Annotated in this window: 109 protein-coding genes, 1 tRNA gene and 5 pseudogenes (2 of these 115 cut by a window edge); 43 read left to right on the plus strand and 72 right to left on the minus strand. The window is 66.2% G+C overall.

Going from position 1 to position 109,646, the window contains the following annotated elements; all coding sequences use genetic code 11:
* The 4 genes from purF to ABNX41_RS04725 all read right to left on the minus strand — a co-directional run.
* On the minus strand, positions 1 to 326 hold the 5' end (the start) of the coding sequence (gene purF, locus ABNX41_RS04710; protein WP_438668567.1) for an amidophosphoribosyltransferase. It extends 1,192 nt beyond the left edge of the window; the window shows 326 of its 1,518 coding nt (coding positions 1–326); its start codon is at positions 324 to 326; its stop codon lies off the left edge, out of view.
* Between the two features lie 305 nt (positions 327 to 631).
* A complete protein-coding gene (locus ABNX41_RS04715) occupies positions 632 to 2,041 on the minus strand; it encodes an AAA domain-containing protein (protein WP_438668568.1) in 1,410 nt (469 codons plus the stop codon).
* Between the two features lie 239 nt (positions 2,042 to 2,280).
* The gene (locus ABNX41_RS04720) at positions 2,281 to 3,207 is read right to left on the minus strand and encodes a patatin-like phospholipase family protein (protein ID WP_438668569.1); all 927 of its coding nucleotides are present in this window, start codon (positions 3,205 to 3,207) and stop codon (positions 2,281 to 2,283) included.
* Between the two features lie 34 nt (positions 3,208 to 3,241).
* Complete coding sequence (locus tag ABNX41_RS04725) at positions 3,242 to 4,660, minus strand: efflux transporter outer membrane subunit (RefSeq protein ID WP_438668570.1); 1,419 nt, start codon at positions 4,658 to 4,660, stop codon at positions 3,242 to 3,244.
* Positions 4,661 to 4,712: 52 nt separating this feature from the next.
* On the opposite strand from ABNX41_RS04725, the pseudogene ABNX41_RS04730 reads away from it, so the two are divergent.
* A pseudogene (locus tag ABNX41_RS04730) lies at positions 4,713 to 5,743 on the plus strand (efflux RND transporter permease subunit); the annotation flags it as partial.
* 41 nt (positions 5,744 to 5,784) lie between these two features.
* Here ABNX41_RS04730 and ABNX41_RS04735 read toward each other — a convergent pair.
* Genes ABNX41_RS04735 through ABNX41_RS04760 form a run of 6 tightly spaced genes read right to left on the minus strand, consistent with a single transcriptional unit; the run spans position 5,785 to position 11,063 of the window.
* On the minus strand, positions 5,785 to 6,522 hold the full coding sequence (locus ABNX41_RS04735; RefSeq protein WP_438668571.1) for an SDR family NAD(P)-dependent oxidoreductase: 738 nt from the start codon (positions 6,520 to 6,522) through the stop codon (positions 5,785 to 5,787).
* The gene (locus tag ABNX41_RS04740; RefSeq protein ID WP_438668572.1) at positions 6,519 to 7,472 is read right to left on the minus strand and encodes a branched-chain amino acid ABC transporter permease; all 954 of its coding nucleotides are present in this window, start codon (positions 7,470 to 7,472) and stop codon (positions 6,519 to 6,521) included. The genes ABNX41_RS04735 and ABNX41_RS04740 overlap by 4 nt, the downstream gene beginning before the upstream one ends.
* Before the next feature lie 8 nt (positions 7,473 to 7,480).
* Positions 7,481 to 8,365: a branched-chain amino acid ABC transporter permease gene (locus ABNX41_RS04745; protein ID WP_438668573.1), complete on the minus strand. Its 885-nt coding sequence runs from the start codon at positions 8,363 to 8,365 to the stop codon at positions 7,481 to 7,483.
* A 2-nt stretch (positions 8,366 to 8,367) separates the two neighbouring features.
* Complete coding sequence (locus ABNX41_RS04750) at positions 8,368 to 9,081, minus strand: ABC transporter ATP-binding protein (protein WP_438668574.1); 714 nt, start codon at positions 9,079 to 9,081, stop codon at positions 8,368 to 8,370.
* The gene (locus ABNX41_RS04755) at positions 9,081 to 9,845 is read right to left on the minus strand and encodes an ABC transporter ATP-binding protein (RefSeq protein WP_438668575.1); all 765 of its coding nucleotides are present in this window, start codon (positions 9,843 to 9,845) and stop codon (positions 9,081 to 9,083) included. Before ABNX41_RS04755 ends, ABNX41_RS04750 begins: the two co-directional genes overlap by 1 nt.
* A gap of 12 nt (positions 9,846 to 9,857) precedes the next feature.
* The gene (locus ABNX41_RS04760; RefSeq protein WP_438668576.1) at positions 9,858 to 11,063 is read right to left on the minus strand and encodes an ABC transporter substrate-binding protein; all 1,206 of its coding nucleotides are present in this window, start codon (positions 11,061 to 11,063) and stop codon (positions 9,858 to 9,860) included.
* Between the two features lie 260 nt (positions 11,064 to 11,323).
* On the opposite strand from ABNX41_RS04760, the gene ABNX41_RS04765 reads away from it, so the two are divergent.
* The 5 genes from ABNX41_RS04765 (at position 11,324) to ABNX41_RS04785 (ending at position 16,961) form a co-directional block, all read left to right on the plus strand.
* Complete coding sequence (locus ABNX41_RS04765; protein WP_438668577.1) at positions 11,324 to 12,259, plus strand: LysR family transcriptional regulator; 936 nt, start codon at positions 11,324 to 11,326, stop codon at positions 12,257 to 12,259.
* Between the two features lie 148 nt (positions 12,260 to 12,407).
* A complete protein-coding gene (locus ABNX41_RS04770) occupies positions 12,408 to 14,498 on the plus strand; it encodes an alpha-ketoacid dehydrogenase subunit alpha/beta (RefSeq protein WP_438668578.1) in 2,091 nt (696 codons plus the stop codon).
* A 3-nt stretch (positions 14,499 to 14,501) separates the two neighbouring features.
* On the plus strand, positions 14,502 to 15,716 hold the full coding sequence (locus ABNX41_RS04775) for a dihydrolipoamide acetyltransferase family protein (RefSeq protein WP_438668682.1): 1,215 nt from the start codon (positions 14,502 to 14,504) through the stop codon (positions 15,714 to 15,716).
* Positions 15,713 to 16,495, plus strand: coding sequence for an SDR family NAD(P)-dependent oxidoreductase (locus tag ABNX41_RS04780; protein WP_438668579.1), 783 nt, complete (start codon positions 15,713 to 15,715; stop codon positions 16,493 to 16,495). The genes ABNX41_RS04775 and ABNX41_RS04780 overlap by 4 nt, the downstream gene beginning before the upstream one ends.
* 22 nt (positions 16,496 to 16,517) lie before the next feature.
* Entirely contained in the window at positions 16,518 to 16,961 is a 444-nt protein-coding gene (locus ABNX41_RS04785; RefSeq protein WP_438668580.1) for a VOC family protein, read from the plus strand.
* Between the two features lie 458 nt (positions 16,962 to 17,419).
* Here the strand turns inward: ABNX41_RS04785 and ABNX41_RS04790 are convergent, their stop codons facing one another.
* Together ABNX41_RS04790 and ABNX41_RS04795 are read right to left on the minus strand one after the other, a co-directional pair.
* Positions 17,420 to 18,433, minus strand: coding sequence for a cyclase family protein (locus tag ABNX41_RS04790; protein ID WP_438668581.1), 1,014 nt, complete (start codon positions 18,431 to 18,433; stop codon positions 17,420 to 17,422).
* A 3-nt stretch (positions 18,434 to 18,436) separates the two neighbouring features.
* Complete coding sequence (locus ABNX41_RS04795) at positions 18,437 to 19,357, minus strand: 3-hydroxyacyl-CoA dehydrogenase family protein (RefSeq protein ID WP_438668582.1); 921 nt, start codon at positions 19,355 to 19,357, stop codon at positions 18,437 to 18,439.
* 96 nt (positions 19,358 to 19,453) lie between these two features.
* Between ABNX41_RS04795 and ABNX41_RS04800 the strand changes: the two genes are divergently transcribed.
* The 4 genes from ABNX41_RS04800 to ABNX41_RS04815 are packed head-to-tail and all read left to right on the plus strand — an operon-like array spanning position 19,454 to position 22,080.
* Entirely contained in the window at positions 19,454 to 20,779 is a 1,326-nt protein-coding gene (locus ABNX41_RS04800; protein WP_438668583.1) for a short-chain fatty acid transporter, read from the plus strand.
* The gene (locus ABNX41_RS04805; protein ID WP_438668584.1) at positions 20,779 to 21,084 is read left to right on the plus strand and encodes a YciI family protein; all 306 of its coding nucleotides are present in this window, start codon (positions 20,779 to 20,781) and stop codon (positions 21,082 to 21,084) included. The genes ABNX41_RS04800 and ABNX41_RS04805 overlap by 1 nt, the downstream gene beginning before the upstream one ends.
* Before the next feature lie 4 nt (positions 21,085 to 21,088).
* Positions 21,089 to 21,379, plus strand: coding sequence for a muconolactone Delta-isomerase (gene catC / locus ABNX41_RS04810; RefSeq protein ID WP_438668585.1), 291 nt, complete (start codon positions 21,089 to 21,091; stop codon positions 21,377 to 21,379).
* Positions 21,376 to 22,080 (plus strand): SDR family NAD(P)-dependent oxidoreductase, encoded by a 705-nt coding sequence (locus ABNX41_RS04815; RefSeq protein ID WP_438668586.1) that lies wholly within the window; start codon positions 21,376 to 21,378, stop codon positions 22,078 to 22,080. Before catC ends, ABNX41_RS04815 begins: the two co-directional genes overlap by 4 nt.
* Before the next feature lie 69 nt (positions 22,081 to 22,149).
* On the opposite strand, the gene pcaD is transcribed toward ABNX41_RS04815, so the two are convergent.
* The 3 genes from pcaD to ABNX41_RS04830 all read right to left on the minus strand — a co-directional run bounded on the left by pcaD (position 22,150) and on the right by ABNX41_RS04830 (position 24,774).
* Entirely contained in the window at positions 22,150 to 22,926 is a 777-nt protein-coding gene (gene pcaD, locus ABNX41_RS04820; protein ID WP_438668587.1) for a 3-oxoadipate enol-lactonase, read from the minus strand.
* A 46-nt stretch (positions 22,927 to 22,972) separates the two neighbouring features.
* Positions 22,973 to 23,854, minus strand: a complete 882-nt coding sequence (locus tag ABNX41_RS04825) for a LysR substrate-binding domain-containing protein (RefSeq protein WP_438668588.1) — start codon at positions 23,852 to 23,854, stop codon at positions 22,973 to 22,975.
* Positions 23,855 to 24,009: 155 nt separating this feature from the next.
* Positions 24,010 to 24,774 carry an IclR family transcriptional regulator domain-containing protein gene (locus tag ABNX41_RS04830; protein WP_438668589.1) on the minus strand — a complete coding sequence of 255 codons (765 nt, stop codon included), beginning with the start codon at positions 24,772 to 24,774 and terminating at the stop codon, positions 24,010 to 24,012.
* Positions 24,775 to 24,898: 124 nt separating this feature from the next.
* On the opposite strand from ABNX41_RS04830, the gene ABNX41_RS04835 reads away from it, so the two are divergent.
* Genes ABNX41_RS04835 through pcaF form a run of 3 tightly spaced genes read left to right on the plus strand, consistent with a single transcriptional unit; the run spans position 24,899 to position 27,506 of the window.
* Positions 24,899 to 25,630 carry a 3-oxoacid CoA-transferase subunit A gene (locus tag ABNX41_RS04835; protein ID WP_438668590.1) on the plus strand — a complete coding sequence of 244 codons (732 nt, stop codon included), beginning with the start codon at positions 24,899 to 24,901 and terminating at the stop codon, positions 25,628 to 25,630.
* A 3-nt stretch (positions 25,631 to 25,633) separates the two neighbouring features.
* The gene (locus ABNX41_RS04840; protein WP_438668591.1) at positions 25,634 to 26,302 is read left to right on the plus strand and encodes a 3-oxoacid CoA-transferase subunit B; all 669 of its coding nucleotides are present in this window, start codon (positions 25,634 to 25,636) and stop codon (positions 26,300 to 26,302) included.
* A 1-nt stretch (position 26,303) separates the two neighbouring features.
* Positions 26,304 to 27,506, plus strand: a complete 1,203-nt coding sequence (gene pcaF, locus ABNX41_RS04845; RefSeq protein ID WP_438668592.1) for a 3-oxoadipyl-CoA thiolase — start codon at positions 26,304 to 26,306, stop codon at positions 27,504 to 27,506.
* A gap of 342 nt (positions 27,507 to 27,848) precedes the next feature.
* Here pcaF and ABNX41_RS04850 read toward each other — a convergent pair whose 3' ends face one another.
* A complete protein-coding gene (locus ABNX41_RS04850) occupies positions 27,849 to 28,193 on the minus strand; it encodes a DMT family transporter (RefSeq protein WP_438668593.1) in 345 nt (114 codons plus the stop codon).
* A gap of 724 nt (positions 28,194 to 28,917) precedes the next feature.
* On the opposite strand from ABNX41_RS04850, the gene ABNX41_RS04855 reads away from it, so the two are divergent.
* Complete coding sequence (locus ABNX41_RS04855; RefSeq protein WP_438668594.1) at positions 28,918 to 29,172, plus strand: hypothetical protein; 255 nt, start codon at positions 28,918 to 28,920, stop codon at positions 29,170 to 29,172.
* 54 nt (positions 29,173 to 29,226) lie between these two features.
* Here ABNX41_RS04855 and ABNX41_RS04860 read toward each other — a convergent pair whose 3' ends face one another.
* From ABNX41_RS04860 to ABNX41_RS04875, 4 genes are read right to left on the minus strand one after another with little or no spacing between them, the layout of a single operon-like run.
* Complete coding sequence (locus tag ABNX41_RS04860; RefSeq protein WP_438668595.1) at positions 29,227 to 30,156, minus strand: XdhC family protein; 930 nt, start codon at positions 30,154 to 30,156, stop codon at positions 29,227 to 29,229.
* Between the two features lie 7 nt (positions 30,157 to 30,163).
* Positions 30,164 to 32,524, minus strand: coding sequence for a xanthine dehydrogenase family protein molybdopterin-binding subunit (locus ABNX41_RS04865; protein WP_438668596.1), 2,361 nt, complete (start codon positions 32,522 to 32,524; stop codon positions 30,164 to 30,166).
* Positions 32,521 to 33,006 (minus strand): (2Fe-2S)-binding protein, encoded by a 486-nt coding sequence (locus ABNX41_RS04870; protein WP_438668597.1) that lies wholly within the window; start codon positions 33,004 to 33,006, stop codon positions 32,521 to 32,523. The genes ABNX41_RS04865 and ABNX41_RS04870 overlap by 4 nt, the downstream gene beginning before the upstream one ends.
* A 3-nt stretch (positions 33,007 to 33,009) precedes the next feature.
* Positions 33,010 to 33,876 (minus strand): FAD binding domain-containing protein, encoded by an 867-nt coding sequence (locus ABNX41_RS04875; RefSeq protein WP_438668598.1) that lies wholly within the window; start codon positions 33,874 to 33,876, stop codon positions 33,010 to 33,012.
* A 269-nt stretch (positions 33,877 to 34,145) separates the two neighbouring features.
* Between ABNX41_RS04875 and ABNX41_RS04880 the strand changes: the two genes are divergently transcribed.
* Complete coding sequence (locus ABNX41_RS04880; RefSeq protein WP_438668599.1) at positions 34,146 to 35,099, plus strand: AraC-like ligand-binding domain-containing protein; 954 nt, start codon at positions 34,146 to 34,148, stop codon at positions 35,097 to 35,099.
* Positions 35,100 to 35,154: 55 nt separating this feature from the next.
* Here ABNX41_RS04880 and ABNX41_RS04885 read toward each other — a convergent pair whose 3' ends face one another.
* From ABNX41_RS04885 to pxpA (ABNX41_RS04930), 10 genes are all read right to left on the minus strand, one after another.
* Positions 35,155 to 35,538, minus strand: coding sequence for a nuclear transport factor 2 family protein (locus tag ABNX41_RS04885; RefSeq protein ID WP_438668600.1), 384 nt, complete (start codon positions 35,536 to 35,538; stop codon positions 35,155 to 35,157).
* A gap of 1 nt (position 35,539) precedes the next feature.
* Complete coding sequence (gene pxpA, locus ABNX41_RS04890) at positions 35,540 to 36,268, minus strand: 5-oxoprolinase subunit PxpA (RefSeq protein ID WP_438668601.1); 729 nt, start codon at positions 36,266 to 36,268, stop codon at positions 35,540 to 35,542.
* Between the two features lie 79 nt (positions 36,269 to 36,347).
* On the minus strand, positions 36,348 to 37,355 hold the full coding sequence (locus ABNX41_RS04895; RefSeq protein ID WP_438668602.1) for an ABC transporter permease: 1,008 nt from the start codon (positions 37,353 to 37,355) through the stop codon (positions 36,348 to 36,350).
* The gene (locus ABNX41_RS04900) at positions 37,352 to 38,881 is read right to left on the minus strand and encodes a sugar ABC transporter ATP-binding protein (protein WP_438668603.1); all 1,530 of its coding nucleotides are present in this window, start codon (positions 38,879 to 38,881) and stop codon (positions 37,352 to 37,354) included. The genes ABNX41_RS04895 and ABNX41_RS04900 overlap by 4 nt, the downstream gene beginning before the upstream one ends.
* A gap of 64 nt (positions 38,882 to 38,945) precedes the next feature.
* A complete protein-coding gene (gene torT / locus ABNX41_RS04905) occupies positions 38,946 to 40,013 on the minus strand; it encodes a TMAO reductase system periplasmic protein TorT (protein ID WP_438668604.1) in 1,068 nt (355 codons plus the stop codon).
* 61 nt (positions 40,014 to 40,074) lie between these two features.
* The gene (locus ABNX41_RS04910) at positions 40,075 to 41,046 is read right to left on the minus strand and encodes a 5-oxoprolinase subunit C family protein (RefSeq protein ID WP_438668605.1); all 972 of its coding nucleotides are present in this window, start codon (positions 41,044 to 41,046) and stop codon (positions 40,075 to 40,077) included.
* Entirely contained in the window at positions 41,036 to 41,911 is an 876-nt protein-coding gene (locus ABNX41_RS04915) for a 5-oxoprolinase subunit B family protein (RefSeq protein ID WP_438668606.1), read from the minus strand. The genes ABNX41_RS04910 and ABNX41_RS04915 overlap by 11 nt, the downstream gene beginning before the upstream one ends.
* A 10-nt stretch (positions 41,912 to 41,921) precedes the next feature.
* Entirely contained in the window at positions 41,922 to 43,286 is a 1,365-nt protein-coding gene (locus tag ABNX41_RS04920) for an acetyl-CoA carboxylase biotin carboxylase subunit (protein ID WP_438668607.1), read from the minus strand.
* 4 nt (positions 43,287 to 43,290) lie between these two features.
* A complete protein-coding gene (locus ABNX41_RS04925) occupies positions 43,291 to 43,524 on the minus strand; it encodes an acetyl-CoA carboxylase (RefSeq protein WP_438668608.1) in 234 nt (77 codons plus the stop codon).
* Positions 43,521 to 44,321 (minus strand): 5-oxoprolinase subunit PxpA, encoded by an 801-nt coding sequence (pxpA, locus tag ABNX41_RS04930; RefSeq protein ID WP_438668609.1) that lies wholly within the window; start codon positions 44,319 to 44,321, stop codon positions 43,521 to 43,523. Before pxpA (ABNX41_RS04930) ends, ABNX41_RS04925 begins: the two co-directional genes overlap by 4 nt.
* 237 nt (positions 44,322 to 44,558) lie before the next feature.
* Here pxpA (ABNX41_RS04930) and ABNX41_RS04935 point away from each other — a divergent pair, with 237 nt between their 5' ends.
* A complete protein-coding gene (locus ABNX41_RS04935) occupies positions 44,559 to 45,440 on the plus strand; it encodes a LysR family transcriptional regulator (RefSeq protein ID WP_438668610.1) in 882 nt (293 codons plus the stop codon).
* A 155-nt stretch (positions 45,441 to 45,595) separates the two neighbouring features.
* Here ABNX41_RS04935 and ABNX41_RS04940 read toward each other — a convergent pair whose 3' ends face one another.
* The 6 genes from ABNX41_RS04940 to ABNX41_RS04965 form a co-directional block, all read right to left on the minus strand.
* The gene (locus ABNX41_RS04940) at positions 45,596 to 46,177 is read right to left on the minus strand and encodes an ATP-binding cassette domain-containing protein (RefSeq protein ID WP_438668611.1); all 582 of its coding nucleotides are present in this window, start codon (positions 46,175 to 46,177) and stop codon (positions 45,596 to 45,598) included.
* Positions 46,174 to 46,908 (minus strand): ABC transporter permease, encoded by a 735-nt coding sequence (locus tag ABNX41_RS04945; RefSeq protein WP_438668612.1) that lies wholly within the window; start codon positions 46,906 to 46,908, stop codon positions 46,174 to 46,176. Before ABNX41_RS04945 ends, ABNX41_RS04940 begins: the two co-directional genes overlap by 4 nt.
* Complete coding sequence (locus ABNX41_RS04950; RefSeq protein ID WP_438668613.1) at positions 46,905 to 47,882, minus strand: substrate-binding domain-containing protein; 978 nt, start codon at positions 47,880 to 47,882, stop codon at positions 46,905 to 46,907. The genes ABNX41_RS04945 and ABNX41_RS04950 overlap by 4 nt, the downstream gene beginning before the upstream one ends.
* Before the next feature lies 1 nt (position 47,883).
* Positions 47,884 to 48,888 (minus strand): class I SAM-dependent methyltransferase, encoded by a 1,005-nt coding sequence (locus ABNX41_RS04955; RefSeq protein ID WP_438668614.1) that lies wholly within the window; start codon positions 48,886 to 48,888, stop codon positions 47,884 to 47,886.
* Positions 48,882 to 50,978: a TonB-dependent receptor gene (locus ABNX41_RS04960; RefSeq protein ID WP_438668615.1), complete on the minus strand. Its 2,097-nt coding sequence runs from the start codon at positions 50,976 to 50,978 to the stop codon at positions 48,882 to 48,884. Before ABNX41_RS04960 ends, ABNX41_RS04955 begins: the two co-directional genes overlap by 7 nt.
* Before the next feature lie 91 nt (positions 50,979 to 51,069).
* A complete protein-coding gene (locus tag ABNX41_RS04965) occupies positions 51,070 to 51,990 on the minus strand; it encodes a helix-turn-helix domain-containing protein (protein WP_438668616.1) in 921 nt (306 codons plus the stop codon).
* Positions 51,991 to 52,482: 492 nt separating this feature from the next.
* Between ABNX41_RS04965 and ABNX41_RS04970 the strand changes: the two genes are divergently transcribed.
* Both ABNX41_RS04970 and ABNX41_RS04975 read left to right on the plus strand, forming a co-directional pair.
* Complete coding sequence (locus ABNX41_RS04970) at positions 52,483 to 53,517, plus strand: LacI family DNA-binding transcriptional regulator (RefSeq protein ID WP_438668617.1); 1,035 nt, start codon at positions 52,483 to 52,485, stop codon at positions 53,515 to 53,517.
* 257 nt (positions 53,518 to 53,774) lie between these two features.
* Positions 53,775 to 53,903 (plus strand): hypothetical protein, encoded by a 129-nt coding sequence (locus tag ABNX41_RS04975; protein WP_438668683.1) that lies wholly within the window; start codon positions 53,775 to 53,777, stop codon positions 53,901 to 53,903.
* 188 nt (positions 53,904 to 54,091) lie between these two features.
* Here ABNX41_RS04975 and ABNX41_RS04980 read toward each other — a convergent pair whose 3' ends face one another.
* The 8 genes and pseudogenes from ABNX41_RS04980 to ABNX41_RS05015 form a co-directional block, all read right to left on the minus strand.
* Positions 54,092 to 56,140, minus strand: coding sequence for a catalase (locus ABNX41_RS04980; RefSeq protein ID WP_438668618.1), 2,049 nt, complete (start codon positions 56,138 to 56,140; stop codon positions 54,092 to 54,094).
* Positions 56,141 to 56,302: 162 nt separating this feature from the next.
* Entirely contained in the window at positions 56,303 to 57,367 is a 1,065-nt protein-coding gene (locus ABNX41_RS04985) for a hypothetical protein (RefSeq protein ID WP_438668619.1), read from the minus strand.
* Between the two features lie 257 nt (positions 57,368 to 57,624).
* The gene (locus tag ABNX41_RS04990; RefSeq protein ID WP_438668684.1) at positions 57,625 to 58,059 is read right to left on the minus strand and encodes a TspO/MBR family protein; all 435 of its coding nucleotides are present in this window, start codon (positions 58,057 to 58,059) and stop codon (positions 57,625 to 57,627) included.
* A 249-nt stretch (positions 58,060 to 58,308) separates the two neighbouring features.
* On the minus strand, positions 58,309 to 58,626 hold the full coding sequence (locus ABNX41_RS04995; RefSeq protein WP_438668620.1) for a hypothetical protein: 318 nt from the start codon (positions 58,624 to 58,626) through the stop codon (positions 58,309 to 58,311).
* A 64-nt stretch (positions 58,627 to 58,690) separates the two neighbouring features.
* Positions 58,691 to 60,172, minus strand: a complete 1,482-nt coding sequence (locus tag ABNX41_RS05000) for a UdgX family uracil-DNA binding protein (protein WP_438668621.1) — start codon at positions 60,170 to 60,172, stop codon at positions 58,691 to 58,693.
* A complete protein-coding gene (locus tag ABNX41_RS05005; protein ID WP_438668622.1) occupies positions 60,169 to 61,398 on the minus strand; it encodes a putative DNA modification/repair radical SAM protein in 1,230 nt (409 codons plus the stop codon). Before ABNX41_RS05005 ends, ABNX41_RS05000 begins: the two co-directional genes overlap by 4 nt.
* 269 nt (positions 61,399 to 61,667) lie before the next feature.
* Positions 61,668 to 62,366, minus strand: coding sequence for a LysR substrate-binding domain-containing protein (locus ABNX41_RS05010; protein WP_438668623.1), 699 nt, complete (start codon positions 62,364 to 62,366; stop codon positions 61,668 to 61,670).
* Between the two features lie 118 nt (positions 62,367 to 62,484).
* Positions 62,485 to 62,676 (minus strand): annotated as a pseudogene (locus ABNX41_RS05015) (helix-turn-helix domain-containing protein); the annotation flags it as partial.
* A gap of 95 nt (positions 62,677 to 62,771) precedes the next feature.
* Between ABNX41_RS05015 and ABNX41_RS05020 the strand changes: the two are divergent.
* From ABNX41_RS05020 to lplAB, 5 genes and pseudogenes are all read left to right on the plus strand, one after another.
* Positions 62,772 to 63,778: pseudogene (locus ABNX41_RS05020) on the plus strand (substrate-binding domain-containing protein).
* 156 nt (positions 63,779 to 63,934) lie between these two features.
* Positions 63,935 to 64,279, plus strand: a complete 345-nt coding sequence (locus tag ABNX41_RS05025) for an iron chelate uptake ABC transporter family permease subunit (RefSeq protein WP_438668624.1) — start codon at positions 63,935 to 63,937, stop codon at positions 64,277 to 64,279.
* Complete coding sequence (locus ABNX41_RS05030) at positions 64,276 to 64,428, plus strand: hypothetical protein (RefSeq protein WP_438668625.1); 153 nt, start codon at positions 64,276 to 64,278, stop codon at positions 64,426 to 64,428. The genes ABNX41_RS05025 and ABNX41_RS05030 overlap by 4 nt, the downstream gene beginning before the upstream one ends.
* Before the next feature lie 78 nt (positions 64,429 to 64,506).
* Positions 64,507 to 64,677 (plus strand): annotated as a pseudogene (locus ABNX41_RS05035) (iron chelate uptake ABC transporter family permease subunit); the annotation flags it as partial.
* Between the two features lie 103 nt (positions 64,678 to 64,780).
* The gene (gene lplAB / locus ABNX41_RS05040) at positions 64,781 to 66,541 is read left to right on the plus strand and encodes a lipoate-protein ligase LplAB (protein WP_438668626.1); all 1,761 of its coding nucleotides are present in this window, start codon (positions 64,781 to 64,783) and stop codon (positions 66,539 to 66,541) included.
* Positions 66,542 to 66,813: 272 nt separating this feature from the next.
* Here lplAB and ABNX41_RS05045 read toward each other — a convergent pair whose 3' ends face one another.
* From ABNX41_RS05045 to ABNX41_RS05060, 4 genes are read right to left on the minus strand one after another with little or no spacing between them, the layout of a single operon-like run.
* Positions 66,814 to 67,638, minus strand: coding sequence for a MetQ/NlpA family ABC transporter substrate-binding protein (locus tag ABNX41_RS05045; RefSeq protein WP_438668627.1), 825 nt, complete (start codon positions 67,636 to 67,638; stop codon positions 66,814 to 66,816).
* A complete protein-coding gene (locus tag ABNX41_RS05050; protein ID WP_438668628.1) occupies positions 67,635 to 68,327 on the minus strand; it encodes a methionine ABC transporter permease in 693 nt (230 codons plus the stop codon). Before ABNX41_RS05050 ends, ABNX41_RS05045 begins: the two co-directional genes overlap by 4 nt.
* The gene (locus tag ABNX41_RS05055) at positions 68,320 to 69,069 is read right to left on the minus strand and encodes an ATP-binding cassette domain-containing protein (protein ID WP_438668629.1); all 750 of its coding nucleotides are present in this window, start codon (positions 69,067 to 69,069) and stop codon (positions 68,320 to 68,322) included. The genes ABNX41_RS05050 and ABNX41_RS05055 overlap by 8 nt, the downstream gene beginning before the upstream one ends.
* A gap of 51 nt (positions 69,070 to 69,120) precedes the next feature.
* Positions 69,121 to 69,639, minus strand: a complete 519-nt coding sequence (locus ABNX41_RS05060; RefSeq protein ID WP_438668630.1) for a hypothetical protein — start codon at positions 69,637 to 69,639, stop codon at positions 69,121 to 69,123.
* 316 nt (positions 69,640 to 69,955) lie between these two features.
* On the opposite strand from ABNX41_RS05060, the gene ABNX41_RS05065 reads away from it, so the two are divergent.
* From ABNX41_RS05065 to ABNX41_RS05095, 7 genes are read left to right on the plus strand one after another with little or no spacing between them, the layout of a single operon-like run.
* Entirely contained in the window at positions 69,956 to 70,735 is a 780-nt protein-coding gene (locus tag ABNX41_RS05065) for a DeoR/GlpR family DNA-binding transcription regulator (protein WP_438668631.1), read from the plus strand.
* A gap of 12 nt (positions 70,736 to 70,747) precedes the next feature.
* Positions 70,748 to 71,797: an ABC transporter ATP-binding protein gene (locus ABNX41_RS05070; protein WP_438668632.1), complete on the plus strand. Its 1,050-nt coding sequence runs from the start codon at positions 70,748 to 70,750 to the stop codon at positions 71,795 to 71,797.
* A gap of 7 nt (positions 71,798 to 71,804) precedes the next feature.
* On the plus strand, positions 71,805 to 73,100 hold the full coding sequence (locus ABNX41_RS05075; RefSeq protein WP_438668633.1) for an ABC transporter substrate-binding protein: 1,296 nt from the start codon (positions 71,805 to 71,807) through the stop codon (positions 73,098 to 73,100).
* A gap of 11 nt (positions 73,101 to 73,111) precedes the next feature.
* The gene (locus tag ABNX41_RS05080) at positions 73,112 to 73,987 is read left to right on the plus strand and encodes a carbohydrate ABC transporter permease (RefSeq protein WP_438668634.1); all 876 of its coding nucleotides are present in this window, start codon (positions 73,112 to 73,114) and stop codon (positions 73,985 to 73,987) included.
* Positions 73,984 to 74,787, plus strand: coding sequence for a carbohydrate ABC transporter permease (locus tag ABNX41_RS05085; RefSeq protein WP_438668635.1), 804 nt, complete (start codon positions 73,984 to 73,986; stop codon positions 74,785 to 74,787). Before ABNX41_RS05080 ends, ABNX41_RS05085 begins: the two co-directional genes overlap by 4 nt.
* A 6-nt stretch (positions 74,788 to 74,793) precedes the next feature.
* Entirely contained in the window at positions 74,794 to 75,570 is a 777-nt protein-coding gene (locus ABNX41_RS05090) for a metallophosphoesterase (protein ID WP_438668636.1), read from the plus strand.
* A 24-nt stretch (positions 75,571 to 75,594) separates the two neighbouring features.
* Entirely contained in the window at positions 75,595 to 76,359 is a 765-nt protein-coding gene (locus tag ABNX41_RS05095) for an inositol monophosphatase family protein (protein WP_438668637.1), read from the plus strand.
* A gap of 23 nt (positions 76,360 to 76,382) precedes the next feature.
* On the opposite strand, the gene tmk is transcribed toward ABNX41_RS05095, so the two are convergent.
* The 3 genes from tmk to ABNX41_RS05110 are packed head-to-tail and all read right to left on the minus strand — an operon-like array spanning position 76,383 to position 79,155.
* Positions 76,383 to 77,003: a dTMP kinase gene (gene tmk / locus ABNX41_RS05100; RefSeq protein WP_438668638.1), complete on the minus strand. Its 621-nt coding sequence runs from the start codon at positions 77,001 to 77,003 to the stop codon at positions 76,383 to 76,385.
* A gap of 54 nt (positions 77,004 to 77,057) precedes the next feature.
* Positions 77,058 to 78,233 (minus strand): D-alanyl-D-alanine carboxypeptidase family protein, encoded by a 1,176-nt coding sequence (locus ABNX41_RS05105; RefSeq protein ID WP_438668639.1) that lies wholly within the window; start codon positions 78,231 to 78,233, stop codon positions 77,058 to 77,060.
* Between the two features lie 10 nt (positions 78,234 to 78,243).
* Complete coding sequence (locus tag ABNX41_RS05110; protein WP_438668640.1) at positions 78,244 to 79,155, minus strand: SPOR domain-containing protein; 912 nt, start codon at positions 79,153 to 79,155, stop codon at positions 78,244 to 78,246.
* A 443-nt stretch (positions 79,156 to 79,598) separates the two neighbouring features.
* On the opposite strand from ABNX41_RS05110, the gene ABNX41_RS05115 reads away from it, so the two are divergent.
* Positions 79,599 to 79,686: transfer RNA gene (locus tag ABNX41_RS05115), tRNA-Ser, on the plus strand.
* A gap of 541 nt (positions 79,687 to 80,227) precedes the next feature.
* On the opposite strand, the pseudogene ABNX41_RS05120 reads toward ABNX41_RS05115, so the two are convergent.
* The 3 genes and pseudogenes from ABNX41_RS05120 to ABNX41_RS05130 form a co-directional block, all read right to left on the minus strand.
* Positions 80,228 to 81,223, minus strand: a pseudogene (locus ABNX41_RS05120) (recombinase family protein); the annotation flags it as partial.
* Positions 81,220 to 81,594: a hypothetical protein gene (locus tag ABNX41_RS05125; protein WP_438668641.1), complete on the minus strand. Its 375-nt coding sequence runs from the start codon at positions 81,592 to 81,594 to the stop codon at positions 81,220 to 81,222. The pseudogene ABNX41_RS05120 and the gene ABNX41_RS05125, both read right to left, overlap by 4 nt.
* A gap of 1,184 nt (positions 81,595 to 82,778) precedes the next feature.
* Positions 82,779 to 83,054 carry a hypothetical protein gene (locus ABNX41_RS05130; protein WP_438668642.1) on the minus strand — a complete coding sequence of 92 codons (276 nt, stop codon included), beginning with the start codon at positions 83,052 to 83,054 and terminating at the stop codon, positions 82,779 to 82,781.
* 568 nt (positions 83,055 to 83,622) lie between these two features.
* Between ABNX41_RS05130 and ABNX41_RS05135 the strand changes: the two genes are divergently transcribed.
* The 5 genes from ABNX41_RS05135 (at position 83,623) to ABNX41_RS05155 (ending at position 86,646) form a co-directional block, all read left to right on the plus strand.
* Positions 83,623 to 83,844: a hypothetical protein gene (locus ABNX41_RS05135; RefSeq protein ID WP_438668643.1), complete on the plus strand. Its 222-nt coding sequence runs from the start codon at positions 83,623 to 83,625 to the stop codon at positions 83,842 to 83,844.
* Between the two features lie 699 nt (positions 83,845 to 84,543).
* On the plus strand, positions 84,544 to 85,458 hold the full coding sequence (locus tag ABNX41_RS05140) for an ArdC family protein (RefSeq protein ID WP_438668644.1): 915 nt from the start codon (positions 84,544 to 84,546) through the stop codon (positions 85,456 to 85,458).
* Between the two features lie 30 nt (positions 85,459 to 85,488).
* Positions 85,489 to 85,758, plus strand: a complete 270-nt coding sequence (locus ABNX41_RS05145) for a hypothetical protein (protein ID WP_438668645.1) — start codon at positions 85,489 to 85,491, stop codon at positions 85,756 to 85,758.
* Positions 85,759 to 85,873: 115 nt separating this feature from the next.
* Positions 85,874 to 86,167: a type II toxin-antitoxin system TacA family antitoxin gene (locus ABNX41_RS05150; RefSeq protein WP_438668646.1), complete on the plus strand. Its 294-nt coding sequence runs from the start codon at positions 85,874 to 85,876 to the stop codon at positions 86,165 to 86,167.
* On the plus strand, positions 86,155 to 86,646 hold the full coding sequence (locus ABNX41_RS05155) for a GNAT family N-acetyltransferase (RefSeq protein WP_438668647.1): 492 nt from the start codon (positions 86,155 to 86,157) through the stop codon (positions 86,644 to 86,646). Before ABNX41_RS05150 ends, ABNX41_RS05155 begins: the two co-directional genes overlap by 13 nt.
* Before the next feature lie 83 nt (positions 86,647 to 86,729).
* On the opposite strand, the gene ABNX41_RS05160 is transcribed toward ABNX41_RS05155, so the two are convergent.
* The 3 genes from ABNX41_RS05160 to ABNX41_RS05170 all read right to left on the minus strand — a co-directional run bounded on the left by ABNX41_RS05160 (position 86,730) and on the right by ABNX41_RS05170 (position 88,046).
* Complete coding sequence (locus ABNX41_RS05160) at positions 86,730 to 87,473, minus strand: hypothetical protein (protein WP_438668648.1); 744 nt, start codon at positions 87,471 to 87,473, stop codon at positions 86,730 to 86,732.
* Between the two features lie 122 nt (positions 87,474 to 87,595).
* Complete coding sequence (locus ABNX41_RS05165; RefSeq protein WP_438668649.1) at positions 87,596 to 87,790, minus strand: hypothetical protein; 195 nt, start codon at positions 87,788 to 87,790, stop codon at positions 87,596 to 87,598.
* 91 nt (positions 87,791 to 87,881) lie between these two features.
* Positions 87,882 to 88,046, minus strand: coding sequence for a hypothetical protein (locus ABNX41_RS05170; RefSeq protein WP_438668650.1), 165 nt, complete (start codon positions 88,044 to 88,046; stop codon positions 87,882 to 87,884).
* A gap of 304 nt (positions 88,047 to 88,350) precedes the next feature.
* Here ABNX41_RS05170 and ABNX41_RS05175 point away from each other — a divergent pair, with 304 nt between their 5' ends.
* The 3 genes from ABNX41_RS05175 (at position 88,351) to ABNX41_RS05185 (ending at position 89,531) form a co-directional block, all read left to right on the plus strand.
* Entirely contained in the window at positions 88,351 to 88,932 is a 582-nt protein-coding gene (locus tag ABNX41_RS05175; RefSeq protein ID WP_438668651.1) for a tyrosine-type recombinase/integrase, read from the plus strand.
* A gap of 64 nt (positions 88,933 to 88,996) precedes the next feature.
* Positions 88,997 to 89,314, plus strand: a complete 318-nt coding sequence (locus tag ABNX41_RS05180) for a BrnT family toxin (RefSeq protein WP_438668652.1) — start codon at positions 88,997 to 88,999, stop codon at positions 89,312 to 89,314.
* Positions 89,271 to 89,531: a CopG family antitoxin gene (locus ABNX41_RS05185; protein ID WP_438668653.1), complete on the plus strand. Its 261-nt coding sequence runs from the start codon at positions 89,271 to 89,273 to the stop codon at positions 89,529 to 89,531. The genes ABNX41_RS05180 and ABNX41_RS05185 overlap by 44 nt, the downstream gene beginning before the upstream one ends.
* Before the next feature lie 51 nt (positions 89,532 to 89,582).
* Here the strand turns inward: ABNX41_RS05185 and ABNX41_RS05190 are convergent, their stop codons facing one another.
* From ABNX41_RS05190 to ABNX41_RS05215, 6 genes are all read right to left on the minus strand, one after another.
* Complete coding sequence (locus tag ABNX41_RS05190; RefSeq protein WP_438668654.1) at positions 89,583 to 91,586, minus strand: type IV secretory system conjugative DNA transfer family protein; 2,004 nt, start codon at positions 91,584 to 91,586, stop codon at positions 89,583 to 89,585.
* Between the two features lie 19 nt (positions 91,587 to 91,605).
* Positions 91,606 to 92,013: a hypothetical protein gene (locus tag ABNX41_RS05195; RefSeq protein WP_438668655.1), complete on the minus strand. Its 408-nt coding sequence runs from the start codon at positions 92,011 to 92,013 to the stop codon at positions 91,606 to 91,608.
* Positions 92,014 to 92,066: 53 nt separating this feature from the next.
* Entirely contained in the window at positions 92,067 to 93,707 is a 1,641-nt protein-coding gene (groL, locus tag ABNX41_RS05200; RefSeq protein WP_438668656.1) for a chaperonin GroEL, read from the minus strand.
* An 86-nt stretch (positions 93,708 to 93,793) separates the two neighbouring features.
* Positions 93,794 to 94,081, minus strand: coding sequence for a co-chaperone GroES (gene groES, locus ABNX41_RS05205; RefSeq protein ID WP_438668657.1), 288 nt, complete (start codon positions 94,079 to 94,081; stop codon positions 93,794 to 93,796).
* A gap of 244 nt (positions 94,082 to 94,325) precedes the next feature.
* Entirely contained in the window at positions 94,326 to 95,345 is a 1,020-nt protein-coding gene (locus tag ABNX41_RS05210; RefSeq protein ID WP_438668658.1) for an LLM class flavin-dependent oxidoreductase, read from the minus strand.
* A 166-nt stretch (positions 95,346 to 95,511) separates the two neighbouring features.
* Positions 95,512 to 96,171, minus strand: coding sequence for a glutathione S-transferase family protein (locus ABNX41_RS05215; protein WP_438668659.1), 660 nt, complete (start codon positions 96,169 to 96,171; stop codon positions 95,512 to 95,514).
* A gap of 304 nt (positions 96,172 to 96,475) precedes the next feature.
* Here ABNX41_RS05215 and ppk2 point away from each other — a divergent pair, with 304 nt between their 5' ends.
* A complete protein-coding gene (gene ppk2 / locus ABNX41_RS05220) occupies positions 96,476 to 97,471 on the plus strand; it encodes a polyphosphate kinase 2 (protein WP_438668660.1) in 996 nt (331 codons plus the stop codon).
* A 667-nt stretch (positions 97,472 to 98,138) separates the two neighbouring features.
* Positions 98,139 to 99,518, plus strand: a complete 1,380-nt coding sequence (locus tag ABNX41_RS05225; RefSeq protein WP_438668661.1) for an MATE family efflux transporter — start codon at positions 98,139 to 98,141, stop codon at positions 99,516 to 99,518.
* Here ABNX41_RS05225 and ABNX41_RS05230 read toward each other — a convergent pair.
* The 3 genes from ABNX41_RS05230 to ABNX41_RS05240 all read right to left on the minus strand — a co-directional run bounded on the left by ABNX41_RS05230 (position 99,477) and on the right by ABNX41_RS05240 (position 104,133).
* Entirely contained in the window at positions 99,477 to 101,579 is a 2,103-nt protein-coding gene (locus ABNX41_RS05230; protein WP_438668662.1) for a capsule polysaccharide biogenesis protein, read from the minus strand. The two genes, ABNX41_RS05225 and ABNX41_RS05230, sit on opposite strands and share 42 nt — an antisense overlap.
* 33 nt (positions 101,580 to 101,612) lie before the next feature.
* Complete coding sequence (locus ABNX41_RS05235; protein ID WP_438668663.1) at positions 101,613 to 102,752, minus strand: polysaccharide biosynthesis/export family protein; 1,140 nt, start codon at positions 102,750 to 102,752, stop codon at positions 101,613 to 101,615.
* A 91-nt stretch (positions 102,753 to 102,843) separates the two neighbouring features.
* Positions 102,844 to 104,133, minus strand: coding sequence for a capsule polysaccharide biogenesis protein (locus tag ABNX41_RS05240; protein WP_438668664.1), 1,290 nt, complete (start codon positions 104,131 to 104,133; stop codon positions 102,844 to 102,846).
* Positions 104,134 to 104,333: 200 nt separating this feature from the next.
* Between ABNX41_RS05240 and ABNX41_RS05245 the strand changes: the two genes are divergently transcribed.
* The gene (locus ABNX41_RS05245) at positions 104,334 to 104,930 is read left to right on the plus strand and encodes a riboflavin synthase (protein WP_438668665.1); all 597 of its coding nucleotides are present in this window, start codon (positions 104,334 to 104,336) and stop codon (positions 104,928 to 104,930) included.
* A 42-nt stretch (positions 104,931 to 104,972) separates the two neighbouring features.
* On the opposite strand, the gene ABNX41_RS05250 is transcribed toward ABNX41_RS05245, so the two are convergent.
* Entirely contained in the window at positions 104,973 to 105,473 is a 501-nt protein-coding gene (locus tag ABNX41_RS05250; protein WP_438668666.1) for a GNAT family N-acetyltransferase, read from the minus strand.
* A 1-nt stretch (position 105,474) separates the two neighbouring features.
* On the minus strand, positions 105,475 to 105,738 hold the full coding sequence (locus ABNX41_RS05255; protein WP_438668667.1) for a YjhX family toxin: 264 nt from the start codon (positions 105,736 to 105,738) through the stop codon (positions 105,475 to 105,477).
* Between the two features lie 314 nt (positions 105,739 to 106,052).
* Here ABNX41_RS05255 and ABNX41_RS05260 point away from each other — a divergent pair, with 314 nt between their 5' ends.
* A complete protein-coding gene (locus tag ABNX41_RS05260; protein WP_438668668.1) occupies positions 106,053 to 106,664 on the plus strand; it encodes a hypothetical protein in 612 nt (203 codons plus the stop codon).
* 219 nt (positions 106,665 to 106,883) lie between these two features.
* On the opposite strand, the gene ABNX41_RS05265 is transcribed toward ABNX41_RS05260, so the two are convergent.
* The 4 genes from ABNX41_RS05265 to ABNX41_RS05280 all read right to left on the minus strand — a co-directional run.
* Positions 106,884 to 107,393 carry a CarD family transcriptional regulator gene (locus ABNX41_RS05265; RefSeq protein ID WP_438668669.1) on the minus strand — a complete coding sequence of 170 codons (510 nt, stop codon included), beginning with the start codon at positions 107,391 to 107,393 and terminating at the stop codon, positions 106,884 to 106,886.
* 380 nt (positions 107,394 to 107,773) lie between these two features.
* The gene (gene fdxA, locus ABNX41_RS05270; protein WP_438668670.1) at positions 107,774 to 108,112 is read right to left on the minus strand and encodes a ferredoxin FdxA; all 339 of its coding nucleotides are present in this window, start codon (positions 108,110 to 108,112) and stop codon (positions 107,774 to 107,776) included.
* A gap of 64 nt (positions 108,113 to 108,176) precedes the next feature.
* Entirely contained in the window at positions 108,177 to 108,524 is a 348-nt protein-coding gene (locus ABNX41_RS05275) for an RNA-binding S4 domain-containing protein (RefSeq protein WP_438668671.1), read from the minus strand.
* A 3-nt stretch (positions 108,525 to 108,527) separates the two neighbouring features.
* Positions 108,528 to 109,646, minus strand: the final stretch of a protein-coding gene (locus tag ABNX41_RS05280) for a helicase-related protein (protein WP_438668672.1). 1,989 nt of this gene lie beyond the right edge of the window; only the last 1,119 of its 3,108 coding nucleotides appear in the window; its start codon lies beyond the right edge, outside the window; it ends in the stop codon at positions 108,528 to 108,530.

A 109,646-nucleotide genomic window follows, 5' to 3' on the forward strand; every position in this document is an offset into this window, starting at 1 on the left:
TCGACATTGGTCAGGTTGCCGTTATGGGCAAGCGTGATGCCATGGGGTGAGTTGACGTAGAAGGGCTGCGCCTCGGACGCGCTGGAACTGCCCGCGGTGGGATAGCGGGTGTGACCGATGCCGATATTGCCTTGCAGGCGCTGCATGTGGCGTGCCTCGAACACATCGCGGACGAGGCCGTTGGCCTTGCGCAGGCGGAAATGGTTCTGGGCGTCGATGGTGACGATGCCGGCGGCGTCCTGGCCACGGTGCTGCAACACCGTCAGGGCGTCGTAGATCGACTGGTTGACGGGGGTGAAGCCGACGAGACCGACGATGCCGCACATGGTTTTTCCTTATCAGCGTTGAGCATTGGGTGGTTCTGGGCTGGCCGGTCCGCAGATTTGCGACCTGATGCTCGCGTTGCTTTCCTGGTGCCGGGTCGGACGGGCCGCGACATCCTTCACGCGGATCGGGATCGGATCAGGCAAGATCACCTCCGGGTCTCAGGCGAAGCGACGCCATTGTCAAGATCGCTGCCACCGTGGCGCATGGAAAGACCTCTCGGCCGAAGGCGAGGCGGCCTCATGGGCGAATGGCCGCTTGCGTGAGCGCGCGATACGCTCGGAAGTGGGGAAAACGCTGGCCTGGGTCAGGGTTCTGCGGCGGGCGCAAAGGGCGTCAGGCTGCAATACGGCTCCTCAGCATTCCGGGACAGAGGCGGGTCCTTCTGCGGTTGAACCGACGGTTTCCTCGATCCGGGCATGGATTCCGGTCCGGGAGCGCGGGCCATGGGTAGGCGATGGTATTGGAGACATCGAACATCGGATTCTGGCAGCGCCGATGAACGAGGAAAGGCGGATTTGAAGCGGGACGCCTGATCCGCAAGGGTCTGCGAGGATGCCGCCGGGGCGGACCATTCGGTTTCGTCGATATCGAAGAACTTGCATACCTCGGCATTCAGCTTCTCGGGCAGCGAAACCACAGGTGGAATCTGAAGCGGGTCTCCCACGACGATGGAGCGCCTGGCCCGCATGATGGCCCCGATTGCCGCCTGCGGCAAAGCCTGGCCCGCTTCGTCGACCAGAAGCCAGCCGATGCTTTCGGGGGGCAGATCTCCGAACATGGTCCTTACCGAGGCGAATGTCGTAGAGACCGCGGGCACCACCATGAAGAGGCTCGACCACAGGTCTGGGAGCAGGTCACGGTGAGCGGGCGACTGGAAAGCGCCCGCGACCATGGCAGACATCAAGAGCCCGAGATTGTGTTGCAGGCGACGGGCCGAAGCGTCGATGAACGCCTTATGCACTGCCAGGGCAGCAGCAAAAAGATCTTCGCGCATGCGGTGAACATCATCCGGAAGCCAGGGTGCCGTCAGATGAATCGCTTCGTGCTCCTGCTCGAAGAACGAGTCGTCAATGGCTCTGCCGCCGAGGCGGGTTCGCCCTGCCGAGACAGCCGCGTCCAATTGCGAGACAGATTGCCGCGTGTCGGAAATCCCCCGGTCGAGCTGTTGCAACCGAGTTTTAGCCTCGTTTGATGCGGCCGCCGCCAAATCAAGTGCTCCGTCCGCAACCTTCGCCAGCCTGGCCGATTCCCGGAGCGCCGCCGAGAGCATCTGTTGAGCCGAACCCCATGATTTCCAGGCCGCCGTCCCGAACAACCGGGCGAAGAAACCGGGACGGCTGGCAAGATGGCTGTCGAGCAAGGTCTTGTCCCGCTCAAGTTGGGATTTTGCCTTTTCCTGCTCCCGAGAGTGAGCCTCCCAGATCTGGCGGGCTTGCGCGACGGTTTGATCGAGACGCGGCCGAAGTTCTTCCAGCTTCTGCAATTCGGCAATCGCATCCTTCAGCGCCCTGATATCCAGGCGCATCCGTTCGATGCCCGCGATTTCAGCGTCAACTGCCTTCCTGAGCTTGATAAACGCTGCCCTCGCTTTGCGCCACGCGGCTGCGGCATCCGCTTCATTGGTGCTCGGGCGCTCGTTGACGACCACGCTGGGCATCACGCGATCAATGATTTCGCCGGTCCGTTCGTCCTTGATCTCGCGCAGGATGTTCATGCCGCGGGCCGCCTTCAGGTACGGCGATATCTGCGGGCAAGGTGAAGCTCCTTCTCGCTGGGGCCTCGCCCGGCGGTCCCGCGAGGCTGGTGGATATGGCGCGGCACAGGCTGGAGACCCGGCACGACCTCATCGGCAATATGGTGAATGCAACGGGGGCGGCGATCATGGATAACCCTGTGACGGTGAGACCGGCACGGCAGCGGACAGGGCCCGCATCGGGCCGAAACCGGCTCAGTTCAGGCAGGAAAACGCCCCTCGGCCAATGCCCGGACCTGCCCGACAACCGCTTCCGTCGCAAGGCGCCCGGCCTCGATCGCCTCGTCGGCGCGGTCAAACTCCATCAGCGAGATCGCGGCGACGGGAGGGGAGATCATGACGTCGGGCGGCTCCTCTGCCAGACGCGCGGCGGTCAGCCTGCCCTGGACGATGTTGAGGCAGGCCGCGAGTGTGCCGAAGTAGCTGGGCGTCTGCGGCGTGCCTGCGATCAGTTGCGGCAATACGCGTTCGGCCAGCGCATGCAACGGTGCGGGAACCTGTTCCAGGATCTCGGCGACGCGCGCCGTGCCGGGATCGTGCTCGGCCCGCCGGAACGCGGCGGTATGCTTGGCCAGCAGACCCTCGCCGACATTGACGGCCACGACGACCTCCGCCCCCATCGCGTGGCAGACCGAGACCGGGATCTGGTTGGCGAGGCCGCCGTCCACCAACCAGCGGCCGTCGAGATGAGAGGGGCTTATGATGCCCGGAACGGCGATGGATGCGCGGATGGCATCGGCCAGCGCGCCGCGTCTCAGGCAGACTTCTTGGCCATCCGTAAGGTCGGTGGCGACTGCCGCGTAGCGCAGCGGCAGATCCTCGATCTTCGCATCCATGCCCAATGCGCAAAGGATGCCGTGGATGCGCTGGCCGTCGATCAGGCCGCCGGTGCCGAGGTTCACGTCAAGCAGCCCCGCGATCCGGCGGCGGTCCACCTGCCGCGCCCATGCCTTGAGATCGCCGAGGCGGCCCGCGGCCCAGGCGCCGCCCACCAGCGCGCCTATCGACGTGCCCGCGACGATTCCGGGCGCAAGGCCCGCTGCCTCCAGCGCCTCGATCACGCCGATATGTGCCCAACCCCGGGCCGCGCCGCCGCCAAGGGCGAGACCGATCCGCCGCCCGGTCATGTCGGCAACCGACGCTGGTCGCAGGACCGCGCGATCAACTTTGCAGCACCGCTGAGCCGCCTGCCGTCGCCGCGCTGAGCGTGACGAGGTTTGCGCCCTGCCGCCGGACAGCGTCGGCAAGCGCCTGCTGCGCCTGAAGCAGGCTGCGCTCGGAATCGAGGACGGCGAAGAACGCGCCGTCCCCGACGCTGAAATTCGTCCGGGCAAGGGTGACCGCCTCGGCCGATGCGTCCACGAGCCGCTGCTGCGCGGCAATGTTGCGCCCGTCGCGGCAGCAGGCGGCAAGGCCGCTCTCCACTTCCTCGACCGCATTCAGGACCGAGTTTTCCGATGCCGGTTTCGCCTGCACCGCACGCGATTCCGCGTAGCGCAGGTTGGCCTTGTTCTCGCCGCCGGTAAAGATCGGCAGGTTGATCGTGGGACCCAGTGTCCATGCGGTGATGTTCCCCCCCCCGCCCGAGATGTTGGTGGCGCCGATATTGCCCGAAAGCGCGACCGAAGGATAGCATCGCGCTTTGGCGACGCCGACGGCATAGGCTGCGGCGGAATAGTTGCGTTCGGCCGCGCGGCCGTCGGGGCGCGCGCGTACCACCTCGGCCGTGGTGCTGACATTAGCGCGGGCACGGGGCCGCGGTTGCCCCGATCCGCGTTGCAGGACGGGCCGCAGATCCGCCATGCGCCTTGCGGTCGACGTGGCCAGCCGGACAAGCGCCTGATCGAGGCCGGTCTCGTATGCCGGAATCTGCGCCTCGCCCTTGGCCACGAGCTGCCCTCCGTGAATCACGTCGAGGCGGCCGACTGCGCCGATCTCGAACTGGCTTGTGGTCAGGTCCAGACTGTTTTTGCGGCTGGTAAGCGACTGCCTGGTCAGCGAGATGCTGGCCTGATGGAAGCGCAGCGCGATATAGGCCTGCGCGTTGCCGCTTTGAATGACGAGCTGCACGACATCGGCGGTCAGATAGGTGGCGTCGAGCCGTGCGGCGGTGGCACGCCGGGCGTTGAGATTGGCTCCGAACAGGTCCAGCGCCCAGGACACGCCCCCGCCGATCGTCGAAGTCTCGGAGATCGCGCCAGTGGCTTCCGGGTCGCCCCTTTGTGCCGAGGCCTGCCCGGTGATCTGCGGCATGTCGCTGGCCGCGATGCCGACGGCCGAGGCTGCCCTGATCGCCTCCACGGCCTGGTGCATGTCGAAATTGCGTTCCATCCCCGCATTGATGAGCGAATTGAGGTTGGCATCCCGGAAAGAAAGCCACCATTCGCGCGCTGCTTCCCGCTTGCCGATCTGGGCGGGCGCATCATCAGCCGACAGATTCTCCTGCTGCGGGGAGTGGGGGCTGGCACCGCCCTTCCCGCGGGACAGGACCCCCAGACGCTCGCACAGGACGAACAGACATGAACATAGAACTGCACCTCCCGCGGCCGGTCGTCGGCATCCTGGCGCTGCTTCCGGCACTCTGGATCTCGGCCGCGGCGGCGCAAGAGATACCCTTGCCCACCGTCACGCGCTGATCGAGGCGATCATCCTCGTGGTGCTGGTGTTCCTGCACAACTTCCGCGCCACGCTGATCCCGACGCTGACGGTTCCGGTGGTGATCCTCGGCACGTTCGGCATCATGGCGGCGCTGGGGTTCAGCATCAACACGCTGACCATGCTGGCGATGGTGCCGGCGATCGGCCTTCTGGTCGACGACGCCATCGTCGTGGTCGAGAACGTCGAGCGGATCATGCACGACGAGAGGCCGGGACCATAGGAGGCGACGCTCAAGTCGATGGACGAGATCACCGGCGCGCTGGTCGGTATCGGCTTCATCGTCTCGGAGGTGTTTGTGCCGATGGTCTTCTTCGGCGGCTCGACCGGCGAGATGTATAGGCAATTCGCGGTGACCACCGTTTCGGCCATGATGCTTTCGGTGGTGATCGCGATTGTCTTCACCCCCGGCGCTTTACGCCATGATGCTCAAGCCCCATTCACCCTGCAATGGGCCGGCATGTCGCTGGAGGAAAAAGAGGCCGGATCAGGGGCGATTTACCTCTATACGCTGGCGCTGGCGGCGGTGTTCCTCAGCCTCGCGGCGCTTCACGAAAGCTGGGCCATCCCGATCGCGGTCATCCTGGCGATGCCGGTCGGCATCCCGGGCGCATTGGTCGGTGCCTGGCTGGGCGGGCAGTCGAACGGCATCTACTTCCAGGTCGGTCTGCAGACCGTGGTCGGTCTGACCGGCAAGAACGGGATCATGATCGTGGAATTCGCCCGCGACCGCATGGCCAAGCGGGGCGAAAGCGCGACCGAGGCGGTGCGGCTCAGGTTTCGGCCGATCCTGATGACTTCTCTGGCCTTCGGCATGGGCGTGCTGCCGCTGGTGCTGTCGAGCGGCGCCGGTTCGGGCGGCGCCGGTTAGGGCGCGCGAGGCCATCGGCTATGCCACGCTTTTCGGCACGATCGTCGGCACGTTTCTGACCATCGGTGTTCTTTGTGCTGATCAGCCGCCTGTTCCAGCCTCGCAGGGCGACCACGGAACAGGCCGTCACCGCCTGAGCCGCCCGCGCCTCGACCCGTGACAGCGCCATTCCGGTGCCTCAGTAATCCGCGCGGCCGCCGGACATGTCGAAGATCGCGCCCGTCGAGAATGAAGCGCGGCGGGACGCCACGAAGGCGACCATCTCGGCGAGTTCCTCGGCGGTTCCAAAGCGGTCCATCGGGATCTTTGCCAGCAATTCCTGGACATAGCTCTCAGGCCAGCCGTCGAAAATCCGCGTGCGTATCGCGCCTGGCGCCACGCAGTTCACGGTGACCCCGGTCGTGGCCAGTTCGCGGCCCAGGGTTTTCGTCAACGAAATCACCGCAGCCTTGCTTGCGGCATAGGCCGCAATCTTTGGCCCCGGCTCCTTGCCCGCGACCGATCCCATGGTGACGATGCGGCCATAGCCGCGCGCCACCATGTCCGGGATGACGGCCTGGCAGCACAGGAGCGTGCCGGTCACATTCACCTCCATGACTTTCGCCCAGGCTTCGGCCGACAGATCCGCAACGGCAAGATTGGGCCCCGGCACCGCGGCATTGCACATGAGGATCGAGATCTCGCCCAGCATCTTGCGGGTGTCGGCATAGGCGGCGGCAACCGCCTTGGCCGAGGTGACGTCGACGGCGCAGGCATGGGTCGGCCCGATATCCGAAAGCTGCTCGGCGGCATCCTGGGCCGCAGCCGGATCGCTGTCCCAGATCGCGACCCGGGCGCCCTGTTCCAGGAACTTCCGGGTAATCGCGAGGCCGAGGCCGCGCGCGGCCCCGGTGACGATGGCGGAGCGGCCCTTCATTTTCCGCCCTCCTGCGGGCGAGAAGACGGGCGGCGTTCCACCCAGGCGGCGATCTCGCCGACCAGGCCCTTGCGGAAGGCGAGGATGCAGGTCAGGAACACGACGCCGATGATCACCGAGAGCCATTCGCCCACCTTGTCGGCGAGAAAGTTCTGCAGGAGGATCACGAAGAAGGCCCCGGCAACGGGCCCGCCCAGCGTGCCAAGGCCGCCCAGGATGCACATCATCACCACTTCGCCGCTGAGCGCCCAATGCAGGTCGTTGAGGGATTCATAGGACAAGGCCAGTGCTTTCAGTCCCCCCGCCAGCCCCGACAGCGCGGCGGAAAGGGTGAAGGCCAGCACCTTGTAGCGCTCGACATCATAGCCCAGCGAGATCGCCCGGGGCTCGTTCTCGCGGATCGCGGTCAGGACCTGGCCGAAGGGCGAGGTGACGATGCGGTGGATCGCCAGCAGCGCCAGCACGAAGCAGACCGCCACCAGCGCGTAAAGCGCCAGATCGTTCTCAAGGCTGACAAGGCCGAAGAGATGCCCGCGCGGGATGCCGTGCAGACCGTCGTCGCGGCCGGTCCATTCCATCTGCATCGCGAGGAAATAGATCAGTTGCGAAATCGCCAGCGTGATCATGGCGAAATAGATGCCCTGGCGGCGAATGGCGATCGAGCCCGCGACAAAGCCGATCAGCGCCGCCACCGCCACCCCGGCCAGCAGCCCCATCTCGGGCGTCCAGTTGAGGAATTTCATCGTCACGCCAAGCGCATAGCCGGCGGACCCGAAAAACATCGCATGGCCGAAGGACAGAAGGCCGGTATAGCCCAGCATCAGGTTGAAGGCCGAGGCGAAGATCGCAAAGCACAAAAGCTTTACGATCAGCATCGGATAGATGAAGGCCGGTGCCACGATCAGCGCGGCAAGGCCCAGAAGGATCATCAGGTTTCGGGACGTCATCATGCCTTGCCTCACTGCTTGCCAAAGAGGCCATGCGGGCGCACCAGCAGGACCAGGATCATCAGCACGAAAATCACCGTCGAAGAGGCCGCGGGGTAATAGACCTTGGCCAGCCCTTCGAGCAGCCCCAGGGAAAGGCCGGTGAGGATGGAGCCAAGGATCGAGCCCATGCCCCCGATCACCACCACTCCGAAAACCGTGATGATGATCGAATGGCCGATCTGCGGGGTCAGTTGCATCAGCGGCGCCGCCAATACCCCGGCGAAGGCCGCCAGCGCCACGCCCCAGCCGAAGACCAGCGTGATCAGGAGCGGCACATTGACGCCAAAGGCCCGGACGAGCTTGGGGTTCTCGGTCCCTGCCCGCAACAGCGCGCCCAGCCTGGTACGCTCGATCACGGCCCAGGTCAGCAGGCACAGCCCAAGCGCCGCCACGATCACCCAGATGCGGTAGATCGGCAGCCTCATGAAGCCCAGATCCACCATGCCCGATAGCGACGGAGGCACGGCATAGCGCAGGCCCGAGACGCCGAACCAGACCCGCACGAAGCCTTCGATGATCATGGTCAGCGCGAAGGTGACCAGCAGGCCATAGATATGATCGAGATTGTAGATCCGGCGCAGGATCGTGCGCTCGATCACGATGCCCAGGCCGGCCGCCAGCAGCGGCACCAGGACGATCGCCCACCAATAGCCCAGCCCCAGCGGCTGCAGCAGGAAATAGGCAAGAAACGCCCCAAGCATATACATGGTGCCGTGGGCGAAATTGACGATGTTCAGCAGGCCGAAGATCAAAGACAGGCCCAGCGACAACAGCGCGTAGAAGCTGCCGTTCACCAGGCCCAGCAGCAACTGGCCGTAAAGGACCGGGGCGGGAACGCCGAATATCTCTGGCATGATCACACCCCCAGCCAGTTGCGGATGTCATCCATCCGGGCCGCAAGCTCGGCCTGTGGAACTTCCCCGACCACGGCGCCGTGCTCGATGATGAAAAAGCGGTCCGCCAACGGCGCGGCAAAGCGGAAATTCTGCTCGACCATGATGATTGTGAAGCCGCGCGACTTCAGTTCGCGGATGACCCGGGCCAGCATCTGCACGATCACCGGGGCGAGCCCCTCGGAAATCTCGTCGAGCAGCAGGATATCGGCGCCGGTGCGCAGGATGCGGGCGATTGCCAGCATCTGTTGCTCGCCGCCCGAAAGGCGGGTGCCGGGGCTGCTGGCGCGTTCCTTCAGATTGGGGAACATCTCGTAGATTTCGCCCAGAGACATTGCCATCTTGCCGCCCGCCCGGATCGGCGGCGGCAGCATCAGGTTCTCCTCGCAGCTCAGGCTGGCGAAGATGCCCCGCTCTTCCGGGCAATAGCCCAACCCGCCCAGGGCCATGCGATGCGCGGGCGTCGCCGAGAGGTCCTGGCCCTTGACGTGCAGGCTGCCGCTGCGGCGGTCCAGCATCCCCATGATCGCCCGCAGGATCGTGGTGCGCCCTGCGCCGTTGCGGCCGATCAGGCTGACGACCTCGCCCCTGCGCACGTCGAAGCTGACGCCGTGCAGCACATGGGATTCCCCATACCAGCCGTTTATGTCCTTGAGGGAAAGCGCGATCTCGCTCATCAATGCGCCCCCTCCAGATCCGTCTCGCTGCCCATATAGGCCTCAAGCACACGAGGATCGGCCGAGACCTCGCCATAGGTTCCCTCGGCCAGGATCGCGCCGCGCTGCAGCACCGATATCCGGTCCGAGATCCCCGCCACCACATTCATGTTGTGCTCGACCATCAGGATGGTGCGCCCGGCCGAGACCCGCTTGATCAGCCTCGTGACGCGCTCGACATCCTCATGGCCCATGCCCTGTGTCGGCTCGTCCAGCAGCATCACCCGCGGTTCCATCGCAAGCGTCGTCGCGATCTCGACCGAGCGTTTGCGCCCATAGGGCAGATCCGCCGCCTTCAGCCGCGCGAAGTCCTGCATGTCGACCTCTTCAAGAAGCTCCATCGCCCGCGCATCCAGCCGCGTCAGCACCCGCCCCGGCAGCCAGAAGGCAAAGGTCGGCGCCAGCCGCCGTTGCAGGGCGACACGGACATTTTCCAGCACCGTCAGATGCGGGAAGGTGGCCGAGATCTGAAAGCTGCGCACCAGACCCTTGCGGGCCAGCGACGCGGGTTTCATGCCGGTGATGTCCTGGCCTTCGAACAGGATCCTGCCCGAACTGGGCGAAAGGAACTTGGTCAGCAGGTTGAAGACGGTGGTCTTGCCCGCGCCATTGGGCCCGATGAGGGCGTGGATATCGCCCTCACGAACCTTCAGCGAGACCTTGTCGACCGCCCGGAACCCGCTGAACTCACGCGTGAGTTCAACCGTTTCTAGGATATGGGTCATGGGACGTGCCGCTTAGCCCTTGTCGACCAGAGGACAGGCACTTTTTTCCAGCGGAATAAAGGCCTTGTCGGCGGGGATGGTCTCCAGGACATTCAGATAGTCCCAGTCGTATCCCGATTCTTCCGGCGTCTTGACCTGCACCAGATACATGTCATGGACCATCATGTTGTCCTCGCGCACCCGGCCGTTCTCGGCGAAGACGTCGTTGACCGGCATCTCGCGCATCTTGGCCAGCACCGCCGCCGCCTCGTCGCTGCCCGCCGCCTCGACCGCGCGCAGATAATGCAGCGTGCCCGAATAATCTCCGGCATTCACCATGTTCGGCATTCGGCCGACCCGCTCGTAAAAGCGCCTGGACCATTCGCGGCTTTCCTCGGTGCGGTCCCAGTAGAAGGCGTCGGCGAACAAAAGCCCCGAGGCCTGGTCAAGGCCCAGCCCGTGGATTTCATTGATGAGCAGCGTGAAGGCCACCATCTTCTGGTCGTCGCCGATGCCGAATTCCTTCAGCGCCCGAATGGTGTTGGTGGTGTCGGAGGAAGAGTTGGACAGGCCGATCACCTGTGCCCCCGAGGAAATCGCCTGCAACGCATAGGACGAGAAATCGCTGGCCATGAAGGCCGGGTGCTTGACGCTGCCCTCAAGCGTGCCGCCTGCGGTGTCGATTGCTGCCGTTACCGCCGCCTCGACCGAAAGGCCATAGGCGAAATCCGAGACGATCAGATACCAGCTTGTATCACCGCCCGCGGCCAGCGCCTGCACCGGCGAATTGGCCAGGGAGTAGGAATTGAAGGCGAAATGGATCGCATTGGAAGAACAGGCATCGCCGGTGATCCGGTCGGAACCCGCGCCGGTCACGATAACCACCTTGTCCTTGGCTTTGGCGATCTCCATCACGCCAAGCGCCGCCGCCGAGTTCGACAGGTTTATGATCATGTCGGTGCCGTTGTCATAGGCCTCGCGGGCCTTGGTCACGGCGATGTCCGGCTTGTTCTGATGGTCGATGAAATCCATCAGGATCGGCTTGCCGTTCAGCTCGCCGCCGAAATCTTCGACCGCCATCTTCACCGCTTCGATCGCGCCCTGGCCGCCATAATCGGCGGTTGCGCCGGCAAGGTCGGTCATCAGCGCGATGCGCACCTGGCCGTCATTGGCGAAGGCGGGCAGGGTCAGCGCGGTGCTGGCCATGAGCGCAAGCGAAAATCCGTGGAATTGTTTCATCTGTTCCTCCCTGTTCAGTGGTTGTGACCGGCCGTCCCCCTGACGGCGGATTGCAGTCCGAAATCCGGCACGACGGGCCGGACGACTTTGATGTCACGAAGAAATGCGTGGTCTCTCCCAATCCCGCGCGCTCTCTCAGGCGGCCGATCCCGGCCTGCTCCCTGATTGGCGACGCTATGCAGGGACAAGGCATGTGTAAAATAGATAATTGACATGCGATCCATAGGATAATGTCATGCTTGGCCGGGAGGGGCGAAATCATGAAGATCAGGCAGTTGGAATATTTCATCCATGTGGTGAACACGCTGAACATCACCCATGCGGCCGAGCGGGCGAACATCTCGCAGCCGGCGCTCAGTCGGCAGATCCAGCTTCTGGAGGAAGAGCTGGCGACTCAGCTTGTCGAGCGGCGACCGCGCGGCGTCGCGCTGACGCCTTCGGGCCAGCGGCTGGCCGATCACGTCCGCACGCTGATGCAGAATGTTGAACTGATCAAGGAAGACATCATCGCCGCCGAGACGCTGCCCGCGGGAACTTTGCGCATCTCATCGGCTTATTCGCTGCGCGGCTTGCTGGTGGCGGATTCGGTGGCCGAGTTCCATCGGCTGCACCCGCAGGTCAGTATCGAGATCCAGGAGGGCACCTCGGTGAACGTGCGCGAGGCGTTGGTGACGCGCCATGTCGATCTTGCGCTTTATTCCGATCATGGCGCCTCGCGCGGGCTGAACCGGCAGGCGCTTTGCTCCGAGGCACTGGTGCGGCTTTCGTCCTGCGAGACGGGGCTGCGCATGGACCGGCCGGTCAGCGCCGCCTCGCTGGCCGAGCTGGATCTGGTCCTCACGCCCTCGAACAACGGGCTGCGGCGGGTGGTGGACGAATTGCTGCCGCAAAGCGGACGCGGCCGGAACCCGCCGGTGATCGTCGAGACGAATTCCATCATCATCGACCTTGTTTCGCGCGGCGGGCTGCATTCGATCCTGCCTTACAGCGCCTGTCACCAGGCCTTCAGGCGGGGCGAAATCTCTCTCGCGCCCATCGCGGGAATCAGTTGGCCCTGGGTGATCGCAACCTCGCGCGACCGGCCGCGCACGGCGGCGATGCGGGTCTTTTCCGACATCGTCACCAGCCATGCGCGCCGGGCGGTGAACGGCGGTCTCTGGGCCACCGCCGAATTGCCGCCGGGCGATCGGATATAGCTTTCGATGATGTTCGGCGCCCAGGAATAGGATTTAGTTATTTCTGGTATGAGCGCATTGATTTTGTCCTTTACCTGCAAACGTGTTTGCCTGCCCGGCATCGGCTGCATCCTCTGCGATGGCGGCCTGCTACCGGGGAGGATCATCAGTGGCACGAAATGCCCGCAACGCCGCCAAAAGCGGTTCGACTTCGCTTGCCGGAATTCCGGCGGTCGTTTCAGGGCCGGGGCGGCTGAACCGCAATGTTCCGCCGCCGGACCGCGATGCGATGCTGACGATGGCCCGCACCATGCTGCTGATCCGCCGGTTCGAGACCCGCACGGAAGAGCTGTTTAAATCGGGGGTGATCAAGGGCACCGCCCATTCCTCGGCCGGGCAGGAGGCGATTGCCGCGGGCGCCTGTTTCGCGCTGCGGCAGGGCGATTTCATCACCACCCATCATCGTGGCCATGGCCATTGCATCGCCAAGGGCGCCGACATCAACGGCATGATGGCCGAGCTTTGCGGCAAGGTGGGCGGCATCTGCGGCGGCATCGGCGGCTCGATGCATGTGGCCGATATCGAACTGAACATTCTGGGCGCGAACGGCATCGTCGGCGCCAGCATGGGGCTTGGCGTCGGCGCGGCGCTGGCGGCGAAGCAGCGCGGCTCGGATGACGCCGGGATCGCCTTTTTCGGCGACGGCGGGTCGAATGAGGGGATCTTTCACGAGTCGCTGAACCTTGCGGCGCTGTGGAAGCTGCCTATCGTTTTCTTCTGCGAAAACAATCTCTACGGCATGTCGACCCCGTTTGAGCACGCCACAGCGGGCGGCACTGTCGCGGGCCGGGCGGCCAGCTATGGCATCCCGGGCGAAAGGATCGACGGCAATGATCCGGTGGCGGTTTATGCTGCGGTTTCCGAGGCGCTGTCGCGGGCGCGGGCGGGCGAGGGGCCTACGCTGATCGAGGCGCTGACCTATCGCCATGGCGACCATTCCGTGCGCGGGAATCTGCTGGGCTATCGCACCGATGAAGAGGTGCGCAAATGGATGGACGACGATCCGCTCAGTCGCATGAAGCGCCGTCTCGCCGCGGACTGGCAGGTCGATGACGATGCCTTTGCCGCGCTGGAGGCCGAGGCGCATGACCGGATCGAGACCGCGATAACCGAAGCCGAATCCCAGGCCGAGCCGGAACTGCAATCGCTGTTCGACAAGGTGCTGGCGCCGCGCCGCAAACCCGCCGCGCCGCCGCCCGTCGGCAGCCGGGCTCTGACCTATACCGAGGCCGTGCGCGAGGCGATCGCGCAATCCCTTGCCGATGACGACAGCGTTTTCCTGATGGGTGAGGATGTCGGCCCGGTGGGGGGCACCTTCGGCGTGACCCGTGGCCTGCACGAGAAATTCGGCTCCGACCGGGTGATGAACACCCCGATTTCCGAGGGCGTGATCTCGGGCGCGGCCGTGGGCGCGGCGCTTTCCGGCCGCCGTCCGATCGCCGAGATCCAGATCTTCGATTTCGTCACCTTCATGATGGATCCCATCGTCAACCAGGCCGCGAAACTTCGATTCATGCTTGGCGGAAAGGTCTCGGTTCCGGTGGTGTTTCGTGGCCCTCAGGGCGGCGGCATCCGGCTGGCGGCCCAGCATTCGCAATCGCTCGAGGCCTGGTTCGCGCATATTCCGGGGCTGACGGTTCTGGCCCCCTCGACCCCTTATGACGCCAAGGGGCTGATGATCGCTGCGATCCGTGACGACAATCCGGTGATCTTTCTTGAGCATAAGCTGCTCTATCTGGGCGGTGCGAGCCCTGTTCCCGAAGCGCCCTACGAGATCGAGATCGGCAAGGCCGATGTCAAGCGCGCGGGCACCGACATCACCGTCATCGCGACCCTGGCCATGGTGGAGCGCGCGCTTTCCGCCGCCGAGACGCTTGCCCGCGAGGGGATCAGTGTCGAGGTGATCGACCCTCGCAGCCTGCGGCCGCTGGACATGGAGTGCTTCGTGGCGTCGGTCAGGAAGACCAGCCGCTGCCTTGTGGTGCACGAGGCCTGGCGCACCGGCGGGCTGGGCGGTGAAATCGCGGCCCAGATCAATGAAGAGGCCTTCGACTGGCTGGATGCCCCGGTCGAGCGTCTGGGCGCGGCGGAACTGCCGATGCCCTATAACGACCGGCTGGAGCGCGAGGTGATGCCGAGCGCCGCCTCGATTGCCGATGCGGTGCGCCGGATCTGCCATCGCGACCGTCGGGAGGGCTGAGTGATGGTCGTCGAGATCCTGATGCCTGCCATCTCGCCTTCGATGGTTTCGGGCAAACTGGTGCGCTGGCATGTCGAACCGGGCGCGAAGATCCGCAAGGGCGATGTGCTGGCGGAACTTGAGACCGACAAGGCCGCGCTGGATATCGAGGCGCCTGCCGATGGGGTGCTGGAGCGGATCCTCGTGGCCGGTGGCACCCCGGATGTGCCGGTCGAAACCGTGATCGGACTGATCGGCGATGGCAAGGCAGCGGCTGCGGCGGCCGAGGTGGCGCCCGCGCCCCTTGTGGCGGTGGGCGCGCAGGATGAGCCGCCAAGGCGGATCTCGCCCCTGGCTCGCAGGCTGGCGAAAGAGCTGGGCGTCGATCCCGAGGGGATCAGGGGCAGCGGCCCGAAGGGCCGGGTGATCGCCGCCGATATTCGCGACGCCGCCGCTGCTGCTCAGAGTGAAGCCGCCGCCGTGCCACCGTCGCCCGCGGCCCCGCCGACGGCCACGCCGCCACTGCCCGTCGAGGCCATCGGTGCGGCGCTGCAGGTCGAGCCGCACAACGCGATGCGCAGCACCATTGCCCGCCGCCTCGTCGAGGCCAAGCAGACCGTGCCACATTTCTACCTGGAGATCCGCTGCGAGGTCGACGCCCTGCTGGACCTGCGCCGCCGGTTGAATGCCGCCCTGCTGGCCTCGGGCGCCCAAACCAAACTGACGGTGAATGATCTGGTGATGAAGGCCTATGCGCTTGCCATCGCCCGCACCCCGGCCACCATGGTCACATGGAGCGACGAGGGGCTGATCCGCCATTCGACGGTCGATATCGGCCTGGCGGTGGCGCTGGAGAACGGGCTGATCACCCCGATCCTGCGCGATGCGGCACGGCTGTCGGCCGGGGCGCTGTCCGATGCCGCCCGCGATGCGATCACCCGGGCACGTGAGGGCAGGCTGGCGCCGACCGAATATTCCGGCGGGCTGGCCGGGATCTCCAACCTCGGCATGTATGGGATCAGCGCCTTTTCGGCCATCATCAACCCGCCGCAAAGCATGAATCTCGCGGTCGGCGGCCCCGAGAGCGCGCTCGCCCTGCGCGCGGGCGAGGTGGTCGAGGTTCACCATATGCGGCTGACGCTTTCGGTCGATCACCGGGCAATCGACGGCGCGGTCGCGGCTGAGTTGATGGCGCGGCTGAAGGTGCTGATCGAAACGCCGATGCTGCTTGCGACATGAGTGACGCCATGCTGGAGGCGCTGTTCGATCTGAAGGGCCGCACCGCGCTGATCACCGGCGCGGCGCGGGGGATCGGGCTGGAGACGGCCCGTCTCCTGGGCGCGGCGGGGGCCGCCGTGGCCCTTGTCGACCGCGATGCGGCGGCGCTGTCCGATGCGGCGGATCTGCTCGCATCCGAGGGCGTTCCCTGTCTGGAATGCGCCGCCGACATCACCGACGGCGCGGCGCTGGACCGGCTTTTCGCCCGGCTGACGGAATGGCGGGGGGCGGCGGATATTCTGATCAACAATGCCGCAGTCGTGCAGCGTCGGCCTGCCAGCGAACTGGCGCCCGATCTCTGGCGCCAGGCGATTGCGGTCAATCTGGATGCCGGGTTCGAGCTGTGCCGCCGCGTTCATCCCGGCATGGCGCGGCAGGGTCATGGGGCGATCGTCAATATCGCCTCGATCATGGCGCTTTCGGGCGGAGGATTCTACCCGATCGCCTCGTATCACGCCTCGAAAGGGGGCGTGGTCAATCTGACGCGGGCGCTGGCGATGGAATGGGGCCCTGCGGGGATCCGGGTCAATGCCGTGGCGCCCGCCTGGATCCGCACCGATTTCAACAGCGCCTTTCTGGACCAGCCGGGCGTTTCGGAACGCTTGCTGTCCACGATGCCGCTTGGTCGTTTCGGAAGCTTGCGCGACGTGGCGGCCGGGGTGCTTTATCTATGCAGTCCGGCTGCGGCGATGGTCACCGGCCATGTGCTTGCGATCGACGGAGGTTTCCTTGCCCACTGAGTTCAGAAAAGAAAGGCCGAGCATGGCCGTGACCGTGAACCATACCGGCATAACGGTTGCCGATCTCGACCATTCCGAGGCGATGTTCCAGCAGCTTTTCGGGTTCGAAACCCTGTCGCGCGCCGCCCGCGATCCCGAAATGATCTCGCGCGTGACGGGGGTGCCCGGCGCGCGCGTCGAGGTCGCCTATATGCGCAATGGCGCGGCCACCGTGGAATTGCTGTGCTATTCGGCGCCGGGTGACCGCGCCGATTTTCGTCCCCGCGCCTGCGATCTGGGCTCGCTGCATATGGGGTTCAATGTCGCGGATCTTGACGAGGCGGTCTCCGAAGCGGCGAAATGGTCGCTTGAGATGATGGGGGAGATTGCCGTGGTCAATACGGGGCCAAACAGAGGCGCCCGGATTGTCTATCTTCGGGATCCCCGAGATGGCGTTGTTCTGGAGCTCATCGAACCGGCGCCATGAGCCTTTGGTGGCGCGCCGGGGCGTCTTGGCGGGCGGCCCCGGCGGGCAGGATTTTCGCGGCGAATCCATGGGGTGGCATGCCCAGGCCTGCCCGTGCCCGGCTTCTCCGCCCCGAGCCTCCGGCGGGAACGCTTCACGTTGCAGCGATCAACACGCCTTGCGCCGGACCCGCTGGACTTGCAATGAATCAGCTCCTCGGGGTGCGGAGAAACCGTGGCGCCGCACCCATCCGGCGCAATGAATGGCTTGACCGGCGGGCGAGGGTTCGGCCGACCGCTCCACCACCCAGGCGCGCGGCGCTCGGGTCTGGCGATACCGAATGCCAGACCTGCGGCCCTCCGCAGCATATGCGACCAGGGGATTCGCCGGTTGCGCGCCCCTCGCATGGACGACCGACCTGCGGGGCGCCCCGACCCATCCCGCCTGCGACCCGGGCGAGGGGGGGGGCTTTTCGCGCCTCAGATCGTCGCCACCGGGGTGACGGGAGAGCCGATCGCACCCGGTAGGCGCAGGGGCGGGGCGGTCAGGAGCATCGCATGGCGCCCCGACGCCGCCAGCGCCTCGGCCAGATCCTTGAGATACCACAGCTCGGCCAGCGGCATCCCCAGCTTGAAGAGGCAATGGTGATGCAGCGGCAGGCGCAGGCAGCAGGCCGCCGGATCGGTATGCGGGTTCTCCACCGCGTAATTGTCGGCGGCGATGGCGGCGATGCGGCTTTCCGAAATCCAGCGATGGAGCGCGGTATCCGTGCCGTCCAGCACCGCGCCGGTGCGGTCGAGGCGCTCGGGGTCCGGCGCGGATTGCATCTCCAGCAGCGCCTCGGCATAGCCGGTGCGCAGGACCAATATGTCGCCCTCGCGGATCTCGACCCCCTGGTCGCGGATCGCCCGTTCCAGATCGGCGTGCCCGACCAGCCGCCGATCCGTGCCGAAGGCTCGCACCAGATCCACCAGGACCCCGCGGCCCTGAAGGGCGCTTGCCGCCATCCCGGCCACATTGATCTTGCGCGCGAAAGAGCCGTGCAGGCTGTCGGCCTCTTCGCCCAGAACATCGACCCCGGCGCGGAAGCCGTTGTAATAGACCGGCTCGGGCATCCCGTCGCCATCGGCATCGAACATCGCCCCGACATGGGCGAGCGAATCCCATTGGGTGGAGAACTGCGTGCTCAGAAGGACCTGATCGTCCGAGAGCACGTCCTGCAGGATCGGATCCACCTTTTCGAGCGGATAGTTGATGTAGGGCGTCTCGCCCAGGAACGTGGGGCGGAGGCGCGGGGGATGGCGGCGGGGGTTGAGCCGGATCGCGCCCGGCACGTCGAGCGGCAGAGAAAGGCAGAACGCCAGACCCTGCTTCACCTCCGCCACGGCGGCCAGGCGGTTGTCCTGGGTGATGAAGTTCAGCGTGCCCAGTTCGTCCTCGCGACCCCAGCGGCCCCAGTTCGAGCCCTCGGGGGCCTGTTTCCAATCGGGCATTCGTCAGTCCTCCAACCTGTCGTCCGCATCGAGGGCCCGGCTGCGGGCCACAATTGCGTCCAGTTCCTGTTCCTTGCGCGCCGCGCGGGCCTTGCGCGCCGCGTCCCAGCGGTAGAAGCCGCGCCCGGCCTTTTTGCCCAACGCCCCTTCGGCGACCCTGGCCTTCAGAAGGGGCGGGGGGGCGGTGTCGGCGGCCAGATCGCGGTAGAGATAGTCCGCGATGCTCAGATGGGTATCGAGCCCGTTCAGATCGCGCTGCTCGAAGGGCCCGGACAGCGCCAGCCGCACCCCGATCGAATAGCGGATCACATCGTCTATGGTCGCGGGATCGGCAACCCCTTCGGCGACCAGATGAAAGCATTCGCGCATCAGCGCGTGCTGGATTCGATTGGCGATGAAGCCGGGCAATTCGCGCCCGAGCACCGCCGGGATCTTCCCCGAGGCCCTGAGCAGCGCGGCCAATTCGTCGAGGCGCGCCCGCGGCATGGCGGGCCCGGCGACCAGTTCCACCACCGGGACCACATCGGCCGGGTTGAAGAAATGCGCGATGGCGAGGCGCTCGGGGTGGCGCATCCCCTCGCCCAGCGCGGCGGTGGTGAGCCCCGATGTGTTCGACGCGATGAGGGAATCGGGGGCGAGGAAGGCCTCCAGCCCGGCGAGCACCGCCCGCTTCAGCGCCAGATCCTCGGGGACCGCCTCGATGGTCAGCCTGGGGCGCCGCCAGCCTGGCCCGAGTGCGGCCAGATCCGGGGCGGCGGTGAACAAGGTCTCCGCGCCCTGGGTGGCGGCGATGAAATGTGATGCGTCTTCAAGAGCTTGTGGTGCAGGGTCGATCAGGGCGACCCGAAACCTGGCCCGCAGGAAATGCCTTGCCAGCCGCCGCCCCATGATCCCGGCACCGGCGATGATGACGGATCCGTCCATGCTCTCTCCCTCCCCTTATAGGTTGACAATATCAATAGCTATTAATGATAAGCAATACGCATAAGGCGGGAGAGGAGTCCCGCCAGAGGAGGAAAGATGAACGCCATAGCCAATTTCTTCACGCGGATCATGAGCCGGTATCTGCCGGATCCTCTGGTCGTCGCAATCGTCCTGACGGCCCTGACGGTCGTATTCGCGATGTTCAGTCAGGGCACGGCCTTCCTCGATGCCGCCGATTACTGGGGCGACGGCTTCTGGAACCTGCTGGCTTTCACCATGCAGATGACGGTGATCCTGCTCGCGGGCTACATCATGGCCCGCACCCCGGCCGTCGACTGGCTGATGGACAAGCTGATCGCCCCCGTCACCACCCCGCGCGGCGCCATCATCGCCGCCACCGTGATCGCCTGCGTGGCAAGCTGGCTGAACTGGGGCTTCGGCCTCGTGATCGGCACGCTGATCGCCCAGAAGCTTGGCCACAAGGTCAAGGGGCTGCATTACCCTCTGGTCATCGCCGCGGGTTATTCGGGCTTCACCCTTTACGGGATCGGCCTCTCGGGCTCGGTGCCGCTGCTCATCAACACCCCTGGGCATTTCCTTGAAGCCACCATCGGCCTTGTGCCGCTGGGCGATACGATCTTCTCGCCGCCGGTGCTGGGCTCGTCGATCCTGATCGCGATCACCATGCCCTTCTTCATCGCCATGCTGCATCCGAAGGATCCAAAAGAGATCGTCGAGGTGGATCCGGGCGCGCAATCGCTGGTGACCAAGGTTGTCGAGGATCGCAGCACCATCGCCGACCGGATGAACAACTCCAAGATCATCGGGATCGGCCTCGGGCTTTTCGGGATGCTCTATATCGGCCGCTATTTCCTTAACGGCGGTGCGCTGACGCTCAACTCGGTCAACTTCCTCTTCCTCTTCCTCGGGATCCTCTTCTTCGTCACCCCCAACCGCTTTCTTGCGGCGGTGAACGACGGGGTGAAGATCCTTGGCGGGATCATCATCCAGTATCCGTTCTATGCCGGTATCCTGGCGATCCTGTCCGGCTCGGGCCTTGTCGTGACCTTCGCCAACTGGTTCGTGTCGTTCTCCTCGGCCGAAACCCTGCCGCTGTGGTCGTTCATCTCGGCCGGCCTCATCAACATCTTCGTGCCCTCGGGCGGCGGCCAGTGGGTGATCCAGGGGCCGGTGATGATGGAAGCGGCCAGCCAACTCGGCGCCTCGATCCCCGCCACGGCCATCGCCGTGCAGATGGGCGATCAGTGGACCAACATGGTCCAGCCCTTCTGGCTGCTGCCGGCGCTTGCGATCTCGGGGCTGAAGCTGCGCGACATCATGGGCTACATGGTCCTGATCCTGTTCTTCCAGGCCGTGGTCTATATCGGGGCGGTGCTTCTCTGGGGTTATGGGGTTCTGTGATGCCCTATATGATCGAAACCTACGACAAGCCCGGCTCCGGCGCGCTGCGACTTGGGACCCGCCCGGCGCATCTCGACTACCTCGAGGCCAACAAGCATCTGCTTCTGGCCTGCGGCGCCAAGCTGGACGACGAAGGGGGGGCCGCCTCGGGCGGCCTCTACCTCGTGGCGCTTGAAACCCGCGCCGAGGCCGAGGCCTTCATCCAGGCCGATCCGTTCTTCGAGGCCGGTCTTTTCGAGCGGGTCTTCGTCACCCGCTGGCGGCAGGCCTATCTGAACCGCCAAAACACTCTGAACGAAAGCTGACGCGATGCTGTTCCAGGTTGAAATGACCGTGCGGATCCCCGCCGAGATGCCGACGGAGGTGGCCGATGAGATCAAGGCCCGCGAAAAGGCCTATGCGCAGGACCTTCAGCGCGCCGGGATCTGGCGGCACCTCTGGCGCCATGCCGGGCTTTACAAGAACACCTCGATCTTCGATTGCCGCGACAATGCGCATCTGCACGAGGTGCTGATGGGGCTGCCGCTTTATCCCTATATGAAGGTGGAGATCACGCCGCTTTGTCGGCATCCCTCCTCGATCCACGAGGACGACAGGTGAGCGGCACCGCACTCGTCACGGGCGGTGCCCGGGGCATCGGCGCAGCCATCGTGGAGCGGCTCCGGCTCGACGGCTTCCGGGTCGTCGCGCTGGACATCCTGGCCCCCGAGGGGCGGCCCGACCGCTTCGAGGAGGTCGACCTTTCCGACGCCCCCGCGCTTGAGGCGCTGGTCGCGCGGTTGTCGGCCGAGGAGGAAATCTCCTGCCTCGTCAACAATGTGGGCATCGTGCGGCCGGCCCCGCTGGAAGAGGTGGAACTGGAGGATTTCGACCGGCTTTTCCATCTGAACCTGCGCCCCTCGCTCATCTGTGCCAAGGCGCTGGTGCCGGGGATGAAGGCGCGGGGTTTCGGGCGGATCGTGATGAACACCAGCCGTGTGACGCTTGGGAAAGAGCTGCGCAGCCTCTACAGCGCCACCAAGGGCGCGGCGCAATCCATGGCCCGCACCTGGGCGCTGGAGCTGGCGCCGTTCGGGATCACGGTGAACTGCGTCGCGCCGGGGCCGATCGGCACCGAGGCGTTCTGGAAGAACAACCCTCCCGATGCGCCGCTGACCCGGGCGATCATCGATCAGGTGCCGGTGCGCCGCATGGGCACGGGCGCGGATGTGGCCAATGCGGTCTCGTTCTTTGCCGCCCCGGCGGCGGGTTTCGTGACCGGGCAGACGCTTTTCGTTTGCGGCGGCGTGACCGTGGGCTGAGGCCCATCCGGCTTTCGAAATGCGAACGCCCCGCCGATGGCGGGGCGTTTGGCGTTCCGGCGAGGCGTTTCAGCCGATATGGGCGCGCAGCAGCGCGGCGAAGGCCTCGGGTTGCTCGACACAGGGCAGGTGCCCGGCCTTCTCGATCACCTCGAAACGGGCGCCGGGGATCAGTTCGGCGGTGGCCTTCACAAGCGCGGGCGGGGTCGAGGCGTCGTCGGCCCCCGCCACCACCAGCGTGGGCGCGGTTATGGCGCCGATCCGGGCCGTGAAATCGGCATCGCGCAAGGCCGCGCAGACCGCCGCGTAACCCTCGGCCGGGGTGCGTTCGAGCATGGCGCGCCACATGCGGAAATCCGGGGTTTCGCTGTAGCCCGGCGCGAACCATCGCGCGAGGATGGCCTCCGAGATCGAGGCGATGCCCTTGGCCAGGACCGTTTCGATGCGCGGGTTCCACAACTCGGGCGAGCCGATCTTGGCGGCGGTGTCCGAAAGGACCAGGTGGCTCATTTGCGCGGGCCGCCTCAGCGCCAGCGCCTGCATGATCTGCCCGCCGACCGAAAGCCCGACCCCGGCGAACCGGCCGATCCCCAGGTGGTCCAGCAGGGTTTCTAGATCGGCCGCCATGCTTTCGATCGAAAGCGCCGCCGAAGCCTCGCTCAGCCCGTGGCCGCGCTTGTCGGAGCGCAGCACGCCCCAGGCCCCGGGCAGGCGCGCCACCACCCGGTCCCAGACCCGCAGGTCGGTGCCCAGCGAATTGGCGAAGACGACAAGTGGCGCACCGGCCTCTGCCGGGCGGTAGCCGTAATGGATCCCCTGATGGGCGGTGAAGGTTTCGGTGGTCAAGGCAAGGCTCCTTACGGGCCGGGGGTTCGGCCGATCAGTCGGTTGGTCATTCGATGCAGGACAGGAACAGGTCGAGCACCGGGCTCTCGCGGTCCGTTCTGTAGATCAGCGCGATCTCGGCGCGGGTGGTCACGTCGCTCAGCGGGCGATAGACGACGCCGGGCAGATTCATGCGGCTGAGCGCCTCGGGGACCACCGCAACCCCCAGCCCCGCCTCGACAAGCGAGGCGATGGAGGAAAGCTGCGGCGCCCGGTAGACGACATTCGGGGTGATCCCCACCTCGGCGCTGGCACTGTGCACTGCGGCCGAGAAGCCGGTATTCGGCGGCAGATGGGTGGCGATAAAATCCTCGCCGCCCAGATCGGCCAGCCGCAGCGCGGGCGCCTTGGCAAGGCGGTGCCCGGCGGGCAGGGCGATCCAGAGGTTTTCGTAATGCAGGACCCGCGCCGTCAGCTCGGGCGAGATGTCGGGGAAGGGCAGGCGCACGAGCCCCACATCCAGATTGCCGGCCGTCACCTCGGGGAACTGCTGGTCAAGGTCCATCATCACCAGCTTCAGGTCGATCCGGCCGGCGCGGGCGCGGAAGTTGCTGAGAACCCGCGTCAGAACCCCGTTGAAGGCCACCGCGCCGATATAGCCGACGCTCAGCTCTCCCAGCATGCCGCGCCCGGCCCGCAGCGCCACATCCTCGGCGCGGCGCGCATGGCGCAGCACCGCCCGCGCCTCGGGCAGGATCAGCTTGCCCGCGGGCGTGAGTTCGACCTTGCGGCGCGTGCGATCGAAGAGCAATGTGCCGACGATCTCCTCCATCTGCTTCAACTGCTGCGTCAACTGGGGCTGCGAAACCGCAAGACGCGCCGAAGCCCGGCCGAAATGCAATTCGTCGGCCAGCGCAACCAGAAGCTCGTAATGCCTGATGGTCAGCAAAAGATCCTCATTACAGATTAATCTTACTGTTTTATTCTAAATATTTATAAGTTGATGCGAGGGGCGTTACAAGTGATCTCTCCGCGCGGCTTGCCGCGAGGGGACCAATCCGCCGCAGGGTCCGGGTGGGCGAGATGGGCGCCCCGGTCTTTTGCCTAGCGCAACAAGGGTTGCAGCGCCTCCTGGACGCCGATCAGCGCCGCGAGATATCGCCCCGTCAGATCCTCGATCGGCACATTCGTCGACACCCCCACGTTCAGCGCGGCCACGGTATGGCCATGACTGTTGGTCACCGGCACGGCGATGGAGCGAAGGCCGTCCTCGACCTCCTGGTCGACCTGGGCGTGACCCTGCGCGCGGATACGGGCCAATTCGGCCAGGATCGCCTCGGGATCCGTCATCGTGCGGCTGGTGAGGGCGGGCAGGGGTCCCGGGCCGAGGCGCGCGCGGGCTTCGGTCTGCGGCAGGGCCGCCAGCATCACCCTGCCCATGCTGGTGCAATAGGCGGGCAGCCGCGAGCCCGGCATCAATGCGATGGAGATCACCTTTCGCTCGGCGGCGCGCGCGACATAGACGATCTCCGCGCCGTCGAGGATGGAGACGGACGAGCTTTCCCCGATCTGGGCAGACAGGCGGTCGAGCAGCGGCTGCACGATTCGCGGCAGCGGCATCGTCGCAAGGCAGGCGGTGCCCAGGCGCAGGACGCGCGGCGTCAGCGTGAAGAACTTGCCGTCCCAGTCGGCATAGCCGTCCCGCGCGAGCGTCAGCAGGCAGCGCCGCGCCGTCGCGCGGTCGAGGCCCGAATGCAGGGCCACCTGCGCGATGGATTGCCGGGCCCGCCCGGCGGTGAAGGTCTCGATCACCGCCAGGCCCTTGGCCAGGCCCCCCATGATGTCGCGGTCGCTTATGGCTGTCGTCATCGCTGTCTCGCCGGTCATTCTGTGCGATATGTAAACAAATAACTCATATCGCACAAGGGCGGTTTACCGAGGCGCGGGATAGGCCTATCTCCTCGGCCATGCTTCCGGGAGGAGGAGAATTCCCATGGACAAGACAGTTTCCGACCTCGCCACCGCGGTGGCCGGGATCAAGGACGGGGCGGTGGTGATGATCGGCGGCTTCGGCGGCGCCGGATCGCCGATCGAACTGATCCACGCCCTGATCGACCGCTTCCACGCCACCGGCCATCCGACCGGGCTGACAGTCGTCAACAACAACGCCGGCAACGGCCATGTCGGGCTGGCGGCGCTGATCGAGGCGGGCATGGTCGCCAAGCTGATCTGTTCCTTCCCGCGCTCGGCCGATCCGGTGGTCTTCACCGAGGCCTATCAGGCGGGAAGGATCGAGCTGGAACTGGTCCCGCAAGGCACCCTGGCCGAGCGTATCCGAGCCGGGGGCGCGGGCATCCCGGCCTTCTACACCCCGACCTCGTTCGGCACCGATCTGGCCGAGGGCAAGCCCGTCGAGGTTTTCGAGGGGCGGTCCTATGTCCGCGAGCGCTGGCTGCGCGCCGATGTGGCCCTGGTCAAGGCCGAGACCGCCGACCGCCACGGCAACCTGACCTATCGGGCGGCGGCGCGGAACTTCAATCCGCTGATGTGCATGGCCGCCGCCGAGACCGTGGTGCAGGCCAGGCGCATCGTCGCGCCGGGCGAGATCGACCCGGAGGTGATCGTGACCCCGGGGATCTTCGTCCAGAAGGTCGTCGAGGTCGCCCATCCGCATCAGGAAGAAGACCTGAACCGCGCCAATGCCGCCTATCCGCTGGAGGCCTGACCGATGCAGAAGTTGACCAACAACCAGATCGCGTGGCGCGCGGCGCAGGACATCGCCGATGGTTCCTATGTGAACCTCGGCATCGGTTTCCCCGAAAAGATCGCGCAATACCAGCCCCCGGGGCGCGAGGCGATCTTCCACACCGAGAACGGCATCCTCGATTTCGGCGAAAGCCCCGCGCCGGGGGACGAGGACTGGGATCTGATCAACGCGGGCAAGCGCGCCGTGACCCTGCGCCCGGGGGCGAGCTTTTTCCACCATGCCGACAGCTTCGCCATGGTGCGCGGCGGCCATCTCGACCTGGCGGTTCTGGGCGCCTATGAGGTGGCCGAGACCGGCGATCTGGCGAACTGGTCCACCGGGCCGAAGGGGGTTCCGGCGGTCGGCGGCGCGATGGATCTGGTCCATGGCGCCAGGCGCGTGGCGGTGATCACCGACCATGTGACCAAGGACGGGCGGCCCAAGCTCTTGCGGCGCTGCACCCTGCCGCTGACCGGGGTGGCCTGCGTCACCCGCGTCTATACCTCGCTGGCCGTGATCGACATCGAAAACGCCCGTTTCGTCCTGCGCGAGAAGCTGCCCGCGCTTTCGCTGGACGAATTGCAATCGCTGACCGGCGCCGAGCTGCTGGTGCCCGGCCCGGTGGCCGACCTTGTTGTTCCGGAGCTGTGACATGAGCCGCGACGTCTTTATCTGCGATTACATCCGCACCCCCATCGGCCGTTTCGGCGGCGCATTGGCCATGGTCCGCCCCGATGATCTGGGCGCGGTGCCGCTGCGGGCGCTGATGGCGCGCAATCCCGGCGTGGATTGGGAAGCGGTCGGCGACGTGGTCTTCGGTTGCGCCAACCAGGCGGGCGAGGACAACCGCAACGTGGCGCGGATGTCGCTCCTTCTGGCCGGGCTGCCGGTCGGCGTCACCGGCACGACGATCAACCGGCTCTGCGGCTCGGGCATGGATGCGGTGCTGACCGCATTCCGCCAGATCGCCAGCGGCGAGGCCGATCTGATGGTGGCGGGCGGCGTCGAGAGCATGTCGCGCGCGCCCTTCGTCCTGCCCAAGGCCGAAAGCGGCTTTTCGCGTCATGCCGAGATCCACGACACCACGATCGGCTGGCGTTTCGTCAACCCGGCGATGGCGGCGGCCTACGGCGTCGATTCCATGCCGCAGACCGGGCAGAACGTGGCCGACGATTTCGGCGTGGACCGCGCCGCGCAGGATGCGATGGCGCTCGCCTCGCAGAACAAGGCCGCCGCCGCGCAGGCCAATGGTCGACTGGCGCAAGAGATCACCCCGGTGACGATCCCCCAGCGCAAGGGCGATCCCCTGGTGGTCGAGCGCGACGAGCATCCCCGCGCCACCACGCCCGAGGCTTTGGCCAAGCTGCGGCCGCTGTTCCCGAACGGCTCGGTCACCGCGGGCAATGCAAGCGGCGTCAATGACGGCGCAGCCGCGCTGGTGCTGGCCACGGCCGAGGCGGTCGCCCGGCACGGCCTGACCCCGATTGCGCGGGTGCTGGGGGGCGCCACCGCAGGCGTGCCGCCGCGGATCATGGGGATCGGACCCGCCCCCGCCAGCCAGAAGCTTCTGGACCGTCTGGGCCTTGCGCAGGGCGATTTCGACGTCATCGAATTGAACGAGGCCTTTGCCGCGCAGGGCGTCGCCACCCTGCGGCAGTTGGGCATCGCGGATGATGATCCGCGCGTGAACCCCAATGGCGGGGCCATCGCGCTTGGCCACCCCCTTGGCATGTCGGGGGCGCGCATCACCGGGACGGCGGCGCTTGAACTGGGCGCCTCGGGCGGCAGGCGCGCATTGGCGACCATGTGCATCGGCGTCGGCCAGGGCATCGCCATCGCGCTGGAGCGGGTCTGAACCGACGCTCCGCAACCGGGTGGCGGGCCGAACGGCGATCCCCGCCGGGATCGGGGCGAGCCTTTGGAATCGGGCCGCGCACCCGAGCCGATGCGGAACGGCTGCGCGGGTGCTGCCGTGGCCCGTTCATGACGGGCTGCGGTTGCGCGCAAGATGGCCGGGCCCGCCCACCTCGTTCGAGGGGACGAGGTTCGGCAGCTTTCCGACATGGCCCGCGGAAATGAAATCCGCCGCCGCGCGATTGGCAGAAATGTCGGAACGGAGGATATCCGTCCGCTCACCCCAAGGTGCTTGCCAGCGGGGCGGAGGCTCTGTCCCTCGGCCCAGCGGCAGCTTGAGCGATCAATGACCCGTCGTTCGTGAAAACAGGCTGATCACCACAACGCCCGAGACGATCAGCCCGATCCCGAGAAAGCCCGCCAGATCGATCATCTGCCGGAACACAATGACACTGACAAGCGCGGTCAGAACGATGCCGAGCCCGGCCCACAGCGCATAAGCGATCCCCAGAGGCATCGCCTTCAGGGCATGCGACATCGCATAGAACGAGACCGCATAGCAGGCTATGACCAGCAGGCTTGGCGCAAGGCGAGTGAACTGCTCGGACTTTTGCAGGAAGGACGAGCCGGTCACCTCAAGGAGGATCGCCAGTCCAAGCGTGAGATAGGCGGCGGTTGTCGGTGTCAATCGATCCTCGAACGCTGGAGGGGGGGCTCTGCCGCCTTGTCGGAACAGCCTGGCGCGCTCGGTGTAGCCATGGGTGTTTTATCCCGGGATTTCAACAGGCAAACGCCCCGGGCGACCGGCGGGAAATCCCCGTTGCAGCGGCGAACGGGTGTCCGGTCGGGGTATATGCCACCGATGCCCGCCGGGGGGCGATGCGACCCGGACCCGGGCGCAGATCCGGCCCGCCATTCCTTGCGCAGGATCGCATGTCGCATCTTGTCCACCCGGATCGGCGAAGCCTGCAAAGCGGCAGGCCGCGCCGCGCGCACAGCCGTTGTGGCAGCAGGTCGTCACCTTCCACATCGGCGCAGATATGCCTTCTCTTCCGAACCTGTGCACAAGCATAGCCCGCAGCGCCTTCGGTCGCGAAGCCGTTCCCTCGAACAGCGGCTGTCGGCGTTTCATCCGCTCGAACAGGCCCCATCGTCGCGTCGAGCCTCTGAAAACAGCTTTTCGATACGCCTTCCTTGCCATTCGTCGCCTTTTCGGCCGCCGCCGCTGCGGCCCGCATATCCCGAAGCCCGAGAGGCTATCCCGATGACCGTTCACGCAGCCGGGCAAACCGATCCGCGGCAGCCTCGCGGGACAAGCCGCCCCGTCTCGGGCGGGATCGTTCCGTTCACGGCAGGGCCGCGCGGCCGGGATTGCCCTCCTGGGGCCTCAGGACGGTGCGTCGGTCCTGCGGGTGGCGTCTACCCGGGTCGATTTCGAAACCGCGGTTTCGATGCTGCCCGGGCTTGCGCCCGACCTCATCTGGCTGGCCGGTCCGCCGCATCGGATCGAGGCAGCCCCCGAACTGTTCGCGGCCCTGGCGGCGGGGCATGGGCCGCTCAAGGCGGTGCTGCGCATCTTAGGGATCCGGGGCGAGATGCCTCGTCTGCCACGACGAGTAAACTCCTTGCCCGCAGGCGCCGCGCCGCCATCGCCGCATCCGGGATGAGCCAACGCGCGGGAACCGCTCCCCGGCGTCGCACCGCTTTCCGCAGGCGTGCCTTCAGCGCCGGTTGAGATGCAGCCGGTCGGCCTCGGCCACGACCTCGGCAAGAACCGAGATGGCGAGCGTGCGCGCATCCCTCGCCCGCGGCAAAAGGCCCATCGGGCCTTTCATCGCGGCGATCCGCTCTGCCGACACCTGCAGCTCGGCCAAAGCCGCGTCCCTTCGCGCGCGGGTGCGGCGGCTGCCCTGGGCGCCGATATAGAAGGCATCGCTCGCGGCGGCGCGGGCAAGGATCGCGGGTTCCCATTCGTGATCGTGAAAGAACAGCGCCACGGCGGTATAGCGGTCGAAAGCCGGATCGCCCGGATCGCCCGGCCGGATCAGCCGGTGCCGCGTCACCCGATCCGCCTGGATCGCGCCCAGCGTCTCGTCGTCGGGGGAATGCAATGTCGTCGCATAACCGGCCGAGGCGGCGAGTTCGGCGAAGGTCGCGGCTTCGGGCCCCTTGCCGAAGATCTGGAAGGTGATGTCGGGAACGACCTTCAGGCCCAGCCCGCCCCCGCCCTCCATCCCCACCCGCAACCCGAGGTCCGAGACCGAAAGCAGCGCCTCGGACCGGGAGGCGCGGGCCCGGTCGAGCGCATCCAGAATTCCGGGCTCGGGCGCGGGCAGGATCGTCACGTCAAGCGCGCCGCCGCAGGGCAGGCGGATGTCGAAGTAAGGCGAGCCCGCGCCGTAGCGCACCGACCGGCCGCGCCCTTCGGCCAGGCATTCCATCGCGTGCAGCGCGATGTCGCGCTCGACGCAGCCCGAGGACAGCGAGCCCGCGACCACCCGCCCGTCGCGGATCCACATCGCGGCGCCCACGGGGCGATAGGCCGGCCCCTCCGTCCCGGTCAGGATGGCCAGCGCGGTGTCGCGCGGATCCTCGATCCCCGGCGCGATCGGAAAATCCGCGAAGGTGACGCAGGCGCTGCGCGGTTCCATCGCCGGATCAGCGCAGGATATTGTCCGACCAGCGCCGGCCGATATGCGGATGGTCCAGCACCGGCTCGATCCCCAGGGTCAGCGCCAGCACCTTCGGGGGCGTCAGCGGCAATTGCTGCACCCGCTTGCCGGTGGCATTGGCGATGGCGCAGGCCATGGTCGCGCCGCCGTTCATGATCGCCACCTCGGCAATCCCCTTGGTGCCCATCGGCCCGCAAGAGGGCGCGCCCTCGTAAAGGTCGATCGCGACCTTCACCGCATCCCGTGCCAGCGGCAGGTGATAGGTCTCGAACCCGCTCTGCTCGATCCCGCCATCGGCGCCCAGGGTGATTTCCTCGTGGATGCCATAGCCGATGCCCTGGATCACCGCGCCCTGGATCTGGCCGCGCACCGCGCGCGGGTTGATCGCCCGGCCCACATCCTGCACCACGCGATAGGCTAGCACCTCGGTCTCGCCGGTATCGGGATCGACGGCGACCTCGGCCTCGTGGACGATGAAGACCGGCAGGTCCATCGCGTCGAAGAAATGCCCCGCCGCGCAGCCCGGCATGCCCTTGGCCGTGCCCGGCGCGGTAAAGGCGCCCGAGCCGGAGATCGGGCCCTTCGTCTGTTCGGCCCGCGCGATCACCGTCTCGATCGTGGTGCCGGATCCGGGGCGGCCCCGGATCTCGACCCGGCCGTTTACCAGCACCAGGTCGGCGGGTGGGGTCTGCAGCAGCTCCGAGGCGGTATCGAGAAGTTTCTCGCGCACCACGGCGCAGGCGGCGGTGGCGGCGGCGCCCATCGAGACGACGGTGCGCCCGCCGCCCGTTCCCATGTCGTAGCCCGCCGCATCGGTATCGGCGCCCTTGACGATCACCTTCGACGGATGGATCCCAAGGTTCGCCGCCACGATCTGCGGCACGCCCTGGGTGATCGAGCCCGAACCGATCTCGACGCTGGCGGTGATCAGCGTGGCCGAGCCGTCGGCGTTCAGGTTCACCGTCGCGGAAGAGGGGCCGACGAAGATGTTCCAGGTTCCCACCGTGGTCGCCCGGCCGTAAAGGCGGTCCCCGGCCAGATGCTCCACCGTGCCGGCGCGCTCGCGCAGGGCCTCCATCCGCTCCAGCATGGGGCCGAGCACATCGCCCTCGAAGATCTGTCCGGTCGCGCCGGGATCGCCGTCCGAAAGCACGTTCAGCTTGCGAAATTCCATCGGATCCATGCCGATCTTGCGGCAGATCTCATCGGTATGACGCTCCAGCGCGAAGGCGTTATAGGCGCCGTTGCAGGACCGGAAGGCGCCATTGGGCGGGGTGTTCGTATAAACCACCCGCGTCGACAGCCGCGCCGAGCCCAGCCGGTAGCTGGCGCCCAGCGTGTGCGCGGTCATGGTGGAAAGGAAGACCTGCTCGCCGCCATAGGCGCCGGCATCCATCAGGACGACCGCCTCGCGCCCCGCGATCGTGCCGTCGGGGGCGATGGCCGAGCGGATCCAGATATCGGCGTTCTCCCGGCACAGGCAGGTCTGGGTCTCTTCCTCGCGCGAGTTCACCAGCGAGACGGTCCGCCCGGTCTTCTTGGCAAGGATCGCCGCCATCGGTTCGATCGAGGCGTCGAATTTCAGCCCGAAGGCGCCGCCGACCGGCGGCACGGTGACGCGGACCTGCGAGGTGTGGACGCCCATCACCCGCGCCGTCACCGCCCGGACCGTCCAGGGCACCTGGGTCGAGGTGATGACGTGATAGCGCCCGTCCTCGAAACTGGCGACGGCGCCGCGCGGCTCGAAGGGGAAATGGCTCTGGCGCCCGACGCGGAAGCAGCTTTCGACCACGGTCACGTCGGGCCGGGCGAAGGCCGCGTCGACATCGCCGCGCAGGACGCGGGCCTCCCAGGCGATGTTGCCGCCGCGAGCGGCGCCCTCGACGATGCAGTCGTAGCTTTTCCAGTCCGGGTGCAGTTCCGGCGCGCCGGGGGCGAGGGCCTCGGCCATGGTCAGGCAGGCGGGCATCTCCTCGGTCTCGACCACCACGGCGGCGCAGGCGGCGCGGGCCTGTTCCAGCGTATCGGCGGCGATGGCGCAGATCGGCTCGCCGCGATAGCGGATGCGGTCGCGGGCGAACAGCGGCTGGTCCATGACCCCGATGCCGTGCAGAAGCGGCGCATCCTCGGCGGTGGCGATGCCGCGCACGCCGCGCATCTTCCGCGCGGCCGAGGTGTCGATGCGCAGGATCCGCGCGCTGCCCACGTCCGCGCGCATGACCACGGCGCGCAGCACGTCGTTGCCGGCCATGTCGACCATGAAACGGGTGCGCCCCGTCACCTTGTCGCGCGCATCGCGGCGCGGCATGTCCATGACGGCAAGACGGGGATCGACTTCCATGTTCATCGCGAGACGGCCTCCACCGGCTGGGTATCCATGGCGCAGATCGACATCACCGCGTCGATGATGCGCTCATATCCCGTGCAGCGGCACATATTGCCCGAGAGCGCCGCCTTGACCTCGCCGCGCGAGGGCGCGTCGTTGCGGCGCAGGAAGTCGGTCAGGGTGATCACCATTCCCGGAAAGCACATGCCGCATTGCACCACGTCATGTTCCAGGAAGGCCCGCTGCACGGGGTTCAGTTCCTCGGGCGGCGAGATGCCCTCGATGGTGACGATCTCGGCGCCTTCAAGCATGCCGATGGGGCGCTGGCAGGCAGGAACCGGCGCGCCGTCGATCATCACGGTGCAGGCGCCGCAAAAGCCTGCGCGGCAGACGCTTTTGGTGCTGGTCAGCCGACAATCGTCGCGCAGCACGTCCAGAAGCGGTGTGCGCGGATCGCCCGCGAAGGCGCGTTCCTCGCCGTTCAGGGTGAATTCGATGGCCATGGCTCAGCCCTCCTGCACGATCTGTCCGAAGGCCCGCCCCACCAGGGCGGGCAGGATCTGCGCCCGATACCAGCCCGGCGCGTCCAGCGCGGTGACCGGCGCAAGCCCGCCCGCGAGGTCGCGCGCCAGCGCCGCCATGGCGGCGGGGTCGGGCGACTTGCCGACGGCGCGGGCCTCGAAGGCGGTCCAGCGGCGCGCATCCGCCTCGACCGCGCCCAGGGCGAGGCGGATCGTCGCGATCCGTCCCCCGGTGTCGAGCGTCAGCGCCAGGCTCGCGATCGCCACCGGATAGTCGCGGGCGGGCGTCCGGGCATGCGCGCTGCGGCGCGCGCTGCGGGCGAAGGTCGCATGGGTCACCAGGAAGGGCGTCGTGCCGCGCCGCAGCGCCATGAACTCGGCCATATCCAGATCGCGCCGCCCTTCGGCCGTGGCGATCCCGATCCGCGCGTCAAGGCACATCAGGGCCGGAACCAGATCGGCGGCGACGAAGCCCGTCGCGCACAGATTGCCGCCAAGCGTCGCCAGCCGACGGATGCCGGGATTGGCCGAGGCGCCCGCCGCCCGCGCCAGCGCATGCAGGTCCGGCGCATCGGGCAGGCTGCGGGCCATCAGGTCGTGGCTTGCCATGGCGCCGATCCGGGCGCGCTGCGCGCCGATCTCGACCCCTTGCAACTCGGCGATGCGGTTCAGCGCGACCAGGCGCGCGGGCACCGGCTCGCCACGGGTGGGGCCGCGCATGATCCATGTCGCACCGGCGATGGCCCGGGTGCCCGCTCCGCCGGCGTGCAGCAGCGCCAGCGCCTCCTCCACCGTTCCGGGCGAGGTCAGCGGGGCGATCGCGGGCGTCGTGATGGCAGGGCTCTGGGTCATTTCTGGTTGGCATTCCCGGCTTTGGTCTCCCCGCAAGCCTGCCGCGGCGGCGGCCGGGGATCATGGCGTTTTGCGTCCGAATTCTCGTGCGGATGCGGCCATGCGGCGCGGCGGGCCGGGGATCTGCCCGGCAAATGGTCAAGGCGGGGACAATTCCGCCCACCGGCCCTGAATTGATTCGACAACCACCTGCGAAATACGCGATTTTCGACGCTCAAGCACAGGCGCCCCGCCTTTCGGAACCGCCCCGGCCTGAGGAGGCTTCACCCATGATCCCGCGCGCGACGCGACGTTGGACGGCACAGGGAACCGATGCGTGGCAGCGCGCCGTTTCGGCCGCCTATTTCGCGCTGGACACCGAGGGCGAGGACAGGCGCGCATTTCGCGGCGATCTGGACATCTGGCCCTTCGGCCCGGTCGATGTCACCCGCATCCGCTGCGACAGCGTGCTTTACCGCCGCGCGCCCCGGCACCTGCGCGAGGAGCGGGAAAGCTCGCTCCTGATCTCGGTTCCGTCGCGCTCGGAAATCAGGTTCCGCCAATTCTCGCGCGAGGCGAAATGCGGCCCCGGCGGTTTCGTCGTGGAACGCAGCGACGCGCCCTATGAATTCGCCCAGATGGCGGGCGACGTGCAATGGGTGGTCAAGGTGCCGACCGAAAGCCTGACGGCGCGGATCGGCAACCTTCAGCGTTTCGTCGCGCTCAGCGTCGATGCCCGGCAGGGCGTGGCGTCCTATTTCCTCTCAAGCCTGCAAAACGCCACCCGCCACCTCGACGATCTGGATCCGGCCGGGCGGGAAAGCGTGGGGCAGCATCTTCTGGAGATGCTCTGTCTCGCCCTGCGGCGCGACGACAGGGTTCTGGACAGCGAGGGCAGCCTTGCGCAGGCCGCGCATCTGCATCGCGCCGAGGAGTTCATCCGCGCGAATCTGAAGTCCTTCGATCTGTCGCCGCAGCAGGTGGCCGAGGCCTGCGGCCTGTCGCTGCGCTATCTTCAGCGCCTGTTCTCGGGGGCGGAAAAGACGGTCAGCGGCCATATCCGTGCCTGCCGCCTGGCGCGCTGCCACGAAGAGCTGCGCAACCCGGCGGGACGCGACAGCATCGCCTGCATCGCCTATCGCTGGGGCTTCCCCGATCAGGCGCAGTTCGGCCGCCACTACCGCAGCCAATATGGCTGTTCCCCGCGCGAGACCCGGCAGGCGGCGCAGCGCGAGCGGATCTGACCTTGCAAGACGAAAATCCCCGCCGCGAGGGGCGGCGGGGGGGGGGGCGACCCGTTCAGCCCGCGCTTTCGTCCCTGAGAAGCCGGTAGATCTTCGAGGCGATCCGCCAGCCATCCGCAACCCGGACCAGGGTGAGATAGTCGCGGTAAAAGCGCGGCTGGACCGCGCTGTCGACCAAGACCCGCGCCAGGTCGGGGCCGTTCAGGTCGATCGAGAGGATCTCGCCGAAGCGGGGAAACCCGGCCGAGGCGGGTGCGGGGCGGCCCGCGACGATGCCGAGATAGTCCGGCAAGGCGGTATGGCTGTATTCGCCCTTGCCCCTTGCCCAGATCAGATCGCATTCGGGCAGGAAGATCGCGGCGATCTCGGCCGTGTCGCCGGAATGCAGCGCGGCGAAATAACGCTCGATCAGGCGGGCGATGGCGCGGGTCTCGTCCATGTCACGTCCTTTCCCGGGCCAGGGCGGCTTGCAGCGCTTTCGCCACCTCGACCGCGCCGGGCGTGTCGGAATGGACGCAGATCACGTCGAAGCGCATCGGAAAGTCGTTGCCGTCGATCGAGGCGACGACGCCTTCCTCCAGCGCGCGCCTGCATCGGGCGACGACGCCCTCGATGGTGACCTTCGGCGGCTGGCGCATGATGATCAGGCTGCCGTCGTCGCGATAGGGCAGGTCGGCGTAAAGTTCGGCCACGAAGCCCACGCCGCGCGCGCGGTAGATCGTTTCGTGCAGGGTGTTGGCCATGCCGAAAACCGGGACACCGTAGATCTCGGCCACATCGGCGATGGCATGGGCGGTGTCCTCGTCGCGGGTCGCGGCGCCGTAAAGCGCGCCATGCGGCTTGATGTGGTTCAAACCGATGCCGTGCAGGTCGAGAAAGCCCTTCAATGCCGCGACCTGATAGATCAGCAGATCGCGCAATTCCTCGCGTTCGATCCTCATCTCGCGCCGCCCCCAGCCCTGCGCATCGGGGAATGAGGGATGGGCGCCCACGCGCACGCCGTTTTCCTTGGCAAGCCGCACGGTGCGGTTCATCACCGAAGGATCGCCTGCATGAAAGCCGCAGGCCACGTTGGCGATGCGGATATGCCGCATCATCTCGGCATCGTCGCAGACCTGATAGATGGCGAAGCCTTCGCCCATGTCGCAGTTGATTTCGGGTGTCATCATGTTGTCCTGGAAGAGAAAATCTTCTGGTCGCGGGCGGGTGGGCCGCCCGCGATTCCCGGCCTGGGCCCGGGCCGCGGGCTCAGCCCTTGACGATCAGGCGATAGCGAAGCTGGTCGAAGATCACCGCCAGCACCAGAAGCAACCCGATCAGCACCATCTGCATGTAAGAGCTGATCTGGGCCAGGTTCATGCCGTTCTGCATCAGGATGATGAAGAAGGCCCCCAGCACCACATTCTCCACCCGGCCGATCCCGCCGCGCAGCGAGACGCCGGCGATGACGCAGGCGGCGATGGATTCCATCGCGATCGTGCCGCCCAGATTGGCCTCGCCGCTTTCGACGCGGGCGGTCAGCAGCAGCCCGGTCAGCGCCGCAAGCAGCGCGCAGATCGCATAGACCTGCACCAGGACCTGACGGGTGTTGATCGCCGACAGATGCGCGGCCTTGATATTGCCGCCGACCGCATAGACCCGCGCCCCGGCACGGGTGCGCGCCATGAAAATCCACATGCCGAGGATGGCGACCAGCGCGATCACGACCGGAACCGGCGTGCCCAGGATGCGGCCGAAGCCGAAGGTGTCGGCAAAGGCGAAGGGCAGGCCCGAGACCGGCACGCCGCCGGTCAGGAAAAGCGCAAGGCCGGTGCCGATGGAAGAGACGCCAAGCGTCATGATGAAGGGCGAGACCTCGAAGACCGCGACGCCGATGCCGTTGATCGTGCCCAGGACCAGCGCCACGCCGAAGCCCGCCAGCGCGCCCAGAAGGATCACCAGCCAGACCGCGTCGGGAAAGATCCCCGCCGCCTTGACCATGGCCATGGCCGAGATCACCGAGGCCAGCGCGATCACCGTGCCGACCGAGAGGTCGAACCCCCCCGAGATCAGCACCAGCATCTGGCCCAGCGAGACCAGCACCAGATAGACCGATTGCCGCGCCACGTTCATCAGGTTCTGCAAGGACAGGAAATTCGGCGACAGGATGGCGAAGACCAGCACCGCGATCAGCAGGAAGAAGGGCAGGACACCCATCTTCACGAACAGGCGCAGCGGCAGCGACACGAGGCCGCGTGAGGATTTTGCCTCAGTCATGCGAGGGCTCCTTGGGGTTCGTTATGGGGGGATACGGCGTCCGAGCGGTCGAAGAAATTGTGCAAGATCACGTCTTCGGTCAGTTCGTCGCGCGAAAGCTCTGCGGTGATCCGGCCATTGGCCAGCACGATGCCGCGATGGGCGAGGTTCATCACCTCGGGCAGGTCGGAAGAAATCAGGATCACCGCCTTGCCCTTCGCGGCAAGCTCGGCGATCAGCCGGTAAAGGGCGGCGCGCGTTCCCATGTCGACGCCGACCGAGGGCTCGTCGAAGATGTAGAGATCGGCGTCATGGCCGAAGGCCTTGCCGAAAAGCACCTTCTGCTGGTTGCCGCCCGACAGTTTCGCGACCGGGCGGCCGCGATAGGTTTCGGGCAGTTCCACATGGCCGAAGATCTCGGCCGCGCGGGCGCGCAGGCGGCGCAGGTTCAAAAGCGGCCCGCCCTCCAGCATCAGGTCCATCCGCAGGTTCTCGAAAGGCCGCTCGGCAAGGATCAGGCCCTCGTGCTTGCGGTCGGGCGAAAGATACCAGGCGCCGGCCTTGACCATGGCCCGGGTCGAGGCGCCGGTCATGTCCCGCCCCTTGAACCGCACGCGGCCCGCGCGAAGCGGCGCGAGCCCCATGATCGTGCGGAAAAGCCGCGACTTTCCCGAGCCGACCAGCCCCGCCACGCCAAGGATCTCGCCCCGCCGCACGCTGACCGAGGCGCCGCGCACGCCCCAGGCCTCGATCCCCTCGGCCTCCAGCAGAACCTCGCCGGGGTTGTGGGGGACCTCGGGGTAGATGTCGCGGATCTCGCGGCCCGCCATCATGTCGACCAGCTTCTCCTCGGTCATTCCGGCCATGTCCGAGGTCGCGATCTTCGACCCGTCGCGCAGGACGGTGACCCGTTCGGCGATGCGGGCGAATTCATGGACCCGGTGCGAGATGTAGATGATCCCCACGCCCGCGGATTTCAGCCGCCCGATGACGGCGAAAAGCTGGTCGACCTCGCGGTCGGTCAGCGAGGCGGTGGGCTCGTCGAGGATGAGCACCGACAGCCCGCCGCCCTGCACGGCCTTGGCGATCTCGACCATCTGCTGCTGCGCGCGCGACAGCAGCGCGACCACCGCGTCGGGCGCGATGGCGAAACCCAGTTCGGACAGAACGGCGCGCGCGCGGCGGCGCATCTCGCCCGGCGACAGGAACGGCCCGGGGCCGGGCTCGCGCCCCAGGAACATGTTCTGCGCCACCGTCATGGTCGGGATCAGCGAGAATTCCTGGAAGACGGTATAGATGCCGCGGGCCTGGGCCTCCGCGACCGAGGACAGCGTCACGCCCTCGCCATTCATGATGATCTCGCCGGAGGTGGGGCTGTTGGCGCCCGCCAGCAACGAGATCATGGTCGATTTTCCCGCGCCGTTCTCTCCGAACAGCACATGGACCTCGCCGGCATGCAGGTCGAAATCGACGGCATTCAGCGCAAGCACGCCCGGATAGGCCTTGGTCAGCCCCCGGGTCACGATAAGGGGATGGGGTGTCGTCACGGCGGATGCTCCGGCATTCGGGACTGCGCCCCGCCCATGGGGGCAGGGCGCATCTTGAGAAGGCTCAGTTCACCGAGAAGACGGGCTGGAAGCTTTCCGGCGGCAGCACCGCATCGCGCGAGGTTTCGCCAAGGTTCTCTTGCGTGATCACGAAGATCCTGGGGCCCACATGTTTCACATAGGGCTTCCCTTCCAGGATGCGCACGGCCTGATCCACCGCGATGCGGCCCTGGATCACCATGGAATCGGCCGGGGCCGCCTCGATGAAGCCGCGCTCGATGCCGGTATAGACGCCCGGGGTCAGGTAGAAGGCCAGGACGCCGACGCTGTCGGTCAGCCCGCGTTCGCGCAGCAGGCCGGTCGAGGCCTCGGCGGTCACGGCGGTTCCGGCGATGTAGCTCACGTCCGGGTTCGCGGCCAGCACGTCCTCGACCAGCTTCAACTGGGCCTCCTTGCCGGTGTCGCCGTAGCGCGGCTCCAGCACCTTGACGGCGGAACCCTGGACCGCCTCCATGAAGCCGGTGTTCGCGGCCTCGACCCAGCCCGCGCCCGCCGGGCCCGGGAACCAGCCGACGGTGACCTCTTCGCTGCCCGCGGGGTGTTTCGCGGCCAGATATTTGCCGGTCTCGTTCCCCATGGTCCAGAACGAGACCAGCGATTTCGCGGCGAGATCGGGCGAGGACATGCCGTTGATGACGTCGATCACCGGAATGTTCTTCGCGGCAAGGTCGCGCACCAGCGAGTTCAGACCGTCATAGGAGATGGCGCCGATCACCACCGCCTCGGCGCCGCCCGCGACGCAATCCTCGATCTGACTGATCTGGCTGGGCAGTTCGGTATAGCCCCCGGCATCGAGCACGTTCAGCTTCACGCCAAGGCGCTTTGCCTCTTCGGTGACGCCGTAGTCGACGCCAAGCCAGTAGGCGTCCTTCAGATGCGGGAACGAGACGCAGATGTTCCAGGCCTTTTCGGCCCCGGGCAGCGCCTCGTAGGTCACGTCCGAGGGCGTGCCGTCGGCGGCGAAGGCCGGGGTGATCTCCTGCGCGGGATAGGGGAACCAGTCGTCGGCCAGGGCGGGCGCGGCGATCAGCGTGCTGCCCAGCAGGGCAAGCGTGAGACGGGCGTGTTTCATCGTTCAGAGACCTCTCTGTTGGTAAGGGACGGATCTGCGGTTCATCCGCTTTTTGTTGGGATCAGCTCAGGCTTTTTCGGATGCGGGCCAGCCGATCCTTGCGTTCGGCGCGCGCCTTGAGGGCTTCGTCCATGGTGACTTCGACGAAGCGCACTTTGGTGTTCGGTTGCAGTTGTCCGATCAGGTCCATATCGGCCGAGATCACCGCGCCCAGGGTGAAATACCCCCCGCCGGATACCGCGTCGCGGTGCAGCACGATGGGCTCCTGCCCGCCGGGGACCTGGATCGAGCCGTAGGAATAGCAGCCGTCGACGATGTTCGACGGATCCGAACCCGCGCCGAAAGGCTGTTCGCGCGGCACGAATTCCATCGGATGGCCGCCGCGGAAACGATATCCCATCCGGTCGGCCTCGGGCGCGACGGTCCATTCGTCGGCGAAGAACCGCGCCTGGCAGGCCTGGGTCAGGCGGTGCCAGTAAAGCCCGGTCAGAACCCGCAGCTCGACCGGATCGGGCAGGCGGGCCAGCAGGGATCTGTCGAGTGTCCGCTCGACCGGGGCGGAACTGGCTTTGCCCACCGGCACCACATCGCCCGCCTTGACCGCGCGCCCCTCGAACCCGCCGAGCGCGCCGATCGGATAGGTCGAGCGGCTGCCGAGCGCCGGGGCCGTGTCGATCCCCCCCGCGAAGGCGATATAGGCCCGCGCGCCGGATTTCAGGAAGCCGAAGCTGAGGGTCTGGCCCGCCTTCACCAGGAAAGAGCTCCAGACCTCGCGCGGCGCGCCATCGACCTTGACCGGCATTTCCGCCCCGGTCACCGCGACCAGCGTGTCGGCGTCGAACTTCAGTTCGGGGGCGAGGAAGGTCGTCTCCAGCCCCGCCGCGCCTTCGTCATTGCCGACCAGCATATTGGCGATGCGGAAGGCGGCGCGGTCCATCGCGCCCCCTTCGGGAATGCCGAGATGGAAGTATCCCGGGCGGCCAAGGTCCTGGATCGTGGTCGAAAGGCCGGGTTTGATGACTTCAAACGCCATTGAGCGCCTCCATCAGTTTGGCGTTGCTGCCGGTGACATCGGCGTTGAACTCGGTCAGGTCGAAGGTCACGGGCGCGATGCGCGGCGCCCAGGTGCCCGCCTTGACGTCCGCTTCGATCCGCTCGAATTCCTCGCGGTCGATGGGCTTCCATTTCACGATGTCGCCGGGATTGAAGAAGACCATGAAGTCCCTGAGGTAGGATACGGTCTGCGTCGGGTCGTAGATGGTGACCGGGGTGATCCCGAACATCTGATAGCCGCCCGCGCCCCGCACCGAATAGATGCAGCCGAAGGCGCCGCCATGGCCGACCGTGTGCTTCGGCGTATCGGTGCGCGGTCGCAGGTACTTCGGCACTTCGATCTGCCGCTCGCGTTCCACGAGCTGATAGAGGAAGGGCAGCCCGGCGACGAAACCCACCATCGAGACGAACCAGGGATTCGAGTGATAGGCCTCGATAAAGGCCGCCACGCTGTCATAGCCGTTGATCCGCGCGGCATAGTCGAGGTCCGAGCCGGAAGGATCCTGATGCCGTTCACGGAACCGCATCAGCGTCTCATGCGTCCAGGGGTCCTGGAAATAGACCGGGATCTCGATGATGCGGGTGTCGATGCGCTTTTCGCCCGCCTCGGCCTGCTGTTCCAGATCCTTGATCCGGGCCATGATCTCGTCGGGCGCGATCACGTCGGGGTCGAAGCGCACCTCGAAAGAGGCGTTCGAGGGGCAGATCTCGGTCACGCCGGGGATCTTCGCCTCTGCCACCGCATTGCGCAGCGACAAAGCGACGAAAAAGGCGTCAAGCGACATTTCCTCGTCGATCTCGACATAGACATGTTCGTCGCCGCCGAAGGAATACCTTGTTTTCACGGGTGTTCTCCTATGCTGCGCGGGGTTTGAGGTTGTCGGCCGCAAGCCAGGGCTCCAGCCATTGGGTGTGGAATTCGCCCGCCGCGACGCCCGCATCGGCGGCCAGCGCGAGGTGCAGCGGGATCGTGGTCTTCAGCCCCGCGATCTCGATCCCGCGCAGGGCCTCGGCCATCAGGGCGATGGCTTCGCCGCGCGAGGGGGCATGGACGATCAGCTTGCCCAGAAGCGAATCGTAGAAGGGCGGGATCTGGTAGCCCTCGTAAAGGAAATGGTCGAAGCGCACGCCCTCGGGGATCTTCAGCCCGGCGACCTTGCCGGGGAAGGGCAGGAACTGCATGAACGGGTCTTCGGCGTTCAGCCGCACCTCGATGGAATGCCCGGCGCAGGCGATCTGCTCCTGCGTCAGCGGCAGCGCCTCGCCGCCTGCGATGCGCAGCATCAGCGCCACGAGGTCGAGGCCGGTGATCATCTCGGTCACCGGATGCTCGACCTGGATGCGGGTGTTCATCTCGATGAAATAGAACGCGTCGGCGGTGGCGTCGTAGAGATATTCGATCGTTCCCGCACCGCGATAATCCACCGCCTTGGCCAGCGCCACGGCGCTGTCGCACAGCGCCTTGCGCGTGGCCTCGGGCAGGCCGAAGGCGGGGGCCTCTTCCCAGACCTTCTGGCGGCGGCGCTGAAGCGAGCATTCGCGTTCATAGCAATGCACGGCGGCGCCGGTGCCGTCGCCCAGGATCTGCACCTCGATATGGCGGGGATTGCGGATTACCCGTTCAAGATAAAGCCCGCCGTCGCCGAAGGCGGCCTCGGCCTCGGCCCGGGCCTGGGGCGCGAGGCGGGCCAGATCTTCGGGCGTCTCGGCGATGCGGATGCCGCGCCCGCCACCCCCGGCGGCGGCCTTGATCATCACCGGATAGCCGATGGCCCCGGCGATCGCGACGGCCTCGGCGGCGTCGATCCGCCCGTCGGATCCGGGAACCGTGGGCACGCCCGCGGCTTTGGCCGCGATCTTGGCCGCCACCTTGTCGCCCATCCGCTCGATGGTGGCGGCGGTGGGGCCGACGAAGACCATTCCCGCCGCCTCGACGGCGCGGGCGAAATCGGCGTTCTCGGCCAGAAAGCCATAGCCGGGATGCACCGCATCGGCGCCCGAGGCTTTGGCGGCCGCGACCACGGCCCCGATGTTCAGATAGGATTTCGCCGCCTGGGCGGGGCCGACGCAGACCGCCTCATCCGCCAGCCGGACGGCGAGCATGTCGGCATCCGCCTCGGAATGGGCCTGGACGGTGCCGATCCCCAGGGATTGCGCCGCGCGGATGATGCGCACGGCGATCTCTCCGCGGTTGGCGATGAAAAGTTTGCGGATCGCCATGGCGTCAGGCCAGCGTCGCAAGCGTTTCGCCCGCCGTGACGGGGGCGGCATCCCCGGCGGTATAGGCGGCGAAGGTGCCCGCCTCTTCGGCCTGGACCTCGATGAAGGTCTTCATCACCTCGATCAGGCCGATGGTGTCGCCGACCGCCACCGCATCGCCCGCCGATTTGAAGGGCGCGGCATCGGGGGCGGGCTTGTGATAGAACGTGCCGGGAAGGGGCGAAAGGATATCGGTCATGGCTCTCTCCTGTCGGGTCCGTTTTTCGCGATCACCATGGCCGCCGGGGCGATGGTGACGCCGTTATCCAAAAGTCGCTTGCGGATGGCGCAGCCGATGGCCAGCGCGCCGGGGGTGTCGGAGTGGAAGCAGATCGAGTCGAAGCCGACCGCGACATCCCTGCCGGTGACGGTTTCGACGCGGCCCTCAAGGCAGGCGCGCAGGCATTTCTCGGCCAGCTTCTCGGGCGAGGGCGGGGCGGCGCGCCGGGTGAAGACGATGGATCCGCTGTCGTCATAGTCGCGGTCGGCGTAGAATTCGCGCACCACGGGCTGATCCAGACGGCGCGCCACGGCACAGGTCTCAGAGACGTCCATGCAGAAGATCGCCACCTCGGGCGAGGTGCGGCGCAGGGTCTCGACCAGGTGCAGCGACAGATTCTCGTTCCGCGCGGCCTCCATGTAAAGCGCGCCATGAGGCTTGATGTGCTGAAGCGGCACGCCATGGAGGCGCCCGAATTCCCGAAGCGCGCCGACCTGATACAGGATGTCGTTCACCAGTTCCTCGGGCGAGGCGTCGATGCGGCGGCGGCCGAAGCCGATCAGGTCGCGGTAGCCGGGATGCGCGCCAAGCCCCACCGAATGCTCGCGGCACATCCGCGCGATGCGGTTCATCTGCATCGGATCTCCGGCATGGAAGCCGGTGGCGACATTGGCCGAAGAGATGATCTCCATCAGGCTTTCCTCGGGCGCCTCGGCGATCGACCAATGGCCGAAACCCTCTCCGAGGTCACAGTTGAGATCGATCACCCTTGGCATTCTGTCGTCCGGCTCCTGCGATGTGGGATCAGCGTTGCGCAGGGCGGGCGTCATGTAAAATTCAAATACGACATCGACAAAATTCTGAAAATCAGATAAATATCCTCCCCGAGGCACAGCTTAACCTGCCGTTATTCCTGCATTTGGGGGAAGTTTCGGCAGGTCGCGAACCGGAATCACCGGAAGTTCCAAGGTGCATTATCGGAAAATCAGAAGGTCTGCATGAACTTCAGGCAGTTGAAATATTTTGTCGCCACCGCCGAGACCGGCCAGGTCAGCCGCGCGGCGAGCGAGTTGTCGATCTCGCAATCCGCCGTGACGACCGCGATTCGCGAGCTTGAGGTGGAACTGGGGGTCGAGCTTTTCGTCCGCACCGCCCATGGGATGGAGATGACCCAGCCGGGGCGCGAGCTTCTGGCGCTCGCCTATGAGATCCTGACCAAGATGGACGAGGTGGCCAACATCCGCGAAAGGGGCAGCGGCACGATCGGGCGGATCCTGGTCGCCACGACCTATACGGTGATCGGCTATTTCCTGCCCGCCCATCTGGCACGGATCGCCCGGCTGCATCCGAACCTGGACATCCAGATCCACGAGATGAACCGCGAAAGCGTCGAGGAGGGGCTGCTTGCCAACCGCTTCGATATCGCCGTCGTGCTGACCTCGAACATCAGCGATCCGTCGATCGACACCGAGACGCTTCTGCGCTCGCGCCGTCGGCTTTGGCTGCCGCAGGGCCATCGCTTCGCGCTGCACCGCCGCGTCGACCTGGCCGAGATCGCGGACGAGGACTATGTCATGCTGACCGTCGACGAGGCCGCCAATACCACGATGAAATACTGGTCCTTCGGCCCGGTCCAGCCAAGGGTCAGGCTGCGCACCTCGTCGATCGAGGCGGTGCGCTCGATGGTGGCGAATGGCCAGGGGATCACGATCCTGTCCGACATGGTCTATCGCCCCTGGTCGCTGGAGGGAAAGCGCATCGTGAGCGCCGAGACCGAGCAGCCCATCCCGTCGATGGACGTGGGCCTTGCCTGGCGGCGCGGCGTGGATCTTTCCCCGCAGGCCATGGCGTTGTTCACCTATTTCCGTCAGACCTTCGACACCATCTCGATCTGAGAGCGGGCCTTTGCCCGCCGCCGGGCGGCGCCCCGGGGGGTATTCTGGAAAAGCCGGGGCTTCGCGGCATGGCGCGGGCTCAGTCATTCTCCTGAACCCGTGGCGTCGTCGGCCTCGCTCAGGGCCGCACCCCGCCTGCCCCGGTCCCGCTGGTTTCAGGCGAGAGAGACCTCCTGCGCTTCCGGCGCGATCAGACGGGTCGGATCGTGGCTGATTTCGACAAGGGCGAAGCCGTCCCGGTCCCGGTGTGCCCGGACCAGATCCCGGGCCCGGTGCCATGTCGGCGGGTCAAGGCCGCCAAGCGCCTCGTCGAGCAGCAGGATGTCCGGGCGGACCAGCAGCGCGCGGATCAGGGCCGCGCGTTGCGCCTGGCCTTTCGACAGGCTGCCCGCCCGGCTGTCCTGCAGATCTGCCATTTCAAGCACGGCCAGCATCTCCTGCGCCTCGCTGCGCGCGAAGGGGGCGACGAACAGCAGGTTCTCGATCACCGAAAGCCTGGCCAGCAGGCGCGGCTCCGCGAAGGCCATGCCGGGGCGCCGGGGCAGGGTGGCGATGCGCCCGGCACTCGGGCGCTCCAACCCGGCGATCAGCCGCATCAGGCTGGTCTTTCCCGTCCCGCTCGGGCCGGTCAGGCGCAGGCTCTCGCCCTTGCGGATGGTCAGGGTCATGTCCCGAAAGGCGGGGGCGGGGCGGCCGGGATAATGCATGCAGGCCCGTTCGGCGGCGAAAAGGATCATGGTTTCCGCCTTTCGCGCGTCAGGGCGCCAAGTGCGGCCTCGACGAGCCCGATCAGGACGAGGATCACGATGACCAATGCGAAAAGCCGGTCGGTCTGCAGCCAGCTTTGCGCGCGTTGGACGGCGGCGCCAAGGCCCTCGGCCCCAGATAGAAGTTCGGTCAGCAGCGTGACCCGCAGAGCATTGGCCACCGCGATCCGCAGCGCCGGGCCGAGCGCCGTCCAGAGCGCGGGCCCCGCGATCCGGCGCAGGCGGCGGCGCAGCGGCACACGGAACAGCCGCGCCATTTCGTCCATTTGCGGATCGACGGCGCCCATCCCTTCGGCCATGGCGATCTGGAAGACCGGAACCAGCAGCGCGGCGACGGTGAGGGTGACGGTCGCCGTGCCGCCGTCGAGCCAAAGGATGCACAGGATCGCGAGGATCGGCGCGGGCATCCCCATCAGGATCAGCCGCAAGGGCGCGAGCAGCGCCGAGATCACCGGCCAGTGCCAGCCGATCAGCCCCAGGGGCGCGCCCAGGGTGAAGGCCAGCGCCAGCCCGGCGACGGCCCGGTAAAGGCTCGGCATCAGCGTGCCGGACCAGAAGCCGGAATCCGCCACAAGCTGGCCAAGCGCCGTGGCGACCGCCATGGGGCCGGGCAGGATCGCGGGCAGGCTGTCGCGCGCGGCCAGCGACCAGAGCAGGAGCAGTGCGCCAAGCCCGGCGAGAAAGGCCAGACGCCGCATCATGGCCCGTAGAAATCCGGGCCCGGAAGCCTGCCGCCGATGGCGTCGGGCTCCACCTCCATGATCGCGGCGTAGAAATCGGCCAGCAGCGCGGCGTTTTCCGGCATGGCGAGGTCCAGCGCGTTGATCCGGGCAAAGCCCTCGCGCGCGCGCTCCATTTCCGGGAAATGCCGCGCCAGCAGCGGGGCGGCCGCACCCGGATCGGCGGCGAGCGTGGCGAAGGCCGCGCGATAGGCGGAAAGCACTTCGCGCCGGTTCCCGAAGGCGGGATTCACCAAGACGACCCCGGCGGGCGGGCAACTGGCCAGCGCCGTCGCCTCGCGCCACAGCCCGCAAAGCCCGGCGCGGCGCGAAAGGCCCGGATCCTGGGCGAGGGCGAGCGTCGCCAGCGGTTCCGTCAGCAAGGCGTTGTCGACCTGACCGGCCAGCAGAAGCTGCACCCCGGCATTGAGGCTGCCGGTATAATAGGGCTGCCAGCTTTCCGCGCCTGGGGGCGCGATGCGGCGCATCATCAGATCGGGCAGATGGCCCTTAAAGGGCAAGGCGAGGCTGGCGCCGCGCAACTCGGCCAGATCGGCGACCGGCCCACCCCGCCCGACGATCGAGAGGCTGCCCTCGGTCACCGTGGCCGAAACAACCCGCAGCCCGATCCCGTCCGCCCCGATCCCGTCCGCCCCGATCCTGCCCGCCCCGATCCCGTCCGCCCCGATCCTGCCCGCCCCGATCCTGCCCGCATCGAACACGGCCGCCGTGGGCGAGGGCGCGACCGCGATCAGCGGCACCTTGGCCATCAGCATCTTGCGTAGTTCCTCGGGGCTGGCCCAGGGGCGGAAGATGAACGTGACCCCCTCGACGGGCTGCGTCTCGGCCAGCGCGATCAGGGGCGCGCTTTCCCAGATCGGCGGGCCGGAGAGGAGGATGTCTTCGGCCCAAGCGGGCAGTGGAAGCAGGGCCAGAAGGAAGGAGAGGAGACGCATGTCATGCCTTTCTGCGCGCGGCATCCAGCCGGAAACGGCCGAAAGGGGTGGCGAGGGTTTCTGCCGTGGCCCCGGTCAGGCCCGCCGCCGCCATGGCCGCAGCGATCTCGCCGTCGCCGAACGAGACATCGCCTTGCCGGAGCGCGGGCATGAGGCGGCCGAGCACATGTTCGGGCGGTCTGGTCCGGTCGCCATTCAGCGCCTCGTGAAAGCTGACCAGAACGCCGCCCGGCACCAGCAGATCCGCCAGCCGGGCGATCAGCGTAGGCAGGCCTGCGTCGTGGAAATAAAGCGTCATCGAGCACCAGATCAGGTCGAAATGCCCCTCCGGCAGGATCCGGTTGTAATCGCCGGAGAGGATGGTGATGGCGGGATCCGGGGCATCCTGGCGGATCCGTTCCGCGACCTGCGGCAGGTCGAACAGCGTGACGCGCAGATCCGGGCGCTGCGCCAGAAGCCTTTCGGCCAGCACGGCCGAGCCGGGCCCGATCTCCAGCAGCGTCCGGGTCCGGCCCCATTCGGGCAGGCCGGTCATGCAGGGCGCCATGGCCTCGGCGGCAATCGCGCGGTGGAAGCTGACAAGCGAGCGGTGATGCGCGTCCCAATGCGCCGCGTCGAAAAGCTGCGATCCGGGGGGCAGGGCCGCACCCGCGACCATGGCCCCGAAGGCGTCGAGACCGCCATGGCGCGTCCGGGCCATCATGCGCAAAGTCTCGACCATGTTGCGGGGGCCGTCTGCGGCCACGAAGGGCAGGATGTCGGGCGCGGTGCGGAAACCGCCGTCAAGGCATTCCATGAAGCCTGCGGCACTCAGCGCCCGCAGCGCGAGGGTCAGCGACCCGACCGGCAGGCCCATGCCTTGGCCCAGCAGGTCCGGGGGGGCGGGGGTCCGGCACAAGTCGAACACCCCGCTTTCAAGGGCCCAGTCCAGAACCGCATGGCGGATCGGCCCTTCCAGCGTTTGCAGCAGAAGGGTCACGCCGGACGGGCGGTCGGCGCTTACCATGTCATCTTCCAGTTCACACCGATGGTGCGCGGGCTGCCATCCTCGACCACCACGCCGCGGATCGTGGCGGCGGCGGTGCTGTAATACTCCTCGTCGAAGAGGTTCTTCGCCCAGAGCGTCAATTCGCCATGCCCCAGCCCGCGCGAGATTTCGGCATCGACGGTTGTGAAGCCCTTCTGCCTTACGCTGTTGCCCGGGTCGAACCAGGAACTGCCCGCGCCGTTCAGGCTGACCCGGCCGCGCCAGACCTCGCCGCGATGCGAAAGCGCAAGGCCCCAGGTCGTCTCCGGCGCCATCGGCAGGGCGTTGCCGGACCAGTCGACCGGCACCAGCGATCCGGTGGTCAGATCCATGGAGGTCGTGCGGAAAGATGTCGCCCGCGCCCGTTGCCAGCCCGCATTGGCCGCGATCTCCCAGCCTGAGGCCAAAGGCGCGGCCAATTCCGCCTCGATCCCGTAGCTTTCCGCCTCGCCCGCGTTCGAGATGTATTGTGCCGCGCCGGGGATGGTTTCGGTGATCTGCTTGTCCTTTACCGTGGTGTGGAAGGCGGCAAGGTTCAGTGCCGCGCCATTGGCGAATTCGTGCTTCAGCCCGAGTTCCGCGTTCCAACTGTATTCGGCGGCATAGGTCAGGCTGTCGGCGCTGTTGGCAAAGCCGTAATTGTAACCTGCGGGCATATAGCCGCGCGCATAGCTGGCATGGATCGTGGTGGCGTCCGACAGGTCATAAGCCAGCGTCAGCTTGGGCAGCAGCGTGGTCGAGGAATCGCTGCCCTCATAGCGCAGGCTGGCCATGGGCGAGGTGAAGCTCTGCCAGGCGTCCGAGGAGATATGGTCGATCCGCAGCCCCGCACCGATGCGGAAGCGTTCGCCGACGGCATATTCCGCAAAGCCGTAAAGCGCCGCGCCGGTCTGGTCGATCTCGGTATGGCGATCAGTGGACATGGCGCCGAGGTTGAAATCGGCATCGGTGCTTTGCTTGAACGCATGAAGGCCCAGCACCCATTTCAGCGGCCCTTCGCCGGCCGAGGTCAGCCGGATCTCTTGCGAGATCGCGCGGTCGCTGACATCCATCTCCGTCACGCCGAGGGCCAGGGGCGAGCCGTCGAAATCCAGCACGAAATCGCGGTCGAACGAGGTGAGGCCGGTGATCGCGGTCAGGTCGAACCCGTCGAAACTGGCGCCATATTCCAGCGCGGTGACGGACATCCGGCGGCGTTCCCACGACGGGTCGGAATAGACGCTTTCATAGCGCCCCGTCGCCAGCGGGCCCGAGATATAGCGGAACTGTTCCTTGTTGAACTCCTGACCCTCGGCCAGCGTGCTCAGGCGCAGATAGCCGCCGTGCTGCAGATCCCATTCCGCGCTGGCAAAACCCGTCACGCGGCGGTTCTTGCCGCCATCCTTTGCCCCGGTGGCCGGGTTCGAGATCACGCCGGGATCGCGGGCATAGTCCAGCCCGAAGGCCAGTGCCGGGCCGCCATCCGCGCGCCCGGACCAGATCACCGAACCATTGCCGCCAAGCGGCGACGCCCCGGCATCCGAACCGGAAAGGCCGAGACTGATCTCGCCGCCCTCGCGGCTGCCGGGGGCGATGGTGTCGAAGGACAAGAGCCCCGCCTCGGAATTGCGCCCGAAGATGGTGCCTTGCGGTCCTTTCAGCAGCGTCACGTTCCCGGCGCCGAAGAAATGCGGCAATTGGATCGTGCCCATCGGCAGCGCCACGCCGTTGACCAGATAGCCGACCGGATCGGAAAGCGCATTGTCGAAGGCCGACATGCCGCGCACCACCAGCCTTTCCTGCGCATTGGCGCGTTGAAAGACGGTATTGGCCGAGCGCGCCGCCATGGCGTCGAGATCGGGCGAGATCGGCGGTGCGAGGTCGTCTTCGCCCAGCACCGTCGCTGTGGCTGCGGCCTTGCGGGCGAGTTCCTCCCAATGATTGGCGAACAGGGTGATTTCGCCAAGATGTATCGTGTCTTCCTGCTGGGCCATGGTCGCCCCGGGCATCAGCCCGGCCGCAAGCGCGGTGGTCAGGCTGAGAATCGCGGTAAGTCTCGGGGATGGTCTGGGCAAAGCGGTTGATGGCATCGGCGGCCTCCTTTTGAGGAGGTTCGGTGCCACGAGGCCCGTGGCGAATCTTGTAACTGATGAAAAATTTCTTGAATTTGACGAAGGGCGCTCAGGGATTTCGATACGCGCCCCGGCGCCAGTCACGCGCGGTCGCGCCGTAGCGTTTGCGAAAGGCGTTCGAGAGATGGCTCGCATCCGAAAATCCGCAATCCCCGGCGATCTTCGTGAAGCTGCGATCGGTCTGGCGGATCAGGCGCTCGGCGGCTTCAAGCCGCAATGCGCGCAGCCGCTCGAAAACCGTCATGCCGGTGGCCGCGCGGAAAATCTGGTTCAGGGTGACGTGGCTCAGACCGGCCTCGCGCTCGATCTCGGCCATGGTGATCGTTTCGGCGAGCCTTTCGGACAGGAAGGCCGTCATGCGGTCGACCAGAAGTTCGGTGCCCCCGGCGGTTTCACTGCGGTCGGGGTGGTCGGCGAGCTCTTCCAGCGCATGGCCGAGCAGGGCGAGGCATTGCCCCTCCTTGCGCATCATGGCAGCCGGATCGGTGCGGGTGTCGAGCAGGGTCGCGAGCGTCGTCTTGCCCGGCACCGGCAGCCGCAGGCGCCGGAAACATGCGCTTCCAGGCAGGGCGAAGTCGAGCAGCGCGCCCAGGGCGGGGGCCAGGCGCGACAGCGCCAGCGCGATGACGAGATTGGAGCAGCCCTCTCCCTTCTCCACGATCCGTTGCAGCCTTTTGCCGCCCGACCTGATGATCCAGCCCTGGCCTCCGGTGATCTCATGCGCGGCGCCCCGCGGGTCCACCAGCAGCATGCGGCCCGACAGGTTGAATGCCAGGATGAGCTGCTCCTCGGGGCGGCGGATGTCGTCGTCGTGACGGATCGACGGCGAGAAGTGGCTATGCGCCAGGACCAGCCCCTCCGAGATGCGCAGAACGTCGACATGGGTCTTCCGGGGGACGCCCGGCAAGGTCACCAAAGTGGTGCGGCCCGCCTCGAAGGGCGTGAAGCGATGGGGTTCGATCAGGTTCATGGCATGCCTCCACAGTCGCAAACAGGCAGGAGAGATGCGCTGTTGCGACGCCCTTATGAGATCGCGGGCGTTCCGGTCCGTGCTGGCGGGAAGACTGGCAATCCAGCTTTCCCGACCCGTCGGGAATTCGCAAGCGGCAACCGCCGCATCGCGTCGGTCGCGGGCGGGGCTTTTCCATCGGAACATGCGGATGGAGGGCCCGAGGCGGGCCCGCATCGCGACATGCGGCCTCAACCAGGGCGGTGCCCCACAGCGGTGCCCCACGGCTTCGATCCCGGGCCCGCGCCTCAAATATCCGGGGTGGCGGTCAAGGCCGCTCTGGGCGCCGGCCCGCCGCCCGGGGCGAAGCTTCGGTCATGAGCTCGCCTTGCGGCCGGGGGGCATCTGCCTCGACCTTGTTGTTTTGCCCGCATGAGACCGATACCATATCTGCAGTTGCCGCATTCGGACATGAATGCGCGCCGTCCAAGTGCATGAAAGCCATCTCGGCAGATGAAACGCGCCCCGAATATTTCCGATGTCGCAGCCCGTGCCGGCATATCCAGATCAACCGCAGCGAGGGCCATGTCCGGCAATGGCTATGTCGACAGCGAGACCAAGAAGATCGTCGAACAGGCGGCGCGCGAACTGGGTTACCGCAGGTCCGCCATCGCGCGCACCTTGCGAACCAATCGCTCGGATACGGTCGGCATCCTGATCGCCGATATTTCCAACCCGATCTTCCCGAGGATCGTCAAGGGCGCCGATGAGGTGCTGGCGCCCGAGGGCATGACCCTGCTTCTGTGCAATACCGAAGGGGACAGCGTGAAGCAGATGGCCTTCGTGCAGAAGATGCTGGAACGCCAGGCCGACGGGCTGATCCTGGTGTCGCAATCCCTGCCCGAGGCGGTGACCGCGCTTCTGGCCGGCGGGCCGCCATCCGTCTTCGTCAACCGCAGGCCCGATCCCGATGCCTTCGACTATGTCGGGCCGGACAATGTCGCGGGGATAGAGGCCCTTCTCGCGCATCTGAGCGTGGCGGGACACCGCCATGTCGGCTATATCGGCGGGCCCGAGAACTCTTCCACCGCGCGCGAGCGCCTGGGCGCATTCCAAGAGGCCGCGCCCCGGTTCGGCATCGTCAGCGACCCGGATCTGCAGCTTTTGCGCGAATATGACTACGGCGCCGAGCGTGAGGGGGCGGCGGAATTGCTGACCCGCTCCGGGCGGATCACGGCGATCGTGGCCTCGAACGACATGGCCGCGATGGGGGTGATCGCCGAGGCGCGCTCTCGCGGTCTGAGGGTGCCGGAGGATCTTTCGGTGACCGGCTACGATGGCGCCTTCCGCGAGCCGATGTGGGAAAGCCTCTATCCCGACAGGCCGCAGCTTACGACGATCGGCCTGCCGCGCAGGCAGATCGGCGTCGAGGCGGCGCGTCTGCTGCTGCGTCGCATCAAGGCGCCCGAGGCGGCCGTCGCGAAGATGATTCTTCCGATTGAGATGATCGCCGGAAACACCACCGGCCCGGCGCGGCCCCGGTCGTAAGATCCTTGGCTGTCCCATATCATCAAATTGATAAGTAACATATAAATACAATACCGGGTTTTTCGGTTGTTTCGCGGCTGCATTTGTGGGATTGATCTCATGTGGGATCGGTCCCAGCGGACAGGAAGAGTGTCCGCTGCACCGTGGGAGGAAAGATGGAACGGAGCGTCAAGCTGCGCCCCTTGGCGCAGGCCGCGTAAGGGGGCGGCGATGGGATGCGCATCGCTCTCGGGGGCTTTGCGATCTACCAGCGCCCCATGGCCTTCGTGCGCGAACTGATCCGTCAGCGCCGCCGCGATTTGACGATTGTCGGCGTCACCAGCGCGATCGAGATCCGCACCGGGCCATCGGCGATCTGGCGGCTGACGGTGAAATCCTCGCCGTAGCGGATCGCCATGATGTCGAGCGTCTGGCGGGTGGCCATCACCGCGCCATGGCCGGGGCGGGCATGGTCGGAATGGCCATCGGTGACCAGCGCGCGGGCGGTGGTGCGGAGGGGGTCGATGTGGCCCCCCCCCCGGGGCGCAGTAGAGCCCGGCCTCGGTGGGATAGACGATCTCCTCCGCCCGTTGTGTCATGCGAGGTCGCGCAGCCCAGCCTCGCGCGCCCAGTAGCGGCGTTTCGCCATCTCGGCCAGGTCTTCCCAGGGGCCGACGCCCTCGCCATCCCCGATCCCGGCGCGTTCAAGGATCACCGCCGAGCCCTTGCAATGGCCGATGGCCTTGAGATGCGCGAAGGCATCCATGACGAAGCCGATGGCGGCGCTGTCTTTCGCCAGCTTATCGGCCTGGTCGGGCATCAGGATCATGGCGATGGCATCGAACAGCACCGAAGGCGAGCCCGCAAGCTGGCCGTCCGGGGTGATCGTGCCGCCCTTCAGCTTCAGCGGTCCGACCTTCGGCGCGATGGTGAAGACGCTGCCGCCTTCCGCCTCGACGGCATCAATCAGCGTGTCGATCCCCGCCTTGTCCGACCCTTCGGCGATCAAGAGGCCGATCTTGCGGCCCTTGAGCGTCTCCTTCCAGTTCTTCTGGATCGACAGCGCGTCGGATGGCTCCAGATCCACCGGCTCCCTGAACGGCTTCGCGGGCTCGGGCAGGTCCAGCCCCAGCCCCTCGGCCACCCGGCGGCCAAGATCAGTGTCGATCACCCGCAGATGCGACAACACGCGGCTGCGCACATGGTCGAGCCCCACTTTCGACAGCTCGAACACGAAGGAGGAGGCGATATGCGCCTGTTCGCTTGAAGTCATCGAGCGCCAATACATGCGCGGCTGGCTGTAATGGTCGCCGAAGGTCTCGGAGCGGATGCGCAGCTTCTCGCCCGCGACTTCCTGCGGGGCGGTCGCGAACCCCTCGGCGCTGGCGCGCGGCCCGGGATCCTCGCCCGCCTGATCGAGGGTGTTCGGCTCGTAATTCGCCCGGCCCTTGGGCACATGGATCTGCATCAGCCCGTCGCGCATCATGTTGGCATAGGGGCATTTGGGCGCATTCACCGGGATCTGGTGGAAATTCGTCGTCCCCAGCCGCGATTTCTGCGTGTCGAGGTAAGAGAACAGCCGCCCCTGCAACAGCGGATCGTCGGTGAAGTCGATCCCCGGCACGATATTCGAGGGCAGGAAGGCCGCCTGCTCGTTCTCGGCGAAATGGTTGTCGGGGTTGCGGTTAAGAACCATGCGTCCGACCACCCGCAGGGGCACGATCTCCTCGGGGATGAACTTGGTGGGGTCCAGAACATCATAGGGCAGGCTGTCGGCGAGCTTCTGGTCGAAGACCTGCACCGCGAAATCCCATTCGGGATAATCGCCCGCGTCAATGGCCTCATAAAGGTCGCGGCGGTGATAGTCGTTGTCGGCCCCCTGAAGCTTGGCGCTTTCGTCCCAGATCAGCGACTGGGTGCCGAGGACGGGGCGCCAGTGGAACTTGACGAAGCTCGCCGCCCCCTCGGCATTGACGAATTTGAAGGTGTGGACGCCGAAGCCTTCCATCATCCGCAGGCTGCGCGGGATGGCGCGGTCGGACATCGCCCAGATCACGGTATGCAGGCTTTCGGGCATCAGCGAGACGAAATCCCAGAACGTGTCATGGGCCGAGCCCGCCTGCGGATAGCCGCGGTCGGCCTCCATCTTCACCGAATGGATCAGGTCGGGGAACTTGATCGCGTCCTGGATGAAGAAGACCGGGATGTTGTTGCCGACCAGATCCCAGTTGCCCTGATCGGTGTAGAATTTCACCGCAAACCCCCGCACGTCGCGCGGGGTGTCGACCGAGCCCGCGCCGCCCGCCACGGTGGAGAAGCGCACGAAGACCGGCGTCTCCTTGCCCTTCTCGGCCAGCAGGCCCGCGCGCGTCAGCTCCGGTATCGGGTCGGTGCAGGTGAAGACCCCATGCGCCGCCGAGCCGCGGGCGTGGACGATCCGCTCGGGGATCCGTTCGTGGTCGAAATGAAAGATCTTCTCGCGCAGCAGGAAATCTTCCAGCAGCGTCGGGCCGCGCGCGCCCGCGCGCAAGCTGTTCTGGTTGTCCGAAACCGGGATGCCGTGGCCGGTGGTGAGGACTTCGCCACCGCGTTGTTGCGTTTCGCCCGCATTGCCGGTGGCGGTCTCATAGGATTTGCGTGCCATTTGTCCTGCCTTTCAAGGGTGGGGAATATGGCGCCGGGCCTTTGGCCGAAGCCTATGGCGGCGGATCGCCTGGCCTTCGGTTTGCCTGGCCTTCGGTTTGCCTTGTGTTCGGTTTGCCTTGTGTTCGGGGCGCGCCTTCGCGCGCGCCCCTAGGCGGAAGGATCAGAAGCGGTAGCTGAAACCGCCCCAGATGCGGCCCTCGTCGCGATGGCGCCCGCCGCGCACGGCGCCGGAGACGGCGGCGGCACCGGCCACCAGGGCGGCGGCGGTCAGCAGGAAGGCGGTCAGGATCGCGCTCTTGCGGGCTGTCTCGGCGGCGGCGATGGCGGCCTCCTCGGCCTCTTGCGCCAGACGTTCGGCTTCGGCCTGCGCTTCGGCGACAGCTGCCTCAGCCTCCTCGCGGGCCTCCTGGACGACGGCGACAGCCTGGTCCACCCGGGCCTCGACCTGGGCTTCGGTCTGCCCGGTGCGGCGTGCGACCGCGGCGATCAGGAAGGCGCGATCCTCGTCCGAGATTTCGCCGGTGCGCAGGACGTTCCCCAGAACCACGCCGCTCTGGCGCGCGAGCTCGGCATCGTCCATCGACGGTGCACCGGGCGCTGTCGTGCCATCGGGCTGTTGCACGCCCTGGCGCACACCGTCGACCGCGGGCCGCATCAGGGTGCTGTTGATGTAATCCATCAGCCCTTCGTCCGCGTCGTCCGGCACGGCGGCGCCCACGGCCTGGGCCACGCCCTGAACCGCGCCGCCGACGGCCGCGCCTGTCCCTTGGGCCACGCCGCCCACCGCCGATCCGGCCGCCGTGACCGCCGTGCCGACGGCCGAGGCAGCGCCGCCGATGGCGCCCGCCGCCATCCAGGTGGTCAACAGCATGCCGAGGCCCCAGACCACAAGCCCGTTGATCCCGTCGCGCGCGGCCACCTCGTCGGCCGAGGCGTCATCGACGCGCCGCCGCATCCGCCCCGCGATATAGCCCCCGGCCAGATAGCTCGCCACCAGCGAGATCACGAGCCACAGCGCCGTCACGATGAGCCAGAGGTTGAACGAACCCTCGCCCGGCTCGGCCGAGATGGTCGAGAGGCCGAGGGCGGCGCCGAAAGCGGTGAACAATCCGCCGATCGCGGCCGCCACCACCGCGCCGCCGAAGACGGCGACCCAGTCGATATAGGCGCCGGAGATTTCGCGGCGCGGCGCCGAGGCGGCGGTCATGGTTTCCGTGCGTTCCATCGCGACCCCTCCTCAGCGCAGGCCAAGAAACGACAGGATGGCGAGAACCACGACCACAAGGCCGACCAGATAGATGATGCTGTGCATGAAGAACGTCCCTAGCAAAAGTGCCTGTTCAGGCGGTTACGGATAAACTGGCGATGTGACGGGGGCGTCGAATGCCACATCATTGGGCAAACGCGAAAAATCTGTTCCGGTTCCTTCCTCGGCGCCCGGGAAGGGCGCGGGCACGGCTCCGGGCGGCTTTGCGGCTGCGATCAATTCAGCCGCCAGATCTGGAAATTCAGCAGCGCCGCAAAGGAAACCCAGGCCAGATAGGGCAGGAACAGCACCGCCGAGAGGCTCTCGCCTCGTGCGGCGGCGCGCAGGACGAAACCCGCGATGGTGGCGAGCAGGAGGCCGATCACCAAAAAACCCAGACCGGGATTTTCCAGCCCGAAGAACACGGGCGACCACATGAAGTTCAAGGCGAGTTGCAGCGCCCACAGCGCGCGCAGGCCTCCATCCCTCGACCTGTCCCAGATGCGCCAGCCGACGGCACCGATCATGACGTAAAGCACCGTCCAGACCGGGGCGAAGACCCAGCCGGGCGGGTTGAACGCGGGTTTTGCAAGGATATCATACCAGAGCCCGGGGGTGTTCAGCCCGCCGATGGCCCAGCCGACAAGGACGACCGGAAGGGCGAAAAGCACGAGTTTCAAAGGTATAGTCCGATCCTTCCCCGGCAAGGGCGGCGATTGTGCGAAAGGCCGACCCTGAACCCGCCAGCCGGTGCCGCCGAAAATCCCGTGTGGCGGTGGCCCTGGTGCGACCGGCGAAGCGGATCCGGCGCGAAAGGCCCGAAAGATCGTGGCCCGCATGGGAGCGATGCGGGCCGCAACCTGCCGGAGAGGGAGGGAAACACCTTCCGGGCGAATGACTTTTCAGGCGATAGCCGGGGATCAGCGGCGACGCTCGCCCGACAGCACGCTGCTCAGCACCAGACCGGCGGCAAGGCCGATCAGGCCCACGGTGGACAGCACGGTCGCGGTGGTGCCGGGGTTGTCGCGCATCGCGCCGGCGGTGACATGGGCTTGGTCGCGGACATGGGCGACGGCCTGGCGCGCGCGCCCCTTGCCTTCCTCCAAGGCCTCTTCCGCATCTTCCATCGCATCCGACGCCCGCGAGGCGAGCGACTTGCTGATCTTCGTCATTTCCTTCTTCAGATCGGCGATCTGCTTTTCAAGATTTGCGCGCACATCATCGACTGCATCGGCCATCACATCACTCCTTTGGAAACCATCCGGGCTCTGCGCCCTTGCGAAAGTAACCCGCGGGGCGCGATCAGGTTCCGCGAAGTGACGTAGCGTTCGATTGCCCCGGCGCAAGGCCGCAAAGGCGCGCCGCCCGGGCCAGGTCCTGCGCCAATGCGCCGCGCAACCGCGCCGCCGCCGCCCGGTCCCTCTGGCGCAGGATGGCCGAGGGGTGCCAGGTGATCAGCACCGGCCCGCCGTTCGGTCCGGTCTCGATCCGCCCGCGCCGGGGCGCGAGGGGGGCGTCATTTCCCGTCAGTGCGAAGGCCGCCGTCGCGCCGAGCGCCACCACGAGCCCCGGCCGGATCAGGGCGAGTTCCAGCCCCAGCCACCAGCGGCAATGCAGGGTCTCTTGCCGGTCGGGGCGCTGATGCAGGCGCTGCTTGCCGCGCGGCGCGAATTTGAAATGTTTCACCGCATTGGTCAGCCAGGCGGAGGCCGGGTCGATGCCGACCTCGGCCATCGCCCCGCGCAGGACCTGCCCCGCCGGGCCGATGAACGGGCGCCCCTCCAGATCCTCGCGGTCGCCGGGCTGCTCGCCGACGATCATCAGGGGCGCGGTCGGGGTCCCTTCGCCCCAGACGGTCTGCGTCGCCGCCTCGCACAGACCGCAACGGCGGCATTGCATCGCGGCGGCCCGCGCCTCTTCCAGCGTCGCGGGCAGGTCGGGCGCGGCGGGCATCGTGCCGCGATAGCGGGTCGAGACCGCGGCCGCCCCCGGCCGGGGCAGGGTGGTGGCGGCCGCGCGCATCCGTTCCACGCGGGCCTCGGCATCCTTCAGCATATCGGGGATCAGCCGGGTCTCGGGCAGGTTCTTCCAGTATTTCTTCGGCATCTCGGCGCGCATGGCATCCAGCTTGACCCGCGCCGGGTTGAAGATATTGGCGAAATAGGTGGCCCAGAGGTGTTCGGAGCCATCCTCGGGCAGGTCGGGGCGCGCGCCGCCGGGATGGAAGCTCAGGCGGCCCGCCTCGAACCGCGCGGTCAGGCGCGGGGTGGCGATGATCCAGTCCATATCGGCAAAGCGCCTGGCAAAGAAGGCGCTGCCGGGTTCCAGTGTGTCGTGCTCGGGCTCGAACCAGGCGACAAAGCGGCGGCGTCCTTCCGAGGGGAGTTCGCGGAACCGCACGAAGGCATGCATCTTGTGGATGTCGCGCCCCACGGATTTCGCCATCAGGGCCAGCCGCCGCCCCAGGGGATCGGCCTGCGACAGCGGATCGCCGTCGCGGCGGTCGATCCGCCAGAGCGCCCGATACAGGGCCGAAAGCCGCTCGGGCGCGGAATGCCAGATCACCGATCCCGCCAGCTTGACGAAAGCCTGCGGCACCATGGCCTTGTGCGGGCCGATGGCGTCGGGCAGCGGGGATGCGGCGAACAATCCCCCGCTTTCCGTCCCTCCGCCTTCTGTCCACTCGATCTCTTCCGGGGCGATCCGGTGGCTGATCGCGATCCGGGCAGCCGCGCGCCAGGCGTCGAAGAGGCCTCGCTCCGGCAGGGTGACGGCATGGCTCACAGCAGGGAAAGCTGCTTTGGCGGCGGCGCGAAACGCGCCCGCAGGTCGGGGCTGTCGGTCAGGCCCTTGGGCGACCAGCCCGGGGCGGCGACGAAGGCGCGCGCCTTCTTCATCAGCGCGCCCATCCGGGCCAGATCCTCGTAGCGAAGGCTGCGTGTTCTTCGCGCCGCCAGGATGCGGTCCACCGTGCGGGTCCCGAAGCCCGGCACCCGCAAGAGCATGTCGCGCCCGGCGCGGTTCACGTCCAGCGGGAAAAGCCCGCGATGCTGCAAGGCCCAGGCCAGTTTCGGGTCGATCTCAAGATCCAGATGGCCCGCCTTCGCGCCGGTCGCGATCTCTTCGGCGCTGAAGCCGTAGAACCGGAGCAGCCAGTCGGCCTGGTAGAGCCGATGTTCGCGCAACAAGGGCGGCTGGATCAGCGGCAGGGCAGAGGAGGCATCCGGGATCGGCGAGAAGGCCGAATAAAAGACCCGCCGCAGCCGGTAGCCGGAATAAAGCCGGGTCGAGCTTTGCAGGATCGTCACATCGTCGGCGCCGTCCGCGCCGATGATCATCTGGGTCGACTGCCCCGCCGGGGCGAAACGCGGCGGGCGCTTGCCGGTGTGGCTGCGATCCTTCGCGGCCTCGCCCTCCAGCCGCACCTGCGCCATGGCCGAGCGGATGGTCTCGGGGCGCTTTTCCGGCGCGAAGCGGCGCACGCTCGCATCCTGCGGCAGTTCGACATTGATCGAGAGACGGTCGGCGTGAAGCCCGGCCTCGCGGATCAGCTCCGGGCTGGCGTCGGGGATGGTTTTCAGATGGATATAGCCCTTGAAGCCATGGTCCTGCCGCAGTGTCCGCGCGATCCGCGCCATGTCAGCCATGGTCTGGTCGGGCGAACGGATGATGCCCGAGGACAGGAACAGCCCCTCGATATAGTTGCGGCGGTAGAATTCCAGCGTCAGCATCACCACCTCCTCGACCGAGAAGCGCGCGCGTTCGACGTTCGAGGACACCCGGTTGATGCAATAGGCGCAGTCGAAGATGCAGAAATTGGTCATCAGGATCTTCAGCAGGCTGATGCAGCGCCCGTCCGGCGTATAGGCATGGCAGATGCCGCTGCCGCCGGAAGAGCCGAGGCCGCCCGCGCGGGAATCGCGCTTCTCGCCGCCCGAGGAGGCGCAGGAGGCATCGTATTTCGCGGCGTCCGAGAGAATCGCCAGCTTGTCCTGAAGGGTTCTAGCCATGGCGGAAGACATATTTGTTCATGATATGTTCATCAACCTCTGTCAGGTCTTCTTCCGAAGAAGTGAACGTCATGGCGGCGGCGGGGCATCGCGCGTGTGCTGGAGGAAGAGGCGTCGGGCGGAGGTTGACCGGGCGGGGGGCAGGGCCGAATGCTGGCTGCGCCCTTTGTCGGTTCAGATTTGCCTCCGCATGCAAGAATTGGGGAGGCCAAAGAGAAGTTTAATGCTGAAACAGCTTGTCAGGCTCTGCGGCCATGCGCCGGTCTCGCTCACCTGTCGGCGATCAGGGGCGGTGAGGCGCTGGCCACGCCGCCATCCAGCAGCCGCTCGCGCAGGCGCCGGGCCAGCGGCGAGAGCGAGCGGCGCTTGAGGTCGAGCAGGTAGTAGCGTGAGACGCGGATGTCGTTGGCGATGGGCAGGGCCACGAAACCGGCGCCGACCGGCGGACGGATCAGCAGTTCCGCCACCTCGTCCGACAGCGGCGCCACCGCGTCCGACTGCCCCAGATAGGCGAGGGTGAGCAGCGTCGAGGGGCTGTTCACCACATTGGCCGGTTCGGACAGGCCCAGCCCGGCGAAGGTGGCAAGCGTCGCCTCGCGGATCGGGGCGCCGCGCTGCTGCATGATCCATTCATAGCCCAGCAACTCGGCCAGGGTGACCAGGGCGGCGCGGGCCAGCGGATGCCCCGCCCGCGTCAGCAGCGCCACCTTGTCGTCCTGCAAGGGCAGGATGTTGAAATCGCGGCTGTCGAACTCGGGCAGGATCCGCGACAGCACGAAATCCATCTCGCCCGCCGCCAGTTGGGTCAGCAGACCGCGCGACGGCAGCACGTCGACGGTGATCACCGCGTTCGGCGCCTCTTCCTTCACCTGCCGCACCGCCGTCACCAGATAGCGCACGGCGGGTCGGGTGACCGCGCCCAACCCGCACGGTGCCGCGCAGCCCCTCGTGCAGGTTTTGCAGCTCATGCGCCATGCTGCCCATCTCGTGCAGGATCACCCGAGCCCGGCGCAGGACCGAAGGGCCGATCCCGGTCGGCTCCATGCCCTTGGCCTGGCGCAGGAACAGCGCAGCGCCAAGCTGCCGCCCGGTCTCGGCCAGCATGCGCGAGGCGCCGGGCTGGGTCATGCCCACCGCCTCGGCGGCCCTCTGCAACTGGCCGGTTTCGGAGATTTCGTGAATCAGCCGCAACTGGTTCGGCTTCAGCATCAGGCGGGGCGGCGGCTTCGACCTATCAAAATCGTCATGAGGTTGTCGGAAGGTGTAATTTACCATCATTCACCTGGAAGGCGAGTGTGGCGGTCGAGCTGTTGGAGGAGGGTTCAGACAGGGAATCGGCCCGCAAGCGGTGCGTGACCCACAGGGAGGAAGACATGAAAATCAAAACCGCCACGGTCGCATTGGCGATCGGTGCCTCGTTCCTTGCGTTCGGCGCAATGGCCGAGACCATCGGCATCGCCATGCCCGCCAAATCGTCCGCCCGCTGGATCGGCGACGGCAATTCCATGGTCGAGCAGTTCCAGGCCGAGGGCCATGGCACCGATCTGCAATATGCCGAGGACGACATTCTGAACCAGCTCGCCCAGATCGACGGCACCACGCTGTCGAATGCGCTGGAAAACGCGCAGGCTGCCGGAATCAAGGTGATCGCCGACGACCGGCTGATCCGCGACACCGATGCGGTCAGCTATTATGCGACCTTCGACAATTTCAAGGTCGGCGTTCAGCAGGCGAGCAGCCTGGTGAAGGGCCTGGAGGAGCGGTTCCCCGACCAGAAGCCGTGGAATGTCGAGTTGTTCGGCGGCTGGCCGGACGACAACAACGCCTTCTTCATCTACGATGGCGCGATGTCGGTCCTGCAACCGCTGATCGACGACGGCTCCGTCGTGACCGGCTCGGGCCAGACCGGCATGGACAGGGTCGGCACCCTTCGCTGGGACGGTGCGGTGGCGCAGGCGCGGATGGACGACCTCTTGACCGCGAACTATTCCAGCGTGCGGGTTCATGGCGTGCTTTCGCCCTGTGACGGGCTGTCGATCGGGATCCTCTCCTCGCTCAAGGGCGCGGGCCATGGTTCGGGCGATCTTGAGATGCCGATCGCTTCGGGCCAGGATGCGGAGCTGCCCTCGGTCGAGTCGATCCTGGTGGGCGAGCATTATTCGACCGTCTTCAAGGACACCCGCGAACTGGCGCGCGTCACCGGCGGCATGGTCGATGTCATGCTGAAGGGCGGCGAGCCGGAGATCAACGACACCGTCACCTACGACATGGCATCAAGGTGGTGCCGTCCTATCTGCCGGAGCCGGTCGCGGTGGATGCCTCGAACCGGGAAGAGGTGCCGATCGGCTCGGGCTATTACAAGAAGGAAGACGTTCAGTAGGTCCGGCTGAACCCCCGGCCCGCAGCCGCTGACCGCGCCGACCCCGTCCTCCTCTGGCCGTCGGCGCGGTCATGTCACGAATTCCCCCGGAGCATTCCCGAATGAAACCGTCCGCGGCGCTTCTTGAAATGCGCGACATCGGCAAGATCCGTCGCGTTGCCGACCGGACATGGGGCAGGCGCTTGGCCTCAGGCCGCGGCGGGTCTGGGCGCTGGTCTGCCTGACGGTGATGATCCTGGCGGGCGTGGGCACGGCGGCGGCCGGGCCATCGGCTTCGTCGGCCTGATCGCCCCGCATCTGGCGCGCGTGCTTGCCGGGCCCGGGGACGGTAGCATCCTGCTGATTTCGGCGCTGTTCGCCGCTGCCATGCTTCTGGGCGCCGACATCATCGGCCGTGTCGCCGCAGCCCCGAACGAGATCGCGGCCGGGATCGTCGCCGCCATGCTGGGCGAGCCGTTCTTCATCCATGTCGTGCGCCGTTTCCGGCTGGCCCGGCGATGAGCCCGCCGGAATACAGGGTCCTTGCGGTGGGGCCGGTCTCGGTCCTCTGGCGGCGGGGCGCGGTCTGGGTCTGCGTGATCCTGTGCGGGCTGATCCTTCCGCTTGGCCTCGTGCTGCTGGCGACGGGGACGGTGCCGTTCGGCCCCTGACAGATCCTTGCCGGGCTGGCGGGCAGGGCCGAGGACGAGACCGTCACCCGCGTCGTGCGGCGCATCCGGCTGCCGCGCGTGCTGACGGCGGCGATGGAGGGGGCGGCGCTTGGCGTGGCGGGGGCGGTCTTCCAGTCGCTGTCGCGCAACGTGCTCGGCTCGCCCGACGTGATCGGCATTACCACCGGCGCGGCCACCGGGGCGATCGTGCAGATCGTGCTGTTCCGCCCTGTTCCGGTGCTGACGGCGGTCCTGTCGGGCATGGCCACGGCGCTGACCGTCCTGCTGCTGGCGCGGCGGCGGGGCCGAGGCGCAGGGCGGCGGCTATCGGCTGGTCCTGGTCGGCATCGGCATGGGGGCGATCCTGACCGGCCTGAACACCAGCTTTCTGGTGATTGGCGATCTGGAGCGCGCCATGTCGGCGCAGATCCGGCTTGCCGGATCGCTGAGCGCGCGAAGCTGGGCGCATGTCTGGACCGCGCTGGCCGGGATCTGTCTTTTCGCGCCGCTGGTGATCGCCAATGCGCGCCGTCTTTCGCTTTTGGAGATGGGCGAGGAAATGGCCGCGCAACCGGGGCTGAGGGTGGGGCGCATGCGGCTGGTGCTGGTCCTGGCCTCGGTCGGGCCGACTTCGGTCGCGACGGCCTGCACCGGGCCGATCGCCTTCATCGCGCTGGCGGGGCCGCAGGTGGCGCGCCGCCTGACCCGCTCGCCCGACGTGCCGGTGATCCCGGGCGCCATCGCCGGGGCCTGCCTGCTTCTGGCGGCGGATCTGCTCAGCCAGGCCGCGCCCTTCGGCCTTGCGATGCCGATCGGGCTGACCACCGGCTTTCCGGGCGGGCTCTACCTGATCGTGCTGCTGTCGCCGGGCGGATCCGGCGCCGCCGCCCCGGGGGCGATGAGCGTCCGGTCCGGGCGGGCAGGGGGCGGCGGTTTGCATCTGCCGCCCGACAGGTTTATCCCGCAGGGTAAGCCAGTCCGGGATCCGCCTCTTTCGCTTGCGCCCCCTTTCGCTCGCGGCGGTCTCCAGCCCCTTTCCCTCCAGCTTCACGAGGCGCAGATGCATGGTGAATACAAGGTCCCCGGCGGCAAGCTGATCGTCGCCGATATCGAGACGGCCGGGGGCCGGATCGCATCGGCGCAGATCTCGGGCGATTTCTTCCTTGAACCCGAGGAGGCGCTTGGCGCCCTGTCCGGCGCGCTTCTGGGCCTGGGCGAGACCGCCCCGGCGCCGCAGATCGCCGCCGCGATCCGCGATGCCCTGCCCGAAGGGGCCCAGCTTTTCGGCTTCACCCCCGAGGCGGTGGCCATCGCCGTGCGCCGCGCCCTTGGCGTGGCCAAGACCTGGACCGATTTCGAATGGAACATCGTCGATGCCCGGGCGCTTTCCCCCGCCATGCATGTGGCGATGGACGAGGTGCTGTCGCATGAGGTGGCAAGCGGCCGTCGCGCGCCCACGTTGCGGTTCTGGACCTGGGACAGGGCCGCGATCATCATCGGCGCCTTCCAGTCCCTGAAGAACGAGGTCGATCTTGAGGCCGCGACGGAACTGGGGGTCGAGGTCGTCCGCCGCGCCACCGGCGGCGGCGCCATGTTCGTCGAGCCGGGCTCGGCCATCACCTATTCGCTTTACGCGCCGGTGGATCTGGTGGCGGATATGGGCTTTGCCGATTCCTACGCCTTTCTCGACAACTGGGTGCTCAAGGCGCTGAATTCCATCGGGATCGAGGCGGTCTACAAGCCGCTCAACGACATCTCCAGCCCCAAGGGCAAGATCGGCGGCGCGGCGCAGAAGCGGTTCGGCTCCAACACCACCGTGCTGCATCATGTGACCATGGCCTATGACATGGATGCCGACAAGATGATGCGGGTGCTGCGGATCGGGCGGGAAAAGCTGTCGGACAAGGGCACGGCAAGCGCCGGAAAGCGCGTGGATCCCGTGCGCAGCCAGAGCGGCTTGTCGCGCGACGAGGTGATCGCGGCGATGAAGGCGATGTTCGTGGAGCTGAACGGCGGCATCGCGGGCGACCTCACCGAGGCGGAATACGCGGCGGCCGAGGCGCTGGTCGCCTCGAAATACGGCACCGTGGAGTGGCTGAACAAGCTGCCCTGAGCCAGGCCATCCCGAGGGGCCCGCGCCGGGACGGGGTGTTCAGAGAGCGGGGGGCGAGCGCAGGTGGCCCGAGCGCAGGTCGCCCGAGACAGGGCCGCCCTGAACAGGCCGCCGCAAGAAAATCAGCCCTGAGGCCCCATCCTGAAGGAAAAGCCGCCCTGAAAACCGCCCGGGCGGCGGGCGGCTTTCGGCATCTTGTCCGGGGCGGTCTCCCCTGGCGCGGTTCCGGCCTGGGAGATTTCCCCTGGCGCGGGTTCCTCCGGCCCGTCGGCCTAGCGCGCCGGAATCGCGGCCCAGCCGTAATTCTCTTCCAGAAAGGTCGCGACCGCGTCCGAGCGCAGCGCCTGCGCCACCGCCCTTGTCTTCGGATCGTCCAGGTCGCGGGTATTCACCGCAAGGCTGATCGCATAGGCATCGGCGATCTCGCCGCGCCTTTCGACGTAAAGCCGCTCGGCATCGCCCTCCAGCGTAAGCGCGCGGGCATAGGTCGGATACATGACGGCAAGCCTGCGCCCGCCCTCGTCATAGGCGCCCGCCGTCGCCGTCAGGGGTGCCTCCTCGAACCGCAGGTCCCGGGGATTGGCGGTGATATCGGCGACCGAAGCCTGATGGGCGGCGCCCTCGCGCAGTTCCACAAGGCCCGCATCCTGCAGCAAGAGCAGCGCGCGGGCCGTGTTCACCCCGTCGTTGGGGATCAGCACCGTCTCGCCCTCGGGGATCGCGTCCAGATCGGACCAGAGCCCGGAATAAAGCGCGAAGGTCGCGTGATAGACCGGCTGGGCGATCGCCAACTCGGCGCCCGCGCGGGTGTTGAAAATCTCCATGTAAAGCCGGTGCTGGATCAGGTTGCCGTCGATCTCGCCATGCGCCAGCGCCGGATTGGCCTCGGCATAGTTGAGGAACACGGTCTTCTCGACCCTGTAGCCCGCCGCCTCAAGCTCGGGCGCGATGGCGTCCAGCAGGTCGGGTTGCGTGGCGTCGGCCGAGTGGAACGGGAAGAACGAGACGCCCAGCCGGATCACCTCCTGCGCCCGGGCGGGCGCGGCAAGGGTCAGCGCGGCGGCCAGCACGGCCGCAAGTCTTGCGAAGTTTTTCATGAATTCCGGGCCTTTCCTTTTCTGTCGAGTTTTCTGGCAAGGGCGGATCCCGAAAGCTGGATGAGTTGGACGAAGACGGTCATCAGCAGGATGATGACCCACATCAGCGGCTGGTTCCACATGTAGAACCCCTCTTGCAACGCGAGATAGCCGATGCCGCCCCCGGCGATCACGCCCACCACCGTCGAATAGGCGATCAGGCTGATGATGGCAGAGGTATAGCCCAGGATCAGCGCGGCGCGCGCCTCGACCAGGATGAATTCGGTGACCAACTGGCGGCGGCTTGCCGAAAGCGCATGCGCGGTCTGGAAAAGCTGCGGGTTGATGTCGGCGACGGCCTGTTCGACCAGCCGGGTGACGATGGCCACGCCCACGATGGTCAGGGACACCATCGAGGCATATATCCCGTAGGCCGTGCCGACCAGCAGCCGCGCCAGCGGCGCCAGGATGATCAGCAGCAGGATGAACGGGACCGAGCGGATCAGGTTCACCAGGACCGATACCGGCGCCGCCAGAAGCGGGTTCTCCCATGCGCCGCCGCGCCTGCAAAGCGACAGAAGCAGGCCCGCGCCGGTGCCGATCACCGCCGAGATCGCGAAGGACACCGCGACCATGACGAAGGTCTCGGCAAAGCCGGTGACGATCTGGGGACCGAAGCGGGCCCAGCTTTGCGTCAGCCAGTCAAACATCGCCGTCCCCCTCCCACAGCGCCTCGATCGGGTCCAGGCGGAAGCGGGCGGCATTCCTGATCGGGCCGAGGCGCAGGGCCCGGCCCGCGTCGAGATGCAGCACCCGGTCGCACATGTAGCGCACGACCTCCATGTGATGGGCCACCAGGACCATGGCCACCGGATAGCTTTGCCGCACCTTCTTGAGCAGGTCCAGGATGTCGCGGCTGGTCTCGGCGTCGAGGGCCGAGGTCGGCTCGTCCAGAAACAGCACCTCGGGGGCGGTGACCAGCGCGCGGGCGATGGCGACGCGCTGCGCCTCGCCCCCCGAAAGGGTGATCGGATCGCTGCCCGCATGGGCCCCGAGGCCGACGAAATCCAGCATCTCGCGCGCGCATCCCTCGCGCTCGGCCCGCGACCGGCCGCGCAGCTTCAGGGGCAGGGCGACATTCTCCAAGACGTTGCGGTTGTAGAGCAGGCTGAAACCCTGGAACACGGTCGAGGTGCGGCGCATCACCTCGCGCCGCAGGGGGCGGGGGGTGCGGCTGTCGATCCGGGTGGCGCCGAAATCCAGCCTGCCGCTGTCCGGCGGGATCTGCAGGCTGAGCACGCGCAGCAGCGTGGTCTTGCCCGCGCCGCTCTTGCCGACGATGCCGAGGACCTCACGCGGGGCGAGCCTGAAGCTGATGTCCCTGAGCGCGACGATCCGGCCGGTCTGGCCAGAGGGGCGGAAGCTCTTGCAGATGTTTTCGACTTCGATCACCGGGGGTCTTTCAAGATTTTGCTTCGCGCAGGCGCCGTTCCAGATGCCGCGTCAGACGGGGCGCAGATGCGGGCCGACCGGGCCGTCGTGGCGGATCTCGCGCGGGGTTGCGCAGGAATGCCGCCGGGCGAAACCCGATGCAAGCGCCATCAGCTCGGCGTCCATCTCGCCCTCGGTCAGGTCGAGGAGGAAGTCCTGGCCCGCCGCGACATGGTTGCGGCGCAACTGGTGCAGAAGCAAGAGCAGAAGCCTTTCGTCCCGCGTCACCCGGGCGGCATCGGCGGTGCCGTCCAGCATCCGAAGCCTGTCGCCCTTCACCCGCAACAGCGCCTCGGAAATCCGGGCCAGGTCATAGGCGAGGGGCAGGCCCGTCCGCGTGCCCCAGCGGGCGGAGGCCGCGCCATAGACCGCGTTCCACGAGCGCCCCCGGGGGTTGCGGCAGGTCTGCATCAGGGCGCGCAGAAGCGGCAGCAGGGCGCGTTCGAAGTCGTCGCAACCGATGACATGCAGCGGCATCAGCCCGGCCTGGGCGGGATCGGGGCGGCGACGGGGGGCGTCTTCTCGCGGCATGCCTGGGCTCCTGTTCCGGCGCGATCCCGGGGGCTGGTCCCGAGCCGACCCCGACTCGACCTGACCTGGCGAACGAGGCGGCCGCGCCGCGGGCCCGAAAGCTTGGCATCTTCATTGCACCGGGCGTTTCTAGCCCGAGATCGGGGGCGGCATCAATGGATCGCGCCGCGCGTCCCGCCCCCCCCGGTCCTGCCGACGGGCGCCCGGCAGGCGGCGCAGGTTTGATCGAAACCGATCATGTGATCGGATCGTGTCATATGCGCGTCGCAAACCCGGCCCATAAGACGGCCATCACCCGTCAGCCAGAGGGCCCTTCGTGGAAAGCCAGTCCTTCACCAACAATCGTCACGGCCAGCTTCTGGAGCGGCTTCAGACGCGCGGCTGGCTGGATATCCAGGAGTTGTGCGGCTTTCTCGGCGTCTCGGAGGCGACGGTGCGCCGCGATCTGGCGGATCTGGAGCGCAGGGGCTACCTGCAGCGCACCCATGGCGGCGCTCTGGCGCCGCGCCAGATCACCCAGGAACTGCCCAATTCCGACCGGCTGGTGCAGAATGCCGCCGAAAAGGCGCGAATCGGCAAGGCGGCGGCGCAGATGGTGCGGCCGGGCGACGCGGTTTTCCTGGATGCGGGCACCACCGTCCTGAATGTGGCGCAGCAACTGGCCGGACGCAGGGACCTGACCTTCCTGACCAACGGCACCGATATCATCGCCACGCTGACCGCCGCCGACGCCTCGCCCCGGATGTTCGTGACGGCCGGGGAATACCACCATTTCAACCATTCGCTGACCGGCGCGCTGGCGGCGGCCTCGATCCGGGGCTTCAACGTCGACCGGCTGTTCCTGTCGGTCTCGGCGGTGGATCTGGCGCGGGGGCAGATCGCGATCTCGAACCCCGCCCTGGCCGAGGCGCAGCGCGCCATGATCGAAATCGCTCAAGAGGTGATCGTGGTCGCCGACCATACCAAATTCACCCGCAGCGCGCTGTCGGTGATCGCGCCGCTTGCGCAGGTGGACCGGATCGTGACCGACACCGCCACCCGCGACCTGATCGGCGAATTGGCCGGGGATGTCGCCGCCAAACTGGTTTTCGCCTGAGGGAGATGCAGCATGGCCGTTCTTTCCGTCCGCAACCTGCACAAATCCTGGGGCGAGACCCAGGTGGTGCGCGACATCGGCTTCGAGACCCGCGAGGGCGAGTTCATCGCGCTGCTCGGTCCCTCGGGCTGCGGCAAATCCACCACGCTGCGGCTGATCGCAGGGCTGGAACAGGCGGATTCGGGCTCGGTCCATCTGGGCGGGCGCGACATCACCCTGCTGCCGTCGTCGAAACGCGGCGTCTCGATGGTGTTCCAGTCCTATGCCCTGTTCCCGCATCTGGACGTGCGCGACAACATCACCTTCGGCCTGTCGGTGCGGGGCGAAAGCCGCAAGGCCCAGGCCGGGAAGCTTGCCCGCGTGGCGTCGCTCCTGGGGCTTGAGAAACTGCTCGACCGCCGCCCCTCGCAGCTTTCGGGCGGCCAGCAGCAGCGGGTGGCGCTTGGCCGCGCGCTGATCGCCGAGGCGCCGGTCTGCCTTCTGGACGAGCCGCTTTCCAACCTGGACGCCAAGCTGCGCGCCGAGATGCGGGCCGAGATCCGCGCCTTGCAGCAGCGGCTTGGCATCACCATGATCTTCGTCACCCACGACCAGACCGAGGCCATGTCGATGGCCGATCGCGTCGCCCTTCTGAAGGACGGCCGGATCGCGCAATTCGACACGCCCGAGGCGCTTTACGCGCGCCCCGCCTCGACCTTCGTCGCGGGTTTCGTCGGCCAGCCGCCGATGAATATCGTGACCGTCGCCGATCTGGGCGCGCAGGCGGCGCATCTGCCCCCTGGCCTGCTGGTCGGGCTGCGGCCCGAAGAGATCACCCTGGCCGAGACCGGGCTGCCCGGCCGCGTGCGCGCGGTCGAGTATTTCGGGGCCGATTCCATCCTTTCGGTCGAGATCGGCGGCCCGGTCCTGCATCTGCGCATGCAGGGCCGCCCCGCCACCGGCAAGGGCGCCGCCGTCCATCTGGCCTGGCCAGAGGGCGCGCTTCACCTGTTCGACCCTGAAACCGGCCTGCGGGCGGCCTCCGCCCCGGCGCATTCCCGATCCACCCTTCACCCAGCCTGAGGACATCATGAAAACGACTCTCCTGAAGCGGGCGCTGTTCGGCGGCGCCAGCCTGGCCGTGCTTGCCCTGTCGCCGGCCCTGGCGGAAACCAACATCACCTTCTACTATCCGGTTCAGGTCGGAGGCGCGCTGACCCAGACCATCGACGGCTATGTCGCCGAATTCGAGGCGCAGAACCCCGACATCAAGGTCGAGGCGATCTATTCGGGCAATTACGTCGACACCTACAACCGCGCGCTGACCGCGGCCCGCAACGGCACCCCGCCCACGGTCGCGGTGCTGTTGTCGGTCGACCTGTTCCAGCTTCTGGACAACGAGGTGATCGCGCCCCTGGATCCGTTCATCCGCACCGACGAGGACCGCGCCTGGCTTGACGGCTTCATGCTGCCCTATCGCCAGTCGGGCGAGGCCGAGGGCCATCTTTGGTCGATCCCGTTCCAGCGTTCCACCCTGGTGGCCTATTACAACAAGGATGCGTTCCGCGCCGCCGGTCTCGACCCCGAAGCGCCGCCGACAACCTGGGGCGCTTTGGCCGAGGCCGCCTCGAAACTGACCCTGCGCGACGGCGCGGGCAATGTCACCCAATGGGGCATCGGCATCCCGGGCAATTCCGGCTCGGGCCAGTGGCTGTTCGAGCCGATGGTGGCACAGAACGGCGCGCGGCTGCGCTCGGACGACGGCACGACCACCATGCTCAACAGCCCCGAGGCGGTCGAGGCGCTGCAATTCTGGGTCGATCTTGCGGACAAGCACGCCGCTCACCCGCCGGGCATCCAGGAATGGGCCACCACCCCCGCCGACTTCCTGGAGGGCCGCCTGGCCATCGCCTGGACCACGACCGGCAACCTGGGCAACATTCGCCAGAACGCCTCGTTCGACTTCGGCGTCGCGCCGCTGCCGGGCAACCCGGAACCGGCCTCGGTTCTGGGTGGCGGCAGCCTCTATATCTTCGAGGGCGCGCCCGAGGAAGAGAAAGAGGCCGCCTGGAAGCTGGTCCGCTTCCTCTCCTCGCCGGAGCTGCTGGCGGACTGGTCGATCAAGACCGGCTATGTCGCGCCGCGCGACGATAGCTGGGACACCGAGGCGATGAAGGCCTATGTCGCCGAAGTGCCCGCCGCCGAAGTGGCAAGGAAGCAGATCCCGGTCGCGGTGCCCGAATTCTCGACCTATGAGAACAACCGCATCAACCAGTTGATCAACGATGCGATCCAGGCCGCGCTGACCGGCTCGGCCTCGCCGCAGGAGGCGCTCGACCGCGCCCAGGCCGAGGCCGAGCGCATCCTCGCCCCCTACCAGAACTGACGGAGGCGGTGGTGAAGCCCTCTCGCACCCTTGTCCACGGCCTGCTTCTGCTGTCGCCGACGCTGGTTCTGCTGGTGGGCTTCACCCTGTTTCCCACGATGGCGACGCTGTGGGACAGTTTCCACTCGACCCCGCGCGGACGCCGCGCGGCGGTCTGGGTGGGGATGCAGAACTACCAGACCATGCTGAACGACCCGGTGTTCTGGAAGGCGATGCGCAACACCGCGGTCTACGCGGCGGTGACGATCCCGGCCTCGATCGGGCTGGCGCTTGGGCTGGCGCTGCTGGTCAATGCCAATATCCGGGGCCGGGCCTTTGCGCGGCTGGCCTTCTTCACCCCCACGATCCTGCCGATGGTGGCGGTGGCCAATATCTGGATGTTCTTCTACGCCCCCGACTACGGGCTGATCGACCAGGTGCTGAAGCCCCTTGGTCTGGGCGGCAACAACTGGCTGGGCAGCCCGGCGACCGCGCTTGGCGCGCTGATCGTGATCACGGTCTGGAAGAACGCGGGGTTCTTCATGATCTTCTACCTGGCCGCGCTGCAACAGATCTCGCCCACGCTGATCGAGGCCGCCACGCTTGAGGGCGCCCGCCCCTGGCAAAGGCTGCGCCGCGTGATCCTGCCCCTGGTGATGCCGACCACGCTTTTCGTGGCCATCAACGCGGTGATCGAGGCCTTTCGCCTGATCGACCATGTCATGACCATGACGCGGGGTGGGCCCGACAATTCGACCCAGCTTCTGCTTTACTACATCTGGCAGACGGGCTTCGGCTTCTGGGATACCGCCTATGCCTCGGCTTTGACGGTGGTCCTGCTGGTGATCCTTGCGCTGATCGCGCTGGTGCAGTTCGGATGGCTCGACCGGAAGGTGTTTTACCGATGAAAGGCGCATCGCTCTGGACCTGGCTGGCGCTGCCGCTGGCTTTCCTGTGGATCCTGCCGCTGGTCTATGCGGTCTGGACCGCAATCCATCCGGCGGAATATGCGACAAGGTTCGACCTTTTCGCGCCGCTGACCATCGAGAATTTCGCCCGGGTCTGGGACCGGCTGCCCTTCCCGCGCTATTTCCTGAACACGCTGGTGCTGGTGACGCTGGTCGTCTCGGCGCAATATGTCATCTGCACGCTGGCGGCCTATGCCTTCGTGGCCTTCCCGTTCCGGGGCAGCCAGGCCTTGTTCATGCTGTTCCTCGTCCAGCTCATGGTGATGCCCGAGATCCTGCTGGTCAGGAACTACCGCACCGTCTCATGGCTTGGGGTGATGGACACGCCGCTTGCGGTCGCGCTTCCCTATCTGGCCTCGGCCTTCGGGATCTTCCTCTTGCGCCAGAGCTTCAAATCCGTCCCGAAGGAGCTGGACGAGGCCGCGCGGATGGAGGGCGCGGGCCCGATGCAGATCCTGTGGCGGGTCTATGTGCCCCTGGCGAAACCGGCCTACCTGGCCTATGGGCTGGTGATGGTGGCGTTCCACTGGAACAATTACCTCTGGCCGATGGTGGTGACCAACAGCGTCAGGACCCGCCCGATCACCGTGGGGCTCTCGGTCTTCTCGGCGCCCGAGCAGGGGATCGACTGGCCGACGATCACGGCGGCCACGCTGACCTCGGTCGCGCCGCTGCTGATCGCCTTCCTTATCTTCCAGCGCCAGTTCGTGCAGAGTTTCATGCGCGCAGGCATCAGGTGACATGACATGAACATCGCCCATATCTCGGACCTTCATCTGATCGAGGGCACCGCCCCCGTCGGCCTGACGCGCGGCGATGCGGTGGCGCGGGCGCGCAGGCTGGTCGCCGATCTGAACGCCTGCCGACCCGCGCTGGATCTGGTGGTGATCACCGGCGACAACGTCAATGACGCCCGCCCCGGCGAATATGCGATCCTGCGCGATCTGCTGGCGGATCTGACCGTGCCCTTCGTGATCCTGCCCGGCAACCACGACGACCGCGCGCTTTTGCGCGAGAGTTTCCCCGACCAGGGCTGGGCCGATCCGGCCTTGCTGTTCCAGGAGCGGATCCAGGGCCCCTTGCGGCTGCTGGCGCTCGACAGCCTGGACCCCGGCCGGATCGGTGGCGTGCTGGAGGGGGCGCAGCTCGACTGGATCGAGGACCGGCTGGCGCGGCCCTTCGCGGGGCTGACGATGATCGCCCTGCACCATCCGCCCCTGCCCACCCGGATGGGCGCCCTGGACCGCAACCTGCTGGACGAGGGCGCCGCCGCGCGGCTGCTGGCGGCGATCGCGCGGCTGGCGGGGCCGGTGCCGGTGCTTTGCGGCCATATGCACCGCCCCTTCGCCATCCTGCACGGCAATGCGGTGATCCTGGCCGCCACCAGCACCGCGGCGCAATTCGCGCTCGAGCCCCAGGGGCCCGCCGATCCCGTGCCGGTGGACGAGCCCTATGGCTATGCGATCCACCTGATCGGCCCGGCTCCAGGCCATGTGATCCACCGGCGGTTCCCGCCGCTTTGACCCATCCTTGCCAGAAAGACCCCGATGCAGGAATTCCTTCTCTCGCTCGCCCATGAGGCGGGCGCGCTTGCCATGACCCATTTCGGCCGCCTCGGCGCGGGCGCCGTCAGCGCCAAGGGGCCGCTCGATCTGGTGACCGTCGCCGACCGCGCGGTGGAGGCGCTGATCGTCGAGCGGCTGCGCGCGGCCTTTCCCGAGGATGGCATCCTGGGCGAGGAGGGCAGCACGACCCCGGGCCGTTCGGGCCGGGTCTGGGTGATCGACCCCATCGACGGCACCTTCAACTTCGTGCGCGGCGGGCGGCAATGGTCGGTCTCGATCGGGCTTTACGATGGCGGGCGCCCGGCCCTGGGCGTGGTCCATGCGCCGGTCGAGGGGATGGTGCTGATCGGCGGCGCGGGCGTCGCGCCGCAATTGAACGGCGCGCCCCTCCCGGCGCTGGCCGCCTTCGATCCGGCCCGCGCCTCGGTCGGTTTCGGCATGGGGGGCGGGCATTTCCCGCTGGACCGGCGCCTTGCCACCCTGCGCCGGTTGCAGGTCGAGGGGGCGGCCATGGTCCGGGTCTGCAACTGTGCCACCGCCGCGATGATCGAGGTCGCCACCGGCGAGGCGGACGCCTATGTCGGCTATGGCGAAAGCGCCTGGGACGTGATGGGGATCTGGCCGATCCTGACCGCGCTCGGGGCGGCGGCGGATCTGGACTGGCGGAAGGTGCCGCTGGATGGCAAGCTGCGTTTCGTGATCGGCAAGCCCGGGGCGGTGGCGCTGGTCGGCCCCTTGCTGGCCTAGCCGCCGGGGGGCCGGGCCGAGGTTCAGCCCAGATGCGGCAACACGGCGGCAAGGCTGGCCGCCGCCACCGCATCGGGCGAGGCATCGGCCTCGATCCGGCGAAAGCGCCCGGGGTGCCGGGCGGCAAGGGCGAGAAAGCCCTCGCGGGCGCGGGCCTGGAAGGCCAGCCCCATCTCTTCGAAACGCATCTCGGATCCCGCCCGGGCGGTGGCGCGGGCCAGCCCGGTTTCGGGTGCAAGGTCGTAAAGCAGCGTCAGGTCCGGCTCACGCCCGATCACCAGCGCATGCAGCCGGTCGACGATCCCGGTCAGGTCGCCCCGGGTGATGCCCTGGAAGATCCGGGTGGAATCGGCGAAACGGTCGGAAATCACCACCTCGCCGCGCGAAAGCGCGGGCAGGATGGTCTTCTCCAGATGGTCGCGGCGCGCGGCGGTGAAGAGCAGGATCTCGGTCTCGGCCGACCAGCGGTCGGTGGCGCCTTCAAGCACCAGGCGGCGGATCTCCTCGGCGCCGGGGCTGCCGCCGGGCTCGCGCGTCAGCGTGACGGCATGGCCGCGGGCGCGCAGGGCCTCGGCCAGCCTGCGGCCCTGGGTGCTCTTGCCCGATCCGTCGATCCCTTCGAGCGAGATGAAAAGCCCTGCCATGTCGTCGCCTTGCGCCTGCGCGATGCCCGTGCGGTCCCAGCTTCCGCTGCTGTCTCAGCTTCCGGTGGACCCGCCCGTCACATGGTTGCGCCACAGCACACCCGCCGCCGTGCTCAGTCGGCCCAGAAAGCCCGCCTTGCCGACGTCGCTTTCGGCCACCAGCACCACGCGGTGATCGGGCAGGCCCGGCACCTTGACCACCAGTTCGGCGACCTGAGCGCCCTTGGCGACCGGGGCGGTCAGCGGGCCGGTATAGACCACATCGGCCTCGATCGTGTCCTGCACCAGCGCGGGGACCAGGATCGACAGATCCCCCGCCGGGACCAGCCCCACGGTTGGCGCCGCGCCCATGAAGACCTCGGCCTCGGCGATGCGGGTGCCGTCCCTGGCCACGGTCTTCAGCGCGAACTGGCGAAAGGCCCAGGCGACGATCCGCTCGGATTCCTCGGCCCGGGCGCGGTCCGAGGGCAGGCCGGTGATGGCGAAGATCACCCGCCGCTCACCTTGCTTCGCCGATCCGACCAGGCCGAAGCCCGCCTCGGTGGTATGGCCGGTCTTCAGCCCGTCCGCCCCGATCCCCAGCCGCAGCAAGGGGTTGCGGTTGAAGCGGTTGTCGGGCGAGCGGCCCTTGTAGGTATATTCGGTCTCGGCGAAGATCGGGTAGTATTCGGGGAATTCCTCGATCAGGCGCTGCGCCAGCACGCCCAGGTCCCGCATCGACATGCGATGCGTGGGATCGGGCCAGCCCGAGGAATTGGCGAAGACCGAGGCTGTCAGGCCGATGGCGCGGCCGCGTTCTGTCATCTGGGCCGAGAAGGCCTCTTCGCTGCCCGAAAGGCCCTCTGCCACGACGATGCAGGCATCGTTGCCGGAATTGACGATGATGCCGTAGATCAGGTCGCGCACCGTCGGCCGGTCGCCCTGCTGGAGCATCATGGTCGAGCCGCCGCGCCGCGTCATCTCGACCGCGCGCTCCGAGACGGGGAAGGTGGTGTCCATGCTGACCCGGCCGTCGCGCAGCGCCTCGAACAGCATGTTGATCGTCATCAGCTTCGACATCGAGGCGGGGGGCAGCGGCTCGCCCGCGTTCTTGTCCATCAGCACGGTATGGGTGGTCACGTCATAGACCCAGGCGCCGGTGGCCTCGGTCTCGAAGGCGCGGGCGGCAGGGGAAAGCGCGAGGGCCGCAAGGGCAAGGCAAAGGGGTTTCAGCATCGAGCGCAGGGACATCGGCTTTCCTTTATCTCAGCATATAGGCGTCGGTGAAACCGGCGGCCTTGATCCGGGTCAGCAGCGCCGCGTCGCCGCGCGCGGTCACCGACCAGTAGGTCTTGCCCTGCGAGGTTTCCTGCCGCGTCTCGGCGGCGATCCCGGCCTTCGACAGCGTGTCGATGGCGCGTTTGGCATTGGCCTCGACCGAGAAGAAGCCGATCTGGATCGGACGGCCCGAAGCCGCCGGTGCCGGTGCGGGGGCCGCAGGCGGGGCAGGGGGCGTGGCGGTCGGGGGCCGGGCGGGCGCGGTCGGGCCGTCGAGGGGCCTGGTCTCTACCCCGCCGCCGTCGATGGCGCCCGCCACGGCGGTCCCGAGGCTTTCGTTGCTGTCGAGGATCGGGGTTTCGGGCGTGGTCTCGGGCGCTTCCTCGCGCCGAAGCGCGGTGACCGAGATCTTCGCGGGCTGCCCTGCCAGGATGCCGAGCGCATCCGCCGCATCGGACGAGATCTGCAAGGCGGGCCCGGGATTGTCGCGCTCGCGCCGGAACAGGGCGCCGATCACGAATTTGCCGTTCGCGGGGTTGCGCATGATCACCCGCTCGGGGTCGGTCGCATCGGGCGAGGCGACCCAGACGCCGCCGAGCGAGGGCCGACCGTCCCAAAGCGCGTCATCGGTGACCTGGAAGACGCCGGGGGCCTCGACATCGCGCTCGACCAGCCGGGTCGAGGTCTGGGTGCGCGGCGCGCCCTCGGCCTGGCCGCTGCCGGTGAAGGGGTTGCTCCCCGCCTCGCAGGCGGCAAGGGCAAGCGCGGGCAGCAGCAGGGCAAGCGCCCGGATCCCGGCCCTGGGCGCGGCTTCGAGGCGTGCGGCCGGGCGTTCCCGCTTCCGCCCGGGGCCATGGTTCGTTCGAGGGGCCGGGCCCGTCTGTTGGAAAATCATGCTGCGCCCTCATGCCCTGCGCGGTCCTTGAACGCCGCGCCTTGTCCTTGCCCGTTTTCGTCCGTTGCCGGTTCTCGCCGTCCGACCCGGTCGCCGCCCCGCCGTTGCCCGCTCCGCCCCGGCGCCCGGCCATTCCGCCCGAAGACGGCGGTCCGGCCGCTTCCCGGCCCGAACACGGGCGGTATCGGGCCAGATCATACCGGCAGGCGGGCCGCATGGGAAGGGCAGAGCCCGAGCGCGCAGTTCACGAATGGTGAAATTCCTGCGCGGCGTGCCCTTTCAGAATCACTCGGCAGGCCATAATGGGCTGGATCTGTCGGGCGTGCAGTCCCTCGACCCGGTTTTGCGCCGCCGTCGGCGGGCGGCAAGGCCTGGAGCCTTCCCGAGGGCCGGGGCCGCGCGCGGCAGGCCGTGCTCGCAGGCGAACCCGGGGCGCAGGCGATGGATAGGTGGCCGAGTGGTTTAAGGCAGCGGTCTTGAAAACCGCCGATGTGCAAACATCCGTGGGTTCGAATCCCACCCTATCCGCCATTTCGCATTTGCCAGATGAAATCCTCCCTAACGCCTTGAAGGGTAAGGATGTTTTTGGGGTTCGAAACCCCGTTTCGGGCGCATATTCCAGACGGTCGCAGAAGGTCAGTTTCAGCACCAGTTTCTGACACTCGATTCTGCCAAGATTCCATATTTTAGAAGGGTTTGCGAGGAACCCAAAGGCGAGTTCGAACAACGCCTCAAAGGTGTCATGCCGCTGGGTGCTGTTCTGCCGCTTTTCCTCAAGCGCCACCTTGCTGCGTTCCAGTGCGTGAATCCGCTTCTCATACGCCGCGATCACGCTTTGCGAGGTGGCGTCAACGATCCGATCAAGCAGCCCTTCGATCTGGAATTCGACCTTGGCAATCTCGCGCTCATAGGTCTTGGCCACGGCCTTGGCCTGCGCCATGCGCTGCGTCCAAGCATCCTTGAACATGGCGCGCGCCAGCGTGAACAGCTTGGGCGCGGGGGTGAGTGCGTCCAGCATGGCGACGAACTGCCCTTCGACCAGATCACGCCGGATATGCTTGTTACGGCGTTCGCAGCCTTTGGTGAAACACAGGTAGTACGGATGCCGCTCACCCGTCTTGCTGCGGCACCACGAGGCCGTGAACGGCCTGCCGCAGCAGGCGCAGGCAATCGCACCGCGCAGGGGGAAGTCAGCCGACACATCGACACGCACAGGCACCCGTGCCCTTTCTTGCAGGCGGGCTTGGATGCGCTCGAAGGTCGCGAAGTCGATCAAGCCTTCATGCCGCCCCTTGGTCAACGGCACGCCCCAGTCCAACGCCTCGACATAGCCCGCATAGAGCGGCTTGGTCAGCATTTGCTTCACAAGCTCGTTGCGCACTTCGCCGCGCTTGTTCTTGCCCGGAAAGGCCGGGCAGGATTCAAAGAAGCGTTTGACTTCGCTTTGCTGCTGGAAGCGACCAGAGGCGTAGCCTTCCAGACCTTCCTGAATGATCGAGGCCACAGGCTCATCACGCACAAGGATTTTTCCCTCGCCGGGGCTGTGCTGGAACTTATAGCCTGCGCAGGAGATAAACGGCCAATATCCATTCTGGATACGCGCGCGCATGCGGTTGCGGGTCTGTTCGGCGTTCTTCTGGCGTTGATGCTGCGAAACGCTGGCCAGCAGGTTCTCAACCAGAATAGAGTCGGAATCCTCGCCAAACTCAATCGAGGGGCTTTCAAGCCGCGCACCCGCACTCGAGATCGCGCCGCGCAATTCAAGGTGCGCTTTCACGTCCCGCGCGAGGCGGGAAATGTCGTCAATCAGCACGACATAGGAGCCGGATTTCTTGCGGGCTTTCAGCCACGCCAGTATGGCGGACATACCGGGGCGATCAATCAGCCCACCCGTCACGGCACCGTCGGTGAACACTTCGGCAACCTCATAACCCTTCATGCGCGCAAACTCGCGACATCGGGTTTCTTGCGAGACCATACCATGCCCTTTGGCCACTTGAGCAGGGCTGGACACCCTGCAATAGATTACGGCATGGCTGGCCATTGGTTTGTGTTCATTGGACTTCATGACTCCTTCCTTTCCGCAGAAGGCCGTTTGTGAGCCTTTGCAGGTTTGTGGTTAGTGTGTTCCGAGAATTGACCCGTGCAGCCTACCATATCGCGGCGGGGTTTCGGAGCGGGTTTTGGGCTGGGCGGGGTGTTATCCAGAGCTTGCAGACCTTGGAGATACTGAACGGGGTCCAGCCCGAAGCCCAGATCGGCAAAGGCGACCATGATCTGCCAAATCGCCGCCAGAAGTTCCGTTTGCTGGGCTTCGGTCAGATCGCTATCGGCAAGGTGGGGGCGGTAGGCTTCGGCATCAAACCGAAGGGCGGGAAAGTCACCCTTGGGGGCGCTCTCTTGACTGCCGAGGCCAGTCAGGTTTTCGTCTTCGCTCATGTCCGACCTCCTTGTCTGTTGCACGATTGTTGAAACGGGGTAGTATATCAGAAGTGATAAGAACAAATCAAGAACATATGACTTTATACTCTACATTTCCATGGACTTGGATCAATGCAGAACTGTGCGGGATGTTGGCTCATTCCTTGTAGTTGGAACGAGAAGCCCGCACTAGGCTTGCGCCCGAGGTATGTACAGTGCCGGGCTGAGCATCCCGCCTCCGATGGGCAGGCCTCCGGATACTGGAGCTGAGAGTGACCTGTGCGCCTAGCAACGCCAGAGCCTTGGTGATTAAGCCCTTCCCGGCGATATATCCGCCAAGGCAGGTGCCTGTTGCCGCCGATATGCCGCAGAAGCGACAGCCAACGTGCTGGATGTTTTGATATACGTAAGCCTTTGGCCTGAAAGACCAGCATCATACGCCCCACGACCTTCACCCTGCCGGAAGAATCCAGCCGTAAGGTGTGTCGTGCACCCCCGAATCAGGCTACGATCAAGGGGAAAGTTTCTTATCGCAAGTAAGGGAAACGCATACCGGGTATGCGCTGGGAACATTTGTAAACGAGGCGCTTGAATCGCAAATAGTAAATTTGGCGTTTTTTGACGGTTCCAAGTCGTTCTGAACCATCTTACAGTGAGGCAGCGCGAAGGAAACCCCTGACAACACTATGCCATATGGGGTTCGCGCGTGTGGTTACCGCCACTCTCTCATGGGCAGGTTATCCAGCGCGCCCGCTGCGGCCAGCCGAATGTTTGCGTCCTCTGCGGAGGGAACGACGAAGCACGCCAAGTAGCGCTTACCAAGCTATGTGCTAAGCTATAGCGGACTTAAGGTTAAGAGTTTTATATCGGGCGAGGCGGAGCAAGTCACTTCTGGATATGGAGGATAAAAATCATGAGAAGATCATCGCCTTATAAAAGAAAATTTTCCGCTACAAACGAAATCAGCTGAAAAGAAAAGCCCCACGCAAGGAATGAAAGCCCTCTAAATGTCCTGTAAGCATTTTCTGGCTCATTTTCTGATAGGCGAGCTATCATGCTGGGCATCCCCGAACGAAAAGGTGCTAAAATTATGCCAATGATAAGGCTGAGTATATCCACCGCCATAAAGCGATTTGCCATCATGACAATTCCGATAATCTCTATTACGTATCCGGCAAGAGTTAATATATCAAGGAAGACATTCAAAACTTTGCCCTCCGACTTAGAACAAATGAATTAAGGAATCCAGAGCCATTTTCCTTGCTGTTTATCCAAAACAGCATTCCATTCAATTCAATTATATGGGAGGATTTTGTGAAAAGTGTTGGTGCATCAATCCCGTTCTCCTTCCTGATTTCTCCGATAAGGCTTTCGAATGCCTTGCAAACCTCCGCGTCTTTTCCATCCCTTACGCCTTCATCCATAAGGAATAGATATACCTTGGTCTTACCTTGGATATTTCTTACGCGGTAAGGCATCTACATGCTCCTGAAGATATAGTCGCGAAATGCTCGCTGTTCTATATAGAGAACAAGCTCAAAACATCTGAGCCTGTCTGCATAAACAATCGTGTATTCAGGCTGATTGTGAGTGCCAAACATAAAATGTATAAATGGATTTTGCTCCCCATCTGTGGGGTGAATATCTTTGAGAGTATCTATATACTCATGGCTCAATGTTCGACGCGGCACGTTTAAAAAAACCCTCTTGTGGAGTTTTCGTTTGGCCGACCGATTCATCGGCCCCCTTAGGGCCTGACCAAGAAGCAAGGCATCATTCGTGCGAAGCAAACAAAATGTGCTCTGATTGTGACCGCGAAGAGCAATCATGCCAGTTGTGGCATCTAGCTGACGTGAAAACCGAACAAGTTCGTGCAAGAGCGCCGTTCTGCATAACTTCCTAGCGTCATCTTCATCACCTTCGATCTGATCAAGACTGAGTATCAAGGTGTCTCACCCCATACAAAATGTAGTGACTGCGCCCCTCGCGCATACTATACTTGCGAGCAGGGCCGCAAGCTCAAAAACGTTCACGAAAGGAACCACAATGTCAAGCAGAGGGCAATCGTTATCAGCGCCACTAGCGAAGGATGAATTTTTCCGTGTTGTAAATCAGGCTCATGAGAATAATGGCCTACCCAGCCGACAACTAAATGAAATCGAAACGGACTATAATTTTTATTTGCGCCTGCACAAAGTGTATGGTGGGGAAGGCAAGCTCAGTTTTGAGTATCGTATGGGAAGAGTTAACCTTTCGTATGGTGACTAGGCTATGCGAGCACGTGCGGAACGTGCGCGCGAGTCGTGGGCTGAAGCCCTTGTATGCAAGATGTGTGCGGTAGTACCGCACAATCTCGGCAAGGGGGCCGCTGCGCGCCCCCGTTGCATCCCCCACGCCACGGCCTGACTTCGGGCATTGAGCCGCCCGTCAGACCGATAGACCGTATCGTCGCTCTACCACTCGCAAACGTCTGGCCGTTGCATCACCACTGGGGGAGCCGCCGCGCTCCCCAACCCCCATCGGTCAAAGGGCTATCGCGCCCCCTGAACCCACTCGTCAGATTTGGAGATTTGCCTCTCCACCGACACCAAACCATGCACAAGCGATTGACCACTTGACCGTCATTCAGGGGAGCATTCCGGCTGCCCCTGAAAACCCCATGATCAGACGGGAGATTGCGGCTCTCCCTTCTGAACTTCCCATCTTTAAAATCCAGCCAACCTGTTCAGGCTGATAGCTGTTTCTTTCGTTGGGGCTTGCAGCCCCCCAACCGTCAAGACCAAGCCCTGCGCCTTTAGGCGCCTGGGCGTATCCGGCGGTATCCCCACCCTTCCTTGTCTTACGCCTTCGTGCAGGGTGGGTGATCCCCCTCCACCGGATACGGTCTGGACGGTTTTCCCCCGCTCATTGGCGCGGGCCTAGTCCCGTTTGCATGCGCAAACGGCATCTAGGAAAGGAAGAACGCCCATGAAAACCGATGTTTATCAAAAAGTCACCGATAAGATTGTGGCTGATCTTGAGCAAGGCCAGCTTACTTGGATCAAGCCATGGAGCAATGGCAACCTTGAGGGGCGTATTACCCGCCCCTTGCGGCACAACGGCACCCCATACAACGGCATCAATGTGCTGATGCTCTGGGCGGCATCGGTGGAGGCGGGCTTTACCGCCTCGCACTGGATGACCTTCCAGCAAGCCAAGGCGCTTGGCGGGCATGTGCGCAAGGGGGAACGCGGGTCTTTGGTGGTCTATGCCAACACGATCACCAAGACCGAGGAAGGCGAGAACGGGCAGGACGAGGAACGCACCATCCCCTTTATGAAGGGATACACCGTGTTCAATGTGGAGCAGATCGAGGGATTGCCCGACCAATACCGCACCCCGCCGTCCGCCGTGATTGACCCCGTGCAACGCATCGCGCATGCGGAGGCGTTCTTTACGGCGACAGGCGCAGAGCTTCGCCATGGTGGCAATCGCGCTTATTACAGTGGCGGCAGCGACCATGTGCAGATGCCCGCCTTTGAAGCGTTCCGCAGCCCTGAAAGCTATTACGCCACTCTGGCGCACGAGCTGACCCACTGGACGAAGCACCCCGCGCGGCTGGATCGGGACTTTGGGCGCAAGCGGTGGGGCGATGAAGGTTACGCCCGTGAGGAACTGGTGGCCGAGCTTGGCGCGGCGTTCCTGTGTGCCGATCTGGCGTTGACGCTGGAGCCGAGCGCAGACCATGCCGCCTATATTCAAAGTTGGCTTACCGTCTTGAAGGGTGACAAGCGGGCGATCTTCACCGCAGCCGCCCATGCCCAACGCGCCGCCGACTACCTGCACGGCCTGCAAGCTCGAGCCATTCAGACCACCCCCCTACAGGAAGGACGCGCCGCGTAAGCGGCGTACCTACCAAGGGAGGTCGAGAGCATGGAAACACACAGCATCACTTGGCGCGGCATCGCCATACGCATCAACTTTACACCGCAAGCGTTCGGGCTGGTTGACCACATCGAGCTACACAGCACGGGCGAGGCCGCATTGCCCGTCACGGAAACAGGCTACCGCTCACACTTCATTCCCGCTGGCAGCGTGGCAGCCTACGGCGGGGCGGTGGCCTTCGTCACCGCATGGCTTGACCACGAGGCCAAGCGCACCCCCTGGTGCAAACCCGCCCCGCAACAGCTATCTTTGTTCTAGGAACATGCGCAGCCACCCGAACGGGCGGCTGCAAGCCCTCGTGCCCACCCACCACACCCAGAAAATAGATACACAATGTGTATCTCTATGTGCTATGATGAGTCATGAAAGGTGAATGACCATGCCACACAAGACCATACCAGAGAGTAACCACGCCAAGCCCGTCAACCTTCGCATCCGCGAGGACGTGCGGGTGCTGATCGACCGCGCCGCCAAAATCCGGGGCAAGACCCGCTCAGATTTCATGATTGATGCCGCCTACCGCGCAGCAGAGGACACGTTACTGGATCAGACCTTGGTGAAGGTGGACGCCGAAAGCTATCAGCAGTTTCTGGACATTCTCGACCGCCCGCCAAGCGGCGCGGGCTTTGAGCGACTGATGAACGCCCCCAAACCTTGGCAGGGCTGATGCTTAAGGCGCCGGAGCTTCTGGCCGACCACCACGACCTGAACAGCTTTGACAGCGGCACCGCATCACTGGACGACTGGCTGCGCCGCAGGGCGCGGGCTAACCACGCCAGCGGTGCATCTCGCACCTATGTCGCGGCCGATGGGGCGCGGGTTGTCGGTTACTATTGTCTGGCATCCGGCGCACTGGATATTGCCGCCGCCCCCGGTTCGCTCCGGCGCAACATGCCCGACCCTATCCCCATGGCGATCATCGGCAGGCTTGCGATTGATCGAGGCTGGCAGGGTAAGGGGCTGGGAGCTGCCATGCTGCAAGATGCGGTGCTGCGCACCGCGCAAGCGGCCTCCATCCTTGGGATACGCGGTGTTCTGGTGCATGCGATCTCACCAGAAGCCAAAGCCTTTTACGAGCACTACGGTTTTCAGGCCACCAGCAATGCGCCTATGACGCTGGTGTTGTCTATCAAGTCCGCGAGCTAAAACAGGCGCAAGATTTAGTCAGCGTCTGTTTGTCTTCCTGCGGTGTTGTTTTCAAGTTCATGCAGGCCGCATGGTTTTCCCGCTTACGGAGAGGCGCGCGGCGGCATCAGACTTTCAATGCTCTCATCCGAAAGGCGGTAGGGGCGCGCCTCATCTTCGCGGCTGTCAAGCAGACTATCCATAGATGACGTGGGATGCTCTTTGTCGCTATAGAGCATGGGGCCAATAAAAATTAGCACAATAACGCCCAAACCTGCTGCCGTTACGATCCGGTTCCCAAACAGGATAAACGTGAGTAACACCGCAACGAGGACAGAGGCAAAGCTTCCCCATGACGGCACGAGAGGCAGCCAGAATTCCCGCACATTGTTCTGCGGCGTTGCCCATGTGCCGTAAGTTGTGAACTCAAAGCGGCGAAGATCAGCGGAGACATTAGAGAAGCTCACGACCACGCCCAGAATAACGAGCAGCGACACGCATAGCGCCATCAGGTCAACAAGCCGCACATACTTGCTGGCAGCCGGAATAACGCTCATGGCTATGGCTGCGATGATCAAGACGGGCAGCGCATAGCACAAGACTGCCGCAACGTTGCCAAAGCCGCCACTGTAGAAAAGAAGATCGGGCAGCGCCAGCGCGGAAACCTCATCTGCCAACCAAGACCGAGGGTCTCTTTGTTGCTCAAAAAACGTTCCCAAAGCCCGACTGATACCTAGCGCATTTACAGCCAGTACAAGAACGGCGAAGGCAACAGCGATCAGCCTGAGCACAGACTCCCTGGACTGAAACAGGTTCTTAATCGGATCATTTTGTACAACTGTGGTCATTCCATTCTCGCGGATTAGTGCCCCCTCACGCTTCATTTGGGGCCAAATATTGTGCCGAAACCTGCACCTTAAGCGCGCCCACTGATGTCGTTTCACAGCCGCATTATGAGGTGACCATCCGGTCAGGGCTGCATTAGCACGACACAGGTAGTGAGCGGCAGAACGATAAACAGCAAAAGCCCAATGACATGCAGCATGTTCTTCCCAAGTTGGCGCTTGATCCCTATGCCGATCTCGGATTTTCCATGCTGCTTTTGCATTTTTGCGCGATAGGCTTCCTCCGCCTCAATACGCTTTTTGTCTTCCTTAGTGAGCATTTCGCCCTCGCGATAGATATTCTTCGTGTTGCCTGAATCCGTAACACCGGACTGGAACGCTTCCAGTCCGGCAAAGTTGTGTTGCGCTTCCTCAGCTTTTCTTTTGGTCTTGCTCGCGGCGCAGCTCTTCGAGCTTGTTATTGATCACCTGCGCGGTTTGGTGATCCGGCACTTGATAGCTCTGCACATTTTGCATCTGCTGGGCTTGCTTGAACTGCTCTTCCGTCATGCGGCGCAGGTAGTCGTCGTAGGACATGGTTGTGCCTTTCCTGATAGCGGCCAAAACAGGGAAGTCTATCCAGCAAAAACCGGCCCACAAAATGGGAGAGGTTTAATGCCGAAGATACCGCCGCCAACTACGCTCAACAGAATTGCACATTCTGTTGAGTCACCCAAAAAGGGCTTGTTTTGCTTGCTTCCCCGCAGTCCCGATGATAAGTGCTGGAGGTGATACCACCGCGAAAGCCATACGGTTCCAAGGCTTTGAGGTGGCCTTAACAGAATGTGCAATTCTGTCGTGTCCTCCCTTCTCGGCAAGTCCTTTGCCGACAAGGGAAAACATGGAAAAGCTACACCACTCACGCCCCGCCAGCCTCTACGCCCGTGACGGACGGCGCAAGTATCTGACCCCACAGGAACGCGGGCGCTTCATCGTGGCCGCAGGCAAGCACCCACGCCCCGAGATCGCTGCGCTGTGTCTTGTGCTGGCCTTCACCGGATGCCGCATATCAGAAGCCCTTGGCCTGACATTGGGCAGTATCAACGCCGATGACGGCACCATCGCTGTGCTCAGCCTCAAGAAACGTGGTGCGTTCATCGTGCGGGAAATCCCCGTGCCCGATCAGCTTGTCAACCGCCTGGACGGCTTGGGCGGCGCGGCAGAGACACCGCTATGGAGCCTGTCACGCAGCCGCGCATGGTGGCTGGTGAAAGCCGTCATGCGGGAGGCAAAGATTGGCGCAGGCCCACACGCAACCCCGAAGGGGCTGCGCCATGCCTTTGGCGTTCATGCCATCCGTTCCGGCGTGCCGATAACCCTTGTGCAGCGCTGGCTGGGTCATGCCAGCCTGTCCACCACCGCGATCTATACCCACGTGCTGGGGCAGGAGGAACGCGAGATCGCCAGCCGCATGTGGGGCTGATGTCTCAGCGAAACACTTACAATAGTATTGCATTTGTGTAGTGATTTGTGTATGCTTGAAAGCCATGATGATGAAGATTTCAGGCATCGAATGGGATGACGGGAACTGGCCGAAATGTGGCAAGCATGGCCTCAGTCAAGCTGAGATCGAGCATGCCTTGCAGCACATGACCTTCAACATCCCCGATCCGAATCCGGCTGAACCGCGCCTGAGAACAGCCGCCAGAACGCAGGACGGGCGACCTGTTTTCATCGTCTACATGCATCGAGAGCGAGAGGATGGAACCTATCTGCGCCCGATCAGTGCCAGATACATGCACAGAAAGGAGATAGAACACTATGAACGAATCGAAAAAGCCATGGCCGACCCTGCCAACAGATGAGGCCGCTGAGAAATTCGTGGCCGAGTCTGACCTGTCTGAGTTCGATTGGAGTGCAGCAACGCCTGTTCGCTACGAGTTTGAGAAGAAAGCCGCAGCGTTGAACATGCGAGTGCCAAAATCTCTGCTGGATGCCGTCAAATCCAAGGCGGCCGCTCGGGGCATTCCCATGACCCGGTATGTCCGCATGTTGCTTGAGCAGGATATTGCCCGGTCGTAACGATTAAAGAATAATCTCTGCCCCCCTGATCGCCAGCCGCATGTGGTGAGGTTATGAGCTTACGGCCAGCACGTAAGCTGCTATCCCCATACCGCCCGCAATCAGCAGCTTGAGTGCCGTGAACATCGCAGAGCGAAGGGCTGCCCGCATCAAGCCCGTAGTGGCTGGGCGCACGGGCGTTACATCCTTGTACACCGCTTCAGGCGTATCGTTCGATGAAATCGTTGCGGGTTTTGGTTTGGGCGGCGGAGGTGACAGAACGTGTTTGAAGAACACGTTCATATCACGCTGGGCAAGCTGGGCGCGGGTGAGTGGCGGCGGGTGATCGCGGTGCGGATCGAATTTTTCTGAAAGCACCGGATCGGCAAAGTACATGGTGCGCTTGAGCGCGACGGGTTGCAGGCCGGAGATCAGCGCAAGCATGGCAGGGTTCTGGCGGTTGCCAAACAACCGCCCGACTTCATCCGGCGTCAGCAAGGGGCGTTTATGAAACGTCTCGCTTTCCCCTGTCGTGTGTCCCTCACTGGTGCCTTGCGTGGTGCTGCGGGTCTGGCTGTTCGACCAGCCCTCACTGACACTTCGGGAATTGCCGGATGTGAAGCTGCCATTCTGCCCCCCGAACGATACAGAACTGGACGCACCCATCGTGCGGTTGCCGGAATAGCCCTGCTGGCTGCCATGGCTCTGGCTTTGGGTGCGCCCTTCACTGTGACTGTGGCTTTGCGCCCAACGGCGCAATTCTACATCGCCTATCATCTTGGAAATATACTCTCGGGTGAAATTGTCATCATTCCCGAAAAACAACTTCACACCCGCGTTCGCCACCATGGTTTCCCAGTTGTCCTTGTAGACATCCTTGATCTGCGCCATGGTCTGCGCCACGAACATCATCTTGACGCCATATCCCGCAATCTGCGCCGCCGCGTTCTCAATCACCTTCATGCGCCCAAGCGCAGGAAACTCATCCAGCACCATGAGCATGGGGTATTTGGGCGGCACCTTCGCGCGGGCGCGTTCCATCTCACCCAGTATCAGCGTGGTCATCATGCGCAGCCAGCGGTAGTGGCTGCCCATGAAACGCTGCGGCAGGCAAAGATACAGGCTGGTGGGGCTGTGCTTGAGATCGGATAGCTGGAAGGTCGAGCTATCAAGGCAGGAACGCAGCGCAGGGCTGTCCAGAAACTCCGTGTTCGTTCTTGCCACTTGCAGCGCTGACATGAGGGTACGGGGCGAGGAATCGAGCAATTCTTGCAGCATCGCGCCGTGCTTGGCGACCACCCCGCCAAACGCCCTGTTAAACTTCATGCGGGCGAACAGCAGGCTGATACCGCTGGGCGGTTCTTCCACGCCGTTACGTTCCAGCATGCGGCGCATCTCATCATCCCCCGCCAGCAGGGCATGGCGCAGGGTCAGAAGATTGCGCTGATGATCGGGGTAGTTGCGATCACTGGCAACATGCAGGATCAGCGCCTTGATGATCCCCTTGGCTGTATCGTCAAAGAACGCATCCTGCCCGCCTTCGCTGACAATCAGCGCGTCCGCTATTCTGGCGGCATCGTCCACCGCCTCGCGCTTGCGCGTCAGGATCACATCGAGCGGATTGAACGCAGCCCGCATATCCGCAAAATCATCCTCACCCCGCACCACTTCCCCGAACGGATCGAGGATCAGGACACGCTGCCCCAAGCCCGCGCTATAGGCGGAGCCTTCCCCACGTCTGCGGGCTGTGACCATGGCATTCTCGCCCTTGGGGTCGATCACCACCACCGACCCCGGCCACAGGCCGAGGTTCGGCACGATCACCGAAGCGCCCTTACCCATGCGCGTACCGCTGACCAGCAGCACATGGCGGTCATCACGGTATCCGGCGGGTTCGCCTGTAAGGTGACGGGACAGCCACAGATCGCCCGTGCGGAATTTCAGGCTATGATCGCCTTCAAGGCTCTGCCATGAAGCTGTGCCAAGCGGGATATGGGCGGCATCGCGTTGTGCTGCCGCGCCCGTATTGCGCCCCGCACCGTGCAGCGTGGGCAGATTGATAGAACCATTGGTCATGGCTGTTCTCCCCTATATCTCAAAGGTCGAGATCGAAGCCGCGTTGCTTGGGCTGTCTGGTGCGGGTGGCATCGGGAGCTTTCTTCGCATCCAGCCCCATATCTCGCGTCAGGCGCAGCATCTGGCCGATCTTGGCCGCCAGATGCATGCGCTCTTGCCGCTGCTGTGCTTTGAGATCGGCACGGCGCTTATGTAGAGCCGCCAGCTCCCCCGCCTGTGCCTGATGCAAGGCTTCCCGCTGGCTGCGATCACGCTGATAGGCCGCCATCGCTTCGCAGGCATTCTGCGTCCGCGTCTGCGCTGCCCGCCCCGTAATGAAATCTACCACGCCCTTGAATCCAGAGCGCAGGCGTTCGCCCCGTTCTTTGGCTTCCGCCTTCCATTCCGTGCCGAGGGCGTCAAGCGCAACGCGGCGCTCGGAAAGCAAAAAGGGCGGCCCCCGCGGGGCCGCCCTTCGATTTCATGCGGATCGGAGCGGGCTCAGAAGCCCATGTCGCCCATGCCGCCGCCGCCCGGCATCGCCGGGGCCGCCGCCTTGTCCGCCGGCTTGTCGGCGATCATGGCTTCGGTGGTGATCAGCAGCGAGGCCACCGAGGCGGCGTTCTCCAGCGCGGTGCGGGTCACTTTCGCCGGGTCGATGACGCCGAAGGCGAAGAGGTCGCCGTATTCCTCGGTCTGGGCGTTGAAGCCGAACGACAGGCTGTCGGATTCGCGGATCTTGCCCGCGACCACCGCACCGTCCACGCCCGAATTCTCGGCGATCTGGCGCAGCGGCGCTTCCAGCGCGCGGCGGACGATGGCGATGCCGACGTCCTGATCGGCATTGGCGCCCTTCAGGTGCTCGATCGACTTGGTGGCCTGCACGAGCGCCACGCCGCCGCCGACGACGATGCCTTCCTGCACGGCCGCACGGGTGGCGTTCAGCGCGTCGTCCACACGGTCCTTGCGCTCTTTCACTTCGACTTCGGTCGCGCCGCCGACGCGGATCACCGCAACGCCGCCCGCCAGTTTGGCCACGCGCTCTTGCAGCTTTTCGCGGTCGTAGTCCGAGGTGGTTTCCTCGATCTGGTTGCGGATCTGGCCGACGCGGGCCGCGATCTCGGCCTTGTCACCGGCGCCGTCGACGATGGTGGTGTTGTCCTTGTTGATCGAGACCTTCTTGGCGCGGCCGAGGAAGTCGATGCCGACATTCTCAAGCTTGATGCCCAGATCCTCGGACACGACCTGGCCGCCGGTCAGGATGGCGATGTCCTGCAGCATGGCCTTGCGGCGGTCGCCGAAGCCCGGCGCCTTGACGGCGGCGATCTTCAGGCCGCCGCGCAGCTTGTTGACGACCAGCGTGGCCAGGGCCTCGCCTTCGACATCCTCTGCGATGATGATCAGCGGCTTTTGCGACTGGATCACGGCTTCGAGCAGCGGCACCAGCGGTTGCAGCGACGACAGCTTCTTCTCGTGGAGCAGGATATAGGCGTCTTCCAGCTCGGCGATCATCTTGTCGGCATTGGTGACGAAATAGGGCGAGAGATAGCCGCGGTCGAACTGCATGCCCTCGACGACCTCGACTTCGGTGTCGAGACCCTTGTTCTCTTCGACGGTGATCACGCCTTCATTGCCGACCTTCTGCATCGCATCGGCGATGAAACGGCCGATCTGGGCCTCGCCATTGGCCGAGATGGTGCCGACCTGGGCGACTTCGTCGGAATCCTTGACCGGGCGCGAGGCACCCTTGATCGCCTCGATCACCTTGCCGGTGGCCAGGTCGATGCCGCGCTTCAGGTCCATCGGGTTCAGCCCGGCGGCGACCGATTTCAGGCCTTCCTTGATGATGGCCTGGGCCAGCACGGTGGCGGTGGTGGTGCCGTCGCCGGCTTCGTCATTGGTGCGCTGCGCGACTTCCTTGACGAGCTGGGCACCCATGTTCTCGAACTTGTCCTGAAGTTCGATCTCCTTGGCGACCGAAACGCCGTCCTTGGTGATGCGGGGGGCACCGAACGACTTTTCGATCACGACGTTGCGGCCCTTCGGGCCCAGCGTCACCTTGACGGCATTTGCCAGCACATTGACGCCGGCCAGCATGCGGTCGCGGGCGTCGGTGGTGAATTTAACGTCCTTGGCAGCCATGTTGCTGTCTCCTTGGATGTAGAGGTTTCAGACAGAAAGCGCGGCCCGCGCCCGGCCGGTCCGGCCAGGCGAGCCACCCCGGCGCATCAGGCGATGATGCCGAGGATGTCGCTTTCCTTCATGATCAGAAGCTCTTCGCCGTCGATCGTGACCTCGGTGCCCGACCATTTGCCGAAGAGGATCCGGTCACCGGCCTTGACCGAGGGTGCGATCAGTTCGCCCGAATCCTTGCGCGCGCCTTCGCCGACCGAGACGATCTCGCCCTCGGCGGGCTTTTCCTTGGCGGTGTCCGGGATGATCAGACCGCCCTTGGTCTTTTCTTCGGATTGGACGCGGCGGACCAGAACGCGGTCGTGCAGCGGTTTGAAAGCCATCTGGTAAACTCCCATGGGTATCCAGGTTCTGTCGTGATCAGCACTCGGCAGTGGCGAGTGCCAACGGGGCGAGAGGTAGGCAATGCCCTTGCGGCTGTCAACACCCGAGACGACGATTTTCTTACCCGATCCGCCGTTCTTCAGGCGGAGCCCCGGGGGCAATGTCGCGCATGGAAGGGCGCGTCCCCCCCCCCCGGGGGGGGCCACCGGGACGCCGCAGGACCGCGCGCCCGTTCCCGCCGTGTCAGCGCCAGCCCAGTTCGGGGGCGATGTCCTTCAGGATGCTTTCGATGACATGGGCGTTGTATTCCACCCCCAGCGTGTTGGGGATGGTCAGAAGCAGGGTGTCGGCCTCGGCGATCGCCTCGTCCTCGCGCAGTTCCTTGATCAGCTTCGCGGGCTCGGCCGCGTAGGAGCGGCCGAAGACCGCGCGCTGGTCGTCGATCACGCCGACCTGATCGCTTTCGGGCCGGGAGGAGCCGAAATACATCCGGTCCAGATCCGAGGTGATCGCGAAGATCGAGCGGCTGACCGAGACGCGGGGCGCGCGGCTGTGGCCCGCCTCTTTCCAGGCCTCGCGGTATTTGCGGATCTGCTTGGCTTGCTGGACGTGGAAGGGCTCGCCGGTCTCGTCCCATTTCAGGGTCGAGCTTTGCAGGTTCATGCCCATCTGCGCCGCCCAGACCGCCGTCGCGTCCGAGGCCGCGCCCCACCAGATCCGCTCTTTCAGCGTCTCGGAATGGGGCTCGAGTCGCAAAAGCCCGGGCGGATTGGGGAACATCGGGCGCGGGTTCGGCTTGGCGAATCCCTTGCCCTCAAGCAGTTGCAGGAAGACCTGGGTGTGGTTCCTGGCCATGTCCTGGTCGGTCTCGCCCTCGGCGGGCTGATAGCCGAAATGGCGCCAGCCGTCGATCACCTGCTCGGGCGAGCCGCGCGAGATCCCCAGTTGCAGCCGCCGCCCCGCGATCAGATCCGCCGCGCCCGCGTCCTCGGCCATGTAGAACGGGTTCTCGTAGCGCATGTCGATGACGCCGGTGCCGATCTCGATCCGGCTGGTGCGCGCGCCGACCGCCGCCAGCAGCGGAAAGGGCGAGGACAATTGCCGGGCGAAATGGTGGACGCGGTAATAGGCGCCGTCCGCGCCCAGTTCCTCGGCCGCGACCGCAAGCTCGATGGATTGCAACAGCACATCCTCGGCCGAGCGGACCGCCGAGCCGGGTTGGTTCGACCAGTGGCCGAACGACAGAAAGCCGATCTTTTTCATCGCGGTGCCTTTCGTTTCCGGCCGGGCGGGCATCTTGTGGCCCGGACGGGTTCCGTTGGCATGAAACTAGGCATCGCGCCCGCCCGGCACCAGAGGCGGAACTGTGCGCGGGCTGCGGGATCTTCCGTCCCGGGCGCAGATATGTGCGCGGAGGCGAGGTCGGCGGTCAGGCCGGTTCGGCCTCGCGCCGCGCCCACATCTCCTGGAAGGCCGGGCGGGCCTGGCAACGCGCCAGCCAGGCCTTGACCGCGGGAAAGGCCTCGAACAATTCGCCATGGCCCTGGGCATAGCGCAGGCATTCGGCGGTGTTGATGTCGGCCACGGTGAAACGGCCGCCCACGCTCCAGCCATGGTCGGCGAGATGGGTTTCCAGCCGCGCCAGCGGGCGGCGCAGCTTCTCGGCGCTCAGGGCGATCCCGGCGCGGCTTTCGGGCAGGCTGGCCGCGCCCGCGCCAAGCGCATACTGGATTTCCAGCGCGGGCGTCTCGATCGCGGTGGCGGCGAAAAGCGCCCATTGCTCCATCAGCGACAGTTCGGCCCCGTCCGCGGGCCCGAGCGCCCCGCCGTGGCGGCGCGCGATATGCAGGGTGATCGCCAGGCTTTCGGTCAGGATCAGCCCGTCCTCCTGCATGGCCGGGATCTGGCCCTGGGGGTTCACCCGCAGGAAGGCGGGCGCATTGGAGGCCAGCATCCCCTCGGGCGCCGCGCCGCCGCCCAGCCGATAGGCCTGGATCACCGGGACATGGGTGAAGGGCGTGCCGGTCTCGGCCAGGAGCCAGAGCGGGCGCGAGGCGCGCGAGCGATAGACGCCGTAAAGGGTGATCATCGGCGAAACTCCTTCGGGGGCATTTCCGCCTCGGGGTCCTGAAACCAGAAATCCGGGCGTGGGCCGAATCCGGGCGGGACCAGGGCGGTCTTCCGCCCGTTTCTGGCCCAAGCGCGGGGGTTCGTCCATGGGGCGCGGGGGAATGGCGCGCTGAAATATGGGGCAGGCGCGGTGGTTTCATGCCATTTCCATTCCGATTGCGACTGTGTGCCGCGCCTGCGCCGCGCCGGTTTGACCGGGATCAAGGCCAAAGGCTGATCTGGGCTGTAGGATTGCGGCCGTGTTGCCAGTCAGGAGTTGCCCGATGGATGATCTCGCCCGCCCGAAAGCCGCAGATGGTGCCGCCCCTGGCGCCGCAACCGGGGGAGAGGTCCCGGCCCCCGTCCCGCCGCAGGCCCCGCTTGCGGGGGCGGGCGAGGGGCTGACAGGCCCGCAGCGCTTTCCCAAGGCCGAGGCCGATGCCATCCGCGAGGCGTTCGAGACCGGTCGCTATCCCTATGGTCGCCTGATGGCTCGCCCCGCCTATGAGGCCGAGAAGGCCCGGCTTCAGGCCGAGCTTCTGAAGGTGCAGATCTGGGCGCAGGAGACCGGCCAGAAATTCGTCCTGATCATGGAGGGCCGCGACGCCGCGGGCAAGGGCGGCACGATCAAGCGGTTCATGGAGCATCTGAATCCCCGCTACGCCCGGGTGGTCGCCCTGACCAAGCCCTCGGAAAAGGAAAAGGGCGAATGGTTCTTCCAGCGCTATATCCAGCACCTGCCGACGGCGGGCGAGATCGTGTTCTTCGACCGCTCATGGTATAACCGCGCCGGGGTGGAGCGGGTGATGGGCTTCTGCTCGCCCTCGGAATATCTGGAATTCATGCGCGAGGTGCCGGAGCTGGAGCGGATGTTCTCGCGCTCGGGCATCCGGCTCTACAAATACTGGTTCTCGGTCACCCAGGAAGAGCAGCGCAAGCGTTTCAAGGCGCGCGAGACCGACCCGCTGAAGATGTGGAAGCTCTCGCCCATCGACAAGGCGTCCTTGGACAAATGGGACGATTACACCGAGGCCAAGGAGGCGATGTTCTTCTACACCGACACCGCCGATGCGCCCTGGACCATCGTGAAGTCGAACGACAAGAAGCGCGCCCGGCTGAACTGCATGCGCCATTTCCTGGCCTCGATCGACTATCCGGGCAAGGATCCGGCGGTGGTGGGGCTGCCCGATCCGCTGATCGTGGGCAGCGCGGCGCAGGTGCTGAAGGGCGCGGGCCATATCCTCGACGCCGCCGTGCATCCGGGGGTGCGGATCGGCTGAGGCGGGCCGGAGAGGCGGGGCCGGGGGGGGGCGAACGGGCGACGCTGGGGCGGCGGGCGCAGAACCCGGGCGTAGCAGGTCGTGAAAGGCCTTCTCTGCCCGGGGGCGGTTTCGTGCAGGTTCGCTTGCCCGACTGGCAGGCGGCAGGGGCGATCCCTTGGCCTGGTCCATTTCGTCGGGGCGCTCCTCTCCGTCCTGTGGCGCTCTGTCCGGTCCCGGGGGTGACCCTCTCGCCCGGGCTTTGGAAGGCCCCTGGGGTTGTCCCTTGGCTTGGCCCCTTCCGTCGGGGCTCTCCTCTCCGTCCTCTGGCGCTCTGTCCGGCCCGGGGGGGTGACCCTCTCGCCCGGGCTTTGGAAGGTCGCGTGAATTCTGTCGGCTCGGTTCCGGCTACCCCGATGCGGCAACGGAATGGCGCGCCCTGCATGCTTCCCGTTCCGCGGGCGTCCGGGAGGTCTGTCGACAGGGCCTCGCCGGGAAGGCTTCTCCCGGGAGGGCCCGGGGGAGGTGGCTCGTCCGAAAGGTCTTGGCAGGGCTGCGCGGAGGCATCCCCCAGCCGAGGGCCGGTCGTGGTCGGGTGCTGCCCCGCTGTCGGTCCGGGCCGACACGGGGCGTAGCCCATCTCTCCCCACTTGCCGCGAAATCGGGCAAGCGATAGAGCGGCGGCATCATGACCCGTTCCCCGATTTCCTATTCCACCCATGCCCGCGCCACGCTGGCCCTCGGCCTGCCGCTGGTCGGCTCCAGCCTCGCGCAGATCGCGCTCCATACCGTCGATACCGTCATGGTGGGCTGGTATGGCGTGATCGAGCTTGCCGCGCTGGTGATCGGCTCTTCGACCTTCTTCATCCTCTTCGTGCTGGGCTCGGGCTTTGCCAAGGCGGTGATGCCGCTGGCCGCCCATGCCCGCGCCGCCGGGCAGGATGCCGAATTGCGCCGGGCGGCGCGGATGGGGCTGTGGCTGTCCACGATCTTCGGCCTCTCGATCTATCCGGTGTTCTGGTTCTCCGAGGCGGTGCTGCTGGGGCTGAAGCAGGATCCGGCGGTGGCGGCCCTGGGGCAGGATTACCTGCGCATCATCGGGCTGGGGATGATCCCCGCGCTTTGGGTCGCGGTGCTGCAAAGCTGGCTGGCCGCGCTTGGCCGGACCCAGGTCGTGCTGGCGGTCACCCTGGTCGCGATCGGCATCAACATCGGGCTGAACTGGCTTTTCGTCTTCGGCAATGCGGGCTTCCCCGAGATGGGGGTGGCGGGGGCGGCGCTGACCACCTTCTCGGTGCAGGTGTTCAGCCTGCTGGTCCTGGGGCTTTACGCCGGGCTTCTGCCCGCGCTGCGGCCCTATCGGCTGTTCCGCCGCTTCTGGCGGCTGGACCGGCCCGCGCTGGCCGAGGTGTTCCGGCTGGGCTGGCCCATCGGGCTGACCGGGCTGGCCGAGGGCGGGCTGTTCGAGGCCAGCGCCATCATGATGGGCTGGATCGGCCCGGCGCAGCTTGCCGCCCATGGCATCGCCCTGCAGGTGGCGGCGATGACCTTCATGGTCCATGTCGGGCTGTCCAGCGCGGCGACGATCCGCATCGCGGGCTATCACGGCATCGGCGACGCGCGTGCCTTGCGCGACGCGGCGAAAGTGGCGATCGGCCTGTCGCTTTGCGTCGCGGCGGGGGTGATCGCGCTGTTCCTGACGCTGCCCGAGCGGATCGTGGCGCTTTTCATCGACCCCTCGGACCCGATGGCGGGCCAGATCCTGGCCGTGGGCGCCATGTTGCTGGGCTTTGCCGCGCTGTTCCAGCTTGCCGATGCGACCCAGGCCATGGCGCTTGGCCTGCTGCGCGGGATCAAGGACGCCCGCGCGCCGATGTGGATCGCCGCCATCAGCTATTGGCTGATCGGCATCCCGTCGAGCTATCTTCTCGCCTTCAAGGCCGGATACGGCCCGGCGGGGCTGTGGATGGGGCTGGTGATCGGCCTTGTCGCGGCGGGGGCGAGCCTGATGCTGCGCTTCTGGCGGCTAGCGCCACAGCCGGGCGTGGCTGGCCAGCCGCCCCTGTAGGCGCGACAGCCAGCGGTTGGCGCGGCCGGGGTGCGGGATCTCGCCCGCGGCCAGCCGCTCCAGCGCGAGTTCGGGCGGGCAGGGGCGGCGCGAGACCGGATCCCAGTAGCGCGGATAGGCGATCAGCGCGGCATGGGCCAGATGCGCGAGGTCGGGGCGCGGCTGCAGGCTGCCGTCCGGGCGGCGCGACCGCCGCGCGGGCACCGGGCCCAGATCCCGCGTCAGCCCCCATCCGGCATAGAAGGGCGCGCCCAGAGTGGTCACCCGCCGCCCGCGGAGCAGCGCCTCGAACCCGGTCAGCGAGGTCATGGTCCAGACCTCGTCCACCGCGTCCAGCAGCAGCGCCAGATCGGCACGGGGCAGGATCCGGTCGGCGAAACGCAGCGCCTCGGCCTCGGGGACATGGCCCGGACGCAGCCCCGCCTCGACATCGGGATGGGGTTTCCACAGGATCACCGCCTGCGGATTGGCCTCGCGCACCGCGCGCAAGAGCCCCGGATTGGTCGAGACCGCGCCCGCCCCGCAGCGCAGCGAGGCGTCGTCCTCGACCTGGCCGGGGACGAGGATGCGCGGCCTGCCGTCCTCGCGCGGGGGCAGGTCGGGCGCCGCGCCGCCAAGGTTGTATTTCGTCACCCCGCCCGCCGTCAGCCGCTCCAGCAGCGCGGCGGCGCGTTGGTGCCCGCCGGGGGGCAGGGGGGCGAGGATCATCTCCTCCAGCCGCGAGGGGCGGGCGGGATCGTAATAGATCCCGAGGTCGTCCACCACCAGCGAGAGCGGCGGCACCAGTTCCGCCCCCAGCCCGCGCGAGCGCAGGAAGCCGTCCTCGACCCGCAGCAGGGGCGGCGCGGGCTGTGCAGGGGGCGGGGGCGCCGGGGGCGGCGCCTTCGCCGCCCAGACCAGGATGCCGCGCCCCTCGCGCCCGGCAAGGGCTGTGGCGCGGGCGGGATCGTTCTGGAAGACCAGCCGCCGCTCGCGCCCGAAGAACGCCTGCAGCCGCCCGCGTTTCCAAAGCCGCATGCCGCTGGCGACATGGCCCGCGCGGTCCTGGCGAAAGGCGCGGACCTCGGCCTCAAGCTGGTCGAGCGCCTCCTCGAAGCTGCACAGCCGGTCGCGCGCCGGATCATACCACAGCGGCGCAAGGATCATCGCCCCCGCGAAAAGCTGCGCCGGGGTCAGGCGGCGCCCGCGTCGCGGCGGGGGCGCGTGGTCGTGGCTCAGGCCCCAGCCGGCATAGAAGGGCTGACCGTGGACATGGGGGCGGTGGCCCGCGAGGATCGCCTCGAACCCCATCTGGGACGAGATGGTATGGACCGCGATCGCGCCTTCCAGCAGATGCCAGGGGCTGTGGGGGGCGTCGCAGATCCGAACCCGCGCGCCCAGGTGACGGCTGCCGTAATGGCCGGGACGCAGGCCGCGCGCGGTCTCGGGATGGGTCTTGATCAGGATGCGTGCATGGGGATGAAGGTCGAGCGCGGCCTCCAGCATCTCGTCGAAACGCGCCTGTCCGGCGCCCGAGGCGCGCAGCGCGGCATCGCCCCGGGTCTGGTCGACCAGCAGGACATAGCCCGGATCGGGCGGGGACAAGTCTGGCTGGTGGATGTTGTATTTCGACAAATGCAGATGCCGGATCCTGGCGATTCCCAGCTTTGCGCGGGCCAGAAGGTGCGAATTGTCCAAGGGATCCTCGCTCAGGATCCGCTCCAGGCGCGAGGGGCGGGCGGGGTCGAAATGCACGCCCTCGGCATCGATCAAGAGACCGAGCGGCCCGTCGCCGCGCCGCCTCATCCGCCCCGGGGCGATGCCGCGCAGGAAGGCGTCCTCGACCCGCACCAGCGGCGCGCCCGTGCGCGCGGCCGCCCGTTCGCCGCGCCAGGCCGTCGGGCTTGCGCCCCAGACCAGCACGCCCTCGCCGGGCCGTGGCAGGCCGAAGCGCAACTCATGCCCGGCCAGCGCCAGGATGCGCCGAAGCCGCCGGTCGCGCAGGAAGGACAGGTTGAGATGGCGAAGCCGCCGCGGGATCTCCACGGCGGCCTCGGGTTTCGGATCGCGTTCGACGGTCAAGGCGGTTCCAGGGCCAGGGCGGTTCGGGCGGCCTCAGCCGCCACCCGCCAGCGTATCGACGCTGGAGGCCGCGCCGACCCCGCCGGTCAGCACCGAAAGCGTCTTGTTCCACTGCACATAGGGCGCCTCGGTCACATAGACGGTGTCGCCGTCGCGGATCAGGAAGTCGCGCGCTTCGAACATGCCGGTGGGCGCGGTCAGGTCCAGCACATAGACCAGCCTCTGGTCGCCGCGCAGGTCGTTGCGCCCCAGCACGCGGTTGGCGATCTCGGCCGGTTCGTTGCGGAAGACGAAGACGCCGGTCGGATCGGCGGCCATGGTCTGCAGCCCGCCCACGGTGGCGATTGCCTCGATCGCGGAGAGCGTCTCGCTCTGGAACGGCACCAGGGCCTGCGCCCCGGTGGCGCCAAGCGCGGTGAAGCGGCGCTGGTCCTCTTCGATGACGATCTGGTCGCCCGGTCGCAGCGCGATGTCCAGCGCCGGGGTTTCCCACAGGTCCTTGAGCCAGACCTTGCCGGTCTGGTTGCCGCGCGTCACCCGCACGATGGCGGTGGCGGGCGGGATCGCCACGCCCCCGGCCTGGGCGAGCATCGCGGCCAGGGTGCGGGTCGGGCGCTGGATCGGATAGACGCCGGGCGTGGTGACCGAGCCCGAGATCGACACCGCCGAGCCATCGCCCGCCAGCCGCGCCACGGTCACCTGCGGATCGGGGGTCTGGGCGTCGAGCTTGCGCGTGATGGCCGAGCGCAGCCCTTCGGGCGTCTGGCCCGCAGCCTTGATCCGGCCGGCATAGGGGATGAAGATATAGCCTTGGCCGTCGACCTGCACCTCTTCCAGCGCCGAGACGCGCTGGCCGGTATTGCCCAGAAGCGGGTCGTCCTTGACGTTCTCGAAGATGGTGATGCCCAGCACGTCGCCCGGCGCCAGTGTGTCGGATCCGACCAGGCCCGCATTCTTGAAGGCATCGGAAAAGCCCAAGGACGGCAGGACCGCCGTCGCCCGGGTCACGCGCGGGTTCACGGTGACGATGAAGGCATCGCCCTGGTTCAGCACCGAACCCGCGAAGATCTCGCGTTTGTTCGGGCCGGGGCGCGGCAGACCGCAACTGGCAACGATGGAAAACACCGCAAGCAGGGTCAGGGCCTGCGCCCCCCCTTTGGTCAATCGGTTCACTGCTCGGGCTCCTTTTTCGGATTTGCCTCAAGTTTTGCCCGCAAGAATACGGAAATACGGGAGAAAATGAAAGCGCCGTGTTTCGGCGCCCTCAGTTCACGACGCGCAACTGTTGCCGAGGAGCCGCGCTTCCCGACAGCAGCGCGTCATAGGGGTCCTGGTCCGAGAGCATCATGTCCACTACCTGTCGTAGCAATTCACGCCGCCCACGCGAGGAGTAGAAGCCACCGGCCACCTGGCTGGTCTCAAGCAGGTAGTGGCGATAGTCGCGATAGGCGCGGGTATCGGGGCGGGTCGGATGGGCGAAAAACCTCTCGGCCGGTTGCGAAGAGACGAATTCGGGCTTGGAATAGACCGCGCGACCGAAAGCGCGCAGCGGCAATCCGCGCCAAAGCGCCTGCTGTCCGGCGGTGGAATTGACGGTGACGGCGCTGCGGGCGTGGTTCAACAGCGCGGCCAGCTTGCCGCCGCGCACGAATTGCACCCGATGCGCCACACCATACTGGCGGGCCAGCCGGTAGATCTCGCGCTTCACCGGCACGCGGCCATCCTCCAGCGGATGGGCCTTGAAGACCAGGTGGTGATGGGGCGCGGCGCCCTGGGCAAAGCCCTCGACCACCAGGGCCAGGAATTCGGCCATGGTCGAGAAGGGCGAATGGTCGCGGAAACTGGCGTCGTGCTCCAGTTGCAGGATCACGAGGTGATAGGGGAAGCCGCCGTGGCGGATGCGCCAGGTCGCGATCCGGCGCTCCAGCGCGTGGAAGGGCAGAAGCACCAGGCGGCGCAGATACAGCAGGAACTCCTGCCGGACGGTCAGCGCCCGATGCGGCCGGAAATTGCGGAAATCCCAGAACCCGGCCATCACGAACCAATGGTAGATCGCGCCCCAGAACATGTGCTGGCGCATGTCGCCCCAGCGGGCGGGGGCGTCGGGCATGTCCATGTCGGCGCGGGCGAGGGCGGTGCGCATCTCTTCGACCGAGGTCTCCATCAGCCGCGAATGGCCATTGGCGCCGCCACGCTCATAGGTGACCCAATAGGGGCGCAGATAGCCTTCCTCGAAGACATGGATGGTCACGCCCATCTCGCGCGCGATGGCGATGGCGCGGGCATGGATCGGGCGGGTGTCGCCGTAAAGCACCAGATCGGTGATCGCCTTTTCCGACAGGATCCGGGCGAAGGTGGCGGGCCAGTCGTCGGGGTGGCCGCGAAAGGCGATGAAGCTTGCGCGGTCGTGCCAGAAGGCGCGGTCGCCGCGGTTGAAGCCCACGCGCCAGACCTCGGCCCCGGCGCGGGTCAGCATCCGCCCCAGGCGCGAGAAGAAAGGCCCGTGGGGACCTTGCAACATCAAGAACCGCTTGCCCTGACCCGAAAGCCGCATCCCGCCCGCTCTTTTCCGCCACCCGGGGTTACGGCGGCCCTTCCACTGATCGCGCAGAACGGCCTTGAACACCATGCGGCAACATTGCCTATCAGAAGAAAGGATTATCCAACAGATGGGCGAAAATAGGGCGGTTCCGGGGCTTGCCTTGGCGGCCCGCTGGCGGGATAGATCGGCGAGGCGGCAAAGGGGTATTGCGGATGTTCACCGGCATCGTGACGGATATGGGCGAGGTTCTGGAGCTTGAGCGCCGGGGCGACCTGCGCGCCCGCATCGCCACCGCCTATCAGATCGACGGGATCGAGATCGGCGCCTCGATCGCCTGCGAGGGGGTCTGCCTGACCGTCATCGCCAAGGGCACGGCGCCGCGCGGCTGGTTCGATGTCGAGATTTCGGCCGAAACAGTGTCGAAGACCAATCTTGCCGGTTGGACGGTGGGCAAGCGGCTCAACCTTGAGCGCGCGCTGAAGGTGGGCGACGAATTGGGGGGCCATATCGTCTCGGGCCATGTCGATGGCGTGGCCGAGGTGGTGCGGGTCCGCCCCGAAGGGGACAGCCTGCGCGTCACCTTCCGCGCGCCCGAGGCCCTGGCGCGGCTCATCGCCGAAAAGGGCTCGGTCGCGCTGAACGGCACCTCGCTGACGGTGAACGAGGTCGATGGCCGCGAATTCGGCATCAATTTCATCCCCCATACCCGCAAGGTCACCACCTGGGGCAGCGTGGCCGAGGGCGATCTGGTGAACCTCGAGATCGACACCATGGCCCGCTACGTGGCGCGGCTGCGCGAATGGGAATGAGAGCCGGGCCGCAGGCGTGACGCTTCTGCGGCCCGGGCGGCATCATCGCGGCTGGTCGAGGCCGAAGGCGGGGTGATGCGCCACCTCGCCGCAGGGGGCGGCGCCATCGAAGGGCAGGGCCTGGATCACCTCGGGCGGGCAGCCCGCCACCGTCAGCCCCGGGAAGACCCCAAAGCCGAAGCGGCGGTAATAGCCCGGATCCCCGACCAGCGCGGCACCCCGGCAACGCGCCCGCAACCGGCTTAGCGCCCCCTCCATCAGCGCCGTGCCGATCCCCTGCCGATGCCTTGCGGGATCGACCGCAAGTGGCCCGATCAGCCCCCAGCCGTCTTGCCCGCCGATCCGCGCGGGCGAGGCGGCCAGATAGCCGATCACCTCGCCCCGGTCCTGCGCCACCAGCGACAGGATCAGCGCGCCGTCCGCCCGCAGCCGGTCGACGATATCGGCCTCGGTGCCGGTGGACTGGGCCAGCAGGCGAAGCGCATCGCCCACCACCTTGCGGATCGCCGGAACGTCCTTCGCCGTCTCATCCCGGATCAGCATGTCATGCCCCCTGGTTGTCGAGTTGCGCGCGGACCGAGATCCGGCCGCGCCTGGAGATGCGATAGGGCCCGCCCGCCCGGGATTCGATCAGGCGCTTGCGCCGCAGTTTCTGGAAGGTCGTCATGTCGAAACCGGCAAGGATCATGCCGTCTCGTGTGACGCATGTGACCGAGGAGATCCTGGCGCCGCCCTCCCGCTCATGCAGGATGCGGCCGCCGAGCGCCAGAACGTGCAGCGCACGTTGCTCGTCGCGTGAAATGTTCATGGAAGTCTCTTGTGCAGACGTGAAAAATCACCAGGGCGCGGCTGCGCCCGGCGGCTTTGGGTTCACGCGGCTCTCCGGGGATCGGAGAGCCTTGTCACACAAGCTCTGACATCTAGTCTCCATATCGGGACGGTGGCGGTCGCCGCTGTCCGGGGGCCAGAGTGGCACGGCTTCGCCCGACAGGCAAGGTGGCGCGCGGCAGAGGCCCCTTCTACAGCACGCGGCGGTGGCCTAGGATGGCTGGAAATGGATTCCGACAGGCCAGGATACTCATGGAATATGCGCAGCAGATGGCCGATCGATTGCCGCCGGGCATGGCATTTCCGCCGGAGTTCCGCGCATTGTTCGACTGGATGGAGGAGAATGGCTTTCTGATGCCAAGCGCCGCCTATCCCGGCGACAGCCTGGGCCTGCTTGGAGCGGAAGACGACGTGCAGTCGGAGCGTGTCACGGCGATCCTCTTCCGGGTCGCCACCCGCGAACAGGCCCGGGACCATGGTATGGCCTGGTTCGGCGAGATGGTCCCGGATATCGGGGACAGGCTGGTTCCTTTCGCCCGCACCGGGGGCGACGGCTCGCACGCCGCCTTCTGGCTTGATGACGGCGGCGGCCAGCATATCGTCCATCTGGGCTCGGAAGGGCTTGTCTGTCTGCTTGGCCGGACGCCGCTCGACTTTCTCCGTCTCCTCGCCATCGGATATTCTGAGATCAGCAGCGACGGCCTGGAGGCGCCCACCGCGCCGCCGGGCCGGGCCGGTTTGAACCAGGCCTATCGCGGCTGGCTGGTGGCACGTTTCGGGGTCGCCATCCCGGAGGCGGCCTCACAGATCCTGGGCGACATTCCCGATTGGAACGCCGAGGACTCGGAAGATCCATTCTGGTGCTGGGTGCGAAAGCAGCAGGATCTGCGCGATCGGAGCGGGTGACGGGCCAGGAGGGCATGGAAGCCCTCTGGGTCACTCTGGGTCACCTTGGCGGAATTTCGCGCAATGCGGGCCGAGGGGAAATCAGCGCGAGGCAGGTTCCGGTCGGCATGGCGGCAAGCGGATCGGTATCGCCCCGGATCCCCCGGCCCGGAACGCAAACGGCGGCCCGCAGGGGGCCGCCGTCAACCGTTCTTGCCGCTGTTGCCGTCGCGGCGGGGATCAGGCCGCGCGCGACAGCAGGACCTCATCCACCTTCTTCTGCGCGCCGAGCTCGTCGACGCCCGAGACGGCGGCGACCTCGCGGGTCAGGCGTTCCAGCGCCTGTTCGTAAAGCTGACGCTCGGAATAGCTCTGCTCGCGCTGGTCGTCGGTGCGGTGCAGGTCGCGCACCACCTCGGCAATCGCCATCAGATCGCCCGAATTGATCTTCTGTTCATATTCCTGCGCGCGGCGCGACCACATCGCCCGCTTGACCTTGGCCTTGCCGCGCAGGGTTTCCAGCGCCTTGGTGACCACATCGGGCGCCGACAGCGCGCGCAGCCCGCTTTCGGCGGCCTTGTGGGTGGGGACGCGCAGGGTCATCTTGTCCTTCTCGAAGGTGATGACGAAAAGCTCCAGCTTGAAGCCGACGACTTCCTGTTCCTCGATGGAAATGATACGGCCGACACCATGGGCGGGATAGACGACGAATTCGTTGGGGCGGAACTCGGGCTTCTTCGACTTGGTCATTCAGTCTTTCCTCGGTCGGCGCCGCTTTCAAGACAACCAGAGACCCCCCGAAAGGCCAGCTTTCGGCGAGAGCGTCCTTGTTGTCACAAGAAATACTGTCCCAGGCGAGCAGCACTGAGGCAGGGATCAGGCGTCCATGTTTGTTTGCAAATGCACCATAACATAAAAAAGCCCTGATTCCAACTGCCGCCACAGCAGGCAGTTGTTGGTCAGGCGCCCGGAATGAAAGGATTTTTCCGTGGCATGCAATTCAGGAAACGCCGTGTAGGCGAATCGTGAACCCTTTCGACGCGACTCGGGCCGCCGTTTCCGGGCCCGTTCACGCGACCCGGGGCCGCCCGCGACCGGGCCGGGCGCCGCCTTCGCGCGCGAACAGGGGCTCAGCTCCCCTCGCCGGGATTGGGCGAGAAGTATTTCTCAAGCTTGCCGGTCTCGCCGTCGCGCTCTTCATAGCCGGGCAGCGGATCGCGCTTTTCGGTGATCACGGGCCAGATCTCGGCATATTTGCGGTTGAAGGCGACCCATTCCTCCATGTCCGGCTCGGTGTCGGGGCGGATGGCATCGGCGGGGCATTCGGGCTCGCAGACGCCGCAGTCGATGCATTCGTCGGGATGGATGACCAGGGTGTTCTCGCCCTCGTAGAAGCAGTCCACCGGGCAGACTTCGACGCAATCTGTGTATTTGCAGGCGATGCAGTTGTCGGTGACGACATAGGTCATTGGGGGGATCCCGGTAGCGGTCTGACTGGCTTCTTCGCTGGTCCAACTAGTGCAGGGGCGCGGATCATTCAAGCGGCGGAGGCGGCACTGGCGGGGCGTCGAGGTCAATAAAGAGCGTCTGTGCCTCGGTTGCCGGGCCACGGCGGACGCCCGTTCCGACGATGCGGATCAGGCGGATATTTCTTCCCTGCGGGAAGGTCAGGACATCGCCCAGCCCCACCTCGCGCGAGGGGCGCGAGACCGGGGTGCCGTTGATGCGCAGATGGCCGCCCTGGACCAGTTCGGCGGCCAGGCCGCGCGATTTGAAGAATCGCGCCTGCCACAGCCATTTGTCGATGCGGATCCGGGGCAGGGAGGCTTCGGCGGCAGGTGCCTGCGCCCGGGCCGGTCGTCCGCCGCCGGTCTTGGCCAAGGATCAGACCTTGCCCTTGAGCGCGAGCAGCGCCGCGAAGGGATTGTCGGGGTCGATCGGGCGATCCTTCCGGGGTGGGCGGGCCTCGAAATTGCGCGGAGCCTGGTCCTGGCCGCGATCATGGCGGGGCTTGCCCTTGCCCTTCGGCTTGCCGCCGAACTCCTTGCGCCCGCCGTCCTGCCGCTGGGGCCGTTCGCCCTGCGGACGCTCGCCCTGAGGGGCCTCGCCCTGGGCGGCGTCGCCCTGTCTTGCGCCATGGGGCTTGCCGCCCTGCGAACGCTCGCGACGCTGGCCTTCGGGGCGCTGGCCCTCGGGACGGCGGTTGTTCTCGCGCGGGCCGCGCTCGGGGCGCTGGAAGCGCGGCCGGGGCGCCCAGGTGAAGGTGTAATAGGCCTCCATCTCGACCGGGGCGGCGGCGCCTTCGCTCTCGGGCGGGCTGTCTGCGGCCGGTTCGGCGATGGCATCCGTGGCGGCCTCCCCGGCGGCCTCGGCCTCGGGCGCCATTTCGGTTTCCGCAGGTGTCTCTACCGGCACCTCTGCGGGCGTGACGGCCTCGACCGGGGCCTCGACCGGGGCCTCAGGCAGCGGCGCCAGCAGCGAGACCCCTTCGGGGACCGGCTGGCCCGCCGCCACGGCGGCCTCGATCGCGGCGCGGCTGGCCTCGGCGCGGGCGGCTTCCGCCGCCGCCGCTTCGGCCTGGGGATTGGCCTTGACCTTGGGCCGCTCGGCCTTTTCGCCGCGATAGCCCAGGCCCGCCATCAGTTCGGCGAACTGATCCAGCGTCATCCCGGTGATCGAGAGCATGTCGGGCGTGGCCTCGAACCCGGCGCGGCTGTCCTTCTGGCGCAGGATGTCGGCCAGCCGTTCCAGCATGTCGATGCGGATCGCGCGCGGGCCCGCCGGGCGGTAGCCCGAGAGCAGATAATGCTCTTTCGGCACCTCGGTGATATTGGGGATGGTGACAAGGCCCGGCGGAGGGCTTTCGGGAAATTCCGACAGCCCGGTCCAGAGCGACCACAGCACCAGCCGCAGCCGGGTCGGCGCGGGTTTCAGAAGCGCGGGCAGGAAGACGGTGTATTGGCCGAAGCGCACGCCATGCTTGCGCAACTGGCCGCGCGCCTC

The sequence above is a fragment of the Pseudogemmobacter sonorensis genome, from assembly GCF_042762395.1.
In the GTDB taxonomy this organism is placed as follows: Bacteria; Pseudomonadota; Alphaproteobacteria; order Rhodobacterales; family Rhodobacteraceae; genus Pseudogemmobacter; species Pseudogemmobacter sonorensis.

Bases quoted from the DNA above. Each gene is read 5' to 3' on its own strand.
- tmk (WP_438668638.1), bottom strand. From the start codon at position 77,003: ATGGCAGGGCTTTTCATCTCGCTCGAAGGGATCGACGGATCGGGCAAG.
- ABNX41_RS04945 (WP_438668612.1), bottom strand. From the start codon at position 46,908: ATGATGCGGCGTCTGGCCTTTCTCGCCGGGCTTGGCGCACTGCTCCTG.
- ABNX41_RS04805 (WP_438668584.1), top strand. From the start codon at position 20,779: ATGCCCTATATGATCGAAACCTACGACAAGCCCGGCTCCGGCGCGCTG.
- ABNX41_RS05170 (WP_438668650.1), bottom strand. From the start codon at position 88,046: ATGTCCTACGACGACTACCTGCGCCGCATGACGGAAGAGCAGTTCAAG.
- ABNX41_RS04740 (WP_438668572.1), bottom strand. From the start codon at position 7,472: ATGATGACGTCCCGAAACCTGATGATCCTTCTGGGCCTTGCCGCGCTG.
- ABNX41_RS05090 (WP_438668636.1), top strand. From the start codon at position 74,794: ATGAACATCGCCCATATCTCGGACCTTCATCTGATCGAGGGCACCGCC.
- ABNX41_RS05240 (WP_438668664.1), bottom strand. From the start codon at position 104,133: ATGCGGCTTTCGGGTCAGGGCAAGCGGTTCTTGATGTTGCAAGGTCCC.
- ABNX41_RS04865 (WP_438668596.1), bottom strand. From the start codon at position 32,524: ATGAACATGGAAGTCGATCCCCGTCTTGCCGTCATGGACATGCCGCGC.
- ABNX41_RS05050 (WP_438668628.1), bottom strand. From the start codon at position 68,327: ATGTTTGACTGGCTGACGCAAAGCTGGGCCCGCTTCGGTCCCCAGATC.
- lplAB (WP_438668626.1), top strand. From the start codon at position 64,781: ATGGGGGCGATCCTGACCGGCCTGAACACCAGCTTTCTGGTGATTGGC.
- ABNX41_RS05175 (WP_438668651.1), top strand. From the start codon at position 88,351: ATGGAAAAGCTACACCACTCACGCCCCGCCAGCCTCTACGCCCGTGAC.
- ABNX41_RS04800 (WP_438668583.1), top strand. From the start codon at position 19,454: ATGAACGCCATAGCCAATTTCTTCACGCGGATCATGAGCCGGTATCTG.
- ABNX41_RS04910 (WP_438668605.1), bottom strand. From the start codon at position 41,046: ATGGCGTTTGAAGTCATCAAACCCGGCCTTTCGACCACGATCCAGGAC.
- ABNX41_RS04950 (WP_438668613.1), bottom strand. From the start codon at position 47,882: ATGCGTCTCCTCTCCTTCCTTCTGGCCCTGCTTCCACTGCCCGCTTGG.
- ABNX41_RS04835 (WP_438668590.1), top strand. From the start codon at position 24,899: ATGGACAAGACAGTTTCCGACCTCGCCACCGCGGTGGCCGGGATCAAG.
- ABNX41_RS04975 (WP_438668683.1), top strand. From the start codon at position 53,775: ATGGCCTTCGTGCGCGAACTGATCCGTCAGCGCCGCCGCGATTTGACG.
- ABNX41_RS04965 (WP_438668616.1), bottom strand. From the start codon at position 51,990: ATGAACCTGATCGAACCCCATCGCTTCACGCCCTTCGAGGCGGGCCGC.
- ABNX41_RS05150 (WP_438668646.1), top strand. From the start codon at position 85,874: ATGACCATGCCACACAAGACCATACCAGAGAGTAACCACGCCAAGCCC.
- ABNX41_RS04885 (WP_438668600.1), bottom strand. From the start codon at position 35,538: ATGGACGAGACCCGCGCCATCGCCCGCCTGATCGAGCGTTATTTCGCC.
- ABNX41_RS04790 (WP_438668581.1), bottom strand. From the start codon at position 18,433: ATGCCCGATTGGAAACAGGCCCCCGAGGGCTCGAACTGGGGCCGCTGG.
- ABNX41_RS04760 (WP_438668576.1), bottom strand. From the start codon at position 11,063: ATGAAACAATTCCACGGATTTTCGCTTGCGCTCATGGCCAGCACCGCG.
- ABNX41_RS04970 (WP_438668617.1), top strand. From the start codon at position 52,483: ATGAAACGCGCCCCGAATATTTCCGATGTCGCAGCCCGTGCCGGCATA.
- ABNX41_RS04765 (WP_438668577.1), top strand. From the start codon at position 11,324: ATGAAGATCAGGCAGTTGGAATATTTCATCCATGTGGTGAACACGCTG.
- ABNX41_RS05180 (WP_438668652.1), top strand. From the start codon at position 88,997: ATGATGATGAAGATTTCAGGCATCGAATGGGATGACGGGAACTGGCCG.
- ABNX41_RS04795 (WP_438668582.1), bottom strand. From the start codon at position 19,357: ATGGACGGATCCGTCATCATCGCCGGTGCCGGGATCATGGGGCGGCGG.
- ABNX41_RS04895 (WP_438668602.1), bottom strand. From the start codon at position 37,355: ATGACTGAGGCAAAATCCTCACGCGGCCTCGTGTCGCTGCCGCTGCGC.
- ABNX41_RS05130 (WP_438668642.1), bottom strand. From the start codon at position 83,054: ATGCCTTACCGCGTAAGAAATATCCAAGGTAAGACCAAGGTATATCTA.
- ABNX41_RS05030 (WP_438668625.1), top strand. From the start codon at position 64,276: ATGAGCCCGCCGGAATACAGGGTCCTTGCGGTGGGGCCGGTCTCGGTC.
- ABNX41_RS04840 (WP_438668591.1), top strand. From the start codon at position 25,634: ATGCAGAAGTTGACCAACAACCAGATCGCGTGGCGCGCGGCGCAGGAC.
- ABNX41_RS05165 (WP_438668649.1), bottom strand. From the start codon at position 87,790: ATGCTCACTAAGGAAGACAAAAAGCGTATTGAGGCGGAGGAAGCCTAT.
- groL (WP_438668656.1), bottom strand. From the start codon at position 93,707: ATGGCTGCCAAGGACGTTAAATTCACCACCGACGCCCGCGACCGCATG.
- ABNX41_RS04780 (WP_438668579.1), top strand. From the start codon at position 15,713: ATGAGTGACGCCATGCTGGAGGCGCTGTTCGATCTGAAGGGCCGCACC.
- ABNX41_RS05095 (WP_438668637.1), top strand. From the start codon at position 75,595: ATGCAGGAATTCCTTCTCTCGCTCGCCCATGAGGCGGGCGCGCTTGCC.
- ABNX41_RS05245 (WP_438668665.1), top strand. From the start codon at position 104,334: ATGTTCACCGGCATCGTGACGGATATGGGCGAGGTTCTGGAGCTTGAG.
- ABNX41_RS05255 (WP_438668667.1), bottom strand. From the start codon at position 105,738: ATGAACATTTCACGCGACGAGCAACGTGCGCTGCACGTTCTGGCGCTC.
- ABNX41_RS05210 (WP_438668658.1), bottom strand. From the start codon at position 95,345: ATGAAAAAGATCGGCTTTCTGTCGTTCGGCCACTGGTCGAACCAACCC.
- ABNX41_RS04995 (WP_438668620.1), bottom strand. From the start codon at position 58,626: ATGGCCGATGCAGTCGATGATGTGCGCGCAAATCTTGAAAAGCAGATC.
- ABNX41_RS05250 (WP_438668666.1), bottom strand. From the start codon at position 105,473: ATGCTGATCCGGGATGAGACGGCGAAGGACGTTCCGGCGATCCGCAAG.
- pxpA (WP_438668609.1), bottom strand. From the start codon at position 44,321: ATGCCAAGGGTGATCGATCTCAACTGTGACCTCGGAGAGGGTTTCGGC.
- ABNX41_RS04750 (WP_438668574.1), bottom strand. From the start codon at position 9,081: ATGAGCGAGATCGCGCTTTCCCTCAAGGACATAAACGGCTGGTATGGG.
- ABNX41_RS04715 (WP_438668568.1), bottom strand. From the start codon at position 2,041: ATGAACATCCTGCGCGAGATCAAGGACGAACGGACCGGCGAAATCATT.
- ABNX41_RS05215 (WP_438668659.1), bottom strand. From the start codon at position 96,171: ATGATCACCCTTTACGGCGTCTATCGCTCGCGCGCCTCGCGCCCGCTC.
- ABNX41_RS04775 (WP_438668682.1), top strand. From the start codon at position 14,502: ATGGTCGTCGAGATCCTGATGCCTGCCATCTCGCCTTCGATGGTTTCG.
- ABNX41_RS05085 (WP_438668635.1), top strand. From the start codon at position 73,984: ATGAAAGGCGCATCGCTCTGGACCTGGCTGGCGCTGCCGCTGGCTTTC.
- ABNX41_RS04960 (WP_438668615.1), bottom strand. From the start codon at position 50,978: ATGCCATCAACCGCTTTGCCCAGACCATCCCCGAGACTTACCGCGATT.
- groES (WP_438668657.1), bottom strand. From the start codon at position 94,081: ATGGCTTTCAAACCGCTGCACGACCGCGTTCTGGTCCGCCGCGTCCAA.
- ABNX41_RS05105 (WP_438668639.1), bottom strand. From the start codon at position 78,233: ATGTCCCTGCGCTCGATGCTGAAACCCCTTTGCCTTGCCCTTGCGGCC.
- ABNX41_RS05185 (WP_438668653.1), top strand. From the start codon at position 89,271: ATGAACGAATCGAAAAAGCCATGGCCGACCCTGCCAACAGATGAGGCC.
- ABNX41_RS04830 (WP_438668589.1), bottom strand. From the start codon at position 24,774: ATGACGACAGCCATAAGCGACCGCGACATCATGGGGGGCCTGGCCAAG.
- ABNX41_RS04940 (WP_438668611.1), bottom strand. From the start codon at position 46,177: ATGATCCTTTTCGCCGCCGAACGGGCCTGCATGCATTATCCCGGCCGC.
- ABNX41_RS04870 (WP_438668597.1), bottom strand. From the start codon at position 33,006: ATGGCCATCGAATTCACCCTGAACGGCGAGGAACGCGCCTTCGCGGGC.
- ABNX41_RS04985 (WP_438668619.1), bottom strand. From the start codon at position 57,367: ATGGAACGCACGGAAACCATGACCGCCGCCTCGGCGCCGCGCCGCGAA.
- ABNX41_RS04880 (WP_438668599.1), top strand. From the start codon at position 34,146: ATGATCCCGCGCGCGACGCGACGTTGGACGGCACAGGGAACCGATGCG.
- ABNX41_RS05140 (WP_438668644.1), top strand. From the start codon at position 84,544: ATGAAAACCGATGTTTATCAAAAAGTCACCGATAAGATTGTGGCTGAT.
- ABNX41_RS04785 (WP_438668580.1), top strand. From the start codon at position 16,518: ATGGCCGTGACCGTGAACCATACCGGCATAACGGTTGCCGATCTCGAC.
- ABNX41_RS05060 (WP_438668630.1), bottom strand. From the start codon at position 69,639: ATGCCGCGAGAAGACGCCCCCCGTCGCCGCCCCGATCCCGCCCAGGCC.
- ABNX41_RS04920 (WP_438668607.1), bottom strand. From the start codon at position 43,286: ATGGCGATCCGCAAACTTTTCATCGCCAACCGCGGAGAGATCGCCGTG.
- ABNX41_RS05125 (WP_438668641.1), bottom strand. From the start codon at position 81,594: ATGAGCGAAGACGAAAACCTGACTGGCCTCGGCAGTCAAGAGAGCGCC.
- pxpA (WP_438668601.1), bottom strand. From the start codon at position 36,268: ATGATGACACCCGAAATCAACTGCGACATGGGCGAAGGCTTCGCCATC.
- torT (WP_438668604.1), bottom strand. From the start codon at position 40,013: ATGAAACACGCCCGTCTCACGCTTGCCCTGCTGGGCAGCACGCTGATC.
- ABNX41_RS05045 (WP_438668627.1), bottom strand. From the start codon at position 67,638: ATGAAAAACTTCGCAAGACTTGCGGCCGTGCTGGCCGCCGCGCTGACC.
- ABNX41_RS05190 (WP_438668654.1), bottom strand. From the start codon at position 91,586: ATGACCAATGGTTCTATCAATCTGCCCACGCTGCACGGTGCGGGGCGC.
- ABNX41_RS04980 (WP_438668618.1), bottom strand. From the start codon at position 56,140: ATGGCACGCAAATCCTATGAGACCGCCACCGGCAATGCGGGCGAAACG.
- pcaF (WP_438668592.1), top strand. From the start codon at position 26,304: ATGAGCCGCGACGTCTTTATCTGCGATTACATCCGCACCCCCATCGGC.
- ABNX41_RS05110 (WP_438668640.1), bottom strand. From the start codon at position 79,155: ATGATTTTCCAACAGACGGGCCCGGCCCCTCGAACGAACCATGGCCCC.
- ABNX41_RS04755 (WP_438668575.1), bottom strand. From the start codon at position 9,845: ATGACCCATATCCTAGAAACGGTTGAACTCACGCGTGAGTTCAGCGGG.
- ABNX41_RS04955 (WP_438668614.1), bottom strand. From the start codon at position 48,888: ATGGTAAGCGCCGACCGCCCGTCCGGCGTGACCCTTCTGCTGCAAACG.
- ppk2 (WP_438668660.1), top strand. From the start codon at position 96,476: ATGGATGATCTCGCCCGCCCGAAAGCCGCAGATGGTGCCGCCCCTGGC.
- ABNX41_RS04745 (WP_438668573.1), bottom strand. From the start codon at position 8,365: ATGCCAGAGATATTCGGCGTTCCCGCCCCGGTCCTTTACGGCCAGTTG.
- ABNX41_RS04735 (WP_438668571.1), bottom strand. From the start codon at position 6,522: ATGAAGGGCCGCTCCGCCATCGTCACCGGGGCCGCGCGCGGCCTCGGC.
- ABNX41_RS05160 (WP_438668648.1), bottom strand. From the start codon at position 87,473: ATGACCACAGTTGTACAAAATGATCCGATTAAGAACCTGTTTCAGTCC.
- ABNX41_RS05070 (WP_438668632.1), top strand. From the start codon at position 70,748: ATGGCCGTTCTTTCCGTCCGCAACCTGCACAAATCCTGGGGCGAGACC.
- fdxA (WP_438668670.1), bottom strand. From the start codon at position 108,112: ATGACCTATGTCGTCACCGACAACTGCATCGCCTGCAAATACACAGAT.
- ABNX41_RS04925 (WP_438668608.1), bottom strand. From the start codon at position 43,524: ATGACCGATATCCTTTCGCCCCTTCCCGGCACGTTCTATCACAAGCCC.
- ABNX41_RS05135 (WP_438668643.1), top strand. From the start codon at position 83,623: ATGTCAAGCAGAGGGCAATCGTTATCAGCGCCACTAGCGAAGGATGAA.
- ABNX41_RS05145 (WP_438668645.1), top strand. From the start codon at position 85,489: ATGGAAACACACAGCATCACTTGGCGCGGCATCGCCATACGCATCAAC.
- ABNX41_RS05010 (WP_438668623.1), bottom strand. From the start codon at position 62,366: ATGAGCTGCAAAACCTGCACGAGGGGCTGCGCGGCACCGTGCGGGTTG.
- ABNX41_RS05265 (WP_438668669.1), bottom strand. From the start codon at position 107,393: ATGACCAAGTCGAAGAAGCCCGAGTTCCGCCCCAACGAATTCGTCGTC.
- ABNX41_RS04720 (WP_438668569.1), bottom strand. From the start codon at position 3,207: ATGACCGGGCGGCGGATCGGTCTCGCCCTTGGCGGCGGCGCGGCCCGG.
- catC (WP_438668585.1), top strand. From the start codon at position 21,089: ATGCTGTTCCAGGTTGAAATGACCGTGCGGATCCCCGCCGAGATGCCG.
- ABNX41_RS05225 (WP_438668661.1), top strand. From the start codon at position 98,139: ATGACCCGTTCCCCGATTTCCTATTCCACCCATGCCCGCGCCACGCTG.
- ABNX41_RS04875 (WP_438668598.1), bottom strand. From the start codon at position 33,876: ATGACCCAGAGCCCTGCCATCACGACGCCCGCGATCGCCCCGCTGACC.
- ABNX41_RS04860 (WP_438668595.1), bottom strand. From the start codon at position 30,156: ATGGAACCGCGCAGCGCCTGCGTCACCTTCGCGGATTTTCCGATCGCG.
- ABNX41_RS05075 (WP_438668633.1), top strand. From the start codon at position 71,805: ATGAAAACGACTCTCCTGAAGCGGGCGCTGTTCGGCGGCGCCAGCCTG.
- ABNX41_RS05260 (WP_438668668.1), top strand. From the start codon at position 106,053: ATGGCATTTCCGCCGGAGTTCCGCGCATTGTTCGACTGGATGGAGGAG.
- ABNX41_RS05005 (WP_438668622.1), bottom strand. From the start codon at position 61,398: ATGGCTAGAACCCTTCAGGACAAGCTGGCGATTCTCTCGGACGCCGCG.